107 protein-coding genes and 1 tRNA gene (2 of these 108 running past the window's edge) are annotated in these 113,973 nt (G+C 59.9%); 66 read left to right on the forward strand and 42 right to left on the reverse strand.

Features of this window, described 5'->3' with window-relative positions; all coding sequences use genetic code 11:
• Positions 1-343, reverse strand: the 5' portion of a protein-coding gene (def, locus tag NUW46_RS00215) for a peptide deformylase (RefSeq protein ID WP_069182443.1). 161 nt of this gene lie to the left of the window's left edge; the window shows 343 of its 504 coding nt (coding positions 1-343); the start codon lies at positions 341-343; the stop codon falls past the left edge of the window.
• A gap of 418 nt (positions 344-761) precedes the next feature.
• Between def and NUW46_RS00220 the strand changes: the two genes are divergently transcribed.
• The 8 genes from NUW46_RS00220 to NUW46_RS00255 all read left to right on the forward strand — a co-directional run bounded on the left by NUW46_RS00220 (position 762) and on the right by NUW46_RS00255 (position 7,460).
• The gene (locus NUW46_RS00220) at positions 762-1,778 is read left to right on the forward strand and encodes a LysM peptidoglycan-binding domain-containing protein (RefSeq protein ID WP_069182444.1); all 1,017 of its coding nucleotides are present in this window, start codon (positions 762-764) and stop codon (positions 1,776-1,778) included.
• 71 nt (positions 1,779-1,849) lie between these two features.
• Positions 1,850-2,992, forward strand: a complete 1,143-nt coding sequence (dprA, locus tag NUW46_RS00225) for a DNA-processing protein DprA (protein WP_418141072.1) — start codon at positions 1,850-1,852, stop codon at positions 2,990-2,992.
• Between the two features lie 43 nt (positions 2,993-3,035).
• Complete coding sequence (locus tag NUW46_RS00230) at positions 3,036-3,608, forward strand: L-threonylcarbamoyladenylate synthase (RefSeq protein ID WP_418141073.1); 573 nt, start codon at positions 3,036-3,038, stop codon at positions 3,606-3,608.
• Between the two features lie 8 nt (positions 3,609-3,616).
• Positions 3,617-4,543 carry an oxygen-dependent coproporphyrinogen oxidase gene (gene hemF / locus NUW46_RS00235; protein ID WP_418141074.1) on the forward strand — a complete coding sequence of 309 codons (927 nt, stop codon included), beginning with the start codon at positions 3,617-3,619 and terminating at the stop codon, positions 4,541-4,543.
• A complete protein-coding gene (gene aroE, locus NUW46_RS00240; RefSeq protein ID WP_418141075.1) occupies positions 4,536-5,363 on the forward strand; it encodes a shikimate dehydrogenase in 828 nt (275 codons plus the stop codon). Before hemF ends, aroE begins: the two co-directional genes overlap by 8 nt.
• 54 nt (positions 5,364-5,417) lie before the next feature.
• Complete coding sequence (locus NUW46_RS00245) at positions 5,418-6,191, forward strand: motility protein A (RefSeq protein ID WP_069182449.1); 774 nt, start codon at positions 5,418-5,420, stop codon at positions 6,189-6,191.
• Between the two features lie 4 nt (positions 6,192-6,195).
• Positions 6,196-7,029, forward strand: a complete 834-nt coding sequence (locus tag NUW46_RS00250; protein WP_418141076.1) for a flagellar motor protein MotB — start codon at positions 6,196-6,198, stop codon at positions 7,027-7,029.
• A gap of 113 nt (positions 7,030-7,142) precedes the next feature.
• Positions 7,143-7,460, forward strand: a complete 318-nt coding sequence (locus NUW46_RS00255; RefSeq protein ID WP_418141077.1) for a PA4642 family protein — start codon at positions 7,143-7,145, stop codon at positions 7,458-7,460.
• A gap of 41 nt (positions 7,461-7,501) precedes the next feature.
• On the opposite strand, the gene NUW46_RS00260 is transcribed toward NUW46_RS00255, so the two are convergent.
• The 5 genes from NUW46_RS00260 to NUW46_RS00280 all read right to left on the reverse strand — a co-directional run bounded on the left by NUW46_RS00260 (position 7,502) and on the right by NUW46_RS00280 (position 12,650).
• Positions 7,502-7,957 (reverse strand): Hsp20/alpha crystallin family protein, encoded by a 456-nt coding sequence (locus NUW46_RS00260; RefSeq protein ID WP_069182452.1) that lies wholly within the window; start codon positions 7,955-7,957, stop codon positions 7,502-7,504.
• A 190-nt stretch (positions 7,958-8,147) separates the two neighbouring features.
• Positions 8,148-9,716 (reverse strand): sulfatase, encoded by a 1,569-nt coding sequence (locus NUW46_RS00265; protein ID WP_418141078.1) that lies wholly within the window; start codon positions 9,714-9,716, stop codon positions 8,148-8,150.
• On the reverse strand, positions 9,695-11,806 hold the full coding sequence (gene mdoH / locus NUW46_RS00270; RefSeq protein WP_418141079.1) for a glucans biosynthesis glucosyltransferase MdoH: 2,112 nt from the start codon (positions 11,804-11,806) through the stop codon (positions 9,695-9,697). Before mdoH ends, NUW46_RS00265 begins: the two co-directional genes overlap by 22 nt.
• Positions 11,799-12,044, reverse strand: coding sequence for a hypothetical protein (locus tag NUW46_RS00275; protein WP_418141080.1), 246 nt, complete (start codon positions 12,042-12,044; stop codon positions 11,799-11,801). Before NUW46_RS00275 ends, mdoH begins: the two co-directional genes overlap by 8 nt.
• Before the next feature lie 69 nt (positions 12,045-12,113).
• Positions 12,114-12,650: a gamma carbonic anhydrase family protein gene (locus tag NUW46_RS00280; RefSeq protein ID WP_209399356.1), complete on the reverse strand. Its 537-nt coding sequence runs from the start codon at positions 12,648-12,650 to the stop codon at positions 12,114-12,116.
• A 223-nt stretch (positions 12,651-12,873) separates the two neighbouring features.
• On the opposite strand from NUW46_RS00280, the gene prlC reads away from it, so the two are divergent.
• Positions 12,874-14,919 (forward strand): oligopeptidase A, encoded by a 2,046-nt coding sequence (prlC, locus tag NUW46_RS00285; protein WP_418141081.1) that lies wholly within the window; start codon positions 12,874-12,876, stop codon positions 14,917-14,919.
• A 56-nt stretch (positions 14,920-14,975) separates the two neighbouring features.
• Positions 14,976-15,233, forward strand: coding sequence for a YheV family putative zinc ribbon protein (locus NUW46_RS00290; protein ID WP_069182456.1), 258 nt, complete (start codon positions 14,976-14,978; stop codon positions 15,231-15,233).
• A 320-nt stretch (positions 15,234-15,553) separates the two neighbouring features.
• On the opposite strand, the gene NUW46_RS00295 is transcribed toward NUW46_RS00290, so the two are convergent.
• Together NUW46_RS00295 and NUW46_RS00300 are read right to left on the reverse strand one after the other, a co-directional pair.
• Complete coding sequence (locus NUW46_RS00295) at positions 15,554-16,876, reverse strand: Na+/H+ antiporter family protein (RefSeq protein ID WP_418141082.1); 1,323 nt, start codon at positions 16,874-16,876, stop codon at positions 15,554-15,556.
• Between the two features lie 116 nt (positions 16,877-16,992).
• Positions 16,993-17,223 carry a DUF1653 domain-containing protein gene (locus NUW46_RS00300; RefSeq protein WP_305965404.1) on the reverse strand — a complete coding sequence of 77 codons (231 nt, stop codon included), beginning with the start codon at positions 17,221-17,223 and terminating at the stop codon, positions 16,993-16,995.
• Between the two features lie 158 nt (positions 17,224-17,381).
• On the opposite strand from NUW46_RS00300, the gene NUW46_RS00305 reads away from it, so the two are divergent.
• Positions 17,382-19,178 carry a sensor domain-containing diguanylate cyclase gene (locus tag NUW46_RS00305; RefSeq protein ID WP_418141083.1) on the forward strand — a complete coding sequence of 599 codons (1,797 nt, stop codon included), beginning with the start codon at positions 17,382-17,384 and terminating at the stop codon, positions 19,176-19,178.
• 14 nt (positions 19,179-19,192) lie between these two features.
• On the opposite strand, the gene NUW46_RS00310 is transcribed toward NUW46_RS00305, so the two are convergent.
• The 7 genes from NUW46_RS00310 to NUW46_RS00340 form a co-directional block, all read right to left on the reverse strand.
• Positions 19,193-19,579: a DoxX family protein gene (locus NUW46_RS00310; protein ID WP_069182459.1), complete on the reverse strand. Its 387-nt coding sequence runs from the start codon at positions 19,577-19,579 to the stop codon at positions 19,193-19,195.
• A gap of 16 nt (positions 19,580-19,595) precedes the next feature.
• Complete coding sequence (locus tag NUW46_RS00315) at positions 19,596-20,045, reverse strand: group I truncated hemoglobin (RefSeq protein WP_222465780.1); 450 nt, start codon at positions 20,043-20,045, stop codon at positions 19,596-19,598.
• A gap of 2 nt (positions 20,046-20,047) precedes the next feature.
• Positions 20,048-20,923: a DUF3034 family protein gene (locus NUW46_RS00320; protein WP_418141084.1), complete on the reverse strand. Its 876-nt coding sequence runs from the start codon at positions 20,921-20,923 to the stop codon at positions 20,048-20,050.
• The gene (locus NUW46_RS00325) at positions 20,920-23,274 is read right to left on the reverse strand and encodes a putative bifunctional diguanylate cyclase/phosphodiesterase (RefSeq protein WP_418141085.1); all 2,355 of its coding nucleotides are present in this window, start codon (positions 23,272-23,274) and stop codon (positions 20,920-20,922) included. The genes NUW46_RS00320 and NUW46_RS00325 overlap by 4 nt, the downstream gene beginning before the upstream one ends.
• Positions 23,274-23,939, reverse strand: coding sequence for a methylamine utilization protein (locus tag NUW46_RS00330; RefSeq protein WP_418141086.1), 666 nt, complete (start codon positions 23,937-23,939; stop codon positions 23,274-23,276). Before NUW46_RS00330 ends, NUW46_RS00325 begins: the two co-directional genes overlap by 1 nt.
• 16 nt (positions 23,940-23,955) lie before the next feature.
• Positions 23,956-24,606 (reverse strand): hypothetical protein, encoded by a 651-nt coding sequence (locus NUW46_RS00335; protein ID WP_064229410.1) that lies wholly within the window; start codon positions 24,604-24,606, stop codon positions 23,956-23,958.
• 206 nt (positions 24,607-24,812) lie between these two features.
• On the reverse strand, positions 24,813-26,141 hold the full coding sequence (locus NUW46_RS00340; RefSeq protein ID WP_305965409.1) for an MATE family efflux transporter: 1,329 nt from the start codon (positions 26,139-26,141) through the stop codon (positions 24,813-24,815).
• Positions 26,142-26,344: 203 nt separating this feature from the next.
• On the opposite strand from NUW46_RS00340, the gene coxB reads away from it, so the two are divergent.
• Genes coxB through NUW46_RS00360 form a run of 4 tightly spaced genes read left to right on the forward strand, consistent with a single transcriptional unit; the run spans position 26,345 to position 30,632 of the window.
• Entirely contained in the window at positions 26,345-27,469 is a 1,125-nt protein-coding gene (gene coxB / locus NUW46_RS00345; protein ID WP_418141087.1) for a cytochrome c oxidase subunit II, read from the forward strand.
• A gap of 57 nt (positions 27,470-27,526) precedes the next feature.
• Complete coding sequence (gene ctaD, locus NUW46_RS00350; protein WP_069182467.1) at positions 27,527-29,110, forward strand: cytochrome c oxidase subunit I; 1,584 nt, start codon at positions 27,527-27,529, stop codon at positions 29,108-29,110.
• Between the two features lie 15 nt (positions 29,111-29,125).
• Entirely contained in the window at positions 29,126-29,728 is a 603-nt protein-coding gene (locus tag NUW46_RS00355; protein WP_418141088.1) for a cytochrome c oxidase assembly protein, read from the forward strand.
• Positions 29,729-29,744: 16 nt separating this feature from the next.
• Positions 29,745-30,632 carry a cytochrome c oxidase subunit 3 gene (locus NUW46_RS00360; RefSeq protein ID WP_418141089.1) on the forward strand — a complete coding sequence of 296 codons (888 nt, stop codon included), beginning with the start codon at positions 29,745-29,747 and terminating at the stop codon, positions 30,630-30,632.
• Positions 30,633-30,642: 10 nt separating this feature from the next.
• On the opposite strand, the gene NUW46_RS00365 is transcribed toward NUW46_RS00360, so the two are convergent.
• Positions 30,643-30,846: a twin transmembrane helix small protein gene (locus NUW46_RS00365; RefSeq protein ID WP_069182470.1), complete on the reverse strand. Its 204-nt coding sequence runs from the start codon at positions 30,844-30,846 to the stop codon at positions 30,643-30,645.
• 80 nt (positions 30,847-30,926) lie between these two features.
• Between NUW46_RS00365 and NUW46_RS00370 the strand changes: the two genes are divergently transcribed.
• The 6 genes from NUW46_RS00370 (at position 30,927) to hrpB (ending at position 37,641) form a co-directional block, all read left to right on the forward strand.
• The gene (locus NUW46_RS00370; protein ID WP_418141090.1) at positions 30,927-31,661 is read left to right on the forward strand and encodes an SURF1 family protein; all 735 of its coding nucleotides are present in this window, start codon (positions 30,927-30,929) and stop codon (positions 31,659-31,661) included.
• A gap of 11 nt (positions 31,662-31,672) precedes the next feature.
• Positions 31,673-32,311: a hypothetical protein gene (locus tag NUW46_RS00375; RefSeq protein WP_069182828.1), complete on the forward strand. Its 639-nt coding sequence runs from the start codon at positions 31,673-31,675 to the stop codon at positions 32,309-32,311.
• Positions 32,312-32,375: 64 nt separating this feature from the next.
• A complete protein-coding gene (locus NUW46_RS00380; protein ID WP_418142068.1) occupies positions 32,376-33,437 on the forward strand; it encodes a COX15/CtaA family protein in 1,062 nt (353 codons plus the stop codon).
• The gene (gene cyoE / locus NUW46_RS00385; RefSeq protein ID WP_418141091.1) at positions 33,434-34,354 is read left to right on the forward strand and encodes a heme o synthase; all 921 of its coding nucleotides are present in this window, start codon (positions 33,434-33,436) and stop codon (positions 34,352-34,354) included. Before NUW46_RS00380 ends, cyoE begins: the two co-directional genes overlap by 4 nt.
• A 114-nt stretch (positions 34,355-34,468) precedes the next feature.
• Positions 34,469-35,140 (forward strand): SCO family protein, encoded by a 672-nt coding sequence (locus tag NUW46_RS00390; protein WP_136630974.1) that lies wholly within the window; start codon positions 34,469-34,471, stop codon positions 35,138-35,140.
• A gap of 20 nt (positions 35,141-35,160) precedes the next feature.
• Entirely contained in the window at positions 35,161-37,641 is a 2,481-nt protein-coding gene (gene hrpB / locus NUW46_RS00395) for an ATP-dependent helicase HrpB (RefSeq protein ID WP_418141092.1), read from the forward strand.
• On the opposite strand, the gene NUW46_RS00400 is transcribed toward hrpB, so the two are convergent.
• Entirely contained in the window at positions 37,595-38,449 is an 855-nt protein-coding gene (locus NUW46_RS00400; protein WP_305965413.1) for a translation initiation factor eIF-2B, read from the reverse strand. The two genes, hrpB and NUW46_RS00400, sit on opposite strands and share 47 nt — an antisense overlap.
• Positions 38,450-38,512: 63 nt before the next feature.
• A complete protein-coding gene (locus NUW46_RS00405; RefSeq protein ID WP_305965414.1) occupies positions 38,513-38,881 on the reverse strand; it encodes a DUF6746 family protein in 369 nt (122 codons plus the stop codon).
• A gap of 169 nt (positions 38,882-39,050) precedes the next feature.
• Between NUW46_RS00405 and NUW46_RS00410 the strand changes: the two genes are divergently transcribed.
• Entirely contained in the window at positions 39,051-39,869 is an 819-nt protein-coding gene (locus tag NUW46_RS00410; protein WP_418141093.1) for an ATP-grasp domain-containing protein, read from the forward strand.
• Between the two features lie 180 nt (positions 39,870-40,049).
• Positions 40,050-41,225 carry a type III PLP-dependent enzyme gene (locus NUW46_RS00415; protein ID WP_069182477.1) on the forward strand — a complete coding sequence of 392 codons (1,176 nt, stop codon included), beginning with the start codon at positions 40,050-40,052 and terminating at the stop codon, positions 41,223-41,225.
• Positions 41,226-41,395: 170 nt separating this feature from the next.
• On the opposite strand, the gene NUW46_RS00420 is transcribed toward NUW46_RS00415, so the two are convergent.
• Genes NUW46_RS00420 through NUW46_RS00435 form a run of 4 tightly spaced genes read right to left on the reverse strand, consistent with a single transcriptional unit; the run spans position 41,396 to position 45,893 of the window.
• Positions 41,396-42,598 (reverse strand): CynX/NimT family MFS transporter, encoded by a 1,203-nt coding sequence (locus NUW46_RS00420; protein ID WP_418141094.1) that lies wholly within the window; start codon positions 42,596-42,598, stop codon positions 41,396-41,398.
• 12 nt (positions 42,599-42,610) lie between these two features.
• Entirely contained in the window at positions 42,611-43,006 is a 396-nt protein-coding gene (locus tag NUW46_RS00425) for an ectoine synthase (protein ID WP_069182478.1), read from the reverse strand.
• A gap of 50 nt (positions 43,007-43,056) precedes the next feature.
• Positions 43,057-44,487, reverse strand: a complete 1,431-nt coding sequence (locus NUW46_RS00430) for a GTPase/DUF3482 domain-containing protein (protein ID WP_153634179.1) — start codon at positions 44,485-44,487, stop codon at positions 43,057-43,059.
• Complete coding sequence (locus tag NUW46_RS00435; protein WP_418141095.1) at positions 44,484-45,893, reverse strand: DUF2868 domain-containing protein; 1,410 nt, start codon at positions 45,891-45,893, stop codon at positions 44,484-44,486. The genes NUW46_RS00430 and NUW46_RS00435 overlap by 4 nt, the downstream gene beginning before the upstream one ends.
• A gap of 97 nt (positions 45,894-45,990) precedes the next feature.
• Between NUW46_RS00435 and NUW46_RS00440 the strand changes: the two genes are divergently transcribed.
• Positions 45,991-46,353 carry a DUF6164 family protein gene (locus NUW46_RS00440; RefSeq protein WP_418141096.1) on the forward strand — a complete coding sequence of 121 codons (363 nt, stop codon included), beginning with the start codon at positions 45,991-45,993 and terminating at the stop codon, positions 46,351-46,353.
• A gap of 11 nt (positions 46,354-46,364) precedes the next feature.
• On the opposite strand, the gene NUW46_RS00445 is transcribed toward NUW46_RS00440, so the two are convergent.
• On the reverse strand, positions 46,365-47,288 hold the full coding sequence (locus tag NUW46_RS00445) for an alpha/beta hydrolase fold domain-containing protein (protein WP_418141097.1): 924 nt from the start codon (positions 47,286-47,288) through the stop codon (positions 46,365-46,367).
• Between the two features lie 351 nt (positions 47,289-47,639).
• On the opposite strand from NUW46_RS00445, the gene NUW46_RS00450 reads away from it, so the two are divergent.
• The 8 genes from NUW46_RS00450 to NUW46_RS00485 all read left to right on the forward strand — a co-directional run bounded on the left by NUW46_RS00450 (position 47,640) and on the right by NUW46_RS00485 (position 60,331).
• Complete coding sequence (locus tag NUW46_RS00450; protein ID WP_418141098.1) at positions 47,640-49,745, forward strand: 3-hydroxybutyrate oligomer hydrolase family protein; 2,106 nt, start codon at positions 47,640-47,642, stop codon at positions 49,743-49,745.
• 142 nt (positions 49,746-49,887) lie between these two features.
• Positions 49,888-51,300 carry a sigma-54 interaction domain-containing protein gene (locus NUW46_RS00455; RefSeq protein ID WP_069182832.1) on the forward strand — a complete coding sequence of 471 codons (1,413 nt, stop codon included), beginning with the start codon at positions 49,888-49,890 and terminating at the stop codon, positions 51,298-51,300.
• A gap of 324 nt (positions 51,301-51,624) precedes the next feature.
• Positions 51,625-52,677, forward strand: a complete 1,053-nt coding sequence (locus NUW46_RS00460) for a TRAP transporter substrate-binding protein (RefSeq protein WP_069182483.1) — start codon at positions 51,625-51,627, stop codon at positions 52,675-52,677.
• A 116-nt stretch (positions 52,678-52,793) separates the two neighbouring features.
• The gene (locus NUW46_RS00465; protein WP_418141099.1) at positions 52,794-53,432 is read left to right on the forward strand and encodes a TRAP transporter small permease subunit; all 639 of its coding nucleotides are present in this window, start codon (positions 52,794-52,796) and stop codon (positions 53,430-53,432) included.
• A complete protein-coding gene (locus NUW46_RS00470) occupies positions 53,432-54,796 on the forward strand; it encodes a TRAP transporter large permease (protein ID WP_069182485.1) in 1,365 nt (454 codons plus the stop codon). Before NUW46_RS00465 ends, NUW46_RS00470 begins: the two co-directional genes overlap by 1 nt.
• Positions 54,797-54,809: 13 nt before the next feature.
• Entirely contained in the window at positions 54,810-55,589 is a 780-nt protein-coding gene (locus tag NUW46_RS00475; protein ID WP_069182486.1) for a 3-hydroxybutyrate dehydrogenase, read from the forward strand.
• Positions 55,590-55,605: 16 nt separating this feature from the next.
• Entirely contained in the window at positions 55,606-57,594 is a 1,989-nt protein-coding gene (locus NUW46_RS00480) for an acetoacetate--CoA ligase (protein WP_418141100.1), read from the forward strand.
• 493 nt (positions 57,595-58,087) lie between these two features.
• Positions 58,088-60,331: an NADP-dependent isocitrate dehydrogenase gene (locus NUW46_RS00485; protein WP_418141101.1), complete on the forward strand. Its 2,244-nt coding sequence runs from the start codon at positions 58,088-58,090 to the stop codon at positions 60,329-60,331.
• A 94-nt stretch (positions 60,332-60,425) separates the two neighbouring features.
• On the opposite strand, the gene NUW46_RS00490 is transcribed toward NUW46_RS00485, so the two are convergent.
• Positions 60,426-61,619, reverse strand: a complete 1,194-nt coding sequence (locus tag NUW46_RS00490; protein ID WP_069182489.1) for a cation:proton antiporter — start codon at positions 61,617-61,619, stop codon at positions 60,426-60,428.
• A gap of 3 nt (positions 61,620-61,622) precedes the next feature.
• Positions 61,623-62,093: a Cys-tRNA(Pro) deacylase gene (gene ybaK, locus NUW46_RS00495; protein WP_305965421.1), complete on the reverse strand. Its 471-nt coding sequence runs from the start codon at positions 62,091-62,093 to the stop codon at positions 61,623-61,625.
• A gap of 215 nt (positions 62,094-62,308) precedes the next feature.
• On the opposite strand from ybaK, the gene NUW46_RS00500 reads away from it, so the two are divergent.
• Both NUW46_RS00500 and NUW46_RS00505 read left to right on the forward strand, forming a co-directional pair.
• Positions 62,309-63,496 carry a GGDEF domain-containing protein gene (locus NUW46_RS00500; RefSeq protein ID WP_305965422.1) on the forward strand — a complete coding sequence of 396 codons (1,188 nt, stop codon included), beginning with the start codon at positions 62,309-62,311 and terminating at the stop codon, positions 63,494-63,496.
• Between the two features lie 126 nt (positions 63,497-63,622).
• Positions 63,623-64,909, forward strand: a complete 1,287-nt coding sequence (locus NUW46_RS00505) for a serine hydrolase domain-containing protein (protein WP_418141102.1) — start codon at positions 63,623-63,625, stop codon at positions 64,907-64,909.
• Between the two features lie 10 nt (positions 64,910-64,919).
• On the opposite strand, the gene NUW46_RS00510 is transcribed toward NUW46_RS00505, so the two are convergent.
• A complete protein-coding gene (locus NUW46_RS00510) occupies positions 64,920-65,264 on the reverse strand; it encodes a hypothetical protein (RefSeq protein ID WP_008176786.1) in 345 nt (114 codons plus the stop codon).
• Between the two features lie 196 nt (positions 65,265-65,460).
• Here NUW46_RS00510 and NUW46_RS00515 point away from each other — a divergent pair, with 196 nt between their 5' ends.
• Positions 65,461-65,712, forward strand: coding sequence for a hypothetical protein (locus NUW46_RS00515; protein WP_069182493.1), 252 nt, complete (start codon positions 65,461-65,463; stop codon positions 65,710-65,712).
• Here the strand turns inward: NUW46_RS00515 and NUW46_RS00520 are convergent.
• Positions 65,709-66,779 (reverse strand): hypothetical protein, encoded by a 1,071-nt coding sequence (locus tag NUW46_RS00520; RefSeq protein WP_418141103.1) that lies wholly within the window; start codon positions 66,777-66,779, stop codon positions 65,709-65,711. The genes NUW46_RS00515 and NUW46_RS00520 overlap by 4 nt on opposite strands.
• Positions 66,780-66,950: 171 nt before the next feature.
• On the opposite strand from NUW46_RS00520, the gene NUW46_RS00525 reads away from it, so the two are divergent.
• The 3 genes from NUW46_RS00525 to NUW46_RS00535 are packed head-to-tail and all read left to right on the forward strand — an operon-like array spanning position 66,951 to position 71,458.
• The gene (locus NUW46_RS00525) at positions 66,951-70,439 is read left to right on the forward strand and encodes a response regulator (protein ID WP_305965715.1); all 3,489 of its coding nucleotides are present in this window, start codon (positions 66,951-66,953) and stop codon (positions 70,437-70,439) included.
• A gap of 33 nt (positions 70,440-70,472) precedes the next feature.
• Positions 70,473-71,030, forward strand: coding sequence for a hypothetical protein (locus NUW46_RS00530; RefSeq protein WP_305965423.1), 558 nt, complete (start codon positions 70,473-70,475; stop codon positions 71,028-71,030).
• Between the two features lie 14 nt (positions 71,031-71,044).
• Positions 71,045-71,458 carry a response regulator gene (locus tag NUW46_RS00535; protein ID WP_069182497.1) on the forward strand — a complete coding sequence of 138 codons (414 nt, stop codon included), beginning with the start codon at positions 71,045-71,047 and terminating at the stop codon, positions 71,456-71,458.
• Positions 71,459-71,483: 25 nt separating this feature from the next.
• On the opposite strand, the gene NUW46_RS00540 is transcribed toward NUW46_RS00535, so the two are convergent.
• Positions 71,484-71,756 (reverse strand): hypothetical protein, encoded by a 273-nt coding sequence (locus NUW46_RS00540; protein ID WP_305965424.1) that lies wholly within the window; start codon positions 71,754-71,756, stop codon positions 71,484-71,486.
• Positions 71,757-72,288: 532 nt separating this feature from the next.
• Here NUW46_RS00540 and NUW46_RS00545 point away from each other — a divergent pair.
• Positions 72,289-72,543, forward strand: a complete 255-nt coding sequence (locus NUW46_RS00545; protein WP_227514442.1) for a hypothetical protein — start codon at positions 72,289-72,291, stop codon at positions 72,541-72,543.
• 15 nt (positions 72,544-72,558) lie between these two features.
• Here NUW46_RS00545 and NUW46_RS00550 read toward each other — a convergent pair whose 3' ends face one another.
• Positions 72,559-73,092, reverse strand: a complete 534-nt coding sequence (locus NUW46_RS00550) for a hypothetical protein (RefSeq protein ID WP_136630962.1) — start codon at positions 73,090-73,092, stop codon at positions 72,559-72,561.
• Positions 73,093-73,277: 185 nt separating this feature from the next.
• On the opposite strand from NUW46_RS00550, the gene queC reads away from it, so the two are divergent.
• On the forward strand, positions 73,278-73,943 hold the full coding sequence (gene queC, locus NUW46_RS00555) for a 7-cyano-7-deazaguanine synthase QueC (protein WP_305965425.1): 666 nt from the start codon (positions 73,278-73,280) through the stop codon (positions 73,941-73,943).
• The gene (queE, locus tag NUW46_RS00560) at positions 73,943-74,599 is read left to right on the forward strand and encodes a 7-carboxy-7-deazaguanine synthase (RefSeq protein ID WP_305965426.1); all 657 of its coding nucleotides are present in this window, start codon (positions 73,943-73,945) and stop codon (positions 74,597-74,599) included. Before queC ends, queE begins: the two co-directional genes overlap by 1 nt.
• Here queE and NUW46_RS00565 read toward each other — a convergent pair whose 3' ends face one another.
• The 4 genes from NUW46_RS00565 to NUW46_RS00580 form a co-directional block, all read right to left on the reverse strand.
• Entirely contained in the window at positions 74,600-75,667 is a 1,068-nt protein-coding gene (locus NUW46_RS00565; RefSeq protein WP_305965427.1) for an AraC family transcriptional regulator, read from the reverse strand.
• A gap of 156 nt (positions 75,668-75,823) precedes the next feature.
• The gene (locus NUW46_RS00570; protein ID WP_418141104.1) at positions 75,824-76,711 is read right to left on the reverse strand and encodes an alpha/beta fold hydrolase; all 888 of its coding nucleotides are present in this window, start codon (positions 76,709-76,711) and stop codon (positions 75,824-75,826) included.
• A 135-nt stretch (positions 76,712-76,846) separates the two neighbouring features.
• Entirely contained in the window at positions 76,847-78,607 is a 1,761-nt protein-coding gene (locus tag NUW46_RS00575; protein WP_418141105.1) for an ExeM/NucH family extracellular endonuclease, read from the reverse strand.
• 9 nt (positions 78,608-78,616) lie between these two features.
• Positions 78,617-79,558 carry a helix-turn-helix transcriptional regulator gene (locus tag NUW46_RS00580; protein ID WP_069182504.1) on the reverse strand — a complete coding sequence of 314 codons (942 nt, stop codon included), beginning with the start codon at positions 79,556-79,558 and terminating at the stop codon, positions 78,617-78,619.
• Positions 79,559-79,790: 232 nt separating this feature from the next.
• Between NUW46_RS00580 and NUW46_RS00585 the strand changes: the two genes are divergently transcribed.
• From NUW46_RS00585 to NUW46_RS00615, 7 genes are all read left to right on the forward strand, one after another.
• A complete protein-coding gene (locus NUW46_RS00585) occupies positions 79,791-81,074 on the forward strand; it encodes an MFS transporter (protein ID WP_222465801.1) in 1,284 nt (427 codons plus the stop codon).
• A 161-nt stretch (positions 81,075-81,235) separates the two neighbouring features.
• Positions 81,236-81,661 (forward strand): MarR family transcriptional regulator, encoded by a 426-nt coding sequence (locus NUW46_RS00590; protein WP_069182506.1) that lies wholly within the window; start codon positions 81,236-81,238, stop codon positions 81,659-81,661.
• Between the two features lie 3 nt (positions 81,662-81,664).
• Positions 81,665-83,056 carry a DHA2 family efflux MFS transporter permease subunit gene (locus NUW46_RS00595; protein WP_418141106.1) on the forward strand — a complete coding sequence of 464 codons (1,392 nt, stop codon included), beginning with the start codon at positions 81,665-81,667 and terminating at the stop codon, positions 83,054-83,056.
• 227 nt (positions 83,057-83,283) lie between these two features.
• Positions 83,284-83,853 carry a TMEM165/GDT1 family protein gene (locus tag NUW46_RS00600; RefSeq protein ID WP_136630955.1) on the forward strand — a complete coding sequence of 190 codons (570 nt, stop codon included), beginning with the start codon at positions 83,284-83,286 and terminating at the stop codon, positions 83,851-83,853.
• A 52-nt stretch (positions 83,854-83,905) separates the two neighbouring features.
• Positions 83,906-84,952 (forward strand): L,D-transpeptidase family protein, encoded by a 1,047-nt coding sequence (locus tag NUW46_RS00605; protein ID WP_418141107.1) that lies wholly within the window; start codon positions 83,906-83,908, stop codon positions 84,950-84,952.
• Between the two features lie 102 nt (positions 84,953-85,054).
• Positions 85,055-86,542 carry an NfeD family protein gene (locus tag NUW46_RS00610; RefSeq protein WP_418141108.1) on the forward strand — a complete coding sequence of 496 codons (1,488 nt, stop codon included), beginning with the start codon at positions 85,055-85,057 and terminating at the stop codon, positions 86,540-86,542.
• 37 nt (positions 86,543-86,579) lie between these two features.
• Positions 86,580-87,383 (forward strand): slipin family protein, encoded by an 804-nt coding sequence (locus NUW46_RS00615; RefSeq protein WP_153634198.1) that lies wholly within the window; start codon positions 86,580-86,582, stop codon positions 87,381-87,383.
• 41 nt (positions 87,384-87,424) lie between these two features.
• Here the strand turns inward: NUW46_RS00615 and NUW46_RS00620 are convergent, their stop codons facing one another.
• From NUW46_RS00620 to NUW46_RS00630, 3 genes are all read right to left on the reverse strand, one after another.
• Positions 87,425-87,706 carry an Lpp/OprI family alanine-zipper lipoprotein gene (locus NUW46_RS00620; protein ID WP_064229359.1) on the reverse strand — a complete coding sequence of 94 codons (282 nt, stop codon included), beginning with the start codon at positions 87,704-87,706 and terminating at the stop codon, positions 87,425-87,427.
• 206 nt (positions 87,707-87,912) lie between these two features.
• The gene (locus NUW46_RS00625) at positions 87,913-88,476 is read right to left on the reverse strand and encodes a L,D-transpeptidase family protein (protein WP_418141109.1); all 564 of its coding nucleotides are present in this window, start codon (positions 88,474-88,476) and stop codon (positions 87,913-87,915) included.
• Positions 88,477-88,583: 107 nt separating this feature from the next.
• A complete protein-coding gene (locus tag NUW46_RS00630) occupies positions 88,584-90,308 on the reverse strand; it encodes a potassium/proton antiporter (protein ID WP_069182513.1) in 1,725 nt (574 codons plus the stop codon).
• Positions 90,309-90,377: 69 nt separating this feature from the next.
• Between NUW46_RS00630 and NUW46_RS00635 the strand changes: the two genes are divergently transcribed.
• From NUW46_RS00635 to nuoN, 14 genes are all read left to right on the forward strand, one after another.
• A tRNA-Gly gene (locus tag NUW46_RS00635) sits at positions 90,378-90,451 on the forward strand.
• Positions 90,452-90,619: 168 nt separating this feature from the next.
• Positions 90,620-91,030, forward strand: coding sequence for an NADH-quinone oxidoreductase subunit A (gene ndhC, locus NUW46_RS00640; protein ID WP_418141110.1), 411 nt, complete (start codon positions 90,620-90,622; stop codon positions 91,028-91,030).
• Positions 91,031-91,106: 76 nt separating this feature from the next.
• On the forward strand, positions 91,107-91,784 hold the full coding sequence (locus NUW46_RS00645) for a NuoB/complex I 20 kDa subunit family protein (protein WP_418141111.1): 678 nt from the start codon (positions 91,107-91,109) through the stop codon (positions 91,782-91,784).
• A gap of 49 nt (positions 91,785-91,833) precedes the next feature.
• On the forward strand, positions 91,834-93,594 hold the full coding sequence (nuoC, locus tag NUW46_RS00650) for an NADH-quinone oxidoreductase subunit C/D (RefSeq protein ID WP_418141112.1): 1,761 nt from the start codon (positions 91,834-91,836) through the stop codon (positions 93,592-93,594).
• On the forward strand, positions 93,591-94,106 hold the full coding sequence (gene nuoE / locus NUW46_RS00655) for an NADH-quinone oxidoreductase subunit NuoE (protein ID WP_418141113.1): 516 nt from the start codon (positions 93,591-93,593) through the stop codon (positions 94,104-94,106). Before nuoC ends, nuoE begins: the two co-directional genes overlap by 4 nt.
• The gene (gene nuoF, locus NUW46_RS00660; protein WP_418141114.1) at positions 94,103-95,473 is read left to right on the forward strand and encodes an NADH-quinone oxidoreductase subunit NuoF; all 1,371 of its coding nucleotides are present in this window, start codon (positions 94,103-94,105) and stop codon (positions 95,471-95,473) included. The genes nuoE and nuoF overlap by 4 nt, the downstream gene beginning before the upstream one ends.
• A gap of 38 nt (positions 95,474-95,511) precedes the next feature.
• Entirely contained in the window at positions 95,512-98,274 is a 2,763-nt protein-coding gene (nuoG, locus tag NUW46_RS00665; RefSeq protein WP_418141115.1) for an NADH-quinone oxidoreductase subunit NuoG, read from the forward strand.
• Positions 98,271-99,254, forward strand: coding sequence for an NADH-quinone oxidoreductase subunit NuoH (nuoH, locus tag NUW46_RS00670; protein WP_418141116.1), 984 nt, complete (start codon positions 98,271-98,273; stop codon positions 99,252-99,254). Before nuoG ends, nuoH begins: the two co-directional genes overlap by 4 nt.
• A gap of 13 nt (positions 99,255-99,267) precedes the next feature.
• Positions 99,268-99,837 (forward strand): NADH-quinone oxidoreductase subunit NuoI, encoded by a 570-nt coding sequence (nuoI, locus tag NUW46_RS00675; protein ID WP_136630944.1) that lies wholly within the window; start codon positions 99,268-99,270, stop codon positions 99,835-99,837.
• An 18-nt stretch (positions 99,838-99,855) separates the two neighbouring features.
• Positions 99,856-100,374 carry an NADH-quinone oxidoreductase subunit J gene (gene nuoJ, locus NUW46_RS00680; RefSeq protein ID WP_418141117.1) on the forward strand — a complete coding sequence of 173 codons (519 nt, stop codon included), beginning with the start codon at positions 99,856-99,858 and terminating at the stop codon, positions 100,372-100,374.
• Entirely contained in the window at positions 100,374-100,682 is a 309-nt protein-coding gene (gene nuoK / locus NUW46_RS00685; protein ID WP_418141118.1) for an NADH-quinone oxidoreductase subunit NuoK, read from the forward strand. The genes nuoJ and nuoK overlap by 1 nt, the downstream gene beginning before the upstream one ends.
• Positions 100,679-102,553 (forward strand): NADH-quinone oxidoreductase subunit L, encoded by a 1,875-nt coding sequence (gene nuoL / locus NUW46_RS00690; RefSeq protein ID WP_418141119.1) that lies wholly within the window; start codon positions 100,679-100,681, stop codon positions 102,551-102,553. The genes nuoK and nuoL overlap by 4 nt, the downstream gene beginning before the upstream one ends.
• Positions 102,550-104,085 carry an NADH-quinone oxidoreductase subunit M gene (nuoM, locus tag NUW46_RS00695; protein ID WP_418141120.1) on the forward strand — a complete coding sequence of 512 codons (1,536 nt, stop codon included), beginning with the start codon at positions 102,550-102,552 and terminating at the stop codon, positions 104,083-104,085. Before nuoL ends, nuoM begins: the two co-directional genes overlap by 4 nt.
• Positions 104,082-105,533, forward strand: a complete 1,452-nt coding sequence (gene nuoN, locus NUW46_RS00700; RefSeq protein ID WP_418142069.1) for an NADH-quinone oxidoreductase subunit NuoN — start codon at positions 104,082-104,084, stop codon at positions 105,531-105,533. Before nuoM ends, nuoN begins: the two co-directional genes overlap by 4 nt.
• On the opposite strand, the gene NUW46_RS00705 is transcribed toward nuoN, so the two are convergent.
• The gene (locus tag NUW46_RS00705; RefSeq protein ID WP_418141121.1) at positions 105,505-106,815 is read right to left on the reverse strand and encodes an NAD(P)/FAD-dependent oxidoreductase; all 1,311 of its coding nucleotides are present in this window, start codon (positions 106,813-106,815) and stop codon (positions 105,505-105,507) included. The two genes, nuoN and NUW46_RS00705, sit on opposite strands and share 29 nt — an antisense overlap.
• Before the next feature lie 226 nt (positions 106,816-107,041).
• The gene (locus NUW46_RS00710; RefSeq protein WP_418141122.1) at positions 107,042-107,647 is read right to left on the reverse strand and encodes a TetR/AcrR family transcriptional regulator; all 606 of its coding nucleotides are present in this window, start codon (positions 107,645-107,647) and stop codon (positions 107,042-107,044) included.
• Between the two features lie 117 nt (positions 107,648-107,764).
• Between NUW46_RS00710 and NUW46_RS00715 the strand changes: the two genes are divergently transcribed.
• On the forward strand, positions 107,765-108,316 hold the full coding sequence (locus NUW46_RS00715; RefSeq protein WP_418141123.1) for a carboxymuconolactone decarboxylase family protein: 552 nt from the start codon (positions 107,765-107,767) through the stop codon (positions 108,314-108,316).
• A 26-nt stretch (positions 108,317-108,342) separates the two neighbouring features.
• Here the strand turns inward: NUW46_RS00715 and NUW46_RS00720 are convergent, their stop codons facing one another.
• Positions 108,343-110,451 (reverse strand): 4Fe-4S binding protein, encoded by a 2,109-nt coding sequence (locus NUW46_RS00720; protein WP_418141124.1) that lies wholly within the window; start codon positions 110,449-110,451, stop codon positions 108,343-108,345.
• Positions 110,452-110,560: 109 nt separating this feature from the next.
• Between NUW46_RS00720 and yghU the strand changes: the two genes are divergently transcribed.
• Both yghU and NUW46_RS00730 read left to right on the forward strand, forming a co-directional pair.
• Positions 110,561-111,433, forward strand: a complete 873-nt coding sequence (yghU, locus tag NUW46_RS00725; protein WP_412536853.1) for a glutathione-dependent disulfide-bond oxidoreductase — start codon at positions 110,561-110,563, stop codon at positions 111,431-111,433.
• Positions 111,430-111,990, forward strand: coding sequence for a TIGR00730 family Rossman fold protein (locus NUW46_RS00730; RefSeq protein WP_418141125.1), 561 nt, complete (start codon positions 111,430-111,432; stop codon positions 111,988-111,990). The genes yghU and NUW46_RS00730 overlap by 4 nt, the downstream gene beginning before the upstream one ends.
• A gap of 28 nt (positions 111,991-112,018) precedes the next feature.
• Here the strand turns inward: NUW46_RS00730 and NUW46_RS00735 are convergent, their stop codons facing one another.
• From NUW46_RS00735 to NUW46_RS00745, 3 genes are all read right to left on the reverse strand, one after another.
• Positions 112,019-112,195: a hypothetical protein gene (locus NUW46_RS00735; protein WP_228290042.1), complete on the reverse strand. Its 177-nt coding sequence runs from the start codon at positions 112,193-112,195 to the stop codon at positions 112,019-112,021.
• A 102-nt stretch (positions 112,196-112,297) separates the two neighbouring features.
• The gene (locus tag NUW46_RS00740; protein ID WP_209399323.1) at positions 112,298-113,041 is read right to left on the reverse strand and encodes a spermidine synthase; all 744 of its coding nucleotides are present in this window, start codon (positions 113,039-113,041) and stop codon (positions 112,298-112,300) included.
• 6 nt (positions 113,042-113,047) lie between these two features.
• Positions 113,048-113,380 carry an ankyrin repeat domain-containing protein gene (locus NUW46_RS00745; RefSeq protein ID WP_209399322.1) on the reverse strand — a complete coding sequence of 111 codons (333 nt, stop codon included), beginning with the start codon at positions 113,378-113,380 and terminating at the stop codon, positions 113,048-113,050.
• Between the two features lie 113 nt (positions 113,381-113,493).
• On the opposite strand from NUW46_RS00745, the gene NUW46_RS00750 reads away from it, so the two are divergent.
• Positions 113,494-113,973, forward strand: partial view of a YbhB/YbcL family Raf kinase inhibitor-like protein gene (locus NUW46_RS00750; RefSeq protein ID WP_418141126.1) — the 5' portion only. It continues 144 nt past the right edge of the window; only the first 480 of its 624 coding nucleotides appear in the window; it begins with the start codon at positions 113,494-113,496; its stop codon lies off the right edge, out of view.

Genomic DNA, 113,973 nt, shown 5'->3' on the forward strand with positions numbered 1-113,973 from the left:
CCCTGTCCAGCGCCCGGATCATACAGTGTTCGATCCGTTCGACGTCTTCGTAGAATCCCGGAACCGACAGGCAGCCCTCCTGCATGGCCTCTTTCTCGCCATCCAGCACGGTGACCTCCGGATTGATAAATACCCGCGGCTCGCTCTTGTCCTCCGACAGATCCATGACAATGATCTGTTTGTGAACATTGACCTGGGTCGCCGCCAGGCCAATACCGGGCGCATCGTACATGGTCTCGAACATGTCGTCGATCAGCTTGCGGTCAGCGTCCGTGACCTCTTCTACCGGCTTGGCAATGGTGCGCAGACGGGGATCCGGGTATTCGAGAATCTCTAGTATCATAGGTCGATCTTTTGCCTGTATGTCTGGATGCCCGCAGTTTACAGGGCGGCACCCCTCATGACTTTGCTGCTGTTTGTAACAATGTGAAACCGATCTTCGAAATGCGACAGCGTACTGCGCAAATTTCCGTCCTGCCTCTACTATTATCGGGGCAAGGCCCCAGCCTTCAACGGCTGGAAGGGTTATCAGCGCCAATAAGCGTATTATCCAACAATTCGTCGATTGAGTACAAACTGATCAGTTAATAGTTAAAATCTTTCAGCGGCGGGATAGAATTTACTGGAAGAACAAAAGATAACATCACAATTTGCGAGACTTCTTCTATAGTAACTGGAATAACAACGTAATAAGCTGCAGGTAACTGACTGCATCCCAACAGAATGCAAAGAATCAAGGCACGCGATCAAGGACTTACACAATGAGGAAACTGCTGTACGCTCTGGCAGCAACTACGCTGCTTATAACCTCCTGGGCCCATGCTGCACCGGAGCTGCGGTCCGATCATCCCGAGCGTTACACCGTTGTGAAGGGTGACACCCTCTGGGACATCTCGGCCCGTTTTCTGAATAATCCCTGGTACTGGCCGGAAATATGGCATGTGAACCCGCAGGTCGCCAACCCTCACCTTATTTATCCTGGTGATCGCCTTGCCCTGGTTTACATCGACGGCAAACCCCGAATTACCAAGGTGGCCAGCAGCGATGTGGTGAAGCTGTCGCCGAAGGTTCGGTCCGAGCCCATCGACACGCCGATCCCGGCTATCCCGCTGGATGCCATTGGCAGCTTCCTCACCGACACCCGTATTGTCAGCCCGGAAGAAATCAATGGCGCCCCTTACGTTCTGGAAGGGGAAGATGGCCGGATTATTACCGGTGCCGGCGACAAACTCTATGCCCGTGGCGAGAAGCCTGCGGACAAAGTGGGTATCTTCCGCCGCAGCAAGGAGTTCCGCGACCCGGAAACTGGCGAATTCCTTGGTCTGGAGGCCCGGAGTATTGCCCGTGGTGACGTGGCCCGGGAAAACGGCGACGTGCTGACCGTAAACCTGACCAGCTCCAGCGAAGAAGTTCGCATTGGTGACCGGCTGATGGTGAGCGAAGACCGTCGTCTGACCACCAGCTTTGTGCCCAGCGCTCCTGACCAGGATGTGGAAGGACAGATGATCTCCGTCGACGGCGGTGTGAGCCAGATCGGTCAGTTCGATGTGGTGGCCATCAACCGCGGCACCCGGGAAGGGCTGGAAGCGGGCAACGTGATGGCCGTTCTGAAAAGCGGCAATCTGGTTCGCGATCCGGTAACCGGAGAAACCATCGAACTGCCCTCCGAGCGTGCCGGGCTGCTGATGGTGTTCCAGGCCTACGAAAAGATGAGCTACGGTCTGGTGCTTCAGGCCACCCGTGCTTTGACGGTGGGTGACAAGGTTACCAACCCCTGATTGGCTGATTACCGACAGATGCAACGGCCGGACCTGGAAGGTCCGGCCTCGCTTTTTCCAAGGACGATGCCGTGTTTTCCTCTGCCACAGCCCAATGGCTGTTTCTGACCTGCCTGCCAGACGTTGGCCGTGCCCGTCGGCGTGAACTGCTGACAGAACTCCCTGACTTGCCCCGACTCCTTCAAATGAATGCCGCCACCTTGCGGGCCATGGGCATGACTGCAGACGCCACGGCGGCAATCCAGGCCTGGCAAAAGCAGGATGATGCCCATCCGACGGTACGTGAGGTCCGGACGATCAGGGACAATTGCTGCAAGCATGGCATCGGGATTCTGACCTGGCCGGATAGTCATTACCCGGAGCAGTTGCGGCACATCCACGACGCGCCCCTGGTGCTGTATACCCTCGGTGATACGGGGCTTATGGCCCGGGACCAGATCGGCATTATCGGCAGCCGGAAGGCCACGCCGGCCGGCCTGGACCATGCCCGACGGTTTGCTGCGGAACTCAGTTCCCGGGAGTTACTGGTGACCAGTGGTCTGGCCCTGGGTGTCGATGGTGCTGCCCACGCCGGTGCGCTCGATGCCGGGTTTCCGACCATCGCAGTGGTTGGTCGCGGCCTGGACCGCATCTACCCCCATCAGCATCGACGGCTTGGTGAGCGGGTCATTCAGCATGGTCTGATGATTTCCGAGTATCCCCCCGGTACGCCGGCACGCGCCGCCCACTTTCCCCAGCGCAACCGTATTATCAGCGGCCTGAGCCGAGGCGTGCTGGTGGTGGAGGCGGGTCTGCGCAGTGGCTCCCTGATTACTGCGCGAATGGCGTTGGAACAGGGGCGTGAAGTTTTCGCTATTCCCGGGTCGGTGCACAGTCCGGTTGCCCGGGGCTGTCATCACTTGATCAAACAGGGTGCTCGACTGGTTGAGACGGTGGACGACATTCTCGAAGAATTGGGTGCCTGGTGGTCTCCGCCGCTCCAGACCGGGTCTGACTCGGCGCCAGAGCCAAAGAAGCAGGGCAAAGGACTCCTGGCCGGATTGGACAGCCGGGAAATCGCGGTATTTGAGGCTTTAGGGTATGATCCACAATCAACCGATGCACTGAGTTCAGCGACCGGTCTTCCCGCCGACCAGCTCATGCAGTCCCTATTGCTTCTCGAGTTGCAGGGGCTCATCAGTTTGGCCCCGGGGGGCTATCAGAAAGTCGCGTGAAACCGGTGTGAACATCTACCCTGATCAACCCTGACAGAGGCGCATGCCCGATTCCCATCCCCTTTCTGACTGGCAACTGCATTGTGCCCGCCGCACGATTTTCAGTGGCGGTGTTATCGCCTATCCCACCGAGGCTGTCTGGGGCCTGGGTTGTGATCCCTGGGATCAGGAGGCGGTGGAGCGGATTCTGGAGCTGAAGCAGCGCCCGGTTGAAAAAGGCGTGATTCTGGTGGCTTCGTCCGTCGACCAGATCCGCTTCCTGCTGGAGCCCCTGTCTCAGGCGCTTCAAGACGAGGCAGAGCGCTACTGGCCGGGACCTGTGACCTGTCTGCTGCCCGATATCGAGCGGCAGATTCCGGAATGGGTGCGCGGGAAGCACACCTCCATCGCGGTGCGGGTCAGCGAGCACCCCGTGGTGGTCGCCCTGTGCAACGCGGCGGGAATGCCCCTGGTTTCCACCTCCTGCAACCCGGCAGGGCGCCAGCCGGCCCGGCATATCTGGCAGGTCCGGCGCTATTTCGGCGATCAGCTTGACTGGATCGTGCCCGGCGCATTGGGCGGTAATCGCAAACCCAGCCGTATTATTGATATTGTCAGCGGTCAGCAACTTCGTTAGGAGCGTTTATGCCACAGCAACCCGATAGCCAGGCGGTAAAGCAGTATCTGCTGGGATTGCAGGAGTCGATCTGTAGCCGGCTGGAGGCCCTCGACGAGGGCGCATCTTTCATTCGGGATGCCTGGGACCGACCGGAGGGTGGCGGTGGTATCAGCCGTGTTATTACAGAGGGTCGCGTGTTCGAGAAAGGCGGTGTCAATTTTTCCCACGTGATGGGTGACACCATGCCGGCCTCCGCCACCGCCCACCGCCCGCATCTGGCCGGTGCTCCCTGGCAGGCCATGGGGGTGTCGCTGGTTATCCACCCCAACAACCCTTTTGTGCCGACGTCCCACGCCAACGTCCGGTTTTTCATCGCCACACCGAAGGGCAGTGAGCCAGTGTACTGGTTTGGTGGTGGCTACGACCTCACGCCTTACTACGGTTTCGAAGAAGACTGTGTGCACTGGCACCAGACAGCCCGTGACGCCTGCGAGCCGTTTGGAGAGGGCACCTACAAGCGCTTCAAGGATTGGTGCGATGATTACTTTTATCTGAAACACCGGGATGAACCCCGCGGCGTTGGTGGTCTGTTTTTTGACGACCACAACACAGGCGACTTCGAGCAGGATTTCGGCCTGATGAAAGCGGTAGGTGACAGCTATATTGATGCCTACGAGCCCATTGTCCGGCGCCGTATGGACCATCCATACGGTGACCGCGAGCGGGACTTCCAGCTCTATCGTCGAGGACGGTACGTGGAGTTCAATCTCGTCTATGACCGCGGTACGCTGTTTGGCCTGCAATCCGGCGGTCGGACGGAATCCATCCTGATGTCCCTGCCGCCGCTGGTGCGCTGGGATTACAACCGGACCGCGGAGCCTGGCTCGGAGGAAGCCCGGCTAACCGACTATTTCCTGACCGGCCGGGACTGGCTGGAGGCGCAGCATGACTAACGATCTATACGCGGTGGTTGGCAACCCCATCAGCCACAGCAAATCACCCAGGATTCACAGCCTGTTTGCCAGGGAGACCGGTGAGCCGGTTGAGTACACGGCGATACAGGCGCCGCGGGATGATTTCGCCGGCACCGTAAAACAGTTCTTCGAGCGGGGCGGGAAGGGCCTCAATGTGACCGTGCCTTTCAAGGAAGAAGCCTGGAAGCTGGCGGACCGACGTACCGAGCGTGCCGAGAATGCCGGGGCCGCCAATACCCTGTACCTGGATGGTGATGGCGTGCTTGTCGCTGACAATACCGACGGGTGCGGTATTGTCCGTGACTTGCTCATAAACCACGTTGTCACCCTGAACGCAGCGCGGATCCTGGTGCTGGGTGCCGGAGGCGCCGTTCGGGGTGTTCTGGGTCCGATCCTGGCAGAGCATCCTGGCGCTATTACCATCGCCAACCGAACCGTAGCCAAGGCTGAGGCCCTGGTTGAACTGTTTACACCCGTGGCTGGCGAGACCAGGCTTTCTGCCTGCGGATTCGAACAGCCCTCTGAGCCGTTTGATTTGATCATCAACGGTACCAGCGCCAGCCTCCAGGGCGATTTGCCCCCGCTGTCACCGAAGGTGATTGCAGAGAAAACCGTGGTCTACGACATGATGTATTCTCTGCAGACCACCACCTTTAACCGGTGGGCACTTGAACAGGGCGCACAGATCGTTCACGACGGGCTTGGTATGCTGGTGGAGCAGGCAGCGGAATCGTTCCGGATCTGGCGCGGGGTGAGTCCTGCCACCCGCCCCGTCATCGATGAATTGCGTAACGACTGAGCCGCTGTGCCCGTGATGGGCTATGCTCATGGTCAACTTCCGTAGGGATTTTCGATGGACATTCTTACCCTTGTCGGGCTTGTCGCCGGTGTTCTTATCGTCATTCTGGCGATGCTGGCCAATGCCTCCTTCCTGACGTTCCTGAATCTTCCGGGGCTGGCCATCGTGTTGGGTGGCACCTTTGCGGTTACCCTGATCAAATTCCGCATGGCATCGGTGATGAGCGCTTTCCGGCTGGCCATGTCTGCTGCCTTTACCGACCGTATGGCGCGGCCAACGGAACTGATCCGGGAAGTGGGCTCGCTGGCCATGGTGGTGCGTAAAGAAGGCATTCTGGGCCTGGAGAACCACCAGACTGACAACGCGTTCCTTCAGAAGGCGATCAATCTGTGTGTCGACGGTCACCCGCCGGAACTGGTGGAAGAGGCGCTGGCCCAGGAAACCCAGCAGACTGCCGAGCGGTACGAAGTGGCCGAGCGGGTGTTCCGGGGTATCGGTGAATCCGCCCCGGCCATTGGCATGCTGGGCACCCTGGTGGGCCTGGTACAGATGCTTAATACCCTGGATGACCCATCCTCCATTGGTCCGGCCATGGCGATCGCCCTGCTTACCACCCTTTACGGTGCGTTTATTGCCCAGCTGATTGCCCTGCCCCTGGCCGACAAGCTGCAACTGAAAGCCGAGGATGAGTCCCGGAACCAGATGCTTATCATCACGTCCATCAAGAACATCATGCGTGGCGAGAATCCCCGGGTGATGACCGAACTGCTGTCCTCGTTTGTCCACCCGGAACAGCGCACCGGCCTGGCGCCGGAGCGGGAGGCCTGAGGGTTTGGAACTGGTCCAGAAGAAAAACCGGAAGCGTTTGCAGAACCAGACGCCGGGCTGGATCGTTACCTTCGCCGATCTGGCCACCCTGCTGCTGACCTTTTTCATTCTGCTGCTGTCGTTTGCCGAAATGGACGTTGAGAAGTACCGTGCCATGGCGAATTCCATGGCGGTGGCCTTTGGCTCCAGCAACGTCCTGGCCGAGGATATCGGCGGCTCCCCACTGACCATGATCGAATCGGATACCGTCTCCCTGCCCGAGCCCACCGAGTCCCAGACGCGGGAGCCCGAATTCATCGATGAGCGGGCCGAGGGGGCCGCGCCCACCCAGATTCCCGGTGGTGTGATTGATCTGGCCAGCCGGATGATCCGGGAGCTGGAATCGGAGGTGGCCTCCGAAGCGTTGAGTGTCAATTACGACCAGAACCAGGTGGTGATCCGCTTTTCCGAGGAGGCCACTTTTCGATCCGGTGATGCCGCCATCAAACCCGAAATGATCCCGATCATCGAACGGGTGGTGAACGTGCTCTCGGCGTGTACCGGCGATGTGTTGGTGTCCGGTTACACCGATGACCGGCCGATTTCCAGCGACCGTTACCGCTCGAACTGGGATCTTTCCGCGGCCCGTGCCGTGTCGGTGGTGCACGAGCTGGTGATGAACCGTCAGGTACCGGCTGAGCGGGTGGTGGCGGCCGGGCGTGCCGAGACCAACCCGCTTGCGCCGAATGATACTCCGGAGAACCGGGCCCTGAACCGCAGGGTAGAAATTGCCATTCGAAATCCGAAATGCAGCGATGAGGTTCCCACTGGCGACCTGCCTGTTGAAATCATGCCCTGAGTCTTATAGCCGGTGCGTAGCTTCTCATGAGCAATCCATATAACTGTCCTGCTTTCAGGGCTTTATACTGTGCGCCCGATAACTGACTGGCACAGCAAAGCGAGAGAGCAACCATGAGTGGACCGGACAAGCCGAAAGTAATTGGCGAAGAATGGAGCGACGAGCGGGTGAGGAGTTTTCTGGATATCCGCCCCTGGGATGCTAAAGAGAATGCTGATTACCATGCCCTGTTGAAAGCCTACCAGGCCATGCGGGCGGAAGACTTTGAGCGCTTTATCGGGTTTTTTGTTGCCGAAAATCGGGATCTGAACGCCCCTGGTCCGGACGGAGAGACCATTCTGGACCTGATCTCCCGGCATCGGCGCAGTGTGGATTACGCCAGTGCCCTGGAAAAGGCCGGCGCCAGAACAACGACCGCAGCCGGAAACTGAACCCGGTGCGGCCGTCTGTCGCTGACTGAGATTTCCGGCGTTTACTGCACGTCGACCTCGATGGCCTTGGGTTCTTTGGGCTCGGCCTTCTGGAGCGTCAGGGTCAGCATGCCGTCCTTGAAGTTCGCCTTCACGCTGTTTTCATCAACGTTTTCCGGCAGCGTGAAGCGACGCAGGAAGCTACCGTAGAAACGCTCAATCCGGTGGTGCTTCTTGTCCTTGGTCTCGTCTTCACTCTTGCGCTCACCCTGAATGCTCAGAACGCCCTCGTGCACTGTCACCTTCACGTCTTCCTTGGACATGCCCGGCAGCTCGGCCTCAATGGTGAAGGCTTCCGGAGTCTCCTTGATGTCCACGGCCGGAGCCCAATCGCTGCGGCTGAACAGGTCCTTGCCTTCGCGCTCGCCGCCTGAGCGGGTCAGGCCGAACATGCGGTTATAGCGGTTCATCAGGTCTTCGAACTCATTGACCGGATTCCAGCGGGTAAGATTGCTCATAAGGCAGCCCTCCTTTTTTAAACGAAACGAATCTGAATAGTTGAACATCAGCTTCGATCGCGGAACTGCTCCATGCCGGTGGCGCCAGCCGGATGGTTATCCGTGAACCTCTGCTATTTCCGAATGTAGGTGCATAGCGGATGTTTTCAAGGGTGAGGTTGATGGAATTTTGACCAGGGTCAAATCGGGTTCAGGGTTGACCGAAATGGCGGTGCAGAAAGGGGCGGAAACGGCTCATTGTGGCTCCGGGTGTATCCGGATCGGGCCGGATACCGGGTCGAAATCCCGGCAGTTCACCGGACAAAAACGGTTCCACCAGTTTCGGGTCTGCACTCACGACATGAACAATGACATCGCGGCTGGCGTCCTCACCCGTGATCAGGGGGGCTGGCTGATGGTCACCCAGGATGATCATCAGCGCGTTCTGGCTCAGATAGTGGGTGGCAAAGCCTCCGGCAACCTCCAGGGCATAGGCAATGGCCTGTCCGTAATGCTGGCGGACCCGGTCCGGGTCGCGCCATAGCGAAACCGGTGCCTCGCCAGCGCCTTTCCAGCGCTGGAACACCTCTCCGTTGCCAATGCTTTGCCAGTCATCAAGCACCGGCAGGATTGGAACCCAGGGCGCGTGGCTGCTGATCAGGGCAAGTTCGGCGAACAAAGGCCCCTGATGGCTGTCGCGAATGGCCTGGAACCGGTGCCAGGTATATTGATCGGGCATGGTGACCCAATTGAACGGTGGCCCCTGGTAATCCAGATCGTCGTGATCGTAGATCCGGTCGTAGCGAAACAGTCGGCCCTCGGGCCAGGCCCGGGTGATCGCCGGCATCACGGCCAGGGTTTTGTGTCCGGTACTTCGGAAGTCATCGATCAGGGTGGCGTAGCCGCTGCTGAGCAGGGTTTCGTAGGCAAGCTGGTTGTGAATCCACTGGCCACTGAGCACGGAAAGGTGGCCGAGCCAGGACTGGCCACCCTGGATTGGCGACTGCAGTCGGCCTGTGGCGACCGTGAGCCCCGCGGCGTCGAGCGACTGGCCCATCGCTTCGAGGCCCGGGCCGACCAGGGAGCGGTAGCGTTCGTCCGTAACAGTCGAGACGCCATAGGACTCAATAAACCCCAGAATCACATCCGTTTGCGCCAGCTTCGCCAGCGGTGAGGGTTGGCTCTGTCGACCGGGCCCGGCGTTCAGCTCTTTAGCAAAGTTTCGGGTGGTCTGGTGCGTGTGAGTGATCAGGGAGGCCTGATTGGCAACGAAGGCCAGCGCCGGGCTGCCAATCCACGGGGTTACGGCCCCGGCCAGGAACAGGCCGGATACCAGCCAGAGCGGTTTGCCAAGGCGAGCCGGAGAGTGCTGTGCCAGCCGTTCCAGTCCGTACCGAAACAGGCGACCCACCCCGGCAAGTAAGGCTGCCAGAATGATGAGGGCCAGCACCGCCAAACCGGCACCCAGGTTGGTATCCAGGAGGTTCCAGGCCGCGTCCAGCAGACCCAACTCCAGATAGAGGTTAAGACCACGGCCCAGACTTTCCCGCACCAGGGCATCGGCCAGGACAAGAAGAACCAGTAGTCCATAAAGAACAGCCAGTATCTGGCCGACGCGATACTTTTGCTCTGGCTTCCTGAGTCCGCAAATGAGGGCCCAGACGATCAGGGCCTCCAGAGAAAACCAGGGCGTGTCGCCGGGCAAAGCCAAGGAAGGCAACAGGAATAATCCGTTCAGAAGCAGCAGCCAGACCAGTATCACGAAGCTGCCTCTGCCCATGTCAGGGCTGCTGGCTGGCGGGGCAAGGACACCGGTGCCGGAGGCCTTTGCTCAAGAGACCGGGCCATGCGGACCAGCACCTCCCGCCAGGGTGATTCGTGCGAGGCATGCCAGGCTCGGCAATGCAGCGCTTTCAGGGCTTCCGGATGGTTGCAGATCAGACTGAGTTCCCGGTGACTAAGGGCATGTTTGCCTTCAATGGCGCAGCGATCAACCAGGCGCGCCAGCGCCCGTGCCTTTTTACCGGTGGCTGGCAGTGCGTCGTAGTCTGTAACCCCTGCAAAGACAGGCGACAGAACCACCTGTTCAAACCAGCTCAAACGACCCGGATCATGGCTGAGTGGGCCGGTGGTCTCGGCCAGCTCAATCACTCGGGTGGTTTGCTCATCCTCTGGCACTTGCAGCCAGGTGCCCAAGCGTGGGGTTCGACCAAGCCAGCAGGCCAGGGCCGGTGCCAACAACACCGGTGCCATGACCGGCAGGGCCCAGGGCGTCAGCGTTGGCGCATGCCAGTGAATGAGGGTCAGGCCTGCCGCCGCCGAGGCGAGGAGCAGGCCATAGTGCCGGAGACTGAGCCCCGGACTGAGGCCGCCGGACCTGTTTTGCCCCTGCCAGCCCACGTTGAGGTTCAGCACAGCCTGAACCACATGGAGCGTGTGAACCAGCATCCGGATGGGCGCCAGTGCCAGGGCCGCGAGTGTTTCGAGAAAGGTATTGGCACAGAGCCTGAACATACCTCCGAATCTGGCAGTTCTTCCGGCCAACCAATGGTCCCCTACGGCCAGAAGTCGTGGCCCAAAGAGTAGCAGTGCGGTCATGGAGACCAGCAGTGCCCCTGCGCTTGAGCCCGCCTCCGTTGTGGCCATCACCCCCGGCAGTGCCGGCGTCGCTGATGGTCCGGCCAACGCCACAAATCCGGACAGGCCCAGGAAAACCAGCCAGAGTGGCGACGCCAGGTAAGAGAGAATGCCGGTTACCAGGGCCATCCGGTGGCCCAGCCGTAGTTTGCCCATGGTTGCCAGCAGCCAGAGGTGCTGGAGATTGCCACGACACCAGCGCCGGTCCCGGACCAGGTCGTCTTCCAGGGTTGGCGGTGATTCCTCAAAACTGCCGGCGATGGCAGGTTCCAGCCACACTTCGTAGCCTGCCCGGCCCATGAGCGCAGCCTCGATAAAATCATGGCTGAGTACCGGCCCCCGGAACAGGCCCGGGCCCTGAAGCTTTCGCAGACCGCAGTGGGCCATGAACGGGGCTACCCTGATGATCGCATTGTGGCCCCAGTAGGTGGCCTCACCGAGTTGGATGGCCGCCAGTCCTGCGCTGTAGAGCCTGCCATAGCAGCGGTTGGCAAACTGTTGCAGACGGGCAAACCGGGTTTCTGCACGGGCCAGTCGGGGTGTGGTCTGGATAATCCCGGCCTCAGGCCGCGCCTCCATCAGCTGGATAAGCCGGGTAATGCAGTTGGCACTGAGCAGGCTGTCGGCGTCCAGAACGACCATGTAGCGGTAGCGGCGGCCCCATCGACGCAGGAAATCGGCAATATTGCCGCTCTTGTAGTTCAGGTTGACGTTGCGACGCCGGTAGAACAAATGTTGATGGGGGCCAAGCTCCCGACGAATTTGCTCGCAGGTTGCCTGTTCCTCAAGCCAGGTGTCCGGGTCCCGACTGTCCGATAGCACGTAGAAGTCCACGGCGCGGGCTTGTCCCATTTGCCCAAGGTCCTGGATGATCGCTTTCAAGCCACCGAGAGTATGTTGCACCGGTTCATGGCAGATGGGCATCACAACGGCGGTTGAGGCCGACAATAACTCCCTGCACCCTTCGGGCTCTACACGCCTGGAAAGGCTCCAGCCGTCCCCGCCGAAGCGCAGGGCGACGAACCCGAAAACCGCCGTCCAGAAACCCACCCCAATCCAGGCAAACAGAACCCCGAACACCGTCAACAGCGCCGCGATTGTTACGGAACCGGCCTGCTCCGGCACAGTTTGGGAAAACAGCAACATGCCGAAAAGCGTCTGAGCGGCCACAAGGAAGACAAGCAGCAAGCGCCGCCGCAGGGCAACGGGGCGCCAGGAATCGGAACTAATCACGGGGGTACCCGATACTGGCCCGGGTAATGGGTGGGAGATGATGACCCTGTCGAGGCCCGGGCAAGGCGAACCACTGAGGCATCAGCTCCAGCATTTGCTTGGTACTCAAAGCCCGGCGTCCAGCCCCTCGAGCCTGCAGCATGCTCTGCAACCGCGCCCGGGTTTCCGGACCGGTATCGTGGCCTGCCGCGCGCAGGTACAGCAAAGCTCTATTAAAGGGTTCGTCCGATGTGTCCACAGAGGCCTCCGCCATGCAGCAGGGTTACCCCATTTCATACGGCTACGGGCTCACGTTCAGACCACTGGCTTACTGATCGTTAAGGTATTCATCCTTGAGGCGAACGTAATTGGCAGCGGTGTATTTAAAGAACCCCCGCTCCTTCTCGGTCAGTGCGCGTGCTTTCTTGCAGGGTGATCCCACATAAAGGTGCCCGGATTCCAGGGTCTTGCCGGGTGGCACCAGACAGCCCGCTGCAACAATCACCTCGTCCTCCACCACGGCACCATCCATAATGATGCAACCCATGCCTACCAGGACCCGGCTGCCAATGGTGCAGCCATGCAGCAGCGCCTTGTGACCCACCGTCACATCGTCGCCCAGGGTGAGCGGATAACCACCGGGGTTGTAGTCACTGGCGTGAGTAATATGCAGAACCGACCCATCCTGGATGCTGCACCGGTGCCCAATGCGGATCTTGTGCATATCGCCACGCACCACGGTCATCGGCCAGATGGAAACATCATCACCGGTTTCCACATCGCCAATCACCACGGCACTTGGATCTACCCATGCCCGTTCCCCAAAATGTGGCGTGATACCCTTGTGTGAACGTATATTCGTCATTACATAGTACCTGTTGTTTTGAATGTTCAGGTGTACTCCGAGGCTCGAGGCAGCTGTGGGAGGGGCCTTTCCAAAACTGTCTCTCGCCATGGATGGCGAGAGCCAAGCGTCACATGGACGTGCCGCAAGGAGCGTGTTTTGGAAAGGCCTCTCCCACAGATGCCAGCCCCAAAACCTGAATAAACCAAACTACCCAAGATTCGACTAGCTGAGAAGGGGACCTATGAATAACCCGTTACTGACTGACGACCTGTTGCCGAAGTTCGACCATGTTCGCACCGAGCACATGGAAGCGGCAATCGACCAGATTCTCAGTGAAAACCGGATGAAAATCAGCCAGCTTGCCGAGCAGGAAGATCCCACCTGGGAGACCCTCGCACAGCCCATGCAAGCGCTGGACGACAAACTGAGCAATGCCTGGTCCGTGATTTCCCACCTCAACGGTGTGATGAACAACGACGAGCTGCGCAAGGTTTACAAGAACTGCCTCGAAAAGCTCACCGAATACAGCACCGAGGTGAGTCAGAACGCGGCCCTCTGCAACGCCTGGAAGAAGCTTGCCGAACGGGACGACTTCAAGAACCTGAACGAAGCCCAGCGTAAGGCCGTGGAAAACACCTTGCGGGATTTCCACCTCGGCGGTGTCGACCTTCCGGAAGACAAGAAAAAGCAGTATGCCGACTTGTCCCGGGAGCTGTCCGAGCTGTCCAACAAGTTCAGCGACAACGTGCTGGACGCCACCCAGCACTGGTACAAGCAGATCACTGACGTGGATGAACTGGCTGGCGTCCCCGAGACTGCCATCGAAAGCGCCAAGCAGACCGCCCGCCAGAAAGAGCTGGATGGCTATGTGATCACCCTGGACTTCCCCAGCTTTTACCCTGTGATGACCTACTGCGAAAACCGGGAACTGCGCCGCGAAGTCTACGAGGCCTTTGTAACCCGTGCCTCTGACCAGGGCCCGGATGCCGGCCAGTGGGACAACACCCCGGTGATGGCGGAAATCCTCAAGCGCCGCCACGCCCAGGCCAAACTGCTCGGCTTCGACAACTACGCCGAGCGCTCCCTGGCCACCAAGATGGCCCGCAGCAGCGATGAGGTGCTGGGCTTCCTGAACCAGCTGGCGGCCAAGTCCAAGCCCCAGGCCGAGAAAGAGTTTGCCGAGCTCAAAGCCTTTGCCAAGGACGAGTACGGCGTGGAAGACCTGCAGGCCTGGGATATCGGCTACTACAGCGAAAAGCTGCGCCAGAAGCGCTACGACATCTCCCCGGAAACCCTGCGACCCTGGTTCCCGGTGAACAAAGTGGTGCCCGGCCTGTTCCGGGTGGCAGAGAAGCTGTTCGACGTACAGATCGAAGCGAAACCGGAAGTGGAAACCTGGCACGAGGACGCGACTGCCTACTGCATCAGTCGCAACGGCGAGCCCCTGGCCTGGTTCTATCTCGACCTCTATGCCCGTCAGGGCAAGCGTGGCGGCGCCTGGATGGCAGACTGCCGGGTGCGCTGGCGCAACCTCCGTGGCCAGCTCCAGCTGCCGGTAGCCTTCCTGACCTGTAACTTCACCCCGCCGGTGAACGGCAAGCCGTCGCTGCTGACCCACGACGAGGTCACCACCCTGTTCCACGAATTCGGCCACGGCCTGCACCACATGCTAACCCAGGTGGATGTGCTGGATGTCTCCGGCATCAACGGCGTGGCCTGGGATGCCGTCGAGCTGCCCAGCCAGTTCCTGGAAAACTGGTGCTGGAACCCGGAATCCCTGGCCCTGATCGCCTCGCACCACGAAACCGGCGAACCGCTGCCAGAAGACCTGCTCCAGAAACTGCTGGCGGCCAAGAACTTCCAGTCTGGCATGGGCATGGTGCGCCAGCTCGAGTTCTCCCTGTTCGACTTCCGCCTGCACGCGGAATTCACCGACGAGGCGCCGACCAACCCGCTGGACATGCACCGGAAGGTTCGCAGCGAGATCGCCGTGGTGGAAGCACCGGAATTCAACCGCTTCCCGAACGCCTTCTCGCACATCTTTGCCGGCGGCTATGCGGCGGGTTACTACAGCTACAAGTGGGCGGAAGTGCTGGCGGCCGATGCCTTCTCCCTGTTCGAGGAAAAAGGCATCTTCGACCCCGAAACCGGCAAGGCCTTCCTCCACAATATCCTGGAGAAAGGCGGCTCACAGGAGCCCATGGAACTGTTCAAGGCCTTCCGGGGTCGAGAACCGCAGGTGGATGCGCTGCTGAAACAAACCGGCATCACGGACGAAGCTGCCTGACCCAATCTGAGCCGGCAGTCGTAATGGCTGCCGGATGTTTTATCGGGAGTTTTACTATGGCGAGTCCAAAACGCTTTATCGCCGGCGCCGTCTGTCCCCGCTGCGCGGAGATGGACAAGATCATGATGTACACCACCGACGACGATGAGCAGATTCGCGAATGCGTCGCCTGTGGCTTCACCGATGCTATGTCGGACTCCGAGCAACCGGCCAATCCGGAGCTGGAGACGCGGGTGAACAAGCGCAAGAACGAGGACGATCACACGGTCAAGCAGGTGGTGTTCTTCAAGTCTGCTGCGGAAGATGGAGAGTAGGCCGGCTTTTGCAGCCTGATTGGTGAGAGTCTGAGAGGCCATGGGGGTGCTTTTCTTATGGGGAAAAGCAACTCGCTTCGCTCAGACATCTTTCCCCCGCCAGAAAAGCACCCCCACACCCTCTCGATCTGACTCAAAAGATATCTCTTTAAGGCAAACTCTTTTCAGCGATATCTGATGGTCTCTATGTGAGGGGGCCGGGATATTTTTCCCGCCGGAAATTGATGTCTGAGCGCAGCGAGTTGCCATTTCCAAGGGAAAAATATCCCGGCCCCCTCGCAACTCCCCTCAAAACGAAGGCTACAAAGCCACCTCCGAACTCAAAGAACCATAGCCGCCAACCACCCAAAGCCAAGCAGCGGCAGGTTGTAGTGCAGGAACGTCGGCACCACGGTATCCCAGATGTGGTTGTGCTGGCCGTCGGCGTTCAGGCCGGCGGTGGGGCCGAGGGTGGAGTCGGAGGCCGGGGAGCCGGCATCACCCAGGGCGCCAGCGGTGCCGACCAGGGCCACGATGGCCAGGGGGCTGAACCCCAGCTGCAGTGCCAGAGGCACATAAAGTGCGGCGATGATGGGGATGGTGGAGAAGGACGAGCCAATACCCATGGTAATCAGCAGGCCTACCACCAGCATCAGCAGTGCGGCCATGGACTTGTTCTCACCAATTACGCCCACGGAGCTGTCCACCAGGCTGGCGATTTCTCCGGTTTCCCGCATCACCTCGGCAAAACCAGACGCGGCGATCATGATGAAGCCGATCATGGCCAGCATTTTCATGCCCTCGGTGAACAGGTCATCGGCCTCTTTCCAGCGCACCACCCCGGACAGGTTGAACAGCACGAAACCCGCCAGGGCGCCGAGGATCATTGAGCCCAGCCAGAGCTGTACCACGAACGCGGTAACGATGGCCGCCAGGGCCATAATCAGGGTGCGCGGGCTGTAGCTGGTGTCCACCCGTTCAGCTTGGGTAATCGTTTCCAGGTTATAGGAGCGGCCACCGCGGTAGCTGAAAAAGACGGCAATCAGCAAACCGCAGAGCATGCCCAGAGCCGGCAGCGCCATGGCTTTCATGACGCTCAGACCGGAGGCGTCGACGCCGTTAGCGTTGATCTTGGCGATCAGGATTTCGTTCAGGTAGATGCCGCCAAAGCCGATCGGCAGGAACATGTAGGGGGTGATCAGACCGAAGGTCAGCACACAGGCAACCAGGCGGCGATCCATGTTCAGTTTTGCCATCACGTACAGCAGTGGCGGTACCACCAGGGGTATGAAGGCAATGTGGATCGGCAGGATGTTCTGGGACGAGATGGCAATGGCCAGCAGCAGGCCGATGATCAGAAAGCGCATGCCATTCACGGCGGCGCCTTCTTCCTGCCGTCCGACCAGTGCCAGGGCCTTGTCGGCCAGGGCGTGGGCCAGGCCGGATTTGCCGATGGCAACGGCGAAGGCACCGAGGGTGGCGTAGGACAGAGCCACGGTGGCACCGCCGCCCAGGCCATTATTGAAGGCTTCGATGGTGGCTTCCAGGGACATTCCGGCAATCAGGCCGCCGGATACGGCGCCGATGATCAGGGCAACAACAACGTGAATGCGGCACAAACTCAGGACGAGCATGATGGCAACCGCAGCTACAACGGCATTCATGGCAAAACTCCGGGTAGGAATTAATGGTTTCCCCGGCCCCTTGTGGGGGCCGGCATCATGAAAAGCGCGGTAATGTGCAGGAAATGATCGCGGTAGTCAAAGCGGTTGTGTAACCGTCAGACTTCGTCGAGGCGGGCAAAGCGGGGTACCTGCTCGCCGGCTACTTCCACGGTTTCGCGGAACATGGTCAGCGGGCGCACCCAGAGGCTGTAGTCACCGTACAGGCAGCGATACACCACCATCTGCTCTTCGGTTTCACTGTGCCGGGCAACGCCAAGGACTTCATAATCCTTGCCCTTGTAGTGTCGATATTTCCCCGGACGTATTTCGTTCTTGCGCTCGGTCATTATTGGCCTCAATGGATTCGGGCTATGCTGGCCCTGTCGTTACGGAGGACGTAGCATTCGCAACCGTCTAAACTGGAAAAAATTGCAGGGATGCGTACGACTCAGTCAGGGCCTGAAAGTGTAGAACACCAGGACGGGCCCGGAAACCGGAAACAGCTATGGTGCGGCAGTTATACTGCGTCCTTCTGATTATTTTCGCGCTGACATGTCTGGCCAGCGTGCCTGTTCAGGCCGCTCCCGTTGCATTCGACTGGCTGGAAGCGCCCGCTGATGAATTGGCACTGGAAGACGTTCGTGCCCTGCCGCCCGGGGACTGGCAGAGATCCGGCTCCAGCGAGGTGTTCAATCGTGGTTTCAGTGATGGCAGTTTCTGGCTGAGGGTCGAGATTCCGCCGGAGCCGGCAAACCGGGTAATGGAGATCGGCTACCCGTTGCTGGATGAAGTGTCAGTGCACTGGGTGCTCAATGGCGAGCTGATCCAGACCCACCACACCGGCGACACCTTGCCGTTCAGCAGCCGCCCGATCCACCATCGCAACTTTGTCTTCCTGGTGCCGTCGAACACTGAGCCAGTCACCGCTTTCGTTCGGGTAAAAACGCAGGGATCTGTCCAGATTCCGGTCGAAGTTACGCCCTCGGCCCAATTCCTCGCCAATGAGCAGTTTTCCTATGGTTGGCAGACGGTGTTCCTGGGCATCATCATTGCGATGGCGCTCTATAATCTTTTCCTCTTCGTCATCGTGCGCCACTCCACCTACCTCTGGTATGTGCTGACCGTTGTATTCACGGGGCTGGTTCAGCTCAACTTCAATGGTCTCCTGTTCCAGTGGCTCTGGCCTAATGCACCGGGTATCAATCAGTATTTCACCATTCCGGTTATCTGTGCTGCCCTCTTCGCCGCCATTATTTTCGCCATACGCTTCCTCAACATTCGGCATTACAGCCTGAAAAGCTACCGGTTCCTGCAATGGGTTCTGACAGCGATTTTTGCCTGCTTGGTTTTCGGCCTGTTCGGCAGTTATCAGACTGGTATCGTACTGGTTAGCGGTCTTGCGGCTGTGGTCACGCCAGCGGCCTGGCTTATCGGTTTTCTTGTCTGGCGCAAGGGCCAGGTTCTTGGCGGCTTTTATGTGCTGGCCTGGACGCCGTTGTTGATTGGCCACCTGATTCTGGCAGTCAGCAAGCTCGGTATGATGCCGCGCAGTTTCCTTACCGAGTTCATGCCGCAAATCGGCGTGGCGCTGGAGGTGGTCCTGCTGTCCTTTGCCCTTGCCTACCGCATCAATCTGGAGCGTCGCAAACGCCACGAAGCTCAGGAACAGGCGCTGGCAATCCAGCAACAGGCAAACCTGACTCTTGAACTGCGGGTTCAGCAGCGTACCGACGAACTGGAACGGGCCAACGAGCAGCTCAAAGCAATCAGCCTCACCGATGGGCTGACCCATGTGGCCAACCGGCGACGGTTTGATGAAAAACTGCAGGATGAGTGGAAGCGGGCCCAGCGGCACGGTCATCCGTTGAGCCTGCTCCTGCTGGACATTGATCACTTCAAGCGGGTAAACGATGAGCTGGGCCACCTGGTCGGCGACGATTGCCTGACGGAGGTGGCCGCCCTGTGTGCTGCCGAGGTCCAGCGATCCGGGGATCTGCTGGCCCGCTACGGCGGTGAGGAATTCAGCATTCTGCTACCGGCCACCCCGGAAGAGGGAGCGGTTCGGGTTGCCGAGCGAGTGCGTCAGGCGGTGGCCCGTTCGCCGGTGCACTCAGGCGAACGGGTAGCTCCGGTCAACCTTACCATCAGCGTGGGCGTTGCCTGCCTGGTGCCAGACCCCTGCATGGAGCCCCAGGAGCTGATTCGTCAGGCCGATGAGGCGCTGTACGCAGCCAAGGAGTCCGGCCGTAACCGGGTCATGGTAGCCCGGGACTTCAGGGCCGCGACTGTGCCCGGCACCTGACGTCCCTCGGATACTCAGTTCTTCAGCTTGTACCGGCCTGGCCCAAGGAAGATCACTGCGACCGCCGTGAACAGGAAGAAACCCTGCAGTTCCAGGGCCCATCCGCCGCTACGCCCGAGGCTGAGGAGCTCGTTGCCATGGACCAGGATGATGGCAAACAGCATGTTGAAAATAATCAGCAACGCACCGATCCGGGTCTGATAGCCAAGAATGACCATCAGGGGTGCAATGATTTCGCCCACGTACACACCGTAGGCCAGGACGGTCGGCAGGCCATGGCTGGCCAGCTCGCCCTCAATGAAGCCGACGCCGTTCAGCAGCTTGGCTATGCCATGGAACAGCATCAGCCCGCCCAGCGTCAGGCGGACAATCAGTTTTCCCAGATCAGCGTTTTCGAGCAAGGTAGGGTTCTCCGTTCTATAGATTGCGAATGTCAGGGTACAGCGGCAGCAGCCGTTTGATCAGCCGGTTCTGGGCGCCGGTGGGTATGTCGTTCTGTTCCATGGCCAGTATCAGGTTTTCCGCCAGGGCATTGAACTGGGTGTCGGTGATGGCCATGTCGGAATGCAGCTCCCGCATCTCCCGACCGGTATAGGTGCAGGGCCCGCCACTGAGCTCGCACAGCTGATCCGTCAGGTTGTGGTGGAACTGGGCGACATCCATGCCCTTGAACTGCTGGTTGATGCGATCGTCCTCGACAATCAGATACAGCAGGTCTTCGACCACGTTGGCAATGCCCTCACGTTCACCGAGTTGCTGATACAGGGATGCATCAGGCTGGCTGTTCATACTCTGGCAGCCCACCAGAACCATTGCCATCCCCAGCATCAGGGGGGCGATCAAGCGCTTGAGGTTCAGGTTTGTCATGATCAAAAGCTCCCCTGCAGCGAGAGATACAGACCTTGCTGGTCTTCCAGAGTGGCGACGTCACCCAGGTTGACCAAGGCTCCGGTGACCGCCAGGCGCCGGTCCGGCACCCAGGCTACGAACAGGTCCCACCAGTCATCCTCGGTGGCAAAGCCCAGATTGTCCGGCTTTTGCCGGTACTCCGCACCCACCAGCCACTGACGGTTCAGGAACAGTCCTACGCTGCCCTCCATCATCAGTTCGTGGCTGTTATTCCGGTCACCGCCAAAACCCAGAAGGCCGCCCTGGTTGGCCCTGGTTGCCCGGGCGGTCAGATTAACCAACAGGTTCCTCTCCATCACCGCCGCGAAGAACAGCTTGCTGCCGCTGACAAACACATCGGTGCCACTGTCATCCCGGGCGCCGATGGCCGAAGGCACGGTGAAATCGCGTTGGCGTTTATACTGAATGCCGGCAGACCATTGGCCCCAGGGAGTGTAAAGGACATCACCGGCGAGCCGAACCTTGGCACCGAAAATGTCCTGATTCAGTTCGTCCTGTTCAAGTCCGAATCCGTCTTTGAGGGTAAACACCAGGCTGTCCAGATCCAGGGTCTGCCGTGCCACGGTGATTTCCAGACGGTTGTTCCAGTTCAGTCCCGCGCCGGTGACCGAGAGCGAGTAATCGTCCACTTCGGCCCGGCTGAGCGCCAGCGTGCCGCCCCACTCTTCATCGCTGGCGTAACTTCCCAGAAGGGCCCAGGGGACCAGGCCACCACCGGCACTGCCTTCAATGGTAGTGACACCTCCGGTCGCCCAGATCCGGCTGCCGATGTCGGCCACGGCGGTCTGGGCTACCAGAAGCGCCAGGGTCACAGTTATGAAGGGTCTGGCTGTCATTCTGAATACTCCGGGTTGCGGTGGGTCAGTTCCCGTTCTCGGGCGGCCAGGGAGCGGGCAGTCTCTGGCAAATCCTCGGGGGCTACCGGCCGGCTCAGGTAGAAGCCCTGGCCCAGATTGCAGCCCCAGTGTTGCAATAGCTGCCAGGCCTCCAGATTCTCGATGCCCTCGGCGACGACCTTTAGCCCAAGGCCGTGGGCCATATCGATGGTGGAGCGCACGATGAGTTGGTCCTGGGGCTCGGAATCCAGTTTCAAGACGAAGGACTTGTCGATTTTCAGCTCCTGTACAGGCAGTTTGCGCAGTTGGGACAGCGAGGAATAGCCGGTGCCGAAGTCATCTACCGACAAGGTCACGCCCAGCTCACGGAGCCGGTTCAGTGTCGCCATGGCCTCTTCCGGATCTTCCATCAGGGCGCTCTCGGTGACTTCCAGGGTGACCCGCGCCAGATCGTGGTGCCAGTCCTTGAAGGTATCGCGGATGTATTGGATCAGGGCAGGCCAGGTCAGGTCCATGGCGGACAGGTTAATGGCCACACCCGCGTCAACACCCTGGTTATGCCATTGCCGGGCATCGCTGGCCACCCGTTGAAGTATATGGGCTGTCAGATCATGAATCTGCCCGGATTGCTCGGCGAGGAAGATGAACTCCTCCGGGGATATGAATCCCAGCTCCGGGTGAATCCACCGCACCAGGGCCTCTACCTGGACCAGCTCGCCGGTCTGGCTGTCGAGTTTCGGCTGATAGTTCATATGCAACCCGTTATTCAGGATTGCCGCGTGCAGATCGGTGATCAGCTTCAGTTCCCGGAGATGGCTTTCATCCTGGCCGGGCTTGTAGCGGGTGAAGGCATCGGGGTGGGCCTCGGCCTGCTCGAAGGTAAGATTGAGCCTGCGACGCAGGGCATCGGTATCCGAGGCATCTTCCGGCAGTTCCATGGTGACGATGGTGACCCTGAGGGAGAAGGGGGTCTGGTCTACCTGCAGAGGGGATTCAACCAGCTCTTGCAGTTGTCGGATCCGGTGACTACTTTGCTCCGGGGGCAGTTGCGGAATCAGGGCCAGGAACTCACCGCCCCCGGTACGGGCGACGATACGCGCGTCTGGAAGCTCTTCCTGCAGGCGCGTGGCGATGCCAATCAGGACTTTGTCGCCGAATTCCAGGCCCAGGGTATCGTTGATGTCGGAGAGGTCGTTCAGCCGTATTCCCACCAGCGTGCCCCGTTCACCCTGCTCAAACAGCGTGGCGGCGTCTTGCATCAGGGCGTTTCGGTTTTTAAGCCCGGTGACATCATCATGGGTCGCCGCATACCGGATCTGGGCTTCCCGTTCCCGAAGGCCGGACAGCATGTCCCTCAGGGCGTTCCGGAGCTGGGTCAGTTCGCCGCCGGCCCGGATGGCTGGAGCCCGGGGCGTATTGCCCTCACCGATGGCCCGCGCGTAGCTTGCCAGTTGCAACACCGGACGACCCAGATTCCGGGCAATAACCAGGGCAAGCAGGATGGCGAAAACAAGGATGGCGCTCACCAACAGGGCGATTTCCACGGCCCGCCGGTAATAATTCTGGAGCGTTGCATCGCGACTGATCAGCAGCACGGCCTGGATGGCTGCAGGTTCCGAGTCGCCAAGGTTGATGATGCGGGTGAAATAGCCAGCACTTTCGATGAACCTGGCGTTGCCGGATGCCCCTTTGAGCTCTTGCTCTAGACTTTCATCGATGCGGGTGGTGGTGGCAAAGCTGCTCAGGCCCTCTGTTTGATCGGATCGCGCCCGGAAAATCACCGAGGTCCCACTGAGGCGGGCGATCACTTCCGCGAGGGATTGGTCCAGGGCAAAACCGGTGACCAGCCAGGCCCGAAGACCCGGCGCTTCAACCGGCGTTACAAGAACCTCAAAGCCCATGCCGTCGATAGCGCGCAATGACCGGGAAAACCCGTTGCGCCGGGTGTTGGCGAGCTGGTCGGGAGTGATTTCAGGAAACGGGCGCTGCAAGGTCGAGGCCAGGGGCTGCCCCTGACTGTCCAGCAGGAGCGCGAAGTCGGCACCTACCCTTCCGCTGTGGTTCTCAAGAGCGCTGTCGATGGTGGCCGGGTCGCGGCTGGCAATGGCCGAGCGAAAGCCGAAATCCTGAACCACGACGCTGAGCCGGGACAATTCCAAGTCGGTGCGCCGGTCAATGACTTCCTTGGTCAGCCGCTCGCCGATGGTCAGTTGTTCCAGGGCCCGGCTTTTTTCATCCTCGAACAGGTACACCATCAGCAGGGCCACGATCACCAGGCTGACCAGGGCCACCAGTGAAATCATGGCGGCAATCAGTCGGCCGCGGAATCCGAGACGAGACGACAAACCCATCAAAGCTCCCGGAAGCGCTGCTGGAGTCGGTCCAGCGAACCTTCTGCGGCAGGCTCGGGTTCAAGGTTGAGCGTCACGATTGCTGGTTTATCGCCAGCCTCGATTTCACGGGTGACCGGGCGGGTGCTGTCCGGCAGTCGTGGGTGCCAGATCTCCACTGTTACCTTCTCGGGGTTGCCTTCGGTACCCGGCGACTTGATCGACAGGGTGACCTGGCCGGAGGTATCCGTCTGGCCGGTCGCGGCGGTATCGGTAACCACAACAAACCCCTGCATGTGATCGTGAATGTTGCAGCCCAGCTCAACGATGCCTGGTTTATCGAACATAATCGGAGCCGCCGGGCGGTCGGCGTAAAGTTCAATGTTGAAGGTTTTTGCCGGCGAGAAGGAGTAAACGTGGTGCTGGGTATTGTCGCGATTCGGGAAATCCACGCTGGAGCCAACGGGAACCACCAGCACATGAGGATGGAAGGCGCGATCCTTCTGATAGATTTCGGCAGCAACCGGGGTTACCGGACGGCCGCTGTCTACCGAAACCACAGCATTGGCCACGGGCTCGGTGCTGCCATCAAGGGTAACGGTTACGGACAATTCGTACGCCTTGGCTGTCACGGTCATGGCGGACACTAGTAGGCCCGCCAGTACTGCACTCGCTGATACTCTCATTAAACCTCTGAACCTGTCAGGCCAGGCCGGAACCGAGGGAAAATCGAATGTGGTTCCTTACCAGCAGATTTTCCCAGTAATGCCGCATCCAGTCCCAGGCGGCGTTGTTCACCTGCTCGACAAACGGGTCGAGGTTCAGTTCGTAATAGTCCGGCGTGCCTGCTATCTGCAACACGGTTACGGTGATGGAGTCGTCCAACTCATTGGCAAAGGGCTCGCCGATCAGCTGATGAGCCAGCAGGTTAGCACGAGTAGCTTCTATATCCACGATTTCGCTGGCCCGGGTACACCGGTTATTTTCATACATCTCTTCCATCAGCCTGTGGCAGAGGTAGGCGCGAATCAGAAGGCCATCAAGGCCGTCGTAGCGCACCAGAAGCGCCGACGGCTGGGTGAAATAGCGGATGGCGGCGTTAACGAATGGCTCAAACAGATCGGCTTTCCCCGCCTCACGGGCGCAGGCTTCGACGCACTCAATCAGCCTCGGCGCCATTTCAATGTATTCGACCACAAACTGGAACAGGCAGGTGGCAGGCTGGTAACCCTCGATGGTAACGGCAGACGGCAACGCAGCAACCTTTTCATGAAGCTGCCGGAGGAAGGTTCCGGAGCGGGCTTCCTTGCGTCGCGCCTGGTCAATAATCTCTAGGACTACCTGTGGTGTCATTTCAGGAGAAGCCGATGTCTGAACGAATTGAGGTCGCAAGGCGCCTCCCGTTGTTAGCAACTGATAGCAACGAGTTCCCGGGCAGGAGAGGAGGGCTGGCTACCACATCGTGCCTGCCTGTTCAGACAAGTGTAGCCGAGATTTTTCCAACTGCTTTTGTGCCATGGTGTAAATAGTGAGCCGTAATGTTACAGATTGAATCCGGGTCACTGGTTCTGGAACCACCGGCCATGACGCGTGTGGGACCAGCAGAGCCACCCCATACTCACGGCCCGTGCGATCATCAGGGAGATCAGTGCGAACCAGAGCCCGTGATTGCCCCAGCCTGTGGTCAGCCACCAGATCGGCGCGAAAACGGCCAGGGCGGAAAACAGCATGGTGTTCTGCATGTCCCGGGTCCGGGTTGCCCCGATAAACACGCCGTCCAGAAGAAAGCCCCAGACTGCGGCAAACGGTAGCAGCCAGAGCCACGGCAGGAAGCGCCAGGCGGTGGCCCTGACCTCTTCGATACCGGTAAGCAGCGAGATCAGCCAGTGCCCTCCGGCGACAAAAACAATGGTCAGTAGCAGGGCGCCCCAGAGTGACCATCTCAGGGCACTGCGGAAGACCACCCGGAACCGGCGCCGGCTGCCTTTGCCAATGGCTTCACCAATCAGCGCCTCGGCGGCATTGGCAAAACCGTCCAGGGCGTTGGAAATCAGCAACAGAAAAGTGATCAGAACTGCATTTGCCGCGAGGATGGTGTCTCCCTGTCGCGCGCCCTGGGCGGTAAAGAACGCCAGCACCAAAAGCAGGGCGATGGTGCGAACCATGATGTAGCGGTTCACCCGGAGGATCTTCAGGTAATCCTCCAGCTTGCCAAACAAAGCCCGGGTGAGTGTCTGCCCCTCGGGCATCCGGCTCAGCACGATCAGGAATCCGATCGTGGCGGCACCGTACTCGGCAATCACCGTGGCGATGGCCACGCCTCTGCTGTTCCAGCCAAGCACGGTAACAAAGAGGATATCCAGCACGATGTTCAGGCCATTGGCGGCAATCAGCATGATCATGGGGCCCCGGGGAAACTGGGTGCCGATCAGCCAGCCAACCAGCGTGTACTGGCACAGAACGGCCGGCGCGCTCCAGATCCGGATAGCTGCATACTCGGCTGCCAGCTCGGTAACGCCCTGACTGGGATTCATCAGGGTCAGCCCGGTCTGGATCAGTGGCTGGTGACACAGAATCAGCAGCACGCCAATACCCGTTGCCAGCAGCACCGAGCGCAGCAGTAATGCCACCTGGCTGAAGCTGTCGCGCTTGCCCCATGCCTGGGCCGCCAGGCCGGTCGTGCCCATCCGCATGAAGCCAAAGGTCCAGTACAGGATACTGAACAGATTGGCACCAACGGCCACGGCGCCCAGGTATTCGGGACTTTCCAGATGTCCGAGCACGGCAGTATCCACCAGCCCCAGTAGAGGAACGGTGAGGTTGGTGAGCATCAGAGGCCATGCCAGAGCCCAAAGGCGTCGGTCGGTTGCCGGGAGGTGAAAAGTCATATTCTTTTTGATTCTTAAAATTCCGTGGTTAGCTTTTTTGGATTTAGCCGATTTTTTAGTCTTTTTTTGATCTGTGTCTATACTCGAATCTGAGGTATCCGTAAGCAGGCTTCCACTCTGGTTTTTCCGGTGTATGCGAGCGCCAGAGAGACCGGTGGGATAACGCAAAATCCGACAAGAATAACACTCTGTGGAGACACAGTATGCGCGTGCACGCTCAGCGGGCAGGTGCCCTTTTAGGCGGTCTGATGTTCCCCGCCTGGTCCATGGCGGACTGGACACTGAACATGACCCCGGGGGTGACCGGCACCAGTAATGAAATTTTCAGCCTTCACATGACCATACTCTGGATCTGCGTCGTCATTGGCGTCGTGGTCTTCGGAGTCATGTTCTGGTCTATATTTGCCCACCGAAAATCCCAGGGCGCCAAACCGGCGAACTTTCACGAGAACACCCTGGTAGAGATTCTCTGGACCATCATACCTTTTGTCATCCTGGTTGTTATGGCGATTCCTGCCACGGCAACCCTGGTCGATATGTATGACACCACCGAATCGGAGGTGGACATCAAGGTCACCGGCTACCAGTGGAAGTGGCAATACGAATACATCAATGAGGATTTTGGCTACTTCTCCAACCTTTCCACGCCACGGGAACAGATCGATAACCGCCAGGCCAAAGGCGAGAATTACCTGCTGGAGGTGGATAACCCGCTGGTGATTCCGGTGGGCAAGAAAGTCCGCTTCCTGCTGACGGCCAACGATGTCATCCACTCCTGGTGGGTGCCGGATTTCGGCGTCAAGAAGGATGCCATTCCCGGCTTTATCAACGAGACCTGGACCCGTGTGGACGAGCCCGGTATCTATCGCGGTCAGTGCACCGAGCTCTGCGGCAAGGATCATGGCTTCATGCCGGTGGTTGTCGAGGCGGTTCCCGAGGAGGAATACAACGCCTGGGTCGCCGAGAAGAAAGAGGCCGCGGAGCGTGAACGCCAGTTGACCCAGAAAGACTGGACCATGGCCGAGTTGATGGAGCGCGGCGAGAAAGCCTACCAGACCGCCTGCGCCGCCTGTCACCAGGCAGATGGCAGCGGTGCACCCCCGGCCTTCCCGGCGCTTAAAGGCAGCCAGGTAGTGTTGGAAGACATGGCCGCCCACATCGACATTGTGGTTAACGGTGTCTCCGGAACGGCCATGCAGGCCTTCGGTGGCCAGCTCAGTGAAGTGGACCTCGCCGCGGTGATTACCTACGAGCGCAACGCCTGGGGTAACAACACCGGTGAAATGGTCACTCCGAAAGAAATTTTTGATTACAAGAACCAGCAGTAATCAACGCCAGATAACAGATATCACCAGCCACAATAAATGGCGGTAACGGGGGTTTTCATGAGTGCGGTTGCAGATACCCACGCCCAGGATCATCATCACGGCCCGGCCAAAGGCATCAGCCGCTGGCTGCTGACCACGAACCACAAGGATATCGGGACCATGTACCTGATATTCAGTTTCGCCATGTTCCTTCTGGGCGGAACCATGGCCATGGTCATTCGGGCAGAGCTGTTCCAGCCCGGCCTGCAGATTGTGCAGCCCGAGTTCTTCAACCAGATGACCACCATGCATGGCCTGATCATGGTCTTCGGTGCGGTCATGCCGGCCTTTGTCGGCCTGGCCAACTGGATGTTGCCTCTGATGATCGGGGCACCCGACATGGCGCTGCCACGGATGAACAACTGGAGCTTCTGGCTGCTGCCCTGTGCCTTCCTGATCCTGGTCTCCACGCTGTTCATGGAAGGTGGTGCGCCCAACTTCGGCTGGACCTTCTACGCGCCCCTGTCGACGACCTACGGGCCGCCCAGCACCACCTTCTTCATCTTCGCGGTCCATATCATGGGTATCTCCTCGATCATGGGCGCCATCAACGTGATCGCCACCATCCTGAACCTGCGGGCCCCGGGCATGACCCTGATGAAAATGCCCCTGTTCGTCTGGACCTGGCTGATCACGGCGTTCCTGCTGATTGCGGTGATGCCGGTACTGGCCGGGGTGGTCACCATGATGCTGATGGACATCAACTTCGGCACCAGCTTCTTTGACGCCTCTGGCGGTGGTGATCCGGTGCTGTTCCAGCATGTGTTCTGGTTCTTCGGGCATCCCGAGGTGTACATCATGATCCTGCCGGCATTCGGGGCGGTGTCCCATATCATTCCGGCGTTCTCGCGCAAACCGCTGTTTGGCTATGCCTCCATGGTCTATGCGGTGGGTGCCATCGCCCTGCTCTCCTTCGTGGTCTGGGCGCACCACATGTTCACCGTCGGGATCCCCATCGTTGGCCAGCTGTTCTTCATGTACGCCACCATGCTGATTGCGGTACCTACCGGGGTAAAGGTGTTCAACTGGGTGGCCACCATGTTCCGGGGCTCCCTCACCTTCGAAGCGCCAATGCTGTTTGCCGTGGCGTTCGTGATCCTGTTCACCATCGGTGGTTTCTCTGGCCTGATGCTGGCCATTGCGCCGGCTGACTTCCAGTACCACGATACCTACTTCGTGGTTGCCCACTTCCACTATGTGCTGGTGCCGGGCGCCATCTTCGGGATTTTCGCTTCCGCCTACTTCTGGCTGCCCAAATGGACCGGCCACATGTACGACGAAACCCTGGCCAAAACCCATTTCTGGCTCTCGTTTATCGGTATGAACCTGGCGTTCTTCCCGATGCACTTCCTGGGTCTGGCCGGCATGCCGCGACGGATTCCGGACTATGCCCTTCAGTTCGCGGACTTCAATATGGTTTCCAGTGTTGGCGCGTTCATGTTCGGCGCGACTCAGCTGTTGTTCCTGCTGATTGTGGTCAAGTGCATCAAGGGTGGCAAAGAGGCTGCGGCCAAGCCCTGGGATGGTGCTGAAGGTCTGGAGTGGACCGTGCCTTCGCCGGCGCCTTACCACACCTTCTCGACACCACCGGAAGTGAAGTAACCGGAGGCCGGTGCCATGTCGAACCAGCAGGCAAATAATGCAGGCTCTTCCCGTAGCACCAACCGGGTTGTCGGTTGGTGCCTGGCCGGGGTGGTTGGCATGTTTGCCTTCGGCTTTGCCATGGTGCCGCTCTACGACGTGTTCTGCGAGATCACCGGGATCAACGGCAAGACCGGTGGCCGGTACGAGTCCACCGAGGTGGCCGAAGCGGACATGACCCGCACGGTGAAAGTCCAGTTTCTGGCCTCCAATGGCCCGGGAATGACCTGGAAGTTTCGCCCGGTTGTGCGTTCCGTGGAGGTACATCCCGGGGAGCCGACGACCGTGAACTTCTACGCCGAAAACCCGACAACCGAGGCCATGGTAGGGCAGGCGGTCCCTAGCCTTGCCCCGTCGGAAGGCACATTGTACTTCCACAAGACCGAATGCTTCTGCTTCAACCAGCAACCGCTTGAAGCGGGTGAAAGCACTGAAATGCCGCTCATTTTCATCGTCGACAAGGACCTGCCCGACCACATCACCAAGCTTACGCTTTCATACACGCTGTATGACCAGGGCAAGCAGCCGGCGGTAACGCAAACTTCCCGGAAAGACACAACAACAAACGATAACGGATAAGCCATCGGAGACTGTCATGGCGGAAAACCAGACCTATTACGTTCCGGAACAAAGCAAGTGGCCCATCATCGCGACCGTTGGCCTGGGGGTGACCCTCTACGGGGTGGCCGCCATCATGGTCAATGGCAAGCAGGGGGAGAGCACAACTGGCGCCTGGATCATGTTCCTGATCGGCGCCCTGATCATGGCTTATATGCTGTTTGGCTGGTTCGGGAACGTTATTAAAGAAAGCCGGGCTGGGCTATATAGCGCACAGATGGACCGCTCGTTCCGATGGGGGATGAGTTGGTTCATCTTCTCGGAGGTGATGTTTTTCGCGGCGTTTTTCGGCGCCCTGTTCTACGTTCGCGTGTTTGTCGTGCCCTGGCTCGGCGGCGAGGGTGACAAAGGCAGTACCAATATGTTGTGGGAGGGGTTTTCCGCCAATTGGCCGCTGATCAACAACCCCAATCCGGAAGCTTACCCCGGCCCCAAGGAAGTGATCAGCGCCTGGGGTTTGCCGCTGATGAACACCATTTTGCTGGTCACCTCGTCATTTACGATTACGGTGGCTCACCATGCCCTGAAAGTGGGTAATCGGGCGAAAACCAAGCTCTGGCTGGCAATAACCATTGCTCTTGCACTGGTGTTCCTGTTCGTACAGGGCTATGAATACATGCACGCCTATCAGGATCTGGACCTGACCCTCGCCTCCGGCATATATGGCAGCACCTTCTTTATGCTAACCGGGTTCCATGGAGCCCATGTAATGCTGGGTTCGTTGATGCTCATCATCATGCTTGTTCGCATCAACAAGGGGCACTTCACCGCCGAAAAGCATTTTGGCTTCGAGGCAGCGGCCTGGTACTGGCACTTCGTGGATGTTGTCTGGCTGGGCTTGTTCGTTTTCGTCTACATCATTTGAGGTTTGCGGGTCAGGGCGTCGGATTTAATGTCAGGGCGCCCTGCCACAGAGCGATCAGAATCACCGCCAGGAGCAGTATGCTAAGCGCGACCCGGACGGCAAGGGAGTTGACCACCCGATGGGTCTTGCCGCCATCCTTGATCAGAAAGAAAAGGCCGCTGAACAGGCTCACCACCACGGCAAGCATCAGGAAAACGATAAAGGCCTTGAGCATGAGAGTTCCTGTTTTTATTGGTGTTGTGAATGTACGGGGCGGAACAGGTTCCGGACTCGCTGAGGTCACTATAGCAGAGCATGTCTGATTCGCAGCGCACACACCGCCAATGGCACTTTGACTGGCGGTTGCTGGTGTTCAGCGGCGTATTTCTGCCTTTGCTGGTCAGCCTGGGTGTCTGGCAACTGAACCGGGCCGAGGAAAAGCAGGTCCTGCTGGAGCAGTGGCAGCAGGAAGCAGAAAACCTGGCATGGCAGGACATGGTGTCCGGAGATCTGACCAGTGGCCGGCCAGTGACATTAACCGGCATGTACGGAAGCCGGACCTGGCTTCTGGACAACCGGACCCGGGACGGAGCTCCCGGGTATGAGGTGCTTACAGAGTTTCGACCGCTTGAGGGGCCGACGGTGGTCATCAATCGCGGTTGGGTACAGGCGCCGCGAACCCGGGCTGAGCTCCCGGACATCGCAACGCCCGAGGGCATTTTCACCCTGGAAGGGCGGATCAGCGATTACCCGGTACCTCCGGTGCTGGTGGACCAGCCGGCGGCCGAGGATCAGTGGCCCCGGCGAGTGCAGAGTCTCTCCGAGCAGGTTGCGCGGCTGGAGATCCCGGAACTTCCCGACAGGATTGTGCGGCTTTCCGGGGAGGGCCAACCGGGCGCTTACCGCGCGGATTGGGAACCGGACCTGATGGGGCCGCAAACCCATTACGGATATGCCACGCAATGGTTTGCGCTGGCCGTGGCGCTGACTATATTGACGGTAGTGGCGAGCTATAGAAAGCGCGAGTTATCGAAAGACAGGAGCCAATAATGACAATGACAATGGCTAACCGGATATCCAACCAGGAACAGAACGAAGGGCCAACCCCGGAGCAGGCCCGTCGCGGTCGCCGCACAGCGTTCCTGCTGTTTGCGCTCGGCTTTGGGCCGATGATTGTCGCAACCATCATGTTTTACACCGGCTGGCTGAACCCTGCCGGCCACACCAACAACGGCGTTCTGCTTCAGCCCGTGGCCCCGGTCTCGACGCTCAACCTTGAAACTGCGTCCGGCACTCCGCTGGCGGAGCGCTTCGGTCCGGATAAAGCCGACCCGGACTGGCTGATGATCGTGGCTGCCGGACAGTGTGGCAGCCAGTGCGAGGAACTGCTCTATCTGGCCAGACAGGTGAATATTGCCCTTGGCAAGAACGCCAATCGTGTCTCCAGGGCGGCCGCACTGGGGAGTGTGCCTTCCGATCTGCAGGCGCGTTGGTCTTCCGAGTACAGCTCCATGGAACGCCTTGTGCCGGCCGCAGGTGCTCAGCCCAACTGGCCATCCGGTATCAATCCGGACGCCGAGCCCCGCATCCTGCTGGTCGATCCCTTCGGTAATGTGATGATGCATTACGGCTCCGAACATACCGGCAAGGATATGCTGGAGGATCTCAAGCATCTGCTCAAACTGTCGCAGATCGGTTAATGGTCACAGTGGGGATCCAGCCTTGAATCAGTCTCCTCAATCATCCTCCCAAGCCGCCCGGAAGATGGCCAAGTGGGCCACGTTCGCCGTTCTGCTGGCGGTTGTCGTCATCATGCTGGGTGCCTGGACCCGTCTGGTGCATGCCGGGCTCGGCTGTCCGGACTGGCCCGGATGCTATGGCTTTCTGACGGTACCCCAGAGCGAATCCAGCATTGCTATCGCCAATGCCCGTTTCCCGGATACGCCGGTGGACGTGGAAAAGGGCTGGCCGGAAATGATCCATCGCTATGCCGCCGGGACTCTCGGTCTGGTGGTCTTCGGGCTGGCGGCCTATGCCGTTCGCCGCCGTCGCGACGGTGTTCCTGTGAAGCTGCCGCTGTTTATTGCCGGGTTTATCATCCTTCAGGGTGCCTTCGGCATGTGGACCGTTACCCTGAAACTCTGGCCCCAGGTGGTGGCGTTACACCTCCTCGGTGGCTTTACCACCCTGAGTTTGCTGACACTGCTTACCTTCCGGCTGCGACGGCAGGCCAGCCAGAAGCGGGACCAGGAGCCGCCGCCAAAGACTGCACTGGCCGGTTTCCGGCCCTGGCTGTATGGCGGGCTCCTCCTTGTGGTGATGCAGATTGCCCTGGGGGCCTGGACAGCCGCCAATTACGCCGCCGTTGCCTGTACCGACCTGCCTACCTGCCAGGGTCAGTGGTGGCCTGCGGGTATGGATTTCCGGCACGGCTTTGATGTCACCCAGCACGTGGGCCCCAACTATCTCGGGGGGCAGCTTACGGCGGACGGGCGAGTCGCCATCCATGTCACCCACAGGCTAGGCGCCATGGTGGTGCTGGTTTATTTCACGGCATTGCTGGCACTGATGTGGCGTCGACGCGGCGATTCGGGACTCGACAACGCCATCAAGCTGGTGGCGGTGGTATTGGCGGCCCAGATCCTGTTGGGGCTGGCCAACGTTATCTTCCATATTCCCCTGTCCATTGCCGTGGCCCATAACGCCATGGGCGCGGGACTTCTTTTGTCAGTGATTCACCTGATCTGGCAGCATCAACTGTTGCCAAAAACGCACACAGCCACAGCACCAAACACAACAACAATGACCCAGGAGGTTACGGCATGAGCGAGCAAGTGGAAGCACTGCCGGCCCAGGCAATTGCGAGCGACTCCAGAACAACCATTTCCTGGCGTGACTACCTGGAGCTGACCAAGCCCAGGGTGGTCGCGCTGATGATCCTCACCTCGGTGATCGGCATGCTGCTGGCGGCGCCGGGGGTGCCCGGTTGGGGCGTGTTGATATGGGGTAACCTGGGTATTGCCCTGCTGGCCGGCGCTGCTGCGGTGGTGAACCATGTGGTGGATCAGAAAATCGACACGGTGATGGCACGTACCCGCAAGCGGCCCGTGGCCACCGGCAAGATTGCGCCCATGGACGCGTTCCTGTTTGCGGCCATACTCGCCAGTGTGGGTATGGCGGTATTGATGTTGCAGGTGAACCACCTCACTGCCTGGCTGACCCTGGCCTCCCTGGTGGGCTATGCCGGTGTCTATACCCTGTTTCTCAAGCGGGCCACGCCCCAGAACATCACCATTGGCGGTCTGGCCGGTGCCATGCCTCCGCTGCTGGGTTGGACCGCCGTGACCGGCCAGGTTGAGGGCCATGCCCTGTTGCTGGTGCTGATCATTTTTGCCTGGACGCCTCCGCATTTCTGGGCACTGGCCATCCACCGCAAGGAAGAATACGCGAAGGCGGGTATTCCGATGCTGCCGGTCACCCACGGCAACAAGTTCACCGAGCTGCACATCCTGCTCTACACTCTGATGCTGCTGGCTGTCAGCCTGCTACCTTTTGTCACAGGTATGTCCGGCGGCATTTACCTGGTAGGCGCCCTGGCCCTTGGCCTGCGCTTCCTGCAGTACGCGGTGCGGCTGTTGAAAGGGGATGACCGCCGCGTTGCCCTGAATACCTTCAAGTATTCCATCACTTACCTCATGGCGCTGTTTGTGGTATTGCTTGTGGATCATTTTGTATTCTTCTGAGTCAGAGAGTTAACGCAGGCTGGAATGGCTTTCCGAAACACGCTGTGAATACGGCCGTGTACGCTCGGCTCCGCCATCCCAGCCCGCTTATCTGACCTTTGAATTGGACGATCCATGAAAACTTCCAGCTCTATTCGCCTCACTCTGTTTTTCCTGCTGCTAATCGTTGTTCTGATCTTTGGACTGGTTGTCGGACGGCAGGTGTTCCTGGTGGGTAACCAGGAACCGATTCCGGCGCCGGAGCTGACCGAATTCAATACGTATGTCTATGATCAGCCTCGGCAATTGGCAGAGTTCACGCTGACGGATGAGAACGGTGAAACGGTCACCCGGGAAAGCCTGAGGGGTCGCTGGACTTTTGCGTTTGTCGGCTACACCAATTGCCCGGATATCTGCCCGGCGGCCATGGCCAATCTGCGCCAGACCGACAAGCTGCTTTCGAAGGAACTGCCCCAGCCGGACTATCTACTGGTGAGTGCGGATCCAGAGCACGACACCCCGGAGAAACTCAAAGCCTACACCGATTTCTTCGGTGAGAACTTCCACGGCCTGACCGGCGATCTCGACACCCTCCGGACATTGGCTAAAAGCCTGAGCGCTGTGTTCGTGCACCGGGAGGTGGATGGCGAGCTGCTGGTGGATCACAGCGGCCACTTCGCCCTGCTGAATCCCGATGGCGAACTGGCTGCGGTGATCCAGCCGCCTCATAATCCGCACAACCTGGCCGAGGCCTTCGAGCGGATCTACCAGTGGGCGAAAGCCAATCGCGACCGGGTAAGCTCCTGACGCCATAGAACCCGGAACCGATGCTCCCGATTGATGCCATTCTCCCAGAGTTGCAAGCAGCTCTGGAGCAGACCAGTACCGTGCTCCTGCAGGCCCCACCGGGCGCCGGCAAAACCACCCGTGTTCCCCTCGCGCTCCTCGATGCGTCCTGGCGCGGCGATGGCAAGATTCTTATGCTCGAGCCCCGTCGGCTGGCGGCGCGGTCTGCGGCCCGATTCATGGCCAGGCAACTCAGTGAAAAGCCAGGCCAGACGGTTGGCTATCGCACACGGCTGGATACACAGGTTTCTCCCGCGACCCGCATTGAAGTGGTGACCGAGGGCATCCTGACCCGGCTGATCCAGGCCGACCCGATGCTGGAGGACTATGCGGCGGTCATCTTCGACGAGTTCCACGAGCGCTCGCTTCAGGCGGATCTTGGCCTTGCCCTGGTGCGGGAATCGCAGCAGGCGTTGCGGGAGGATCTGCGGCTGCTGGTGATGTCCGCGACTCTGGATACCGCACCCATCGCAAGGTTGCTGGGCGACGTGCCCGTTATTACCAGTGAGGGGCGCGCGTTTCCGGTGGAGGTCCATTACCGGCCGACGTCTCGCAACAGCCGCCTGGTGGACCAGGTTACGTCGGTGGTTCAGGAGGCCTTGAGGGATCAAACCGGCTCCCTGCTGGTGTTCCTGCCCGGTGCCGGAGAGATTCGCCGGGTCGAGCAGCAGCTGATTGGCAACCTGCCAGACCGTGTGACGGTTGCACCGCTCTACGGCAACCTGAAATCGGAGCAGCAGGATCAGGCCATCTCTCCCGCGCCCGAGGGTCAACGTAAGGTGGTGCTGGCCACGGCCATCGCCGAAACCAGTCTGACGATTGAAGGCGTCCGGGTTGTGATCGACAGCGGCCAGCAGCGCCGGGCGGTGTTTGATCCCAACAGCGGCATGACGCGACTGGTGACCGGTCGGGTGTCGAAAGCGTCGGCGGAGCAGAGAAAAGGCCGGGCCGGCCGGGTGGAATCGGGGGTCTGTTATCGCTTGTGGGGCGAATCGGAACAATTCGGTCTGGCCGACTACACGCCCCCGGAAATCCTGGAGGCCGATCTGGCACCCCTGGTTCTGGAACTGGCCCAGTGGGGTGCCCGTGAGGCCGCCGCTGTTTCCTGGATTGATGAGCCACCCGCCGCTCACTGGCAACAGGCGGTGGCCCTGTTGCAGTGGCTGGACATGCTCGATACAGCCGGAGCGATAACGGATCACGGCAAGGCGGCCCGTGACCTGGGAATACACCCGCGCCTGGCACATATGGTGTTGAAAGGCCGCGCTATCGGCCTTGAAGGGCCTGCTGCTGCACTGGCTGCCCTGCTGGAAGAGCGGGATCTTCTGGGCTCTGGTGCCGGGGCAGCCATGCACGAGCGGATTCGTGTTTTCTATGGGGAGCGACGTGATCGCACGCTGGATGCTGCTCGCCTGAAGGCTTTGCGCCAGTCCGCCAGGCGTCTTGCAGGGCCTGCTGCGACGGATGCGCCCATGCCGTCCGAGACGGAGGTAGGGCGGTTGCTGGCCCTGGCCTATCCGGATCGTATCGCGCGACGACGCCCGGGCAAGGCGCCCAGGTATCAACTCAGCAATGGCAAAGGCGCCGCACTGAGAGAGGATGATCCCCTGGCGCGGCACGAGTGGCTGGTGGCTGCGGAGCTGGATGGCAGGGCCCGGGAAGCCACCATCTACCTTGCGGCGCCGGTGGATATCCCGGATCTGGAGTCGGATCTGGCTGACCATATCCACGAGACCGAGGAGGCAATGTGGGACGAGGGCCAGGGCAAGATTATCGCCAGAGAGGTCCGTAAGCTGGGCGAACTGGTGCTGCAGGAAAAACCCATTGCGCAGGTTGACCCGGAGCTGGTTCAGCAGGGCCTGATCAATGCCATCCGGAAAAAGGGCCTGGCAAGCCTGCCCTGGACTGACGATGGCCTTCAGTGGCGGGCCCGTGTGCGGTTGCTCGCCGGGTCTTTCCCTGATGATGGCTGGCCGGACACAAGCGATGCGGCCTTGCTGGAAAATCTGGAGCACTGGCTTGGACCGTTTCTGGCCGGCATGAACCGGTGGTCTGATCTGGCCCGGATCGACCTGCTGCAGGCCCTGAACAGTCTGCTTGATTATCCGGCCCAGCAGCAGCTTCAGGCCCTGGCGCCGACGCACCTGACCATCCCGACGGGACAGCGGGTGCGCCTGGACTATACCGCCGACAACGGTCCGGTTCTGGCGGCCAAGCTGCAGGCGCTGTTCGGCTGGACGGAGACTCCGGCCGTGGCAGGGGGGCGGAAACCGGTGGTGATCCATCTGCTGTCACCGGCCCAGCGCCCCCTGGCGGTCACCGCGGATCTGGCCAGTTTCTGGTGCAACGCCTATCCCGAGGTGCGCAAGGACATGCGTGGACGGTACCCCAAGCATCCCTGGCCTGAAGATCCCCTTACCGCCGAGGCCCAGCAGGGTACGAAAAAACGCCCTGCTCGCTGATCCGATGGCTGACCAAGGCGTGTGGCACCCGCTCAAAATAGACGTTCCGGTGAGTTATCCACTCCCCTTCAGGTGCGTTGAGCTCGTCGGCTGGCATTTCCTCAAGCTCGACCAAACCGGGATTCGCGTCGCTATTGCGGAAGCTGTCCGCGAGAACCCAGAAAGATTTGCCGGCAGCCCGGGCTGCCAGGGCCAGCAGGTAGGTTCCGCTTTTGTTGATAAAACAGCCATCGTCCAGCCAGGTATCACACCCGGTGATCACCACATCGGCTTCCGGGACAAAGAGGCCCATCTGCGCATCCGTAATCAGCGTGACAGGCACTGAGAGTTCATCCAGGGCACGGGCCAGGGAGTGACCCTCAAACCCCGGACTGCTCTGGGTACAGATAACGGAAAAGCTCTGCTGGTTCTCGGCCATGCTCCGGAACAGGGCCAGGACGACTGAGCTGGCACTGTGGGTCATGATCACGGGGGTTGTCGGCAAATGCTCGCGGGCGTGCCGGGCAATGGTGGTAGTGGCATCCTGTAAACGATCGCGCGTGTCGATGATGGCCGCTCGCGCGGCGTGTGGATCGCTGCTCAATCGCTGTTCGATCATGGCCAGCGCATTGCCGATCACGATCATGCTAGGCCGGGCCGCCCTCAGTTCCGCTAGCAGACGGGAAAGGATCTCGACGTCCGGCGCAACCTCGTCCAGGTAGGACAAAAGTTCGTTGAGGGTATTCAGCGCCAGTTGGGTGGCGCCGGACTGAACGTCTGCTCGTAGCCCTGAGAGCAGGGTGCGTGCCCTGGTATCGAGTTCCCGCATCGTGCCGGCTCCTGAGTCTTCGTTGACTCCAGGGTAGCAGTGGCGGCCGGGTTTGTCCGATGCTTACTCGATGACCTTCCGACTGACACTCAAGAACTTCTCACCGTTGATTTTCACCGTGTCCGGGTCGGCATGCTCGGACGCGACGTGGATCGTTTCAAGGGTTGCGGCGAGGGCGTCAAATTCCGCGTTGATTTTGCCCAGGGCGTTTTCCAGGGTGTAGGTCAGTTTGTGGACTTCGCCCATGGCTTCGGGCGTCAGCTCACCGTCCAGAACCTGTTCAAGCTTGCTATTGTATTCCGAGAAGTTATTCACAGCCTGCTCCAGGGATTTTGCGGGTTCACCTTTGAAATGCTCCACTTCATCGCTGAACGCAAAGGGTGTTGTCGCAAGGCCGGCACAGGTCAGAAGCAAAATCAGGGGCTTTTTCATGGCTATCACCTTTAATGACAATAATAATGATTGGCGATAAGTTTACTGTCGAAGGAGAAGGGTGCATTGATTTTTGTCAGTCCCGCTGAAAAGAAAGGAAAATACCGCTTGCCAGGATCCTAGCCCTGTATAAAATACGCGCAATTCAATCCTCGAGTGCGCAGTATCCATGCACCTTGTTTCCTTCGATATTTTCCGGACCCTGGGCTTTCCCAACACCACCGTTCTGAAGCCGGACCAGTTTCTGCGCCATAAAGAATTGTTGCGGGAGGCTGACTGGGTCCTGTTCCCCGAATACTGGCAGCTGAACGCCCTGGTTCATGGACTCAAATGCCGGGTATTTCCGAGTGTTGCAAGCTACCGCATCGGCCATGACAAGGTCGAGATGACCCGGGCGTTTCAGGCGGTGGCCCCGGAGCACACACCCTGGACGATGGTCGAGGCGAATGGCCCGTTGGAACGGGACATGATCTGGGACACCATGTCCCATCCGTTCGTGGCGAAGCTGCCGAAGGCCAGCATGGGCGAGGGGGTTTGGCTGATCGAAACCCGAGAGGATTGGCGGCGCTATTGCGAGTGCACTGATGTTCTGTATGCCCAGGAATACCTGCCTCTCGACCGCGATGCCCGTGTTGTGGTGGTTGGTGATCGGGTGCTGACGGCCTATTGGCGAACTCAGGCTGATCAGGGCTTCTACAATAACGTCGCTCGCGGCGGCCGCATTGATAGGAGTCCGGTACCCGAGGTAATGACCGATCTGGCGTTAAGACTTGCCCGGGAATTGGGTGTTGATCACGCCGGTTTTGATATTGCCCTGGTGGAAGGCTATCCCTACGTGCTGGAATTCAACCGGCTTTTTGGCAATCAGGGTCTCGGTCAGGGTAGCGAATTGCAGGAGGCGATACTGGGCTATCTTAGGAAGCAGACTGCGCCGGAAGACCCGGATGGGCCCACAGAGCCGACGCCACTCTGGCCAGTGGCCGTCTGAGGGTTTTCCCGCGAGATTTCATGCCATTGGCGGTGCTGACGTCGTTCATTACTTATGGGTAGATATGCTCATATCCGGGCCTGAAAAAAAGCCCGATGATCGCGCCATCTTATGGGTGCTGCAGCCTTGCTGTGGCGCCTTTTTTTATGTCTGTTTGCCCTGTGGAGGGACACACCACCCATGACCGAAGCCGCTAACGCTAACATCGCCGATTACTACGAAGCTGAGACTTTCAAGCGCATCAAGGACTTTGCCGACGGCAAGGAAACCCCGTTTGTGGTGATTGATACCGCAACGATTGACCGTCAGTACGACGAGCTCATCGAGGGTTTTCCCTACGCCAAGGTCTACTATGCGGTGAAAGCCAATCCGGCGCCGCAGATACTGACCATGCTGCGTGATAAAGGTGCCTGTTTCGATATCGCATCGGTGTATGAGCTGGACAAGGTGATGGCCCTGGGCGTGACCGGTGAGCGGATTAGCTACGGCAATACCATCAAGAAGGCGAAGGACATTCGCACCTTCTACGAGAAGGGTGTTCGGATGTTCGCCACAGACTCGGAAGCAGACCTTCGCAACATTGCCAAGGCGGCCCCCGGCTCGAAGGTGTACGTGCGCATCCTGACCGAAGGCACCCTGACCGCCGACTGGCCGCTGTCCCGCAAGTTCGGCTGCCAGACTGACATGGCCATGGATCTGTTGATCCTGGCCCGTGACCTGGGCCTGGTACCTTACGGTGTGTCGTTCCACGTGGGTTCCCAGCAGCGGGAAATCGGCGCCTGGGACGCGGCCCTGAACAAGGTGAAGGTGATTTTCGAGCGCCTGAAGGAAGAGGACGGCATCGAGCTGAAGATGATCAACATGGGTGGCGGTTTTCCGGCCAATTACATCACCCGCACGAACGAGCTGAAGGTGTACGCGGAGGAGATCGCCCGCTTCCTGCACGAGGATTTTGGCGCGGAGCTGCCGGAGATCATCATCGAGCCGGGCCGTTCGCTGATTTCCAATGCCGGTGTGCTGGTGAGTGAGGTGGTGCTGATTTCCCGGAAATCCCGCACTGCCCTGCACCGCTGGGTGTTTACCGATGTGGGCAAGTTTTCAGGCCTGATCGAGACGCTGGATGAGGCGATCAAGTTTCCGATCTGGACCGAGAAGGTGGGCGAAGGCGAGGACTGTGTGATTGCCGGGCCGACGTGTGACAGTGCCGATATCATGTACGAGCACCACAAGTATCCGTTGCCGTTGAATCTGGCGATTGGGGATCGGATGTATTGGTTGTCTACCGGTGCTTATACCACGACGTATAGCGCCATTGAGTTTAATGGGTTTCCTCCGTTGAAGGACTATTACATCTGACCATGTATTAGTTCGGAGTCTGGCCGCGGGGCGGGGGTGTCCTTTCCTCTGGGAAAAACAACTCGCTTTGCTCAGACATTTTTTCCCGGCGGAAAGGACACCCCCGCCCCACGGCCGTTCCGGCTGGATACGGGGAGTCCGCGAAGGGAAAATTGGTATTCAGAGAAGGATCAGCTTTCGGGCTGGTCCTTTTTTCGTTCCAGGTTCAGGGTAAAGGCTAGGGGCAAGACCAGCAGGCCGTAGGTGATCATCAGCATCAGGGCGTGGCGGGCATCGCCTGTCCAGTCGGCGACGACACCGCCAAGCATGGGCACGCAAAAAGCGACGGTGTAACCGACCAGAAAGGTGCCGGCGGAGAGGCGGCCAGTTTCGGCGGCGGAGACCACCAGCGGAGGTATCGCGACAAGCAGGATCAGGAGCATGCCGGCGACCAAGCTCATGAGGGTGGCACTGACGATGGACCACCAGCCGTTGAGCATGACCGCGCCAATGGCGCCGAGCAGGCTGATGCTGGCCAGTGTGGCGATGACGCCACGACGGCCGACCCAGTAGCGCGCCATTTTCAGCATGATCAGGGAAGCGAAGACCTGGGCAAGGTTGTACCAGAACAGGGCGTCCGGCAGTTTGTCGAACTGGCCCTGATGCTGCAGAAGGTTGCCCATGTACGCGTTGAGGCCAAAAAACAATGAGCCGGAGAGGCCGAGCAGAAGACCGATTCTCAGGGTCAAGGGGTTATGCCAGTCCGGTAGCCAGGCCACTTTTCGCACCGGTTTGGCCCGGTCCCGTTTGGGTAGGAACAGGGCCGCAGCAATCAGCAGCCCCGGGAGTGACCAGGCCAATAGGGTGGCGCGCCAGCTGTTATCCAGCAGGGGCATGAGCACAGGCAGCGTGATGCCGGCACCGATGAACTCCCCCATCAGCATGCCGTTCATGTAGATCGCCGAGCCTAACGCGAGGTGGTGGGGTTCCAGCCATCGGGGCAGCAGTGCCGGCAGTGACGGTTGCATCATGGAGACGCCGATACCCATGATTGCACTGGCAATCATCAGGGTCAGGGTGTCGGGCATCAGGCCGCGCCCGGCGGAGCCGATCACCATGATCACCATGGCCAGAGCCAGGGTATTGCGGGGGCCAATCCGGGCAATCGCCAGGGAGCCGGGCATGGAGCCAATGGCCAGCATCAGGATGGGCAGGGTGGTGAGGGCGCCGGTGAGGGCCTGGGTTAATGCCAGTTCATCACCAATGAACGGCGCCAGGGGCGGTGCAACCAGTACGGGTATGCGCAGGTAAACTCCGGCCAGCCAAAGCAACACCGCCACCGGCAGCAGCCTGGCTGGCGGTGGCGGTGTGGTCGCGGCCTGGGGTTCAGCCACGCTCAAAACGAATCAGTCTTCGCCGGTATCTGGCAGGTAGGCGCCGTCTTCGTCGTGGACTTCACGGCCGGTTACCGGCGGGTTGAAGGCACAGATCAGGCGCATGTCCTCGGTGCCACCGTACAGGGTGTGCTGGTCATGCTTGTCGAGTGCGTAGAGGGTGCCGTCGGTGATCTCGTGGGTTTCACCAGTGGCTTTGTCCAGAATTTTGCCGTTACCGGCGACGCAGTAGACCGCTTCCAGGTGGTGTTTGTACCAGAGGTTCAGTTCGGCGCCTGCCGGGATAATGGTCTCGTGGAAGGAGAAGCCCATGCCGTCTTTCTTGAGCAGCATGCGGCGACTGGTCCAGCCGGGGCCGTGTACTTCGCGCTCGGTACCGATGATGTCTTGCACTCGTACGATTTTCATTCGCATTCCTCATTTTGTGATGGAATAGCCTTTAAGTATAAACATCGTTTTCAGTTGCGGTTCAACCGCCAATCGTCGTAAACAGCCATGGCCTGTTCGATCGAGTTGGCGAATTTTTCCCGCTGATGTTCATCCAGAGGGCGCCGTTTCCGGCTTTTATCGAAGGCTTTCTGAATCTGTTGCCGGCTCGATTTTTCCAGGCGTTCGAGCCAGTGATGGTCTGCCGGCTCGAGGTCCAACAGGTCGCGGCCAGCGTGATTGCGGTGGGAGATGTGCCACCAGTGATCCACTGCCCTTCCTAATACAACATAGCCGAACTGACTGTCCTGTACAGGGCCAAAGGTAGCTGTTTTCAAACCGTCCCGAAGTACCCCGATGTTCAGCGCCGGCAGGGCCAGCCGATCACCGTAGAAATAACTCCCGGCGGCACCGATGAGTCCGCCTACCAGAGCGCCGGTTCCGAGGGAGGAGCCGAAGGTCAGTGCGTCGATCCCGGCACCGCTGACGGCACCGGCGCCGAAGCCGGCGGTGGCCAGGTAGCGTTTGCTGACGGCCCAGGCTTTGCGGCTGTCTTCCGAGAACAGGTCGTGCTCACTGTGCCATTCCAGTTCGGCTTCCTGACGGCGGATGCGCTGGTGCTGATACAGGTGTTCGATATCCACGCGGAGGGTCTGTTCCCGCTTCCGCTGATGGCGGTACCAGTTCCGGCGCAGCTGGTCGGCCAGTGAATCGTCACTGGTCCCGGCCGCCTGGCCAGCGGTCAGGGTGCGTTTTTCCTGGAACGACATCATGTCCTCGAGTGCCCTGGCGATCAGTGCAGCGGCTTGTTGGCGGCGCTGTTGGCGCTGGGCAGACAGAAAATGCGTGGCCTGCTCCAGAGGCGCTTCCCAGTCTGGCTCCAGTTGTCCGAATGCGCGTAAAAGGCCGAGATGTTGCTCGAAAGGAGCGCGAACGGCGTCGAAGCGGCGAACAACCTGGAAGAATTGGCCCAGTGCTGACTGCCAGGTGTCACTGTAATCGTCGGCTCCGATGCTGTTGATCAATGCCAGGCTGGGCCGGCCGGTCCAGCGCAGGATGGTCATTTCCGCCTCGTGTTCGGCGCTGTAAGGTACCGAGCCGTCCACCACGTAAATGATTCCGGCACCCTCGATCAGGGGCGTCAGAAGCTCGCATTCATCGGTGAAACGGCCATCCCCCTGATGTTGAGTGACAAAGGCTTTGACCGTGTCGGCGTGGTCTGACGCGGAGACACTGTGGGCTTCCAGCCACTCCAGTACCCGGCGCGGGCGCTGGAAACCGGGGGTGTCTACCAGGGTGTAGAGGATCTGCCCATCCACTTTCAGGGGGTAGGCCTGGCGCTTGCGGGTGGTGCCGGGCTCCAGGGCAATGGCGATGGCGTCATTCTGGGACAGGGTGGCAACCACGCTGGATTTGCCCTTGTTCGGGTGCCCAACGACGGCAAACGTAGGTGCCTTTGTCATAAATGCTCCCCGAGTGCTGAATAGGGATCCCGCATCTGGAGGGGCGGTAGCGACACCTGAACGAAATCGATGCCAACCCGTTCGGCAAATCGGAGCCAGGGCTGTATCTGATGGGCATCAGGCTCCTGGCTGCTATCCGGGGCCAGGGGTACCAGAGCGACCCTGGATCCGTCGGGCCAGATGCCGCGGGCACTCTCCAGAAAGTCCGCCAGTTCACCCGTGGGGGGCTGCCAGCTGCGCACCAGCAGGATAACGGGTTTTGGGCGCGCTCTCAGATGCACAGCGATTGACTGCATGGCCTGATCATCGTCCGAGAGGCTCGCGGTGCCGCCGGCATGAAGTACAAACTGTTTGCCTGAACGGAGCCCCTCTGGCAATTCCGGCTCGCCGGCGCCAGCCCAGCAAAGCAGGATGTCGCTGTCCGGCAGTGGCAGGCAATCGCTTCGAGCGTTCGTATCCGGCAGGTCGTCGGCATCATGGTGGCTGTTTCCGGTGTCCAGGGCAGGCGTTTCCAGACGATACATGAGGGCATGCATGGCCGGGTGACTGGCGAGCAACCGGCGTGCTTTTTGTCGGGTCTGGGTGAGGGCGAATCCCCAGAGAAGCAAACGTGGTAGCAGAATCCAGGTTGTCCAGAGCATGGTGACAAAGGGCCACCACTGGCCCCAGAGGGCCGGGTCCGGATTTGTCGCAGGTTCTCCGGCCCGGAAGAAACGCGTTGCCTCGACCAGGCTGAGATCCGGGGCGGCCGCCGGCCAGAACCAGGCCCAGGGCATTGCGACCGCGCTCACCAGTTCGTGGTAGCTCGCCGCAGCGGTGTCCAGGGTCGTTCTCCAGCCAAAGGCAAGATCCTGGACCACCACCATGGCCAGCAGGGTGATCAGCCCGGCACTGGCGAACGCGATGCCGCCCAGGTGAGCGGCCCTGGCCATCAGCAGTGGCTGGAGTCTGTTGAATTCCCCATGGCCAGGGTTGGCCCCGAAACGCTGTAACAGCCAACGCCAGGGCTGCCATCCGGCCAGAGACTGCACGGTGGTAAACAGGGCAAGGGCCAGATGCAGTAAAACGAAGGCCAGAAACACCGTGATGTTGATGCGCTGGCCGCCGTCGTAGAACAGCAGTCCGGCCATGGTCAGCATGCCGGCGATCAGCCCCACGGCCGCAAAACCTGTAGCAATCCGGCGCCAGGACCGCAGAATCGGGTCGGCGGATGTCTGGGTTGTTCCGGGTCCACTGAGCCGGTTCAGGTGGGCCAGCCAACGGGCAGCGTCCGGGGCCACGCCCTGCTCTTCGCACATCAGTGCGAACTTGCGGTCGCGGCGATGCAGGAAGGTGGGGGGCTGTGATCTGTCCCGTTGCGCCTGGTTTTCAAACTCCAGCAGTAATCGGAGGGAGCTGTCGGTCATTCAGAGTTCCGGTGTCGAATTCGGGCAGTCGGGCCCGGTCGGGCTTTAGTGCTAGGATATAGGGATACCCGCACCCGATACCAGACAACGAGAGTCCATGCCCCACCATCTGATGAACCTGCGCCATGTACCCGATGACGAGGCCGATGAAATCCGGGCTCTGTTCGATGCCCACGAGGTGGCCTACTACGAGACACCACCCAGCCGCTGGGGCATCAGCATGGGCGGTTTCTGGGTTCATGATGACGATGAGGCAGCAAGGGCCCGGGCACTGCTGGATGAGTATCAGCGGCAACGCTACGAAACCCAGCGGCAGGCCTACGAGGAACATATGGCCCGAGGCGAATCCGGCGGTTTCTGGTTCATGCTCAGGCAGCGGCCAGTCCGGACCCTCGCCGCCTGCATTGCCATCCTGGTGATCATGGGCCTGAGTCTGCTTCCGTTCATCCGGATCGCGTAGCGGACAGGGTCTTAGCCCTCTTGCTGGCGGGCTTGCTGACCAACGAGGAACCCGATCGCTGCGTCCACCGCTTCGCCTGCGGTCAAAAAGCTGGTGACGTGCCCCCGCAGGTGCATTTCATACAGTTCGCTGTAAACCTGATGATCCTCAAGCGCTTCCTGAAATCGCTTTGCCTGGTCGAATGGCACCAGCATATCCATGGCACCGTGAAACAGGAAAAAAGGCGGTGAGTCGGCGGTCACATGGCTGATTGGTGATGCTTTGCGATAGATTTCCGGTATGTCCTGCTGCTCGCCACCCAGGAATTGCCGGATCAGCTTGCCCGAACCAAAGGCCATCAGGTCGGAAGGCAGGCCCCCTGTGACGACCGCATGCAATCGGGTTTCCGGCCCGCCGTGGGGCTGGTTCAGGTCGCTGTCGGAGCTCGCCACCAGGGCGAGGAGCGCAATCAGATGGGCGCCGGAGGAAAAGCCAAAGCCGCTTACCCGACCTGCGTCCAGTTGATACTCGTCGGCGTGCCGGTTCAGCCACTGTCGGGCCAGTTGCAGATCATAGAGCTGGGCCGGGAAGGTGTGTGCCGGGGCAAACCGGTAGTCGATGTTCAGCACTGCGAAACCGTGGCTGGCCACTTCCTCCGCGATCCAGGCCATGTCTTCCCGGGATCGGCGTTGCCAGCCACCACCGTGGACCATCAGAACAACGGGGTGGCGGGCCTCTGAGGCCTGCCCGGTCGGGAGGTAGAGGTCGGCGAACAGGGCTTCTGGCCAACCATCGGGAGAGAACCGCAAATCCTGTTCTATCCGGAAGGGTCCTTCATCCGGGAGGCTGGCGGTGGTTGACCCATTGTGATGGGTCGCGCAGCCTGCGAGGATCAGCAGACTACCGATCAACCCGAATATCCCACCACGTCTCAGTCGTGTCTGGTAGACGGACAATGGCATCTCCTCTATGAAGCGGCTGAAAGCGTCTGTCTGATTTACGAAGCGGCAATGATGGTGGATGTTGGCCTGGCGCTTGAGCCGGCCCAGACTCCATTGTCCGACATTCCATACAGCGTCCGGTATTCAGGACAATCTGCTCAAAGTGCGCTCTCACAGTCTTTCATGCTCATCGATTGGCAAGAGACTGTCCGGAAATCCGGAACAATTGTTCGAAGCAAATCCCAAAGATGGATTAAAGGTATATAAATCAGAAAGATACCTGGTTGGCACAGGATCCGCATGGCGTTCCCGGGGCCCGGCTTGAGGCCTGGTCTGTTCGTTTACAACAACAAACAAGGAACGATCATGAAACGAATAATGCTCTGCGCCCTCATCGGCGCCACGGGGATGACCCTCACTGCCTGCAAGGATAACCCTCCCTTCAACAAGATCCCTGATTTTATCCAGGGCGACATAACCCAGACCAGTTACGACGGGATAAATGATGACCTGTTGACCGCCGGCCTCGGTGCCAGCGGTCTGGCCAGTGCGCCCGCGCCGGCATTCGCAGATCCCTTGAACCCGACCGCGACGGAACTCCGCCGATTGGCGATCTATAACAACTACCGTGCATTGGTGGATACCGCGACAGGCGGAGGGTATGGCACCTTCTTTGGTCCCCAGGTGGGCGCCAGCGGTGAAGGACTCATTCCGGGCGACGAATACATCGCCTACATGGCGGTTCCGGGTACCGACGTGCCGGTGACGGTCATGGCCCAGGTGCCTGATAGCTTTGATCCCGATCGCCCCTGCATGGTGACGGCGCCGTCGTCCGGCTCCCGTGGCATCTATGGTGCCATAGGTACGGCCGGCGAATGGGGATTGAAAAAGGGATGCGCCGTTGTCTACACCGATAAGGGTACCGGCACTGGCTCCCATAACCTGGCCACCAACACCGCCCAACGCATTGATGGCACGCTGACCTCTGCCGATGAGCCAGTGCAGTTCCGGGCTGATCTTACGGATGAGCAGCGCGCAGATTTCGACAGCGTCTGGCCGGACCGGTTTGCCTACAAGCACGCACACTCCAAAGCCAACCCGGAAGCCGATTGGGGGCTGCATGTGTTGCAGTCTATTGAATTCGGGTTCTATGTGCTGAACGAGAAGTTTGGTCGGGAACTGGGCAATGGCGAAACGCTGTTGACCATCAACCCCAAAAATACCGTGGTGATTGCCTCCAGCGTCTCCAATGGCGGCGGTTCTTCCGTTCGTGCGGCCGAGCAGGACACTCGCGGACTGATTGACGGCGTGGCGGTGTCCGAACCCAACGTGAATCCGGAAGTGGACCGCAGCTTTACCATTCGTCAGGGTGAAGGCCCGGTGATTACCGAGCACAGCCGGAGCCTGCTGGATTACACCACGGCCCTTGCCGTTTACCAGGGCTGTGCCAATCAGGCGCCGGCGATCCGGGACGATGCGCCATTGAACGCCACCTTCAATCCCCCACAGATCGGCGAGAATATCTGTAACTCGCTTGCCAACAAGGGACTGGTAAGCGGTGCCACCCTGGATGACCGGGCCACCGACGCCCTGCGGATTCTGAACGAAGAGTTCGGTATTCAGCCAGAGCAGAATCTGCTGGCGCCCGTGCACTTTGGCCTGGCGGTGGCCCAGAGCATTTCCATGACCTATGCCAACGCCTATGGCCGGGCCGGTGTCGAAGATCGGGTCTGTGATCTCAGCCTGGCGGCCACCGATTCCGCGGGAGCGGTGACCCAGCTGGCGCCCGCTGCAGAGGCGGCCCTGTTTTCGGCCAGCAATGGCATTCCGCCATCGGCCGGGGTGAACATCGTCTACGACGGTGCCGACGGCCAGCCCACAAATCTGCCTGCCAGTGCGTCTCCCAGCACGAATCAATTGGACTATGGCCTGGATGCACTGTTGTGCCTTCGTAGCCTTGCCCAGGGCAGCGACGCCATCAGCGGCGCTGATTTGCAGGCCTCCGACGCCGAGCTGGCAACGGCCATTGCCGACGGTATTTCAGCAGTTCGTGCCTCGGGTGATCTGCAGGGCAAGCCGACGGTCTTCGTTACCGGTCGCGCCGATGCGATTCTGCCAATTAACCACACCTCCAGACCCTATTTCGGCCTGAACCAGCGGGTAGAGGGGAAGAAAAGCAACCTTCGGTACTACGAAATCCTCAACGCCCATCACCTGGATGTGCTCAATGGTTTCCCGGGCGTTGCTGACCGTTATGTGCCGCTGCACCACTACTACTTCCAGGCGCTGGATCTGGTCTGGGCCAATCTGACCGAGAAGCAGGCGTTACCACCAAGCCAGGTGGTTCGGACTGTGCCCCGGGGCAACATCACGACACCGCTGGCAGAGGCCAACCTGCCGGCCATCAACCCCGCGCCGGATGCCGCAGACCAGATTGTCTTTGAAGATGACCAGGTCCGGATTCCGGAATAAAGGAGCCAGCGGCCGGCCCGGTATCGGGCCGGCTTCGTTTGCCCCCGGTCCGGGGGCCTCATATACTTCCGTGACTGCACCCGGCCTGCCGGGTGCCAGGGTTAATACCATGAATGACATTCGACCCGTTGGTGCGCGGTACATGACAGAGCTGTTTTCCGACAAGAACAAGAGTGGACTGACCCGGGACCTGATCGAAGCCCTGTTCCCGATGTTTGAGGAAGCCAGTGCCGGAGCGATCGCTGTCGACCGGAGTGCCCGCATCACCTGGATCAACAGCAGTTATTCCCATCTTCTGGGTCTTGGGGATCCGTCCACAGTGATTGGCAAGCCGGTGCGCCAGCTGATCCCCCATACCCGAATGCCCGAGGTGGTTGAGTCTGGTAAACCCCTGTTGCTGGACATCATGGAACATAACCAGCAACAACTGGTGGTGACACGGCTGCCTTATTTTGACGATGGGGGGCAGATTGTCGGTGCCGTTGCGTTTGTGCTGTACGACGATCTGCAACCCCTGACACCGCTGGTTTCCAAGTACCGGCGACTGCACCAGGATCTGGCAGCGGCCCGCAAGGCACTGGCCAGGAAATCCCGGGGCACCCGTTACAGTCTTGGCGATTTTGTCGGGGCCAGTCCGGCAGCGTTGGAGGTCAAGCGCAGGGCGCGGTTGGCGGCCGGCCGCGATATGCCGGTTCTGCTGCTGGGAGAAACCGGCACCGGTAAAGAAGTGCTTGCCCAGGCGATTCACACCGTCTCGGGTCGTGCAGAGAAGCCGTTCGTAGGTGTGAATGTTGCTGCGATTCCGGACAACCTGCTGGAGGCAGAATTCTTCGGTGTGGCTCCTGGCGCCTACACCGGCGCCGATCGCCGAACCCGGGATGGCAAGTTTCAGCTGGCCAACGGCGGCACGCTGTTCCTGGATGAAGTTGGCGACATGCCGCTGCCCCTGCAGGCCAAGCTCCTGCGTGCCTTACAGGAAGGCGAGATCGAGCCCCTCGGCTCCAACAAGGTGGTGTCGGTGGATGTGCGGGTTATTGCCGCCACCAGTCGAAACCTCGAGGTCATGATTGCCGAGGGCACCTTCCGCTCGGATCTCTACTACCGTCTGAATGTTCTGGAAATTCCCATTCCTCCGTTACGGGATCGTCTGGCGGATCTCGGTGTGCTCTGCGAGGCACTACTTGAAGAGATCTGCGAAGGACTGGAGTTGCGCGGCGAAATTACTGACGCCGGCGTCTCGGCTCTGGGCAGTTACGACTGGCCAGGCAATATCCGGGAGCTGCGCAATGTTCTGGAGCGGGCAATGACCATGGGTGAAGAGGGCGGACTGCTGGATGCCGACGCCATTTTCAAGGTCCTGCCCCGTGGAGGAACGCGCCCGGTTTCTTCGCTGGCTCCACAACCTGTCAGGCCTCTATCCCAGACCCTGGCCGAGGCCGAGGCCCAGGCCATCGAAGAAGCCCTCGTGGCGAGCCGCGGCAATCGCACCCGTGCTGCCAAGCTGCTGGGCATCTCCAGATCCGTCCTTTACGAAAAGCTGGCGAAGCTGTCCTGAATTCCGGACGGCTGTCTGGCAGTCCGTACAACTACCTACGACTGATGTCTAAGACTGTCTGGATATCCGGACATCTCGGTTCGTTTCGATTTTCTCTTCAGCTTCTAACCTTTTGAATTATATGAATAAATATAATCTGGCACGGTGTCTGCTAAATCCGTTACGCAGGACGTCAGAACAATGCAGAGAACAAGGCTGACGCTAACTGTTGGACCCCCAAGACTTACCCTGTCCGTCTGTTCCTGCGTTTTCTGACTATACTCAGATCAGGCCCCGGCTATCCGCGCCAGGCCAGATACAATAACAATGCTAGGAGACTTGCCAATGAAACTTCTCAAGGCTCTCACCGGTGTGGCCGGTGCGATCGCTCTCACCACGGGCTCTGCGTTTGCTGACGATCTGCGCTGGAAAATGCCCGTAGCCTTCGCTACCAACCTTCCGGGCCTCGGTTCTCCCGCTGCCTGGGTTGCAGACAACCTCACTACCGCCTCAGACGGCAGCATCCAGGTCCGTGTATACGAGCCCGGCAAGCTGGTTCCTCCGTTCGACATCCTGCAGTCCGTATCTGACGGCAAGGTTTCGGCTGGCTACACCTGGATCGGTTACGACCAGGGCAAAGTGCCCGCGATTCCTCTGTTTGCGGCAGTTCCCTTCGGTATGAAGCCCTGGGCCTATATCGGCTGGTACTACTACGGCGGTGGTCATGAAATGCTGCAGGAAACCTACGCCAACAAGGGCTTCAACGTGCATGCCCAGCTGTGCGGCATCATCGGGCCCGAAACAGCCGGTTGGTACGCCGAGCCGATTGAATCACTGGAAGACTACCAGGGTCTGAAGATTCGCTTTGCGGGTCTGGGTGGCAAGGTCCTCGAAAAGCTGGGCGCTTCCGTCACCATGATGCCAGGCGGTGAGCTTTATCAGGCGCTTGAGAAAGGCACCATCGATGCCACCGAGTTCTCCATGCCCGCCATCGACCAGATTCTGGGCTTCAATCAGGTGGTCAAGTACAACCTGTTCCCGGGCTGGCACCAGCAGTTCACCGCTCAGTACATGCTGATCAATCAGGACGAGTGGGATCGTGCCACCGAGGCGCAGAAGGCTCTGGTTGAGGCTTCCTGCACCGCGGCCACAACCCGTGGTCTGGCTGAGGGCGAGTACAAGAACGGCAAGGTTCTGGCTGAGTTCCAGGACAAGGGCGTTCAGGCTGACCAGATCCCCCGCGACGTTCTGCTCAAGCTGAAAGACGTAACCCAGGAAGTTCTTGAGGAAGAAGCCGCCAAGGATGCTGACTTCAAGCGTGTCTATGAAAGCCAGCAGGAATTCATGGAAACCTACAAGGTGTGGGATACCCGCGCCTATGTACCGGCGGACCTGTAAGGTTCGGGGCTGACCCAGAGCACCGGATGAAAGTCCGGTGTTCACGTATCTAGTCTGGATGGCCCTGCGGGGCCATCCTTGTTTCATGGCAGGCTTTGTGAACGAGGAACTGTTGTATGACAGTGTCTGATAAAGGCTCACCGCCCGAGGTGCATGCGTCGGCGTCGGACGCCGGTCAATTTATTCATCATCACACCGAGTTCCCGACGACCCGGTTCAGCCGGATCCTGGACGGGGTCATTTCCGCAATTGGCAAGAGCGCTTCCTGGCTCTGGATCGTGGTCACGGGCGTGATTATCTACGCGGTGGTGGGGCGCTATGCCTTCGGCATGGGCTCGGTCACCCTGGAAGAAGTGCAATGGCATCTGGCCGGCGCGGGCTGGTTGTTGGGGCTGGGCTACACCCTGGTGACCGATGATCACGTCAGGGTCGACGTTATCCATGAACGCATGTCGCTTAAAGGCCAGGCCTGGATTGAACTGTTTGGCCTGGTATTCCTGTTGTTACCTTTTCTGGTTCTGGCGGTGTACGAAATGATTCCCTACGCGGTGAGCTCCTGGGAACAGGGCGAGACCAGTCAGGCGCCCGCGGGGCTTCCCTACCGCTGGATTCTCAAGGGCATCCTGGCGCTGTCTTTTGCGCTTCTGATCGTTGCGGCCCTTTCCCGTCTGCTGAAAGTTACCGCTTTGCTTTTCGGCTTTCCAAAGCCAATCCGGGTCGAATCCGGTGAGAACAAGAAAGAGGATGCGTCCTGATGGAGCTTGAAACCCTTTTTGTAATCGGCATGTTCCTCACTTTCGGGGCGCTGTTGATGACCGGTTATCCGGTCGCGTGGGTATTGGGTGGCACCGCGGTTATCTGGACCGTAGTCGGTGTCGTCGCCGTTGAAAATTTTGGTGCCAATCTCTGGTTTGATTACCAGTCTTCAATGGGCCTTGTGCCTGAACGAATATGGAAGGTGGTCAGCAGCGAAACCCTTGTCGCCCTGCCCATGTTTATCTTCATGGGCATCATGCTTGACCAGTCCGGTGTGGCCGAGCGGCTGATGAACAGTATGGTCAAGCTGTTTGGCGCCGTTCGCGGCGGCTATGCCGTCACGGTAATCGTGATCGGCGTTCTGCTGGCCGCGACCACCGGCATCATTGGTGCGTCCGTTGTACTCCTGGGCATGTTGTCCCTGCCGGTCATGATGGAGAACAAATACGACAAGGGGTTTGCCGTGGGTACCGCCTGTGCCACAGGTACCCTGGGTATCCTGATTCCGCCTTCCATCATGTTGGTCTTGATGGCTGACCGCCTGGCGGTTCCCGAGGCCTCGGTAGGTGACCTGTTCATGGGCGCGTTCTTTCCCGGTTTGATGCTGGGTGCCATGTACGTTGCCTACGCCATCCTCCGTCCCATGCTGCAGCCGAACATCGCGCCGGTGCCGGCAGGCACGGAGAAAGTGAGCTGGGCCATCGTCTGGGAAGTGGCCAAGGCAGTGGTGCCAACCGCGGCCCTGATTCTCGGCGTACTGGGCTCCATTTTCGCCGGTGTGGCAACACCGACCGAGGCGTCTGGTGTGGGTGCTCTGGGTGCCCTGTTGCTGGCATTGATGTCTGGCCGACTGAACCTGAAGGTTCTGAATTCCTCCATGCAGCAGACCACCCGGACGGCTGCGTTCATTTTCGCCATCTTCCTGGGCGCAACCGCGTTCTCTGTTGTCCTGCGCGGACTGGGTGGCGATCAGGTGATTGAAGACGCCCTGCTGGGTCTGCCGTTCGGGCCTTATGGCGTGGTCCTCACCATTTTGCTTGGCGTTTTCCTGTTGGGCTTCTTCCTGGACTGGGTCGAGATCACCCTGATCATCCTGCCCCTGGTGGCGCCGGTTGTCCAAAGTCTCGGTTTTGATCTGGTGTGGTTCACTATCCTGTTTGCCATGTGTCTGCAGACATCGTTCCTGACACCGCCGGTCGGATTTGCGCTGTTCTACATCAAGGGCGTGGCGCCGCCGGAGATCGCAGTTACCGATATTTATCGCGGCGTTATTCCGTTCATCATTATTCAGCTGGTAGCTCTGGCCATCGTGTTTGTGGTGCCGGAAATCGCAACCTGGCTGCCCAGCGTCGCTTACGATTAAGGAGAAAATAACAATGCGTCTGGAAAACCGGATTGCCCTGATTACCGGTGCCGGTCGCGGCATCGGCCGGGCCATTGCCGAAGCTTATGGCCGCGAAGGCGCCAAGGTTGCGGTGGCTGACCTTACCATGGAGGCGGCACAGGATACCGTGGTGGCTATTGAGCAGGCTGGCGGCACTGCGATTGCCCTTGAAATGGATGTGACTGATGAAGATGCAGTTGACGTAAACGTCAACTCTGTGGTTAAACAGTGGGGTGGCCTGGATATCGCTATCGCGAATGCCGGCATCCAGCACATCGACCCGGTGCACAAACTTGCCTATTCCGACTGGAGCAAAGTCATGAATGTGCATCTCGATGGCGCCTTCCTGGTGACTCGCGCGGCACTCAAGCACATGTATGAGAGCGGCGGGGGCACCATGCTCTACATGGGGTCAGTGCATTCTCTGGAGGCCTCGCCCCTGAAAGCACCCTACGTTGCTGCCAAGCACGGCATGTTGGGGCTGTGCAGAGCAGTGGCGAAGGAGGGCGCGGAACACGGGGTGCGAAGCAATATTATCTGCCCCGGATTCGTGCGCACGCCCCTTGTGGACAAGCAGATCCCGGAGCAGGCCAAGGAGCTGGGCATTTCCGAAGAGGAAGTGATCAGTAAAGTGATGCTCAAGAACACTGTGGACGGGGAGTTCACCACCCTGGAAGACGTGGCAGAGCTGGCCGTTCATCTGGCCGCATTCCCCTCTGCCGCCCTGACTGGCCAGTCTATCGTGGTCAGCCATGGCTGGCATATGCAGTAACATTCAGGAGATATGGATGAGCAATGAAGAACAATCACCCGTAGTCTGGTCTCCGTCGGCAGACACCCTGGCCAATTCCCGCATGGGCCAATTCAAGGCCTGGCTGGAGCAGCAGGGCTTCGGTCCCTTTGCCGATTACCATGCCTTGCACCAGTGGTCCATTGATGAGCTGGAAACCTTCTGGCAGAAAGTCTGGGACTACTGCGGCCTGGTCTGCGATACCCCGGCCGAGAAAGTACTGGGCAAGCGTCAAATGCCGGGCGCCGAATGGTTCCCGGGTATGAAGCTGAACTTTGCCGCCAACTTGCTTCGGCTGGCGGACGGCGAACACGCAGATCGGGAAGCGGTGGTAGCGTACTGCGAAACACGCCCGGTGTTGCGCCGCACCTACGCACAACTCAAAGCGGACGCGGGTGCCCTGGAAGCTTTCCTGCGTGACAAGGGTATTCAGCAGGGCGACCGTGTGGCCGGCGTTGTCACCAATGGCTACGAAGCCCTTGTTGGAATGCTCGCTGCGACAAGCATGGGTGCCATCTGGAGTTCTGCCTCCCCCGATTTTGGCATTGGGGCCATTCTTGACCGCTTTGGCCAGATTGAACCGTCAGCGCTGATCGTGGTGAATGGCTACGGCTATGGCGGCAAGGTATTCGCCCGTCAGCAGGATTTCGCAGAGCTGATTGCCGGGCTGCCCACGCTCAAATCGGTTGTCAGTGTCCAGCAATTGCCGGACGAGCCCCCGATTGCCGGTGACCTGGTGACCACCTGGGACGACGTACTGGCCTACGGCAAAGGCAATGCGCCATCATTCACGCCGCTGCCCCCGGATCACCCGGTCTATATCCTGTATTCCTCCGGTACCACTGGCAAACCCAAGTGCATCGTACATGGCAACGCCGGCCTGCTGGTCAATCATGCCAAGGAACTGATGCTCCATGGCGACGTTGGCCCTGAAGATCGGTTCCTGTACTTCACCACCTGTGGCTGGATGATGTGGAACTGGCAGGCCTCCGCCCTGATGACCGGCGCAGCCGTGATCACCGTGGATGGCTCCCCGGGTTACCCGAGCCTTAACTTCTTGTGGGACACCGTGGCGGAGGAAAAAGTCACCCACTTCGGCACCAGCGCAAGATTCATCGCCGGCTGCCGCAAAGGCGAACTTCAGCCCGCAAAAACCCTGGACCAGAGCAACCTGCGAGTGGTGTTTTCCACCGGCTCCCCGCTGCTGCCAGAAGACTATGACTGGGTTTACAGCGACGGCGCCCCCGGCGCCCTGCTCGGTTCCATCGCCGGTGGCACTGACATCTGTGGCTGCTTCGTAGGCTCAACGCCGCTGTTGCCCGTGCGTCGCGGCGAAATCCAGTGCCGCTTCCTCGGGGTCGATGCTGTCGCCTATGGTGACGACGGCCAGCCGGTCAGCGAAGGCCGGGGCGAACTGGTCTGCCGACAGCCGCTGCCGTCCATGCCGGTCAGCTTCTGGCAGGACCCGGATGGTGAGCGTTACAAGGATGCCTACTTCAACACCTTCCCCGGCGTCTGGGCGCACGGTGATTTCATCGAATTCACCGAACACGGCGGCGCCATCATTTACGGCCGCTCCGACGCCACCCTGAACCCGGGCGGCGTCCGCATCGGCACCGCAGAAATCTACCGCCAGGTGGAAACCGTCGCGGAGGTCAAAGACAGCCTCGTAGTTGGCCGCCAGATCGACGGCGACGTGGAAGTGGTTCTGCTGGTGGTTCCGGCCGATGGCCAGGAAATCACCGACGACCTGTTGAAACAGCTAAAGAGCCGAATCCGCGAAGGCGCCAGCCCACGCCACGTGCCCAAGCACATCGTGCAGGTGAACGACATTCCGTACACCCGCAGTGGCAAGAAAGTGGAACTGGCGGTGGCCCGGTTGATCAACGGCTCGAAAAAGGCCGACAACCGGGACGCCCTGGGGAATCCCGAGGCGCTGGATCATATTCGGGAGCGGTTGGCTGAGGTTGGGTTGTTGCCCGATTGAAGGTCTGAAATCTGATGGTGGTTGTCGGATTACGCCGCTGGCTAATCCGACCTACTGTCGGTTTGAGGCTTATTTTGTTGACAATCAACCACCGAAGGCGGGCCTAACTCGTCTTTCGGAACCCAACTGAAAAGCTTGAATAGCGGGGCGGGTAAAGCCTCCCAAAACTGTGCGGAGCCATGGATGGCGGAGCCCAAGCGCCACAGGGATGTGCCGCAAGGAGCGTGTTTTGGGAGGCTTTACCCGCCCTGCGTCCACTCCGAAGCAATGTTAGAAAGTTTCGTAAATTCCCGCCATTTCATCGTCTTGTAACCGAAGATCAGGCATTTTTAGTCCGTTCTTATACTAAGATCGTAACCAAAATTAACGAAAAAATGGTATCTTAGTAGGTCTATCAAAAGTTCCTAATCAGTCATTGCCCAGGTCGGACGTTCAAAAGACGCCTGACCCCGCCATGACCGTCCTGAACCCACCCATTAGCCTGAGGACGAAAATGACATCATCCAAAGCCAAGATTGTCTACACACTGACCGACGAGGCCCCAGCCCTCGCAACACGGTCGCTTCTTCCCATCCTGGAAACCTATGCCAAGCCGGCTGGTATTGAATTCGAAACCAGCGACATCTCTCTCGCGGCGCGTATTCTGGCGAACTTCCCGGATTATCTTGAAGAAGATCAGCGGGTTCCGGATGCGCTGGCTGAACTGGGTGAATACACCAAGGACCCGGACGCCAACATCATTAAATTGCCGAACATTTCTGCGTCCATTCCCCAGCTCCGTGCCGCTATCAAAGAGTTGAACGAGCAGGGTTACAAGGTGCCCGAGTACCTCGAGCATCCCAAGACCGACGAAGAGAAAGAAATCCAGTCCCGCTACGCGAAGGTACTGGGCAGTGCCGTAAACCCGGTACTGCGTGAGGGCAACTCCGACCGTCGTGCGCCGGCCGCGGTAAAAGCCTTTGCCCGCAAATACCCGCACACCATGGGCGAATGGAGCCCTGCGTCGCGTACCCACGTGGCCCATATGCGCGGTGGCGATTTCTACTCCAGTGAGCAGTCTGTAACTCTCGACAAGGCCACTAAAGCCAACATCATGTTCGAGAACAAACAGGGCAAGCAGACGGTTCTGAAGTCCGACCTTCCGTTGCAGGAAGGCGAAGTGCTGGACGGCATGTTCATGAGCAAGAAGGCGCTGGTGAAGTTCTTCGAGGACGCTATTGCCGATTGCGAGAACACCGGTGTTATGTTCTCCCTGCACGTCAAAGCTACCATGATGAAAATCTCGCACCCGATCGTATTCGGGCACGCGGTAAAGGTTTTCTACAAGGACCTGTTCGACAAGTACGGCGACCTGTTCGACGAGATCGGCGTGAACCCGAACAACGGCCTGTCCAGCGTGGTCGAGAAGATCAAGCAGCTGCCGGAATCCAAGCAGGAGCAGATCCAGGAAGACCTGCACGCCTGCTACGAGCATCGTCCGGAAATCGCCATGGTGGATTCGGTCAAGGGCATCACCAACCTGCACGTCCCCAGTGACGTTATCGTTGATGCGTCCATGCCGGCCATGATCCGTAACTCCGGCAAGATGTGGGCCCGGGACAACAAGCTCAAGGACACCAAGGCAGTTATGCCGGAGTCCACCTACGCCACCATCTACCAGGAAGTGATCAACTTCTGTAAGACCCACGGTGCCTTCGATCCCACCACCATGGGTACCGTGCCGAACGTTGGTCTGATGGCGCAGAAAGCCGAGGAATACGGCTCCCACGACAAGACCTTTGAAATCAAGGAAGACGGTGTTGTTCGCATCGTTGCCGAAGACGGCACTGTGCTGACCGAGCATAACGTCGAGACAGGTGATATCTGGCGCGCCTGCCAGACCAAGGACCTGCCGATCCGTGACTGGGTCAAGCTGGCGGTCAACCGTGCCCGCGCCACCGGCATGCCGGCGGTGTTCTGGCTCGACGACGAGCGTGCCCACGATGCGCAGCTGATCAAGAAGGTGAACACTTACCTGAAGGATCACGACACCGAAGGCCTGGATATCCGCATCATGTCGCCGGTTCGCGCCATCCGCTGGACCATGGAGCGTCTGATCCGCGGTCTGGACACCATCTCCGTGACCGGTAACGTTCTGCGTGACTACCTCACCGACCTGTTCCCGATCCTGGAGCTGGGCACCAGCGCCAAGATGCTGTCCATCGTTCCGCTGCTCAACGGCGGCGGCCTGTACGAGACCGGTGCCGGCGGTTCCGCGCCCAAGCACGTGCAGCAGCTGATTCAGGAAAACCACCTGCGTTGGGATTCCCTGGGTGAGTTCCTGGCCACCGCGGTGTCCCTGGACGAACTGGGTGAGAAACAGGATAACGAGCGCGCGCGCCTGCTGGGGCAGACCCTGGACAAGGCCACCGAGCGTCTGCTGGAAAACAACCAGTCGCCGTCCCGCGTCACTGGCGAGCTGGACAACCGTGGCTCCCACTTCCACCTGGCCCGCTACTGGGCGGAAGAGCTGGCCAACCAGGACAGCGATAAGGAACTGAAGGAATTCTTCGCCAAGCTGTCGAAACAGTTGGAGGAGAACAAGGACAAGATCCTGGAGGAAATGACCGTGGTTCAGGGTCACCCCGCGGATATCGGTGGTTACTACCATCCGCCGATGGAAAAGGTCTGCGAAGTGATGCAGCCCAGTGCCACGCTGAACAAGATCCTTGAAGATGCCCGTGCATCCGTAAAGTAAGTCAGCGATAACGCATCCCGGGCAAGGCTCTGGGTGCAGGGAAAGCCGGACAACCCTGACGGGTTCTCCGGCTTTTTTGTGGCCAGCGCCAGGGTCAGTCCTCGTCCGGTTCGTCCTGGTAGCCTTTGCCGGTTTCGCCGGCTCGCCGCAACTGGATCAGCGTGAGCGGTGGTCCCACCAGTTCGAAAATCACCGTGGCGCCAATCACCAGAGGCAAAATGTAAGTCAGCTCCGGCAGTCGCTCTGTGGCCAGCAGCGCCAGGCCAAGGGCAACGCCGGCCTGCGGCATCAGGCAGGCACCGATCCGTTTACGGGTATGGGGTTCGGAACCGGCCAGGTAGCCGCCGAACCGTCCGCCTGCCAGCCTGCCTGCAATCCGGGCGGCAACATAGGCCAGGCCCAGCGCACCAAGGGTTGGCAGCATCGCCCATTCAAGCTGGTAGCCGGCCATGAAAAAGAAAAGAGCCAGGAAGGGTTCGGAGATGCCTTCAATCGAGCGGAATGGCCGAACATGATGCCGTGCGCGGTTGGCGACAACGATGCCCAGGGTCATACAGGTAAGCAGATAGGAGAGGCCAAGAAACGACGCAATACCGGCGGCAACGAAGACAAAACCGGCAGACTCCAGCAACATGGGCTCGCCGGGCCGCAGTCGGCCGGTGAGCCAGGCCATGGGCAGACCCAGGACCATGCCCAGCAAAACTGCGCCTCCGACATCCAGAAATCCGATCCCGAGGGTCGAGAGCCCGGTATCGCCATTTCCAAGTAGCAGTTGGGCGCCGACCAGGGTGACACTGAACAGGATCGCGCCCCAGGCGTCGTCAATCGCGACGACCTGGAAGACCAGACGGGTCAACGGGCCGTTGGCGCCCGCTTCCTTCAACGTGTCCAGGGTTGCCGCCGGCGCCGTTGCCGTTGCGATGGAACCAAGGAGCAGGGCAGCGGCAAGATTCCGGGTAACCAGCCAGACCGCAACGGCGACAAATGCCGCTGTCACAAGGGTGACGGCGAGGCTGACGATCACCGCCTCGCGCCCTTCTGCCAGGTTCTTCACCGCCATCCGTTCACCCAGCAGGAAGCCGACCATGGCCAGGGTTAACTGGGTAATGAATCCGAAGTGGGCGTCGGCGCCCGGTGGCAGAAGATCCAGCAGGTCCGGTCCGGCAAGCGCGCCAAGCAACAGCAGCAGGGTGACTCTGGGAACATGTATGCGCTGGCCGATGCCGTGCGCGGCCAGGGCCAGCAGCAGGGTGCCACCGATCAATAGCAGGTCCGTTGCGTGGTTCAAGGCTTACTCCTGGTGGAGTGGGAAAAAACCGCCGTTCACCAATGTGGCCAGATCCCGGGGTGCAAGCTCGATTTCCAGGCCCCGGCGCCCGGCGCTGACATAAATGGTGTCGAACTCCAGGGCTGAGTCGTCGATAAAGGTTTTCAGCTTCTTCTTCTGCCCCAGTGGGCTCACGCCACCCAGGACATAGCCGGTGGTACGTTCAACTGCAAGCTTGTCAGCCATGGCGGCTTTCTTGCCTTGTGCGGCCCGGGCAATCAGTTTCATGTTGAGCATGGCGGTCACCGGCACGATGCCCACCACCAGTTCCTTGCCGTCGATAGACACAACGAGCGTCTTGAAAACCCGCGCCGGCTCCACACCGGTTTTCTCGGCCGCCTCGATGCCATAACTCTCGCTGGCCGGATCGTGTTCATATTCATGAATCGTGTGGGGCACTGCGGCCTTGCGCGCCGCGTTAATGCCTGGCGTCATGCTCGACTCCTCCATGGGGGACAGAGATCGGGAATTAAAGCAGCTAAGCGGCACTGCAACAACTGCCAGGGGCCGGGGGGTAACGCACGATTTTACCGAGCATGACATTTGTCACTCGACTTAACGTTCTGTTGTGACTATTTTTCGTACATTATAAATGTTCAAACCCCCATGGCTGTGTGTTCATGGTACCTCAGCGGCCAGACTCTCAAGGAATGACAAGATTGAACGAAAACCGGACACCCCTGCGGCGAGCTGGGTGGGCTGCGCTGGTCTATCTGATTGCCGGCTTTGCATGGATTGCTTTTTCCGATACTGCTGCTGAGGCCTGGTTCCCCGACCCTCAAACCCTGTCCCTGGTTCAGACCTGGAAGGGTTTCCTCTTTGTCCTGACCACGGGCCTTGTGCTGTTTGTGGTCCTTTTGCGTCAGCTTACCAAGGACCGTGCTCTGCTTACTCTTCAGCACAATCAGCGCCAGGCACTGCGCAAGCGAGAGCGTCAGCTACAGGTCCTGATGGATAACCTCCCCGGCATGGCGTACCGGTGCCGCTATGATCCCCATTGGACCATGCTGTTTGTTTCCCAGGGTTGTGCCCGCCTTACCGGGTATGAGCCTGAGGATCTGATCAATAACCGGGTGGTCAGTTATGCCAGCCTGATGGATGACGGGGACAGTGAGCGGATTGTGGCTGAGGTGCAGGCGGCGCTCGACAAGGACGAATCTTTCTCACTGGAATATGCCCTTACCCGCCAGGATGGCAGCCGCATCTGGGTCTGGGAGCGTGGCCGCGGTGTCGAGGAGGAAGATGGCTCGGTTGTGCTCGAGGGTATCGTGCTGGACATCTCAGATCGCAAGACCCTTGAAAATGAGCTGGAGGAACTGGCCACCCGGGATCCGTTGACCGGCTTGTTCAACCGCCGCGAAATGTCCAGGGTTCTGGAGGAGGAACTGGAGCGGGCCAGGCGTTATCAGAGACCCATGGCCGTGCTCTGGGTTGATTTTGACCATTTCAAGGATGTGAACGACACCTTTGGCCATGCCGCCGGGGATTCGGTTCTCCGGTCCATCAGCCGCCTGTTGTTGGGGAGCGTGCGCAGCGTCGACACCATCGGCCGGTTCGGCGGTGAAGAGTTCGTTATCGTCTTGCCGGAAATGGATCTTGAAGAGGCCCGTGAGACGGCCGAGCGGCTCCGTCGTAAAGTGGCCGACGAGCCGCAGCCGCTTGGGAATGGCCAGACGGTGCCCCTGACCATCAGCGTCGGCATTGCGGTCTATCCCGATCACGGACAGACTGCCTCCGCGCTCTGTGCCGCGGCCGACACGGCCATGTATCTGGCCAAGGAACGCGGTCGCAATTGTGTTGCCATGGCGCACCTGCACGACCGGGTCCATAATCAATAATGAGACCTTCGTTCCGGATAAGATGGAGGTGCTGACGTCCGCCCGATTGCGTCCCGGCCAATGTACAACGGGTCGGTTTCTCTGAAGATAGAAAAACAACAAGTTACTGAAAAAGGTTTGAAAAAAATGAACCGACTTGCCCGCCGTGCCCTCCACACCAGCCAGATTCCCGAGGACCTTGAAACCGTCACTTTCCGTGACACCGCTGGTGAAAACCCGGCTGCTGCAGGCGTCAGCCAGGAAACCGTCGATGCCCTGTGGCGCAGCGTCCAGAGCCTTTACCGGACCGGCGTCCATCCGGGGATTCAGATCTCCATTCGTCACAGGGGCGAACATGTCCTGCACCGGGCCATCGGCCATGCCAGTGGTAACGGCCCTCATGATCCGCGAGATGCGGTCAAAGTCCCGATGACCACCGATACCCCGATCTGCTACTTCTCTGCCTCCAAAGCAGTTACCGCGCTGCTGATGCATATGCTGGCCGAGCAGGGGCTGGTGAACCTGATGGATCCGGTGTCCTACTACTGCCCGGAGTTCGGGGTGAACGGCAAACGGACGATCACCGTTCACCAGATTCTTTCCCACCGCGGTGGCATTCCCGCCATTCCGCGGGAAACGCCGATAGATGTGCTCTGGGACAACGGCGAAATCTGGCGCCTGCTTTGTGCCGCGCGACCGGTGGAGGTTGATGGCGCCAAGGTGGCCTATCACGCGATCACCGGCGGCTTCGTACTTCAGCGGGTACTGGAACGCGTGACCGGCGATACCATCGAGCATTATCTCGACAAACACCTGCGTCGCCCCATGGGCATGAAGTGGTTTACCTACGGCATTACGCCCGAGCACCTGAATGATCTGGCATCCAACTACGCCACGGGTCCAACGCCCCGGTTCCCGGTGTCCTGGGTGGTCAACCGGGCACTTGGCGGCGATATCCGCACAGTGGCGCAGGTAACCAACGACCCACGGTTCCAGGAAGCGGTGATTCCGGCGGGAAACCTGTGCGGGACGGCAGAGGAAATGAGTCGTTTTTTCCAGATGATGCTGAACGGCGGGCTCTGGAACGGCCGGAGAATCTGCAGCGAAATCACCATTCGCCGGGCCATTCAGCAGTTCGGTTCCTTGCAGATCGACCGTACCATGATGGTGCCCATGCGTTTTAGTGCCGGCATGATGCTTGGTGGCAATCCGGTGGGGCTCTGGGGCCAGAATAGCCGGTTTGCCTTTGGGCACGTAGGTCTGATCAACAAGCTGTGCTGGGCAGACGCTGCCCGTGATATTTCGGTCAGCCTCCTGAACACGGGTATCCCGATTGTCGGCCACCATCTGCCGGCGCTCGCGAAGTTCGTTTATACCGTGGGTAACCGCTTCCCGCTGATACCGGAACACCGGCGGCCGTTGATCGCTGCCTGAGTCGTTTCGTTCAGAGGGTCCGGAGCTGGGCTTCCAGGATGCCCAGAACTGACGACAGGATGTCGCGGAAATCGGTCAGAGTCTGGGTGCGCTGGATCACGTCCTCGCGGTTTTCATCGAGTCGCTCCAGTTTCGGTACGACCCGGCGGATGCCCTCGGTAATGACCTCATAGGGGTAGTGGTGGTCCTGGATGCTGAGCTTGTTTATCTCGGCCACTTCCTGGCTGAAGATACTGATGATGTCGTACAGCATGTCCTTGTGGTGAATGCTGCTGGCTTCCCAGTAGGCGTCGTCCAGAAGTTCCAGCAGCGACAGATATTCACGGAGGGTATCCGCCACGGATGTCTGGGTCATGAGAGCTCCTGTCGGTGGGCAATGTTGTATCTACAGGGAACTATAGCAGGGCTTCGGTCGTGTGAATGACAGGAAGACCATCACGACAGAAAACAAAAATGAAACTCTATTCATTTTAATTGCACTCTGTCAGACAGTTGTGCAAACTTGCGTGATGGGATAAGGATCTTTCACGACTCAATGGACGAGAAGCCGAATGGACAAGCCCGCACCCCCCAGCCACCAGCAAGCCTCTCGCGAGGTTAAACTGGACCACCACGACAGTGTCCGTCATCACGTGCATCAGCAGGTGCGCTCGGAAGTCGAACGGCTCGAACGCCGGATTGAAACCCTCCGTCTGGTCAAAGCGCCCCACGCGGCCATCATGATTTCCACCTATGAACGTATGATCGACCGCAAGAAAGGTTTCCTGCAAAACTGGGATCTCAGGGACGGGGGCGCCCGCTAGCGCCCGGCGACAGGCACCGTTGTCCAGCTGGTAATCGCGTCCGCGTCTTCCTGATAGGTGCAATTGTCCGGATTGGCAATGGTGTCCTGCTCGTCTGTTGAATCGGGATCGTCAATGCGGGCGGGCTCGCCATCCGAGGCAAAAATTCTCACCTGCTCCATGTTGTAGTCCAGCTCGATCCTCAGGCAGTCGGGATGGTTGTCCTCCCGCGTGTATCCCGGATAGCGGTCCAGCGCGATGACTTCGGCATCGTCGTTCTTGATAAACAGCGTGTCGGTGTTCTCGTCAATGAAATCCTGGCGCAATTCAATGCTGCCGTGATTCCGGCTCAGGAAGTCGGCCGTGGCGAACTCGGTTGGACTGTAGCCCAGAGTCATGAAACTGTTGGCATCAAACCGGCTTCCTGCCAGCACACTGACCAGTTCCGGCTGGGCCGCCTGTTCGTCTTCCGCCACGCTCCGGCTGACGTACTGGATTGTGCGATACACCTTGTTGTCGAGATCCGGCCCCTCCGGGCCATCCGGCAGGTAGCGCCAGTCCAGGGTGGGATAGATCCAGAGTTGATCGTTCAGCGGCAGATCCGCAATCACCGCCGACTGGTCTGTGAACCGGATCTGGGCACCGTTGCCCCGGGTGTTGTAGGTGCCTGCGGCATCATCGGCAATGCGCTGGCTGATGTACCGCTTGCCCTCCTGGAAGTTGGTGACTTCGCCTGAGGCGAGCACCTGGTTCATCAGGTCCAGCGGATTGCGCACGCTGTCATAGCTGGTGCCGGAGTCGGTTGCCGTGGCGCGGGTAAAAATCTCGATGTGACCACGTATTTCGCTGGTGGTCGCCAGGTCGTCGGAGTCTTCTGCCGCGGGCTGGATGCCCCTGTAAAAGTCCCAGAAACGCGTGTAACTCAGGTTGTCCGGGGCCACCTCGGTGTTCTGGAGGTCGAAACTCGAGAAGGTCAGGTCGACATTGGTGGCCGGATTGAACGCGGAAGGGCCGGTATCCTCAAGTCCGCAGCCAGCCAGGGCAAGCGTGGTCATGGAAACAGCGGCGAAAATGCAGGAATGTCTCATTTCAGAAGGCCCCGGGGTGCGGAAAACGGTGTAAACGGCTAAAGTGAGTCACCAGGACGGTATTGCCCGGCGCGGTTACTGACAGTAAAACAAAAAACAGGTATCTACCCTCGCGGAGATCACATTTTGCGGCAATGGCTTGAATTGGCGCTCCCAGCGGTGACGTCTTTAATGGTGGCCCTGCTGCTTCTGGCCACGGCGATGATGCCGTCCCCGGCCAGTGCAGCCGTGCCCTGCCGTGATGGCGAGATTGTCCTTGATGAAGGTGTCGAGAGCATCCGCGATCTGGGCGGCTGTATCTGGTACCTGGAGGATCCCGGGCAGTCGCTCTCACTTGAGGAGGTTCGCCAACTCGAATCGGGTGCCTTTACCCGCCACGAAGGTGGGGTGTTGAACCTGGGCTACACCGAGTCGGCATACTGGGTGCGCCTCGACCTGCGTTCTGCCGGAAGCCTGGACCAAAACGGCTGGATCCTGGAGCTTGCCCTGCCATTGGTGGATGAAGTCGCCCTGTTCATGGTTCGTGAGGGTGACCTGGTCGAGCAACGCCAGGCCGGTTACGAGGACAACTGGCGGGAACGGGACCTGGCGGTGCCCAATCCCACATTCCGACTTTCCCTGGCACCCGATTCGCTGAGCCACGTCTATCTTCGGGTGGTCAACACCAACACCTTCCGTTTACCAATCAGTCTTTGGCACCCGGACAGCTATATTGAAAAAGTCTCTGTGGATGAGCTGGTTCGGGGCATTCTGCTCGGTGCGGTGCTCGCCATTCTCGCCTACAACCTTTTCGTCGCGGTTTCGGTGCGTGAGCGAAGCAATATCTATTACGTGCTCTATCTGATATTCGCGACCACCTTTATCTTCACCGAACAGGTCCATGGTATCCAGTTGCTGGATAGCCGCCCCGCCCTGTTCGACAAGCAGTTCCTGCACTTCCAGATCATCCTGACCTGGTTCTGGGGCCTGTTGATGGCACGGTCACTGTTGGAGACCCGGGAGCGGTCTGCCGACCTGGACCAGGTTATCCGCCTCTGTCTCTATTCGGTGGTTGCGACCTTCGTGCTGTCCCTGTTCCTGCCCTACCACGTGGCCATGGAATGGATTGTGGTTGGCTCCGTGCTGCTGAGCCTGATCCTGATTGTGGTCAGCTACCTGTCCTGGCGTTATTACAACCCGGCGGCCCGTTCCTACTTCTTTGCCTGGACATTGGCCCTGGTGGGCTTCGGTATCTATGCCCTGACGGTGATGGGTATCTTGCCGTTGAACACCTTCACTGCCTACTCGCCCCAGTTTGGTCTGACCGCACAGATTATTCTGTTCTCGTTTGCCCTGGCCGACCGGATCAAACAGGTTCAGGGCGAGGCGCTGGGCTGGAGCCAGCGGGCGTTGTCGAATCTTCAGCGCTACCAGTCGCTGTTCGACAATGCCATCGAGGGTGTCTTCCAGATGTCTCCGGACCGGCGATTCGTTACTGCCAATCCGGCGATGGCGCGCCTGTTGGGCTACAACAGCAGCCGCGAACTGCTCAAACGGAATCCGGACGTGCTGGAAACCTGCATCGCCGATGACCGCCTCCGGCGGCTGGTGATCGAACAGCTGGAGGCCCGGGGGACAGTCAAGGGCATAGAGGCCCGATACCTGACCCGGGACGGCGACGAGCGCTGGGCCACCATCTCGCTCCATACGGTTTATGACAGCGACGGCGATCCAACTCACCTGGAAGGCACCTGCATTGATGCTACGGAGAGTCACAACCGGCAGCGAATCGAGAGGGAGCGCGAGCAGGAGCGGCTCGAAAAGGAACTGGCCCGAAACTCGGCCGAGGCCAAGAGTCAGTTCCTGGCGAATATGAGCCATGAGATACGCACACCGCTGGCGGCGATCATTGGTTACGGTGAAACCCTGCTTGATCCGGACCTCAGTGATCCGGAGAAACGGAGCAGCGCAGAGACCGTGGTGCGCAGTGGTCGTCATCTGCTGGACCTGGTCAACGACATCCTCGACCATTCGAAGATCGACGCCAACAAACTGGATGTGGATATCGTCTCGGTCAATCTGCCGGAACTCCTCGATGAAATCCGGGCCTTTTTCGCCCCCCGGGCCCGGGAAAAGGGGCTGGATTTCAGTATTATCTGCGAGTACCCCTTGCCGGAACAGGTCCTCACCGACCCCACCAGGCTGCGCCAGATCATCATCAACCTGTGTGGTAATGCCCTGAAATTTACCGATAAGGGTTCCATCTCCCTGGTGGTCCGCTGCGATCGCGAGCAGGAACTGCTGGTGGCCAGGGTGGTGGATACCGGCATTGGCATGAAGCCGGAACAACTGGGAAGGCTCTTCGATCCGTTTGCCCAGGGTAGCGCTGCCATTTCCAGACAGTATGGCGGTACCGGTCTCGGGCTCAGTATCTCAAGGCGTCTCGCGGAAATGCTCGGCGGCAGTATCCGGGTTAACAGTACCTATGGCGAGGGCAGTGAGTTTGAGCTGTCGATCCGGACCGGACCACTGGATTCGGTGCATTTCCTGCGCGATGCGTCTGAGTTGAGCCAGCGCCGCAGGGCCATACCCATGGTGGTCGCTCCGAGACTGTCCGGGCGAATCCTGTGCGCAGAAGACAACGACGTGAACCGGCGCCTTGTTTCCCTGCTGGTGTCGCGAACCGGCGCGGAGCTGGTGCATGTAAGTAATGGTGCTGAAGCCCTGGAGCTTGCCATTCGCGAGCCTTTTGATCTGATCTTGATGGATATCCAGATGCCGGTGATGAACGGCCGCGATGCCACGGCGGCCCTCCGGGAGGCCGGGGTAAATACGCCGGTGATTGCCCTGACCGCGAATGTGATGTCTGAGGATATTGCCGATTATCGGCTGGCGGGCTGCAATGAGCATCTGGCCAAGCCCATCGACAAGCAGCGGTTCTATGAAGCCCTGGCCCGGTATCTCTCGGTTGCCCAGGAGTTTGTCGAGAGCCCCGAGCCGCGCTATCAGGGCAAGGTGCTGGTTGCCGAGGACAATACCGAGAACCGGCAGCTGGTGGAGCGCATGCTACGCCGCGCGGGTCTGGATGTGCTGTCGGTTACCACTGGCGACGAAGCGGTCCGGACGGCGCTGTCCGATACCGTTCATCTGGTTCTGATGGACCGTCACATGCCCGGGATGGATGGGGTCGCTGCAACCAGGTTGCTGCGCCAGGCCGGGTTCCGGCGGCCGGTGATTGCCTTTACGGCTGGTGATCAGCAGGAAACCGATGCCCTGCTCGATGCTGGTTGTGACGGGGTGCTGAACAAGCCCATTGATCAGTCCCACCTGACCTCCCTGCTGGATCGACTGATTGGTGCTGGTGCGGTTGCCGCCGCGGACGCCAGCGAGGATGACGAAATTGCCCATCTGGTTGCTCAGTTTCTTGACGGCCTGGCCGCACGCCGGGCGCGGATGGAAGACGCCCTGGCGACAGCGGATCGGGACGCAATGAAAACCGAGGCCCACCAGATCAAGGGCACGGCGGGGGCCATGGGCTATCCGCTGATGACCCGACAGGCGGGTGTATTGGAAGACCTGGTGAAAGTCACCGAACCGGACTGGGACCGGGTTCGCAGCGAACTCCGGGGGCTCGGTGAAATGATAGATCGAGCCCTAACTGCGGCAAAGGCCCCGGGCTGATGTGTGTCGAGAACAACCAACAGGAATAACCCGATGAGTGAATTGCCGGAACGCAGAGAACACCATTCCCTGAGCATGATGTACGGAACCTACGCAGACATCCTTTTTGTGCTGTTTCCGTTTCTGATCATTGGCATGCAAAGGCTGTGGGAAGGTCGGCTTTATGAAACCCTGCTTCGACCGGACCTGAGTATAGCCGCCGCCATTCTAGCGGGCCTTGCTATCGGCAAGTTCGTCCTCGGGCTGGTGACCAATCGGGATCTCGGGCGTTACAAGGAGCGGATCGTTTTCTTCATCGCGCTGACCCTGTTTGTGGTGCTGGGCCCGGCAATCATCCTGATATTGAGTATACTGGGGAGCGCAGAGGTGCCCGCTTTCGTGACCTTTGTTCAGCCGATCCTTCTGATTATTGCCATTTCTCTGTACACAACGGCGGTGAGCATCAGCAATATCCTCACACGATTTGGCATGGAAGAGGCGAGAACCGTGAATGACGAGAACTCGGCCTGGTCTGGCGACAGCGAAATGGGTAAACCTCGCCCGGCGCCACTGGATCTGCCCCGGCGCACCGGCAACGACCCGACAGCTTGACAGGAGCAACCCCCATGACGGATCTGAGAGTACTGGTAGTGGAAGATGAGCCGGTGATGCGCGAGCGGCTGGTGGATATGCTCTACAAGGCAGGCGCAACCAAGGTGATCGAGTGTGTCGATGCGGCGTCAGCCAGGGCCGCCTTCAAGGCTGGGGAGTTTCAGATTATCCTGCTGGATCTGGGCCTGCCGGATGGCGACGGCCACGAGCTGATGCTGGAGTTCAAGGATGCCCGCGAAGAGCAGCACATTGTGCTGGTGACGGCGGACGATTCCATAGAGAGTATTCAACGGGCGATCAGTGCCGGCGCTAACGGGTACGTGGTCAAGCCCTATTCCCAGGAAAAGATCCACGATGTGGTGAATAACTACGCCATGGTTCACGGTGGCGACATGGCAATGATGCAGGGTCTGAACCGGCGCCACTGACCGGTTCAGACCTGCAGGAGAGGAATCAGGCGACCTGCTTTGCAATCCAGGAATTGTAGCGGGTAGCCAACGCTCTCACGTACCGTGCCTCGGCGTCGTTCAGGTTGCCCAGAACGCCTTTGAAGATCCAACCCCGCTCATAAACACCCAGCACCCGCTGTTCGTCTTCCAGGTTGACGCGCTGATTCAGTTTTTTACAAATTGCATCCAGCAGCGGCAGCTTTTCCGGGCGCTTGATCGGGCCCTGACGATTGTTCATGGGCTGGTTTGCTGCGCGAGTTGTCGGATGTCTTTTCATGATGTTCTCCTTGTCGTTTTGCGGCTGCAAAAACAAAAACCCCGGCGCCTGAAGCAACCGGGGTTTCGCGGAGAATCTGACCCGGTCGCTACGAAGGCTCCCGGGACTGACCGAAAGCCGTTAGATGTCTTTCACCATGGCGCGAACAGACTGCACTGCATGGCAACCTGCTGCTGGGTAAGCAATAAACTGTGGAATCATTCTGGTCATACCGGCTCTTATGTTTCGGTTCGACTACCAGTGTATAGGCTAACGGGCGGTTTGCAATAGGTCTTACTCTTCGGCAAACCCCTACAGACGGCGCCAGGAGCGCTTGCCATAATTCGCATCGTCACGTGTTTTACGTTGTGCAATCCTGACTGCCTGCCGCGCCAGGCAGTCAATGGATCTCTCCTTTCTACGCAGCCTTTATGGCTGCGTTTTTTTTGGGGTAGTGGAATCTTCGTAGCCACTACTTCGTACAGATGTTCTTCTCTGTTCTGGCGATAATTTGCACACTATCTTTTAATTCATTGCCAGACAAAGACAGAGGTTGAAACCTAGCAAAATGTCCGACGACGCCGGATCTGCCAGTAGAAAATTCCGTTCGCACGCATTGATCGAGCTCGCCCTGATTGTTGCCCTGGGCCTTTACCTGTTCGCCGCCAAGGAGCAGGTTGTGGGTGAGAATCTGGTGTTTACAGTAACAGGGGCCGCGCTGATGGCGCTGGTTACCTACTGGACGCTGAATACCCTTCGGGACGGTCTTGAAGTCATCGCATTGCGGGTCCGCCACGTCAGGCACTGATCGCCTGAAACCGCCTCAGGCCTGGCGGCTCTGACCCGTCAACGGCACCATGGCTTCATGGTCGAGGGCAATCCGTTCCCAGGTTTTGTGAAGAATCAGGGCGTCATTTGCCGCCCGGTGCACTGGCAGGCCAAGTTCGGTAATCACCTGCTGGCGAATCGCCGACCACTGGCGTACCTGTTGGGTATCCAACAGGGCTGAAATCGACTCCAGTTGAAATGCCGGAGTGATGCGGGCAGCCCTGAACAACCGGTGCAGCCAGAAGCTGTCGAACGTCCAGGCATCGCAAAAAACCTGCGCCGGCAAGAGCTCATTGAGCGCCCTCGCCACCTCACCGACGGCAATGCCGTCCGCTTCCAGAGTCTGGCGGGTAATCCCGTGAATCTGCTCAGCGCTTTCCGACCAGTCCTGCCAGAGGACATGGGGGCAGATCAGCCAGCTATGAAGGGTGCCGTCTGGCATGCAGATTCCCACCTCGATGGGGTAGCTCGCGATCAGATCAAGGCTGGACGCCTCGAAATCGATGAATGCCGGCTGGATAGTGGTCATGGAGTCAGTGTAGCTGATGAGTTGTTTTTCGCTGAGTTTACCCGCCCCGCAACCGAGACGCGAACCCAACCTGTGCCTGCACTGTTACAATATGTCCATTCATTGTAAAAGCCCGATGACAGCAACAGGCACCGGGCGCGACAGTAAACCAGCCCAAACCCAATCGCACCATACGGGGAGCCCGAATGACAGACACCGTGGTTGTAATCTATTCCGGAGGCATGGACTCCTACACTCTGCTGCATCTGGCCAGGGAACGTGGGCATAAGGTTCATGCGCTGTCGTTCAACTACGGGCAGCGTCACGTCCGGGAGCTGGAGTGCGCGCGTTCGGTGTGTGAGTCGCAGGGTATTCCCCACAAAGTAATCGACATCCGCGCCATGAGTGAGGTGATGGCCGGTTCATCGCTGACCTCGGATCTCGATGTACCGGAAGGTCACTATGAGGAGGACAGCATGAAAGCGACGGTGGTGCCGAACCGCAACATGATCCTCCTGTCGCTGGCAACCGGTTACGCCGTGACGGCGGGAGCCGGCGCTGTGTGGTACGGCGCTCACGGTGGCGACCACGCCATTTATCCGGACTGTCGCCCGGAATTCGTCGAAAAAATGGATGCGGTCTGCCGGGTTGCCAATTACGAACCGGTGGCCATTGAGGCGCCCTTCATGGCCATGGACAAGGGCCAGATCCTGGCCGAAGGTCTCCGCCTGGGCCTGGATTATTCCCAGACCTGGACTTGCTACAACGGCCGTGCACAGGCCTGTGGTCGTTGTGGGTCGTGCGTTGAGCGGCTGGAAGCGTTTGCCACCAATGGTGTGAATGATCCTCTGGACTATGAGGACGCCAGCTGATGTACCGGGTAAAGGAAGCCTTTTACACCCTGCAGGGCGAAGGTGCACAAGCTGGCCGCGCTGCCGTGTTTTGTCGTTTCAGTAAGTGCAACCTCTGGACCGGACGTGAAAAAGATCGTGCTAATGCGGTCTGCAATTTCTGTGATACCGATTTTGTGGGCACGGATGGCCAGAATGGCGGCCGCTTTGAGACAGCAGAAGCCCTTGCCCGTCACATACGGAATCTCTGGCCGGACGCACCCGGCAAGCCCTACGTGGTCTGCACCGGTGGCGAGCCCCTGCTGCAGCTGGATGCTCCCCTGATTGAGGCATTTCATCGGGAAGGGTTCGAGGTCGGGGTAGAAACCAATGGCACCCTGCCAGCCCCGGAAGGCATTGACTGGCTCTGCGTCAGTCCCAAGGCTGATGCCCCTGTGGTTATCGAGGCCTGTGACGAGCTGAAGCTGGTTTATCCGCAGCCCCTGGCGATGCCGGAGCGATTTCTAGGCATCCGCGCGAGCCATTATTTCCTGTCGCCGATGGCCTCACCTTCAATGCCGGAAACGGCGGTGGATGAGATCAAGCAAAGCAACACCCGCCGCGCTACCGATTACTGTCTTGCTCACCCCCAGTGGCGTCTCACCCTGCAGATGCACAAGATTATCGGGATCGACTGATCACCCGGTGGCCAGTGACCGCTCCGCGGGCGTCGAGGCGGAGCGGGTGGGCGCGCTTCGGTAGTGGCTGGGGCTGGCCCCCGTCCAGCGCTTGAAGGCGCGGGTGAAGTTCGCCGCATCGGCGTAGCCCAGGGCATCTGCAATCTGGCTCAGATTCATGCCGGTGCTGCGGAGCAGATCCTGTGCCCGCTCCAGCCGAACCTGGTCCACCAGCTGCTGGAAGCTGGCTTCTTCCTCCTGCAGCCGGCGTTTGAGCGTCCTTTCGGAGACGAACAAGGTGCCCGCAACCCTGGCCAGTTTCGGGGGGAAGGGGTGGCTGGTTTCGATCACCCGCCGAACCCGGCAGGCAAATCCGGCATCTTCGGTCAGCTGCCGCAGGGCCTCCTCGCACTGAGCTTTGGATGAGGCGGCCAGTTGATCGTCGGTAAAGCGCACGGGCAGGTCCAGGCGCGCGGTGGGGATCACCAGGGCATTCTCCGTGGCACCAAACTCTACGGGTACCGGGATCTGTGGTCGGAACCGATGGAAATACGCCGGCTCCGTGCCCCGGCGCACAATTCGCAACCCATCAACCACCGAGCCAGTCAGTTGTGCGCCCATGGAAACGCATCCGAACAGCATGGCGTCCATGATAAATCCGTGCAGGGGGCCGAGATCGATGTCACAACTGACAATGTACCAGGCCAGTTTTCCGGTTTCCCGTTTGCAGACCTGAAGATGGGGTACCCGCAGTGTCAGGTACCGGGTCATCAGCTCCATGGCGTCGCCAAGGGTCCGGCTGCTCATGACCGCCGTACCCAGGGCGCCGTGCAGTGGCAACTTCAGTTCCCGTGCCAGCATGATCCCGAGCCCCGGTTCGCCGCTTTCGATGATGGCCCGGGTAACAAATTCGCTGGCCTGGGTCTGACTGACCCGCAGATCGGTGGATTGCAGGCGGGCCGGGTCGAGTCCGACCCGAAGCAGAAGGTCCTGTTCATCAACGCCGATGGTATTCAGCAGTTCGGCCAACAGATGCAGATAAATGGCCGGCATGCCCAGGTCCTGTGCCGTTGAAACGGAGGCTCGCATGGGGGTTCCTCGTCTTATTCTGTTCTTGTTATGTCGCAGAGCGCGCAGTTTCAACGATTATGGCGGCTACCGGCCCGTTCCCCCATGACTCCACTGACGAAATAAATGGCCTGAAAGGCCAATCAATGGCAGGCAGGCATCTTTGGCCTGACCGGCTTACCGGCCATGGCGGTGGACGAATCGCTCAAGAGTCGCGGCGGATCGCGCGGGTGTCTCCAGCATGGGCAGGTGCCCCACGCCTCGGAATACGTGGATTTCCGCGTCTGGCGTGGCCGAGCCGAACCAGTCGACGCAGGGGGTGGGGGTGATCACGTCCCGATCACCCCACTGAACCTGAAGTGGCGGTGTGTCAGGGCCCAGGTAGCGCGCTGGTGCCAATGCGTCTGCCACCATGTCACTGAAGATGTGACGCAGCGCGTCGGTGCGGCCCAGCAGGTCCGGCCCCAGAAGGCCGGCCATGGCCAGCCCGGAGACCGTGGGCTTGCCGGTGCCGACGCTGTTGAACATGCGGTAGACGCCTTTCCAGTCCTTTGGAATCAGGATGCCGTCCCGGTCGGACCTTAGGGGGGCGTGAATGTCGACATCCTTATGTTCCGGGATTCCAGCGCTGTTGAGCAGCGTTACCGAACGGGGCTTCGGATCCAGTGAGTGGGCGAGCACGGCGGCTATAGCGCCGCCCATGGAACTGCCGGCCAGATGAATATCGTTGGTGTTAAAGCCCGCAAGCCATTGTTCCAGTCGCCGTGCCTGGGTCTCATAGCGGTAACAGGCGTGGGGCCGGTAATCACTCTCCCCGAAGCCAGGCAGATCCGGTACCAACAGATGCCAGTGCCTGGGCAGCCGTTGCAGCCACAGGGCCCAGTTTTCTTTCATGGCGGCAAAGCCGTGAATCAGCACGACGGTAGGGTTCCCCGAGCCGGGAGCGCCCCGCTCCAGGAAAACCATCTTGTGGCCATCCACGAGCGCTGTGCGGCGGCGAGCCTGAAGAAGAAAACGTTGTCCTGTGCGGGCAGCGGGCCAGAGGTTGGGTGCAGGGATTCTCATGGTTGTCAGCGATCACCGGTTTTGGGTCTTCTCGCCAGTCTACCGGTATCGGCCTCCCGAGCCTTGGCCTATACGCCCGCGCGCTCCGGCGCAAGGGCAACCAACGGACGGGCCGCAACGACCAGGGTTCGGGGCTCAGAGCTCCAGGTCGACAATCACCGGGTTGTGGTCGCTTGACCGCCAGGGCCCTTGACCGTCAACCACGTAGTCGCTCTGGTAACCGAAAACTCTGGGCTCATCGGCATTGACCAGCCAGATGCGCGCGCCCACAATCCGTGGTTTCAGTGTCTCGGAGGCCAGGGCGTAATCCAGCGACCCTTTCTCGCCACGGTATCGGTAGGTGTACTGGCGACAGCTGGTTTCGGTGCAGGGATGAAAGTGGTGCACCATGCTGACAAAACCCGCCCTTGCCAGCATCGTAATGGGATGTTCCCGGGCATAGCTGTTCAGGTCACCGATAATCAGGGTGCCGGCGGAAGTGGGGCCTTCTTTACCAATGCCGGGCCATTCAGCCAGCGCTTGTGCTTCGTCCGTTCGCCGGCTGGCGTAACAGCCCTGGCCATCCGCCTGATCCCGATTATCCCCCCTGGCACCCCGACAGGATTTTGATTTCAGGTGAGGCACGATCACCTGGACCGTTGTCTCACCATCGACACGACTGAAATCCTGGGCCAGCGGAGGTCGACCGGCGGAGGCGAAAGGCCCACCGGCAAGCCTTTCGGGTTCACCTAGCATGCGCACCCGGTCGCCGCGATAGAGCAGGCCCGTCCGGATTTCGTCGTCGCCGTCCTGGCCCGGCGTGCTGACAAACCGCCAGGGGCTGCCCAGGGCATCGGCCAGGCTGGCGATGGAGCTGTGCGGACCGTAGCCGTCGTTCTCGAGTTCCGTGACCGCAAGAATGTCCGGGTCCGGTGCCAGTAGCGTTTGCACTAGCCGCTGTTGCTGGCGCTGAAACTCTGCCCATGTCTTAGCACCCCGGGTTGTTGGAAACTCGCCGCCGCGACCATCGCCGTTGAAAAAGTTGCCGAGATTCAGCGCCATGATCCGCACGGAATCACCGGGCGGCGACTCTGGCGCAGGTTCTCTCTCGTTGGTATCCAGAAAGACAGGTTCCCGGGCGGGCTGGATTCTCCATCCATCGAAACGGTAGTCCAGCACCCCGGTGAGCCCCGTAATCTGGTCGCCAGCGCGCACGGATCCTGAGGACAAACCTTCGGGCGGCCAGGGTATGGGCCTCGGATTTCTGATGGACCGATTGTCGTCCAGCAGTACGCGGTTCTGACGGTTGCGGAGGGATGCCCTGTGGGCGCTCTCGCCCGGCGTAAGGTACTCGGTGGGCTGGATCTGATCGGCGCCGGCCAGCGCCAGCTCGCCGTAGCGGTCGAGGTTGTAGTTGTCGACCACCGTCAGGGGCTGGCGGAAGGTCACCCTCATATTCTCCAGGTGTTCCGGATCCACCGTCCACGGCAGCGTCACCGGCATGGCGGCCGGCAGCGCTTCCTGTCCGCACATATCAATGGTCCGGACCGCTACCAGTTCAGTCAGTCCGTGGTATTCCTTCACCTTGCCGGTAACCCGCAGCCGCATGCCGGTTTTGCCGACCTTGCGGTCGGTATAGACAAACAGGGCCTCGGACGTCGTGGGATCATTGTCGGTCTGGTGGTCGGCCTGCTGAAGATAGAAGCCGCCAAACCCGCCTTCTGATCGGGAATCCTGGGTCAGGATACCCTCCACCGTGACCGTCTTGCCTGTCAGAAGTGAGGCCGGGCCGGTCCCTTGTACTTCGGAAATTGGTGTTGCGGGTTTGCCACAGGCTGATTCCGCCGTTGCCGCCATGGGCAGGAACGGCAGAATCAGGAAGCAGAGATAGGAATAGCGTCGAATTTTAGAATTCACACCGGCAGTTTAGCTGAGACCGGCAACGGCCTTCAGAGCCTGTTCACGTTTGCTGCCAAAGCCCAGCTGGTCCGGATTGGCCAGTTCAAGCTGCTGAACCAACGGATCCGGATGCTCGTTGTCGAAGGTGATTCCGAGACGGGACAACACATAGGGAGCCAGTGCGGCGCGGGTGGCAACCTCCAGACGACCATGTTCCATGCCATAGTCCCGGGCGATGATCTGTTGCTGGGCTTCGGTCAGGCGTCTGTCCGGCGTAACGACCAGGGTAACCTCACGGTTCCAGTGCTCGTCCTGCTCCCGGCTGTGCCTGGCCCGCTGCCGCAATGCCTCGGGCGAGGTACGGAAACGGCTCAGGGCGAAGTCCCGGAACTCCCGATTGGAGTCGCACCAGGCACGCAAGTGCCAGCTATTGCCGGCACAAACCAGTGTGTGGGGCTCCAGAATGCTTTCCACCGCTTCAGGTCGACTCAGGGAGGCGTAGCTGGCGCGCAACTGTCTGCCCTGGCGTGTGGCGGTCACCACGGCACGCATGGTTTCCGGTGCAATCACCCGGTTCGGGCCCTGAACCACGGTGCTGTCCGGCAGGTCTATATTCAGTGATTCAAAGGTATTGCTCAGGTTCTGCTGGCGGGCCAGCAGGTCCAGATACTCGTTTACCACGCCACGGGTAACCACCGGACGAAATTTCTCGGCCGGCACGTAGCCTTTCAGATGGCGGTCATAAACCAGATTACCCGGCGCCAGTTCGCGCAAATAGGTGTTGATGTCCTTGGACGCCTGCTGGCGACCGATGCCGAAACTGTGGCAGATGTGGTTGGTGGTCAGGCGACCTTCCCACAGGGCAATGGTTTCGATCAGTCGGTAGCGAAGCAGCAGATCCCAGCGTATGGGCCAGTCCGTTTTTTTCATAACCAGGCGCTCACGGTCCAATGAATAGCTCGCTTTCATGTTACCTGCTCCGGCCCTTAGGGTCTGTTACGGCACATTAATGTAAAACCCTGTTAAACCGCTCTGCGGCGGCCTTTGCAGGTTTTTGTGACGCGGTTAACAGGTTTCGGGAAGTGCCTAGTGGTTTCGTTTTCCGCTCCTGATCTAATACGCGGCCGGCAGAGTCCGGTGCTTGCTGCTATTTTGTCTTTCATCGAAACGAAAATACTCTGTTACGCCCGGAGCTGCTGTAATGACCCGAATGGTCACCTCCCTGTCTGCCCTGATTCTGAGCATCATTCTGCTTGTCAGCGGTAATGCTTTCCTGATGACGCTCCTGGGCATACGTCTGAGTATAGAAGCGATATCACCGGACATAATCGGCTGGATTCTGGTCTGCTATTCCATCGGGTTTGTGCTGGGCACGCTGTATGTCCACCGGATTATAGGCCGGGTTGGTCATATCCGTGCCTTTGCCGTGTTCGCTGCGGGGGCAGCCGTTACCTCACTGCTTTACCCAATGGCCGTATCCGAGATTTTCTGGGCGGTGTTGCGGGTGCTCTCCGGGTTCAGTATTGCGGGTGTGCTCGTGGTGATTGAAAGCTGGTTCTCAAGCCGGGCTACCAATGCCAATCGCGGTGCCTTGTTCGCGGTTTACCAGATAGTGTTTTACCTTTCCGCCGCCGGCGGACAGCTCATCGTAAACGTTGGAGACCCGGCCAACTTCATGCCGTTCTCGATTGCCGCGATCCTGCTGGCACTGGCTTTGGTGCCGCTCTCACTGACCCGCATGGAAGCACCGGTAATCGAGCAGGTCCAGCGCATCTCGATTTTTACCCTGGCCCGGGAATCCTTCAGCGGCGTCGCCGGCGCTCTCATTTGCGGCGTGATGATTGGCGGCTTCTATGCGCTGGGGCCTGTGTACGCAACCCTGGTAGGGTTGGACGTTGCCCGGACCTCCACGTTCATGGCCAGCGCCATTGTTGCCGCAATGATCCTTGCCTGGCCCCTGGGTCGGCTCTGCGACCGTTTTGACCGGCGCCGGGTGATGTTCTGGATTGCTCTGGTGGCGGCCTCCGCCGCAGGCGGTGTTGGCGTCCTTGGGGCTGGCAATGCGTGGCTGTTGACCCTTCTGGTTGGACTGTTTACCGGCCTGTCCGCGGCCCTCTACCCGGTTGCGGTCGCCATTACCAATGACCGTATGGAAAGTTCCCGCATCGTGGCTGCCAGCGCGACGCTGCTGCTCAGTTACGGGGTGGGCAGCGTCATCGGGCCGGTGGTCATGGCTGAACTGATCAACCTTCTCGGGCCCAAAGGCCTGTTCTTTGGCAATGCGGGCTTCCTGGTGCTGCTGGCGCTGATCACCAGCTACCGGATCAGTCATACCGAGGATGTCGCCGTTGCGGATCAGGAGCATTTCGTACCGGCCATGCCCGAAGCGTCGCCGGTTCTTGCCGAGATCGATCCGCGAAATACCGAGTTCCACGAGTCTCCGGAAGTCGAGGAGATGCACGAAGAGCAGCGTCAGGCGAGCTGACGCTGCTTTCGGTTTTCCCCAATTTTGTTTTTACTTCCGTATCTGTTTTTATCACAATGGTTAGCATACTATTGGTGACTTTCCGATAATGTGATGAATTGGCCGAGTGCGCATCAGCGCCCGGCCCGGGCCAGGCCCTTTTTGAGATGGAGTGACGATAAATGAGAGACCAGTTTCCTTTTGCAGTAGCGCGGGTTACCCGACGCTGGAGAAAAATGCTCGATGAGCGCCTGAAGGATCTGGGCGTCACCCAGGCGCGGTGGAGCACCATGGTGTACCTGGAAAAAGGCGGCGAAGGCCTTACCCAGCGTGAACTGGCCAGCCTCATGGCGATCGAGAATCCGACCCTGGTTCGTCTGCTTGATAGCCTGGAGCAACAAGGTTTGATCGAGCGTCGGCCGTGCCCGCACGATCGCCGGGCCCGGCGCCTGCATCTGACCACTGCCGGTCGGGCGTTCATGGATGACCTTTCCGAGCGGGCCGAGGTGTTGCGCGAGGAGATGCTTGAAGGCATCAGCGACAAAGAGATCGAGTGCACCGTGAAGGTCTTCCACAAGATCCTGGAAAACGCCGAAAAGCAGAAGTAATCCTTGGCTGATAACTCGGTTGAGGGCCTGAAGGCGCGCTACGGGGACCGCTGGCGCTGGCTGGCGGTGGCCACGGTGATGATCGGCACCATGGCCACCGTTCTCAGCGCCACCGTGGTCAACGTGGCGCTGCACGATATCATGGTGGAGTTCGGTATTCGTCAGGGTCAGGTCCACTGGCTGGCAACCGGCTTTATCGCGGCCATGACCACCACCATGCTCGCCTCCTCCTGGCTGCTGGATCACTTCGGGGTTCGCAAGACCCTTGCCGCAGCCATGTTTCTCTTTACCCTGATTTCCCTCGCCGGTGGCTTTGCCGAGACACCGGGACAGCTCATTGCTGCCCGGATAGGTCAGGGCGCCATGGCCGGCCTGATGCAGCCCATGGGTATGTACCTGGTGTTCCGGATTTTTCCCCGTGATCGCCGCGGCCAGGCCATGGGGATTTATGGCATGGGGGTGATCCTGGCACCGGCCCTTGGTCCGGTATTGGGGGGCTTCCTGGTTGATCAACTGGACTGGCGCTATGTGATGTTCGCGCCGGCTCCTGTCACCCTGGTGGGTGTTTTCATGGCCTGGCGATTTCTGCCGTTGCCGGTTTCCCGCCCGGCACCCTATCGTTTCGATCTGCCTGGCCTGATCCTGCTCGGATTTACCATCGCCGTGTCCCTTGACACTCTGAACCGGTTACAGCACGCGGCGGGCCAGGAAAACCGGATTCTCGCCGGAACAATACTGGCGCTTGGTGGGTTGTCGCTCTTCGTGCTGCGCGAGCGACGAACAGCGCATCCGCTGGTAAACATGGCCCTGCTGCGCAAACCGGTCTTTGTCTTCGCCTGTCTCGGTGCCGTGGCCCTGGGGCTGGCGCTGTTCGGGTCCACTTACCTGATTCCTCTGTTCGTGCAGACAGCGCTCGGATTCAGCGCGACCGAAGCCGGTTTGCTGATGCTGCCGGCAGGGATTGTCCTGGGTATGACCTTTCCCCTGGCCGGTCGGCTGGCGGACAGGCATAGCGCCCGGGTTCTGGTGGTCTTCGGCATCGGCGCTTTTGCCCTTTCCGCCATGCTGTTTGCGCTGTCCGACCTCGAGCTGGCTTTCGGCTGGCTGGTGCTCTGGACGGTCCTCGGCCGAATCGGGATCGGCTTCATGCTTCCCGCCCTGTCCACCGGCGCCCTGAATCCCCTAAAGCCGCAGGAGCTGGGGGCCGGCTCCAGCACGCTCAACTTCATGCGCCAGCTCGGAGGCGCCTTTGGGGTCAATCTGGTGGCACTGACTGTGGAATTCGGCGAGCACTCCTCCGGGATGCCCACAATCAATGCGTTCCATTCCGCCTGGTGGCTGGTGGCGGTATTCGTGGCGGTGGCTGCGATTCCGGTATGGAGAATGCGAACCTAGGTTGCGGCCCTGCTCCGGATTCATTACTATGCCGACATCTCTTCAGGGGAGTAGCCTCCGCACCGGAACTGCCGGTCGGATGATAGTCAACATACTTGGGGCCAAATCCCCATGGCTATCATGTTTCACCGAGATTCCGGTGATATTGGCAAGACCTGAGGCGGTTTCACCTCCATTGGGCGGAAGGTGGGCTGCCTCATGTCTGGTTATCCGCCCTGGAGCTTTTCATGGACGCTTTCCTCGCCTCAACGGTTGCTGTTGCCATAGCGGAAATTGGTGACAAGACCCAACTGCTTTCGCTGTTCCTGGTTGCCCGCTACGCCACTCGCCTGCCCATTATCCTCGGCATTTTTGTCGCAACGGTTCTCAATCATGCCCTGTCGGCCTGGCTTGGTGCCTGGGTGGCTTCCTTCATTCCACAAGCCTGGTTACCGTGGATTCTGGCCGTCAGTTTTGTTGCGATCGCGCTCTGGTTGCTGGTGCCGGACAAGGATGACAGCGAGGATTCAAAGTTCCTGGGCATGGGGGCGTTCATGGCCACCACCATCATGTTTTTCCTGGCGGAGATCGGCGACAAGACCCAGGTGGCGACCGTTGTTCTCGCCGCCCGCTTTACCGAAACTTTCTGGGTAATTCTGGGCACTACGGTGGGGATGCTGTTGGCCAACATACCGGTTATCATGGCAGGACGCTGGCTGATGGAGAGGTTGCCCCTCGCCACAGCGCGGATTGGTGCAAGTGTGCTGTTCGTCGCGCTTGCCGTCGTAACAGTATGGGCTACCTATGTGAACTCCTGAGGGTACTTGCTGTCACTGTACCCGGTTGCCTGATGCTTTCGGAATGTTTTCTATGTGGTTCAGATTTTTAGCGGTTTTTTCCCTGGCGCAATTCCTCGTGTTCCCGACCGCAGGGTCGGCGGAACCCCTGGACGCCGCCAGCGGCCCGGAAGCTCCGGAAGCGCCGGACAGAAGCCCCCGCGTGCCCACCTTCCCGGTTCAGGGTGATCTGGCCGGTGAGCTTGGTGTTTTTGAAACCCGCTATGAAGACACCTTTGCCGGCATCGGTAACCGGTTGGCGATGGGCTATCTGGAGCTGGTGAAGGCCAACCCCGGTGTGGACCCGTGGCTACCCGGAGAAGGTACCACCATCACCCTGCCGCGCCAGTATGTGCTGCCGGATGCCCGGCGCGAGGGTATTGTCATCAACCTCGCCGAGTATCGTCTCTATTATTTCACCGATGGGGGTGTGCAGGTGTACCCCGTGGGCGTCGGTACGGCGGAGAATCCATCCCCCCTGACCGACGCAGAGGTCACCATGCCACTGGAGTCTCCAGCCTGGTATCCGCCGGCGAGCATCCGGGCGGAATACGAGGCGTCCGGTGAATATTTGCCCCGGATGATTCCCCCCGGTCCCGGCAATCCGCTTGGTACCCATGCCCTGTTGCTGAGTGAAAAAGGCTATCTGATCCACGGTACCAACAAGAAGTTTGGCGTGGGCATGCCGGTCAGCCATGGCTGCTTCCGGATGTACAACGAAGATATTTCCCGGTTCGTTTATCAGGTGGAGAAGGGTACGCCGGTTCAGGTTGTCCACGATGCGGTGAAGATCGGTTTTTCGAATGGCGAAGTCTGGCTTGAGGTGCATCGCCCCCACGAAGACTACCCCCGTGAGGATCGGGATCGGCTCTGGAACCAGGTGTTTGCCGAAGTCGAAGCCTTCCGCAGCCAGCACCCGGGAGTCGAGGTCAAGCGTGGCGCCATTGAGCTGGCAGTGGACCAGGCCGATGGCCTGCCAACCATGATTGGTGAACGTGTGACCCGAATGGCCGCCGACAAGACCGTGGAAGAGAAATCGCCGGAACCGACGGGCGAACCTGAGCAGCGGCTATACTTCTAAGTCAGGTGTCCGGGCACGGGTGCCGTCTTGCAGGGAAAAAACCGCGGCCACTGAGCCACCGTATATCCAGGCATTGAAGTTGTTCCGGTCCAGGGAGGCATTATGCAGGCACACCATCCCGTGCGATCACCGAATCCCGCCCGCCTTCGGCTCTGGGCCCTGGTGCTGCTGACAGGCGTTATGCTCGCACTGGGTTCTCTGGCACATCAGGTCTTTGCCCAGCAAAAATCATCCCAAACGGCCCTGGTACTTACTGTCGAGGGCGCCATTGGCCCTGCCACCATGGACTACGTCACCCGCGGCATTCGCAGGGCTGAGTCCGAGGGCGCTGGTCTGGTGATCATCGAAATGGATACGCCGGGCGGTCTGATGGACTCCATGCGGGATATCATCAAGACGATTCTTGCCTCTGAGGTTCCCGTGGCTACCTATGTCTCTCCGCAGGGCGCGCGGGCGGCCAGCGCTGGCACCTATATTCTCTACGGAAGCCACATTGCCGCCATGGCTCCGGCGACCAACCTGGGCTCGGCGACGCCGGTCCAGATGGGCGGTCTGCCGGGTAGCCCTGAACCGGAGAGCGATCCGGCCCCCGGCGAGCCGAAATCCGGGGAAGGTTCGGATTCAGACTCCGGTTCTTCGTCGGACGGCGAACAGCAGGCCGGCGACGATGACGGCAAACGGCGCGGCGGTACCGCCATGGAGCGCAAGGTTCTGGAGGATGCGGTCAGTTACATTCGCGGGCTGGCCGAACGTCATGGCCGCAACGCCGACTGGGCTGAAGAAGCCGTCCGTGAGGCTGTGAATCTGGGTGCCGATGAGGCCCTTGAGAAGAACGTTATCGACGTGGTTTCGCCCAACATCCGGGATCTGCTCCAGCAGGTGGATGGCCGCACCGTTCGGATGGCGTCGGGCGACACGACCCTGAACACGGCCAGCCTGGAAATTGTCAGGTCCCAACCGGATTGGCGCACGCGCCTGCTTTCCGTGATCACCAATCCGAACGTCGCCTATTTCCTGATGATTATCGGCTTCTACGGCATCATCTTCGAGCTGGCTAACCCCGGTGCGGTGGTGCCGGGCGTGATTGGTGCCATCTCTCTCATCCTTGCGCTCTTCGCTTTCCAGGTCCTTTCGGTGAATTACGCCGGTCTGGCACTGATTCTGCTCGGACTGGCGTTCATCGTGGGCGAGGCCTTCGTGCCCAGCTTCGGGATACTGGGGGTTGGCGGAATAGTTGCCTTTGTTACCGGCTCGATCATCCTGATGGACGGCAGTCACCGGGATATTTCCCTGCCAACGATCGGAGGCACCGCCGTGGTGGCTGCCGGGTTTATCCTCTGGACGGTGACCCGGTTTATCGGTCTGCGTCGGCGGCATCCGGTCAGTGGCACCGAACAGTTGACCCATGAAGAGGGCGTGGCCCTGGATGAGTTCTCCGAAGAACATGGCCACTACCGGGGCCACGTGCGGCTCAGTGGTGAACGTTGGAATGCCATCAGCGAGGGAGCCGTCAAAGCGGGCGACCGGGTTCAAGTGACAGCGATTGAGGGTTTAACGGTAACTGTCAGGGTCATTCCGGACAACGATTGAACCTGCAGACATAGTAACGGCAATACAAGGAGGCCGTATGATTGGTGATCTGATTCCCTATCTGGCACCTACGGTGGTGTTACTGCTCATTCTTGCTTCGGCGATCAAGATCCTGCCGGAGTATGAGCGTGGCGTTGTGTTCTTTCTCGGGCGTTTCCAGGGCGTCAAAGGTCCGGGGCTGATCATTGTTATTCCGGGCATTCAGCAGATAGTCCGGGTAGACCTGCGGGTGATCACCCTGGATGTCCCCAGCCAGGACGTGATCTCCCGGGATAACGTGACCGTGCGGGTGAATGCCGTGCTGTACTTTCGCGTAGTGGATCCCGAGCGGGCCATTATCCGGGTGGAGGATTTCAATTCCGCAACCAGCCAGCTGGCCCAGACCACGCTGCGGTCGGTGCTAGGCAAACACGATCTCGACGAGATGCTGTCAGAGCGTGACAAGCTCAATTCCGATATCCAGGAGATCATCGATGCCCAGACCGAGGAATGGGGCATCAAGGTGGCCAATGTGGAAATCAAACATGTGGATCTCAACGAATCGATGATCCGTGCCATTGCCCGTCAGGCAGAGGCAGAGCGTGAGCGTCGCGCCAAGGTCATCCACGCCGAGGGCGAATTGCAGGCGTCCAAAAAGCTGGTGGAAGCGGCGGATGTCATGTCCACGAATTCCGGTTCCATGCAGCTGCGTTACCTGCAGACGCTGGCGGATATGAGCAATACCAACTCATCCACCATTGTGTTCCCATTGCCAATGGAGCTGATTACCACCTTCCTCAAGGACAACAAACCTGCCAGCCCTGACAAGTCCGATCCGGACAAACCGGACACCGGGGCATAAAAAAAGGCCGGCAATGCCGGCCTTTTCGTTACGTATCAGCCTTACTTCTGGCTGGCACGCTCGAGCATACGCTTGGCACGCTCGTTTGCCTCATCGGCAGCCTTCTGGGCTGCACGAGCAGCGGCCAGGGCTTCTTCCGCAGTCTGCTGGGCAGTGCGGGCAGAGCTGGCAGCGCTGTTAGCGGTGTTCAGTGCATTTTCTGCAGTGCGCTCAGCGGAGCTGGCGGTTGCATTTGCTTCGTCGATGGCGCCCTGGTCAGTGGTGGCACAACCTGCAGTCAGAGCAGTGGCCAGTGCAATCCCGGCGATCGTCAGTTTACGCATTGTAAATCCCCTTATTGGTCGAGTTATTTCCTGTGATCCGAAAGTCAGTATAGACGACTTCCTGTCAACCTGCGCAGCATCGCTTGTCAGGTAGTGACTACCGGAGTCGTAAAACAGTGTAAAACACTGTAAGCAGGAATGTTAACTAGGGATACGTAAATTTGCTAAGCATATGACAACAACTTAATGCTGCCGTCAGATTTGCTTCAGGGATGAATGCTGATGGGCGTTCCGTTGGACACCAGTTGCCAGATTTCGTCCATCTCTTCGTTGGTCACGGCGATACAGCCATCGGTCCAGTCCAGACCGGCATAAGCAAAAGCCATATCGCCTACGTTATTGGGCAGGCCATGAATCATGATGCTGCCACCCGGGTCCAGGCCCCAGGCAGACGCCAGTTCGCGATCCCGCTCGCTGGGGTAAGAGATATGGATGGATTTGTAGAAATCGCTCTCGGCGTTGCGCCAGTCCAGCGTGTAATCGCCTTCCGGCGTGCGCTCGTCACCTTCGTATAGCTTGTGACCTTCCGGATTGTCGCCAAGGGAAATTCGGTAGCTGCGAATCACGTCCTCGCCATCCATCAGGTACAGGCGGCGTTCTCCCTTGCGAACGACCACTTTGCTAACACTCTCGATATCCGCGGGCTTGTACATGGTGGCAGCCGGCATACGGGTGTCGGCCTTGGCCAGCAGTTCGGTGGCCAAAGCGCTCGGAGCCAAAGCCAGGCAGAGCAGGGCAAGGGTGGCTGGGAGGGCGCGGAAAATGCTCATGTCCTCAACTTACCAATGATTAATGTTTGTTCAGACGTTTTATACCATAGGCCAAAAGGGATCTGTTAAGGGGTTTTGTTAACTTTTTTGGCTATCTGGTTTGCTCTTCACACATTTTGTGAACTGTCCATCTTCAGGCCCACCTTGGTGACCTTGTCGGCGCTGGTGGCCCGGGCAACCAGTGTCACCGGGCCGAGGGTTACTACGTCACCAACAACCGGGTGCCCTTTTGTCCTTTTGGCAAAGCATTCGGCGAGGGAAAGCTCCGGCGGCAGGTCATCGAACTCAATGCCGTAGACTTGCTCCACGTCACCCAGAAGCGCATCGCCGTTGAGTACGAAATCCCCGAAAAACGCACGTTCGGCCAGGTACTTGGGTGCGTGTCTGCCACTCAGCGCCTTGCCGAGTTCCGGCAGAACACTGGGAGTCGCAAACATTGCGACCATGTCGCCACTGGACACCTCCAGGTCCGCTTTTGGCTGCAGACAGACCCGGTTGCGGAAGACCCCGGCCACAGCCGTGTTCTCCGGAAAGCGCAACTGGCCCAGCCGACGTGGCGTTTGCCAGGTTTCGCCGCGCAACGGGAACAGCATCAACTCGTGGTCTCCCGCCGCTGGAGCATCCAGAGGGAGTCTTCGATAGGGGTCCTCGCCGGCCGGCACCTCCAGGCGAAGCTTTCTGGCCAGAGGGGTCATGGTGGTGCCCTGAACCAGAAGAGAGACCAGGACGATAAAGAAAGCGGCGTGGAACACCAGCTGGGCTTCCGGCAAGTCTGCAATGATCGGAAACAGGGCCAGAACAATGGGGACAGCCCCTCGCAGGCCGACCCAACTGATAAAACCCATCTCGCGACGGTTAAAAGCAAAAGGCCAGAGGGTCAGCAAGACCGTCAGCGGTCGAATGACGAAGATCAGGGCCAGGGCCAGTATCAGCCCTCCGCCAGCCAGTGGGATCAGGTCTGACGGAGTGACCAGCAGCCCCAGCATCAGGAACAGGCACAACTGGGCCAGCCAGGCCAGGCCGTCGTGAACCTGCAGGATCATCGGCATCATCCGGACGTGACGGTTACCAATCACCACGCCAGTCAGGTAAATGGCCAGAAATCCGCTGCCGCCGAGAGCGTTGGTGGCGGAGAACACCGAGATGCCCGCGGCCGCCACAAGCAAAGGGTACAGAGAAGGCGTCAGGCGGATTCGATTGGCCAGCTCCACCACGGCAAAACCGCCAATAATCCCTGCAATAGCGCCGATGCCGAACTGCTGTACCAGCATGGAGAGAGCGGCCCAGCCCGCCTGGTCGCCGTCGTTGCCAATCAACGTAACCAGCATGAGCGTCAGGAAAATCGCCATGGGGTCGTTGCTGCCGGACTCAATTTCCAGGGTCGCACTGACTCGCTCGTTCAGGTGCAGCCCCCGACCCTGCAGCAGGGAAAAAACGGCGGCGGCATCGGTAGAGGAAATGATGGCGCCAATCAGCAGGGCCGTCAGCCAGTGCAGATCGAACACCCACCAGGCCACTACCGCAGCGCCAGCGGCGGTCATGGCGACCCCGAGGGTGGCCAGTACCAGGGCGGGTTTCAGGCCTACCCTGAAAGTCTCCGCCCGGGTGCGCATGCCACCGTCCAGGAGAATCACGCCCAACGCGAGATTGGCAATCAGAAAGGCGAGCTCGAAGTCATCGAACTGGATGCCACCCGGGCCGTCCTCACCCATCATCATGCCCACCACCAGAAAGATCAGCAGTACCGGCATGCCCACCCGGCTGGAAAGCGGGCTGAGCACGATACTGATGACCAGCATCAGGGCGCCAATCAGGGTCAGGGTGGGGTCCATTATTGCTCCAGACAGAATGCTTGCCCAATGCCGGGCTGACCGCTTATATTGCTTGCGCGGCCCTATTTTGCGGGTGTAGTTCAATGGTAGAACGGCAGCTTCCCAAGCTGCATACGAGGGTTCGATTCCCTTCACCCGCTCCAATTCCTATCTTCTCATACTCCTCCGCTTCATCCGTAATATCTTTTGCATCATGCGGTTGCGTGTTTACCGGTTGATTCGGCGCCCCGGTTTGCGCAATGCCGGGCCCATTGCTAGCTTTTAAGACAGGTATCCAACACGACAGCTTTGTGCTGTCGAGGGGAAACTGCATGGCTGAAAGCGCGGCAAATGGCATTGCCGAATACTGGGCTACCGGCTTTTTTATCCTGGCGGTGGCGGGTCTTTGCGCCTTCATGGTGGGCGCGTCCAGTCTTCTGGGTGGCCGCAGTCGCGGTATCAGTAAGTCTCTTCCCTTCGAATCGGGCATTGTCGGCGCCGGCAGCGCCCGCCAGCGGTTTTCTGTTCAGTTCTACCTGGTGGCAATGCTGTTTGTCATCTTCGACATTGAAGCGGTTTTCCTGTTTGCCTGGGCCATCGTCATCCCTGATGTTGGCTGGACCGGTTTCTGGGGAGCCGCTGTATTTATCTTCATCCTGCTGGCCGGGCTCGTTTACGACAGCCGCACCGGTGCCCTCGACTGGGCGCCACAGCAAAGCCCGGCACGCAAGCGCGACGCATAGACACACAATTCCCGGGTCTCCGGATTCTGTGGAATCGGGAAGCAACGGAATAGTGTGACCATCAAGGGAGGTTTTCATGGCCTATACCCTGACCCGAGCAGAGGGTCCTGACGGAAGCAATACCCGTTATCCGGTAGATCGGCGCGAGCGGGTCGAGGACCCGGTCAAGCAACAGCTCGAGCGCAACGTGTTTACCGGCAAATTGAGCGAAGTGCTGAACTCGGCGGTCAACTGGGGCCGCAAGAATTCCCTCTGGCCCTACAACTTCGGGTTGTCCTGCTGCTATGTGGAAATGACCACCGCTTTTACCGCGCCCCACGACATTGCCCGGTTCGGCTCGGAGGTGATCCGGGCCTCCCCCAGGCAGGCGGATTTCATGGTGATTGCCGGCACCTGTTTCATCAAGATGGCGCCGGTGATCCAGCAACTCTATGACCAGATGCTGGAGCCGAAATGGGTGATTTCCATGGGCTCCTGCGCCAACTCCGGCGGCATGTACGACATCTACTCGGTGGTGCAGGGAGTGGATAAGTTCCTGCCGGTGGATGTCTACGTGCCCGGCTGTCCACCCCGTCCTGAAGCGTTTCTGCAGGGTCTGCAGCTGCTGCAGGATTCGATCCAGGAGGAACGCCGGCCACTGTCCTGGGTAGTTGGTGACCAGGGTGTTTACCGGGCGGAGATGTCATCGCAGCGCGAAAAGTGGCGGGACCAGCGAATCCAGGCCACGGAACTGAGGAGCCCCGACAAGCTTTAAAGCCGCTTGCCGTCGTTTACAACTGATCGTCAGGAGTCAAACCACGAGCATGAGCAGGAGCACAGAAAACGCCGACGTCGAACTGGTCGAGGTCCTGCAAAGGGACTTTGGCGAGGCGGTGCTGTGCTGCCAGCAGACTCGTACCGGCATGCCCGTGCTCTGGGTGTTGCGAACAGCCTTGACTGACATCCTGGGTTACCTGAAGGGTCTGGATGCGCCCTACGATCTGCTGTACGACCTGTCGGCGATAGACGAGCGGCTGCGGGGCAATCGCACGGGCCTGCCGGATTCGGACTTCACCGTCTTTTATCAACTCATGTCCATCCACCGCAATCGGGACATCATGCTCAAAGTCGGTCTGGCGGAAGAAGACCTGAGCCTCCCGACCGCTACTGGTATCTTCCCGGCGGCCAACTGGTACGAACGTGAGGTGTGGGACATGTTCGGCATCAGTTTTTCCGGCCATCCACATCTTGAACGGATCCTGATGCCGCCCACCTGGACGGGACACCCCCTGCGCAAGGATTACCCCGCCCGGGCTACGGAATTCGATCCGTACACCCTGACAGTGGAGGGCCAGGAGGCCGAGCAGGACGCTCTCCAGTTTGTTCCTGAGGCCTGGGGTATGGCGCGGGAACGGGACGGCGCGGAATTTATGTTTCTGAACCTGGGTCCCAACCACCCCTCCGCTCACGGTGCCTTCCGTATTGTGCTGCAACTGGACGGCGAGGAAATCATCGATTGTGTGCCCGACATTGGTTACCACCATCGGGGCGCGGAAAAGATGGCCGAGCGCCAGTCCTGGCACAGCTTCATTCCCTACACCGATCGCATCGATTACACCGGTGGGGTGATGAACAATCTGCCCTATGTGCTGGCGGTGGAAAAGCTGGCGGGCATCGAGGTTCCGGACCGGGTGAAAACCATCCGGATCATGATGGCCGAGATGTTCCGGATCACCAGTCACCTGCTGTTTCTCGGTACCTACCTTCAGGACCTGGGCGCCATGACGCCGGTATTTTTCACCTTCAGCGATCGTCAGCGCGGCTACAAGGTGATCGAGGGCATCACCGGTTTTCGCATGCATCCGGCCTGGTACCGCATTGGCGGGGTGATGCAGGACCTGCCCCAGGGCTGGGAAAAGCTGGTGCAGGAATTCCTCGACTGGATGCCGCCCCGGCTCCGGGAGTACGAGCGGGCCATGATGGAGAACGCGCTGGTGAGAGAGCGTACCCGCAACGTGGCCGCCTTTGACACGGCCCAGGCGCTGGCCTGGGGCGTCACCGGCCCGAACCTGCGGGCCACCGGGTGTAATTTCGATCTGCGCAAGCAGCGCCCCTATTCCGGCTACGACAACTTCGAATTCGAGGTGCCCCTGGGTGACCGGGGCGATGTCTTCGACCGAGGCCAGCTGCGGATCGAGGAAATGCGCCAGAGCCTTCGGATCATCCAGCAATGCGTAAATCACATGCCCGCCGGGGACTTCAAGGCGGACCATCCCCTGACTACACCGCCGCCCCGTGAACGGATGCTGGAACACATTGAAACCCTGATTACGCACTTTCTGCAGGTGTCCTGGGGGCCGGTTCTCAAATCCCAGGAATCCATGCAGATGGTGGAAGCAACCAAGGGCATCAACAGTTACTACCTGACCAGTGATGGCAACACCATGAGTTACCGGACACGGATCCGGACGCCCAGTTTCCCGCACCTGCAGCAGATTCCCAGCGTAATGCGCGGCGGTTTCGTGCCGGACCTGATTGCCCACCTGGGCAGTATCGATTTCGTAATGGCCGACGTGGACCGATGACGATGGAAACGACACCGACACCACAGACCATCACCACCGACAGCTTCCGGCTCCACCCGGAGGACGAAGCCGCGATGCGTGCCGAGGCAAGCCACTACGAGCAGCCCCAGGCCGCCTGCATCGAGGCACTGAAGATTGTGCAGCGCCGCCATGGCTGGGTACCGGATGATGCGATCCCTGCCATTGCCCGGGTGTTGGGCGTGGGGCCGGCCAGTGTCGAAGGCGTGGCCACCTTCTACAGCCTGATTTTCCGCCAGCCGGTGGGGCGTCACGTGATCCTGGTATGCGACAGCAGCTCCTGTTTCCTGACCGGTTCGGACCAGCTCCGGGAGGGGCTGACGGCCAGGCTCGGTATCGGCCTGGGACAGACCACGCCTGACGGGCGCTATACCCTGCTACCGGTGTGCTGTCTGGGCGCCTGCGATGGCGGGCCAGCCATGATGATTGGCGACGATGTCTACGGGCCCGTGGGAGAGGAGGATCTATCGGACATTCTGGAGGGCTACCCGTGAACAGCCAGCGCCAGTCACCGATCTACAAAAGCCGGTTGCTTCAGCCCGCCGACGAGCGGTCGCCGGACACCCATCCGCTGACCTGGCGACTGCGGGATGATGGCCAGGTCGTAGGCCTGGAAGAGTACGAATCGAAAGAAGGCTACCAGGCTGTTTCAGAGGTTCTGAACCGGCACGATCCCGACGCCGTGATCGCGGCCATGAAGGAGGCCAATGTCCGGGGCCGTGGTGGTGCGGGGTTCTCCGCCGGCCTGAAGTGGAGCCTCACCCTGCAGGGAGCTGACATGCCCCGAGGGTACATCGTCTGTAATGCCGATGAGATGGAGCCGGGCACCTTCAAGGATCGGCTGCTGATGGAGCAGCAACCCCATCTGTTGATTGAGGGCATGATTCTGGCGGCCTTCGCCAACAACGCCCGGTATGGCTACATCTTCCTGCGCGGAGAGTACGTGGAGTCGGCACGGGTTCTCACCGCAGCGCTTGCCGAGGCCAGGGAGGCCGGCTGGCTCGGTCCGGACATCGCCGGCAGCGGCTTTGATTTCGATATTGCCCTGCACACCGGAGCCGGGCGATACATCTGTGGCGAGGAAACCGCCCTGCTGAACTCGCTGGAAGGCCACCGGGCCAACCCCCGCGCCAAACCTCCGTTCCCCGGCCAGTCCGGGGCCTGGGGCAAACCCACGGTCGTGAACAACGTGGAAACCCTGTGCAACGTGCAGGCGGTGATGCTTCGTGGCGCCGACTGGTACCAGGGGCTCTCCGGGGATCGCACTGAAGACGGCGGTACGAAACTTTACGGCGTCTCCGGGCTGGTGAACCGCCCCGGCCTGTGGGAATTGCCGATCGGCACCACTGGTCGGGAGCTGCTGGAACTGGCCGGGGGGTTGCGGAACGGCAGGAAGCTCAAGGCCTGGCTGCCCGGGGGTGCCAGCACCGGCTTCCTGTTGCCGGAACACCTGGATCTGCCCCTGGATTTCGACACCGTTGGCAAGGAAGGCAGCCGTCTGGGTACCGGCCTGATCACGGTGGTGACCGAGGACCAGAGCATGGTCGCGCTGATGCGCAACCTGGAAGAGTTCTTTGCCCGCGAGTCCTGCGGCTGGTGCACGCCCTGCCGGGATGGACTGCCGTGGACCGTGAAGCTGTTGATGGCGCTGGAGGGCGGCGAGGGTGAAGCCGGGGATGTGGAATTGCTGGACAAGCTGGCGGCCGATTGCGGCCCGGGCCTGACCTTCTGTGCTCACGCCCCGGGCGCGGCCATGCCCTTGCAGACCGCGCTCCGGCATTTCCGGCATGAATTCGAGCAGGGTGTTCGTCACTCGAAGGGCAAGCCTCACCCGGATCCGGTCCCGGTGGGTGAAGCATGAACCGACAACCAGCGGCCAACAGGGAGTAAACAGGCACCATGGCAACCATCCATGTGGACGGTCAGCGCTACGAGGTGAACGGGGCAGACAACCTGCTTCAGGCCTGTCTGTCCCTGGGCCTGGATATCCCCTATTTCTGCTGGCATCCGGCCATGGGCAGTGTCGGGGCCTGTCGCCAGTGCGCTGTGCGCCAGTACAAGGACAGCGAGGACGACAGGGGCATGCTGGTGATGTCGTGTATGACACCGGCCTCTGACGGCACCCGCATTGATATTGACGATGATGAAGCCCGGGCGTTTCGAGCCAGTGTGGTGGAATGGCTGATGATCAACCATCCCCACGATTGCCCCGTGTGCGAGGAAGGCGGCCACTGCCATCTCCAGGACATGACCGTGATGACCGGTCACGACCGTCGCCGCTACCGGTTCCGTAAACGCACCCGGCGCAACCAGTACCTGGGCCCCTTCATAGCCCATGAGATGAACCGCTGCATCACCTGCTACCGCTGCGTGCGCTTTTACAACGATTACGCTGGCGGGACGGACCTGGGAGCCTTTGGCTCCAAGGACAATGTCTACTTCGGACGATACCAGGAGGGCACCCTGAAAAGCCGCTTCGCGGGCAACCTGACCGAAGTCTGCCCGACCGGTGTTTTTACCGACCAGAGCCATTCCGATCATTACACCCGCAAGTGGGACATGCAGTTCGCGCCGGGCATATGCCACCAGTGCGCGGTGGGATGCAACATAAGTCCGGGCGAACGCTATGGGGAGATCCGTCGGATCGAGAACCGCTACCACGGTGAGGTGAACGGGTATTTCCTGTGCGATCTTGGTCGTTTCGGCTATGGCTATGTGAACCGTCCGGATCGGCCCAGGGTGCCGGAGTTCAGGGCAGTGCAGGGGCGGGAGCAGCAGCCGGAGGAACTCGGGGTGGATACCGCCCTGGCCCGGATAACGGAGGCCCTGCGCCATGCTAATCGGATCATCGGCATCGGCTCGCCCCGGGCCAGCCTGGAAAGCAACCATCAGCTTCGGGAACTGGTGGGTGAGGCCAACTTTTCCACCGGCATTAATGAGAGCGAGCAGACCTGCCTCCATCGGATGGATGAACAGGGCCGAACTTGCGGGCTGCCAGCGCCCACCCTACGGGAGGTGGAGCAGCACGATGCCGTACTCCTGCTGGGCGAGGATCCCATGGAAAGCGCGCCCCGCCTTGGTCTGTCCATTCGCCGGGCGATTACCGCACCGCCGGCGGACTACGCCGCCAGGTTGGGTGTTCCCCGCTGGCATGCCGATGCCATAAAAACCCTGTCCCAGGATCATCGCCAGCCGCTGTTTGTCGCCTACCCGGCCGAAACCGAGCTGGACGCACTGGCTCATAGCCGTCTGGCGCTGGCCCCCGACGACATCGCCCGGCTCGGGTTTGCGGTGGCCCACGTCATCGACCCGGCCTCCCCGGACGTGCCAGACCTGGCCGAGCCGCTGCGCTCCCGGGCTGGCGAGATAGCGCGCGAGCTCATGGCTGCTGACCGTCCGCTGGTGGTCAGCGGCGGCGCCCTGGAGTCGCCAGCCATTATAGGGGCCGCTGGCAACATTGCCCGTGCCCTGGCCCGGCGCGCCAAACGCGGCGGCTTGCTATTTGTTCGCCGGGAGGTGAACAGTACTGGCCTTGCACTGCTGGGCGGTCAGCCTCTGGAGTGGGCGCTCGGACAGCTGAATGACGGGAACGCCGACGCAGCCGTGATTCTGGAGAATGATCTCTATCAGCGTCTGCCGGAAACCCGGGTTGAAGACACCCTGGCCGGGGTTCAGACCCTGGTGGTGCTGGACCATCAGCGCACGCCCACGGTGAACCGGGCAACCTTCTCCCTTCCAGCAGCCAGCTTTGCCGAGGGTGATGGCACGCTGGTCAACCTTGAGGGTCGCGCCCAGCGCTTCTTCCAGGTTTTCGAGCCGGGCTACCTTCGTCCGGAAGCGCGTATTCACGAGAGCTGGCGCTGGCTGCACGCGCTCTCAGCAAAACTCAAAGGGGATACGCCGGAAGATATTACGCTCGACCAGGTAACGTTGGCGTGCAGTCGGGCCTCCCGCGATCTTGAGTTGATTACCGCGGCGGCCCCCGACGCCGGGTTCCGGATCGAGGGCCTGCGGCTGGCCCGTGAGCCCCACCGGTACAGTGGCCGAACCTCCATGCGTGCAAACCAGAGTGTCAGTGAACCGCGGGTACCCCAGGATCCGGACACTGCGCTCGCCTTTTCCATGGAGGGTTACAGCGGGTTCCGGCACCCCCGCCAACAAGTGCCTTTTGCCTGGGCGCCTGGCTGGAACTCGCCCCAGGCCTGGAACAAGTTTACCGACGAAGTGGGTGGCCATTTGCGCGGCGGCGACCCGGGCATCCGGCTACGGGAGCCCCAACCCGGGTATTACCACTACGAGGCTGATATTCCGGCCGCCTATGAGCCCTCTGGAACGGGTTTTCAGGCCCTGGTTCTGCCACGCCTGTTCGGTGGCGAGGAAACCTCGGCCCTGGCGGAGCCCATTCGCCAGCGGATGGAGCCACCGGTACTGCTGCTTTCGGAAACCGATGCAACAGCCCTGGGGGCCGAGCTGGGCGGACTGGTCACAGTCAAGGGCGAGCAGGGGTGCGTGACACTGCCGGCCCGGGTGCAGGTGGACTGGCCACAGGGGCTTGTGGGCCTGCCAGCCGGGTGTGTTCCGGCTGGCATCGCTGATGGTCCGGTTACGCTCACCGCGGGCCCGGGCTCCACACCAGGCGCCGTCTGTGAGGTGCGGCCATGAGCTGGCTGACACCGGAATGGCAGGCCATTCTCTGGGCCATGTTTCAGGCCCTGGTGATTCTGCTGGGGGCAGTTTTGCTGGGCGCCGCTCTGACCATTGTTGAGCGCCGTCTCCTGGGTCTGTGGCAGGATCGATACGGCCCCAACCGGGTCGGGCCGTTCGGGCTCCTCCAGCTGGTCGCAGACATGATCAAGATCTTTTTCAAGGAAGACTGGATTCCACCGTTTGCGGACCGGCCGCTGTTCCTGCTGGCACCGGTGATTGCCTTCGCGTCCCTGCTGCTTTCTTTCCTTGTGATACCGATCACTCCCGGATGGGGCATCGCCGACCTGCACATCGGATTGCTGTTTTTCCTCGCGATGGCCGGAATCAACGTCTACGCGGTGCTGCTGGGGGGCTGGGCCAGCGGCAACAAGTACGCGCTGCTGGGGGCCATGCGTTCATCCGCGCAGACCGTTTCCTACGAGGTGTTCATGGGACTGTCGCTGATGGGCGTGGTGGCGCTGGCAGGCTCCTTCAACATGCGCGAGATTGTCGCGGCACAGGAGGGAATGTGGTTTGTGGTGCCCCAGTTTTTTGGTTTCTGCACCTTCCTGATTGCCGGCATTGCCGTTACCCATCGCCATCCCTTCGACCAGCCCGAGGCCGAGCAGGAACTGGCGGACGGCTATCACATTGAATACTCGGGCATGAAGTTCGGGCTGTTTTTCATTGGCGAGTACGTGGGCATGGTGCTGGTGTCCGCGCTGATCGTTACCCTGTTCTTTGGTGGCTGGCATGGCCCCTGGTTGCCGCCGATCCTCTGGTTCGCGCTCAAGACCGGCTTCTTCCTGATGCTGTTCATCCTGTTGCGGGCTTCGTTGCCCAGACCCCGGTATGACCGCGTGATGAGCTTTGGCTGGAAGGTGTGCCTGCCGCTGACACTGATCAATCTGCTGGCCACCGGCGCTGTGATGTTGCTGATGGCGCCGGAAGGCTGAGGAGGACCCGTTGATGGATAAAGAAAAGGTCCCGTTCATAAAGTCTGTGTTGTGGCTGGTGCCGGCCACCTGGAGCCAGCTGCGTACCCTGGGCATGGTGTTCATGCACAGTTTTCGCAAGCGGGAGACGGTTAATTACCCGGACGAGGAGGTTTACCTGCCGCCCCGCTACCGGGGCCGCATCGTGTTGACCCGGGATCCGGACGGCGAAGAGCGCTGCGTGGCCTGCAACCTCTGCGCGGTGGCCTGCCCGGTTGACTGTATCTCCCTGCAAAAAGGCGAGCAGGAAGACGGCCGCTGGTACCCGGAGTTTTTCCGGATCAATTTCTCCCGCTGCATTTTCTGCGGCATGTGCGAGGAGGCCTGCCCAACCTCGGCAATCCAGCTGACACCGGATTTCGAGATGGGCGAGTACGACCGGCAGCAGCTGGTTTATGAGAAAGAGGATCTGCTGATCAATGGTCCGGGCAAGGACCACGATTACCACTTCTACAAGGTGGCCGGCATGGCCATCGGCGGCAAGGACAAGGGCCAGGCTCTGAACGAGGAGGAGCCGGTGGACGTGCGTTCCCTGTTGCCATAGAGCGGGAGGTAGAGACCCATGGAACTGGCGTTTTATCTGAGTGGCCTGGTGGCGATACTGGCGACGCTGGGCGTGATTACCGGCAGCAACCCGGTGCACGCCGTGGTGTATCTGATTGTCTCGCTGATTGCCGTTGCCCTGGTGTTCTTTGCCCTCGGGGCGCCCTTTGCCGGGGCACTGGAAATCATCGTCTACGCCGGCGCCATCATGGTCCTGTTTGTGTTCGTGGTGATGATGCTCAATCTCGGCCCGGAAGAGGATGCCGAGGAGGCTGACTGGCGCCATCCCCGGCACTGGCTGGGCCCCTGTGGGTTGGCCCTGGTGCTGCTGGGCGTGCTCTTCCACCTCATTGCTGGAGGTGACATGACCAGGGTCATCGAGGGCGAATTGCTGACTGCGCGGGCGGTGGGCCTGACCCTGTTCGGACCCTGGCTGATGGTGGTGGAACTGGCGGGGCTGCTGTTGCTGGGGGCGCTGGTCGCTGCCTCCCATGTGGGACGGCGGTCGAATCCGTTGCGACAGAGGAGGAGGCCCTGATGGCAGGTATCCCCATGGAGCACGGTCTGATCCTGGCAGCCATTCTGTTTGTGCTGGGCCTGGCGGGCCTGATGCTGCGCCGGAACATGCTGTTCGTTCTGATGAGCCTGGAGGTGATGCTGAACGCCGCGGCGCTGGCGTTTGTGGTAGGCGCCACGGCATGGAATCAGCCCGACGGCCAGGCGATGTTTCTGTTGGTGATTACCCTGGCGGCCGCCGAAGCGGCCGTGGGGCTGGCGCTGATGATCCAGCTGTTCCAGCGGGTCAGGTCCCTTAATCTCGATCTGATCAGCAGGATGCGCGGATGATGGAACTGGCGGTCACCCTGTCGCTTGTCATGCCCCTGGTCGGCACCCTGGTGCTTGCCCTCTCAGGCGGGCGCCTGGGGCCGCGGGCCGGTGCTGCCATCGGTGTCGGCAGTGTCGGCATCGCTGCCCTGGCGACGGCCTGGGCCATCGCGCTCTATGCGGGCGGCGATGGCGCGGTTCGTTTCACGCTCTGGACCTGGATCCAGGTGGGGGCCTTCCAGCCAACGATCGGTCTAGCGGTGGATGCCCTGGCCCTGGTGATGATGGCCGTGATCACCGGCGTCGGTTTCTTCATCCATCTGTTTGCGGTCTGGTATATGGGCGGCGAGGCCGGGGTACCCCGCTTCTTCGCCTGGATGAATCTGTTCGTATTCAGCATGCTGATGCTGGTGCTTGGCGACAACCTGCTGCTGTTGTTCCTTGGCTGGGAAGGGGTTGGCCTGTGCAGCTACCTGCTGATCGGCTACTACTACCAGGACAGCGCCAACGGCCGAGCGGCGTTCAAGGCGTTTGTGGTCACGCGCATAGGTGACGTGTTCCTGGCCCTGGGCCTATTCCTGATCTTCCGGGATCTGGGAACCCTGGATATCCAGCAGGTGATGGTGCGGGCTGCCGAGGTCTGGTCCGTGGGCGACCCTACGGCGACCCTCGTTGCCCTGCTGGTGCTTGGCGGCGCCCTGGGCAAATCGGCGCAGGTGCCGCTGCACACCTGGCTGCCGGACGCCATGGCGGGGCCGACCCCGGTGTCGGCGCTGATCCATGCCGCCACCATGGTGACTGCCGGCGTTTACCTGATTGCCCGGCTTGATGGCGTGTTCCTGCTGGCACCGGACGTCCTGTGGCTGGTCGGGGTGATTGGTGCCCTCTCACTGCTGCTGGCGGCCTTCGCGGCCCTGGCCCAGACCGATATCAAGCGGGTGCTCGCCTACTCCACCATGAGCCAGATTGGCTACATGTTCCTGGCCCTCGGTGTGGGCGCCTTTGATGCCGCCATTTTTCACCTGGTCACCCACGCGTTCTTCAAAGCGCTGCTGTTCCTGTCGGCCGGTGCAGTGATTACCAGTTGCCATCACGAACAGGACATGGCGAATCTGGGAGGGCTGAGAAAGCGCCTGCCCGTGGCCTATGCCGGTTTCCTGGTGGGCGGGTCCGCACTGGTGGCCTTGCCTTTGGTCACAGCAGGTTTCTACAGCAAGGATGAAATACTCTGGCAGGCTATGGCCGCCGACCAGCAGGGGCTTCTCCTGGCCGGTCTTCTGGGCGCGTTCCTGACATGCCTGTATACGGTTCGGCTGATTCTTGGCACTTTCCATGGAGACTGCGGCAGCGACAAGGCCCGGAACGCGGAACCGGGGACCCTGTTGCTGACCCACCATTTGCCCTTGGCCGTGCTGGCGGTACTGTCCACTTTTGTTGGAGCCATGCTCTATCCCCACCTTGGCAGCCTGTTTCCGGTGGCACCCGGCGAACGCACCGACGCCGGCCATACCCTGTTACAGCTGCTGGCCAGTGGCACCGTGATTGCCGGTCTGGCAATGGCGGGCTGGCTGTTCGTGAAGCGGCGCGACTGGCTACGCGAGCAGGTTAGCGGTGGCCTGGGCGCCTTCCTCTGGAATCTCTGGCACCGGGCCTGGGGGTTCGATGCGCTTTACGACCGGCTACTGGTCCGTCCCTGGCAGCTGCTGGTGCGCATGCTTCGTCATGACCTGATCAATCTCACCATCAACCTGTTGGCGGTGCTCGCCCGTTTGGTCAACAGCGCTCTGGTACGGGCCCAGAATGGCCGGATTCGCAGCTATGCCACGGCCATGATTTTGGGCGCAACCCTGATTCTGCTGGCTCTGGCCATCGGCCCGGGAGGTGTCGCGTGATCCTGGTGTGGTTGATCGTGATTCCGTTCCTGGGTGGTCTGCTGTGCTGGCAGGCGGATCGCTGGGGTGAGCAGGCACCGCGCTGGATTGCCCTGGGGACCATGCTGTTTGTCCTGGTGATCAGCCTCTGGCTCTGGGTCACCGGCGATTTTGCCTTGCCCTCTGGAGCGGATACGCCCTGGCTGCTGGAATGGCGGGCCGACTGGATTCCCCGGTTCGGGATTGAAATCCACCTGGCCATGGACGGGCTCTCGCTCATTCTGGTGGCGCTCACAGGCTTTCTGGGCGCCTTGGCAGTACTCTGCTCCTGGCATGAAATCGGCCACCGTATCGGCTTTTTCCACCTCAACCTGCTGTGGATCCTGGGCGGTGTGGTCGGTGTGTTCCTGGCGCTGGATCTGCTCCTGTTCTTCCTGTTCTGGGAAATGATGCTGGTGCCCATGTACTTTCTGATCGCGCTCTGGGGGCATAGCGGCTCGGCCGGCCAGACCCGCATTCGGGCCGCCACCCGGTTCTTCATCTACACCCAGGCCAGTGGCCTGTTGATGCTGGTGGCCATCCTGGCGCTGGTATTTATCCATTTCGGCAACACGGGGGAATTCTCGTTCAGCTACGAGGTTCTCCTGAATACCGAGGTGCCCGAGGCCATCGCGCCCTGGCTGATGCTTGGCTTCTTCGTGGCCTTTGCGGTGAAACTGCCGGTAGTGCCTTTCCACGGCTGGTTGCCAGATGCCCATGCCCAGGCGCCGACGGCGGGCAGTGTGGATCTGGCGGGTATCCTGCTGAAAACGGCCGCCTACGGGATGCTGCGCTTCGCGCTGCCATTGTTCCCGGAAGAGTCCGCCGCCTTCGCTCCGGTGGCCATGGTGCTCGGGCTGGTGGGCATCGTGTATGGCGCCGTGCTGGCCTGTGGCCAACAGGACATCAAGCGGCTGATTGCCTACACCAGTATCTCCCACATGGGTTTCGTGTTGATTGCCATCTATTCCGGCTCGGAACTGGCCATCCAGGGCGCCGTGGTTCTGATGGTGGCCCACGCCTTTTCCTCCGCTGGCCTGTTTATCCTCAGCGGCCAGCTTTACGAGCGTATCCACACCCGGGATATGCGCATCATGGGCGGGCTCTGGGGCCGGATACCGACATTGCCGGGGTTCACGCTGTGTTTTGTGGCAGCGTCCCTGGGGATGCCGGCTACGGCCAATTTTGTTGGCGAGTTCATGATCCTGTTCGGCACCTTCCCGACGGCGCCGGTGGTGGTGCTCATTGCCAGTACGGGCCTGGTCATGGCCGCCATCTATTCGCTGATCCTGATGCAGCGGGTCCATTTCGGCCCGGCCTATCGTGAAGGTGCGCTCGCCGGCCCGGACTGGCGGGAGTACGGCATGATGCTGGCCCTGCTGGCCCTGGTTCTGCTCATCGGGCTCTATCCGCAACCGCTGCTGGATACCACCGCCGGCATGTCCGGCAGAGTGGTAGAGCTGTTTGCCGGCGCTGCCCAGAGTCTCGCGGAAACTGCCGGGGAGGTGCGCTGATGCTGACAGCGGCGGATCTCGTTACTTTGCTGCCATTGATCCTGGTGGGCACCACCGCTGTAGTTGCCATGCTGGCGATCGCCTGGCAACGCCACCATGCCGGTACGGCCCTGATATCCGGTATCGGCCTCGTATTGGCGCTTCTGTTGCTGCCTGTGGCTTCCACCGGATCTCCGCCGCTGATGCAGGTGGATGGGCTGGCGCAAATGGCGTCGACACTGATCCTGCTGTCCGCGCTGGTTACCGTGATCCTGAGTCATCACTACCTGACCGGCTATATCGGCCCGCAGGAAGAGTTCTACCTGTTGGTACTTTGCGCCACAGCCGGTGCCCTGGGCCTGGTGGCAAGCGATCATCTGGCCATGCTGTTCATCAGCCTGGAACTGCTGTCGATGCCGCTGTACGGCATGCTTGCCTACAGCTTCAGGGCAGAGCGTTCCCTGGAAGCGGGGATCAAGTACCTGCTGCTGTCGGCCGCCGCCACGGCCTTCCTGCTGTTTGGTATGGCTCTGATCTATGCCCGCACTGGCTACCTGGATCTGACTTGGATTGCCGGCGCCATTGCGCATGGACCGGATGTCTGGATGCTGGCTGGCGGCGCACTGATACTGGTGGGGCTGGGTTTCAAGCTTTCGGTGGTGCCGTTTCACCTGTGGACGCCGGATGTCTACCAGGGCGGCCCGGCGCCGGCCACGATTTTCCTGGCCACGGTCAGCAAGCTGGCTGTTTTCGTGGTGTTGTTGCGCCTGGTGCTGTCAGCGCCGATCTACGAGAGTGACTGGTTGCAGGCGGTGATCACGGTGCTGGCGTTGTTGACCATGCTGGGCGGGAATCTGCTGGCGCTGTTCCAGTCAAACCTCAAGCGGCTGCTCGGCTACTCGTCCATTGCCCACTTCGGCTACCTGCTGGTGGCCATTGCCGTCGGCAATGCACTGGCGGTCGAAACCACCGGCGTCTATCTGGTGACCTATCTGGTGACGACGCTGGCGGCGTTTGGTGTGGTGACCCTGGTGTCCAGCCCGTTCGGAGGCGAAGACGCCGATGGGCTGCCGCTCTACCGCGGCCTGTTCTGGCGGCGCCCCTATCTGGCGGCGGTAATGACGGTCAGCTTCCTCTCGTTGGCGGGGATTCCCCTGACCGCCGGATTCATCGGCAAGTTCTATGTTATTGCCCTCGGTGTCGCCGACAGCCGCTGGTGGCTGGTGGGCGGTGTTGTCGCCGGCAGTGCCATAGGGCTGTATTACTATCTGCGGGTGATGGTGACCCTGTACCTGCCGGAACCGGGGATGCGTCGCCGGGATGTCACCAATGACTGGGGCAGCCGCCTTGGCGGCATCACCCTGGTCACCCTGGCGATTGTCATTCTGGTATTCGGCATCTACCCCGCCCCGATGATCGACTGGGTGCAGGACCTGAGCGTCAATGCAGCTTCAGTCTCGGGTGCATAGCGCGGCTAATTCGGTCCATCAGCCAGATGATGCCGGTGCGGAACATGCCGTGCAGGGCCACCTGGTGCATCCGGTAGAGGGACAGATAGAACATGCGGGCTACCTTGCCCTCGATATACATACTGCGACCGGAGAGATTGCCCATCAGGTTGCCGACGGTGGTGTAGCGGCTGAAATTGATCAGCGAACCATGGTCGTTGTAGACGAAGGGCACGGCCTCGCCATTGTCCAGGCGATTGCACAGGGTCTTGAACAGGGTGTCGGCCTGCTGGTGCGCAGCCTGGGCCCGGGGCGGAACCGGCCTGTCGGAATCCGGTTGCGGGCAGGCCGCGCAGTCGCCAAAGGCAAAGATGTCCGCATCCTGGGTAGTTTGCAGGGTCTGCTCCACCACCAGCTGGTTGCCCCGGTTCACCTCCAGGCCTTCAAGCTCCGCCAGGAACGCCGGGGCCTTGATGCCCGCCGCCCAGATGGTCATTTCCGAGGGTAGTTCTGTCCCGTCTTTCATCACGACCGTATTCGGTCGCACCTCGCTCACCGGCTGGCCGGTGAGTACCTTCACTCGCTGGTGTTCCAGTTCCTTGGTCGCCGCCGCAGAAAGCCGACCGGGCAGAGCCGGGAGAATGCGGTCGGCGGCCTCGATCACGGTAATGGAAACGTCCGAGGGCTGGAGATGGTTCATACCGTAGACTGGAAGCTCGCGGGACGCCAGTCGCAGCTCTGCGGCGAGCTCCACGCCGGTGGCGCCAGCCCCGATGATACTGATGTTCAGGGTGTGTTCGGCCCCCTGGAATGCCTCGTGATTCTTGCGCAAAAAGGCGTTCAGCATCAGGTTGTGAAAGCGCCGGGCCTGATCCAGGCTGTCCAGGAACAGGCAGTTGTCCTGGGCGCCGGGGGTGCCGAAATCGTTGGCGGTGCTGCCGACCGCGATGACCAGTGTGTCATAGGGGATGTGTCGCTCGGGAACCACTTCTGTGCCGTCGACATCGTGAAACGGGGCTATAACCACGTGTTTGTTCTGGCGGTCCAGACCGCTCATGCGACCCAGCTGGAATTCGTAGTGGTGCTTGCGGGCATGGGCGCGGTAGTTGATCTCGTTTGCACTGGCATCCAGGGAGCCAGAGGCTACTTCGTGCAACAGCGGTTTCCAGACGTGGGTCAGGCCGGCATCCACCAGCGTGATCCGAGCCTTGCGCTTTTTACCGAGTTTGTTACCAAGGCTGGTAACCAGTTCGAGACCGCCGGCGCCACCGCCGACCACAACAATGTGATGAAGGTTATCCATAACAATCAGACCTGTAAGTGAAGAGAGCCAAGCACTCTTCAGGCAAGAATGCTTGGCTGTCCTCACTGGGAACCAGACTTGCAGCCGGGTTTGGCAAGAAAACAAGGCAGGATCTGAGCCGGGCGCTAATGTTAACGCGGCCCGGGCTGTGGGCACAATTCTACGGAAGTGCTCATACTTTCAGCCCCGGTGTGTGCTCTCTCACCGGGGCGCTGGAAGGGGAGAATCAGTGCTGCGTGCGGTATCCGTCCAGGATGGCGGCCATATCGTCACCCAGGTCCTGCATGGCTTGCGAATCCAGGTGGCGCTCACCCATGGATCTCAGGCCCATGATCTGCGCCTGAAGGAGCCGGGCAAGTCGCCGGCTGTCCACGGACTGAACCAGCTCGCCTTTCACCTTTGCCTGCTCAATCAGGCCAGCAATGGATTCTTCAATCGCAGCCAGGATGCTGTTGGCCTGATCAGCCAGGGCCGAATTGGTATTGCTGGATTCCAGCAGAGTTTTCACGATCATACAGGCCCTGGAGGGCGCTGCGTTTTCGTCGCCGCAACGGCAGGCGATGCCGCGCAGATAGTCCTGCAGACCGTCAACAATCGAATCATAACCCTTGAGATGGCTCGCCATTTCGCGGCCGCCCTGCTCTGCGTAGGCAGCCAGTGCTTCCGAAAACAGGCCATCCTTGCTTCCGAAGGTGGCGTAAATGCTGCCCGGGCGCATATCGAGGGCCTGCTCGATCTGTTTCATGGAGCTGCCGTGATAGCCCTTCTCCCAAAACAGGCCAACGGCCTTTTCCAGGGCGGTCTTTCGGTCATAGCGCGCGTGTCTGGCCATAACAACACTTCACCATTGTCGTGATTTGAATGACCGCTCAATTATATCTTGAATGATCACTCAATAACAGTTAGCCTGAAGTCGAAATTGAGCAATCATTCAATAATGGAGTTGGCAATGACAGACTTTACCCTTCACGACAAAGACACGGCACCGGAACAATCCAAACCCCTGCTGGATAACTCGCTCAGGGCATTCGGCATGATTCCGGGCCTGCATGCTGTAATGGCGGAAGCACCCGGCATTCTTGAGGGGTACCAGAAACTGCACGAACTGGTGCTCGACAGCAGCTTCGACAACGACGAGAAGACCGTGGTCTGGCAGACGATCAACGTGGAAAACGCCTGCCACTATTGCGTTCCCGCGCACACGGGGATTGCCAAGTCCATGAAAGTGTCTGATGACATTACCAATGCGCTGCGGGACGAAACGCCGCTGCCCAGTGACAAGCTGGAAGCGCTCAGAACCTTCACCCTCGCGGTCATGCGCAAACATGGCAATGTCAGCAAGGAGGACCTGGATGCCTTCTATGACGCAGGTTACCGGCATCGCCAGGTACTGGAAGTGATTCTGGTGTTGTCCCAGAAGGTGATGAGTAACTACGTCAACCACATCGCGGAGACGCCGGTGGATGAGCCGTTCAAGAAGTTTGAATGGCAGAAGAAGTAATCCGGGCTTTGCGGCAACGGAGCGGGTCAGCCTGCGTCCGTTGCCAGAATGTTCGCCTGTTTTGACCGTTTTTTACTCTCGAGGCGTTTATCGACGCACCGGGTGTCGTCTTCGAGAATAACGACGCATTCCAGGCATTGAATGCACTCGTCGTAATCGATCCGGCCATCCTTGCGAATGGCATTTATGCCGCATTCGTTTTTACAGTGCTGACAAGGGTTTCCGCAGAGCTCAACCCGGTCCAGCCAGCTGAACAGCCGGAACCGGCCAAGCACCGCAAGGCCGGCACCCAGCGGGCACAGGTAACGGCAATAGAACTTGTGGATGAACATGCCGATTACCAGCAGGCCAACGGCATAGAGCACGAAAGGCCAGGAGCGCACAAAAAACAGGGTAATACTGGTCTTGAATGGCTCCACTTCTGCCAGTTTTTCGGCGATGGTCAGGGAATAGAAAGCGGTGCCCACCAGAGCGAGCAGGATCGGATATTTGAGCAGGATCAGGCGCCGGTGCCATTGCTCGGGCACCTTGATCTGGCGGAACTTCAGTTTTTCGCCAAGCCAGGCGGCCATTTCCTGCAGGGCGCCAAAGGGGCAGAGCCAGCCACAGAAAAGGCCGCGGCCCCAGATGAACAGGGTGATGAATGTATAGACCCAGAGAATGAAAATGATCGGATCCAGCAGGAAGACGTTGAGGGAGAAACCGTCCCAGACTGCCAGGAACAGGGTGTAGATGTTAACCACTGAAAGCTGACCCTGGGCGTAGAAACCGATAAAGAACAGGGTGAAGAACAGGAATCCCCAGCGGAACCGGTGTACCAGCTTCGGGTTGCGGCTCAGAGTTTTCTGGCGGGCGAAGGACACGGTCAGAACGGTGAGGCCGAGAACCAGCAGTGAAATCTGCCACCAGCGTTCCTTCCAAAGGCCGATCCAGATTGGTTGACGGGTGTCCTCCGGGTTGGGAGCAATCTCGACGGCCTCAAACAGTTCTTCGTTGAACCGGACCGGGATATTCAGGGATGTGCGGTCCACCATCAGGTGATTGCGGGCCAGTTCGACGTTGAGCTTCAGGTTGGCTTCCGCCCCGGGGTTGAAGCCGGCGTTGCCGCCCACGCGGAACAGGTTGCCGGCATCGAATGACGGAATGCCGGCGGCCCGGAAATCGAGATTCTGATCCAGCAGGTTCAGGTCGCGCATTTCCACGGCCAGGTTGTTCTGGGTCAGACCAACACGGTCCGGAGAGCTGCCGGGGACGAACTCCCGGGAGACATGGGGAAAGGCGCCCCGGGACATGACGGCCAGAACCTGTGCGCCATCATCTACCCGTTGCATGAGGCGCTGGTAACCATCGTCGCCGAGCAGGTTCCGTCCCACCATGGGCGAATTGATGTAGGCGAAGAAAAGCTCGGCAAAAGGTTCGCCGTCTGCGGGCTGAATGTCCATGGGGTAGTCGGAAAGAGGCCGCCCGAGCTCGGCCTCGATGGACTCGGCGGTAATCTGCCAGTGTCCGATGTAACCACGGTCCAGGAGCTGCTGCCACGACAATGGCTGGTAGTAATCCGGTTTTGCCCTGGTGGGCGCGCTCTGGGCAAAGCCCTCGAGTTTCTTGCGGGCCACTTTGAGGGCGGAAGAGAGCACGGTGTCGTTAATGATCAGGACCGAAACCGTGGCCTTGCTGACTCCGTCAAAGTGCACCACGTTGCCGTCGCTGGTTCGTCCGGAACGGCTGGAATTGGAGGTGCTGACAATGATTTGCTCTTGTAACGAATGCCCTTCGTATTGGTCTACAAACTCGAACAGGGGGGCTTCACCCAGACCATGAAGAAAGACCGGCTCGTGGTGATTCAGCACTTTGATACCGGTGAAACGCCCTTTGGTGTCCAGGCCAATCAGCATACTGATCGGTTTGCCGGCAAAGCCCTGAAGGCGGCTGTGGTCTGCGGTTTCGTAGGCATAGCCGAGCAGTTCCTGGAGTTGATACACCGGATACACCGGGAAATCCGGCAGCTTGTCTTCAATGATGGTTGCCGAGGGAAACAGCTCCTGGATCAGCCCCCGCTTGCTGTCTGACAGCTCGGCCTGGACCAGGGGCATAACAAACAGACAGGCAAGAAGGAGCACGATACGCCCTGCCATGGGGTACTCCTGTGGTTCTTTTTGTTTGATCTTCCATGCTAGAGTTTTCGGCCCCGGGCTCAATGCGACCTCGGAGCCAGCTGACTGCTACTTTGTGAGGAGAAATGCCATGACCGACGCTACCTACACGCCGCCCAAAGTCTGGAAATGGGACTCCGAGAGCGGGGGGCGGTTTGCCAGCATCAACCGCCCGATCGCCGGCCCGACCCACGACAAGGAGCTGCCGGTTGGCAAGCACCCACTGCAGTTGTACTCGCTGGCCACCCCCAACGGCGTGAAAGTGACGGTGATGCTCGAGGAACTGCTGGAACTGGGTATCAAAGACGCCGAGTACGACGCCTGGCTGATCAAGATTACCGAGGGCGATCAGTTCGGCAGCGGCTTTGTGGAGGTGAACCCCAACTCCAAGATTCCCGCCATGGTGGACCACAGTGTCTCCCCGTCCATCCGTCTGTTCGAATCCGGGTCGATTCTGCTCTACCTGGCGGAGAAATTCGGGGCCTTCCTGCCCAAGGACGTTGCCGGGCGTGCCGAAACCATGAACTGGCTGTTCTGGCAGATGGGCAGCGCACCCATGCTTGGTGGCGGCTTCGGTCATTTCTACGCCTATGCGCCGGAGTACTACGAGTACCCGATCAACCGATACACCATGGAAGTGAAGCGTCAGCTCGATGTACTGGACCGTCAGTTGGCAAACAACCGATATATCGCGGGCGACGAATACACCATTGCCGATATGGCCATCTGGCCCTGGTATGGCGCCCTGGTTAAAAACAAGGTGTACGACGCGGCCGAGTTCCTGGAAGCCCACACTTACACCAACGTGATTCGCTGGGCCGATGAAATCGCTCAGCGCCCGGCGGTCCGGCGTGGCCGGATGGTTAACCGGGCCTGGGGTGAGCCGAGCAGCCAGCTGCACGAACGCCACGATGCCAGCGATTTCGAGACCCGGACCCAGGACAAAATCGGGGACGGTGAATGAAGGTCGCGGTCTATTGTGGCTCCCGGTCCGGCAACGATCCGCTCTACGCGGACAAGGCCCGGGAGCTGGGTGATTATCTCGGCCGTAACGGTATCGAGCTGGTGTTCGGCGGTGGTCACGTCGGCCTGATGGGTGTGGTGGCCGATGCAGTACTGGCGGCCGGTGGCCGGGTTCACGGGGTGATCCCGGAGCACCTGCGGGACCGGGAACTGGCCCATTCCGGCCTGACCGAATTGCATGTGGTCAAGAACATGCACGAGCGCAAGGCCCTGATGGCCGATCTGGCCGATGGTTTCGTGGCGCTGCCGGGCGGCATTGGCACGCTGGAAGAGCTGTTCGAGGCCTGGACCTGGGGCCAGCTGGGCCTGCATCACAAGCCCTGTGCCATCTACAACGTCAACGGGTTTTTCGATTCACTGTTGGCGATGGCGCAAACCATGGAGCAGGCCGGGTTTCTCAAGCAGCAGTACATCGACATGCTGATCCAGACGGACCAACCTGAGGCTCTGCACCGGGCTTTCCTGGACTATCAGAGCCCGGGAGAAAAATGGTCGTGATCGCTCCAGGGCCCGGCGCAGTCGGGCCCTACTCCTCGTTTTCCTTGGCTTTGCGAATAGCTTCCAGCTTCTCGTGCAGCAGGGCTTCCAGTTTGATCAGCTTTTCCCGGTTTTTCTCATTGGGCCGGTTGGTGTAGAGGTCGACGTAGGTCTTGGTGACCTCGCTCAGTACCGGATGAAGCTTTTTGTAGTCTTCCTCACTCATGGTCAGCACTCCTGATGAAAACAATGGACTCCATAACACTAACTATGGATCATCACCGGCAATCATCAAGGACCTGGATCAACTCCAGGGCTGTTTTCCGCCTTACTCCATCCGGCTGACTTTGGCCATCAAGCGACGCCAGTCTATGGGCAGCCGGTTCTCCAGATCTGCCAGTACAGGGTCTTTCGGGTGTACGGACTGAAAGTGCTGTTTGCTGGCATAAACCACGGTGTTGTTGCTTTTGCTTCGAAAGCCCAGAAGCACCGCAAAATGCCTCCTCAGCCTTCGGAAGTAGGCGCCTTCGACATCCGGTGTTCTGTGGTAGTTCAGCACCAGCCAGCCGTCATCGGTTAAAACACGGGCACATTCGTCCACGAACTGCTTCTGGGCCTGCGCCGGGCTCATCCGGTCTGCGTTATACAGGTCAGCGAGAACCATATCGGTGCTTGCGTCCGGTAGCTTTTCCAGGGCATCCCGGGCATCGGCAATGGTGACCTCCAGGCGCTCGCTGTCTGGCAAGTCGAAAAACTCTCTGGCCGTGTCTAGTACCGCCTGGCGAAGTTCCACAGCGTGTATTCGGCATTCGGGATAGAGATGGTGAAATGCACCGGCCATGACGCCGCCGCCCAGGCCCAGAATGGTCACGTGGCCGGGGTTGGCAAACACCGCCGGCAGCATCATGGCCCGGTTGTACTCGTGTACCGGCAGGTAGGGATAACGACGGTCGATCTTGCTCTGCTCGAATACCGAGTTGAAGGTGAGTACCCGATGCTTACGGTAATCGACCACCAGGATGCTGCCCAGGGCATCCCGGGTGTGGTGGACAATCTCGCCTTTGTTGAACATGCCGGCTTACTGGCTGTGTTCTTCGAACAGACGTCGCACGCTGTCGTTTTTTGCCAGCGACCATGCAGTATTACCGTTGCTGTCCTCGGCGTCGCGATCAGCACCTTTTTCGAGCAGCAGGCGCACGGTTTCCGGATGGCCGTGTTTGCTGGCCAGGATCAGCAGGGTCTCGCCCTCGCTGGTGCGCATGTTGACCGGGACTCCGGCATCAAGCATCACGCTGAGTGGCCCGGCTCCGCCGTTGCGGGCAAGCTCGAAAATACCCTGGGCAAAGGCAACCGCGTCCTCGTCTTTCTGGTTTGCGGGCTTTTGCGGCTTTCCGGGTTTCTGTTGGCTCATCGGGGCTCCGTGGTCAGTTGAATCGATTTTGTGTTAAAACCGTATTATCACAGAATGAGACTGTCCCAGACACAGTCAGTGAGCCAACGGCCCAAACGACAGGAGGCAACGCCGTGAAACTTCAGGTTCAAGGCATAGATGAAGGCCAGCCGATTCCCGAGAAATTCGCATTCGGGGTCTACAGTGAAGAAGACCATATGAGTTTTGGTCCCAATCGGAACCCCGAGATCGTCTGGGACGATGCGCCGGAGGGCACCAAGAGCTTCGTGGTGATGATGTTCGATCCGGACGTGCCCAGCGTCGCAGACGACGTGAACCAGGAGGGCAAGACGGTTTCAAAGGACATTCCGCGAGTCGACTTTTTCCACTGGCTGCTGGTGGACATACCTGCCGGCACCAGTCGTATCCCGGAAGGCGAGGACAGTGATGGCGTCATCCCCAAGGGCAAGGCGCCGGGTCCCGGCCCCATCGGCATCCGTGGCGTGAACAACTACACCCAGTTTCTGGCGGGCAACCCCGACATGAATGGCACTTACGCGGGATATGATGGTCCCTGCCCGCCCTGGAACGATGAGATCATTCATCATTATCAC

The organism is Marinobacter sp. MA (assembly GCF_048298425.1).
GTDB lineage: Bacteria > Pseudomonadota > Gammaproteobacteria > Pseudomonadales > Oleiphilaceae > Marinobacter > Marinobacter salsuginis.

What these genes read in the sequence shown, in the direction of transcription:
- NUW46_RS00220 (WP_069182444.1), top strand. Translation starts at nt 762, where the DNA reads ATGAGGAAACTGCTGTACGCTCTGGCAGCAACTACGCTGCTTATAACC.
- NUW46_RS00230 (WP_418141073.1), top strand. Translation starts at nt 3,036, where the DNA reads ATGCCCGATTCCCATCCCCTTTCTGACTGGCAACTGCATTGTGCCCGC.
- hemF (WP_418141074.1), top strand. Translation starts at nt 3,617, where the DNA reads ATGCCACAGCAACCCGATAGCCAGGCGGTAAAGCAGTATCTGCTGGGA.
- aroE (WP_418141075.1), top strand. Translation starts at nt 4,536, where the DNA reads ATGACTAACGATCTATACGCGGTGGTTGGCAACCCCATCAGCCACAGC.
- NUW46_RS00245 (WP_069182449.1), top strand. Translation starts at nt 5,418, where the DNA reads ATGGACATTCTTACCCTTGTCGGGCTTGTCGCCGGTGTTCTTATCGTC.
- NUW46_RS00255 (WP_418141077.1), top strand. Translation starts at nt 7,143, where the DNA reads ATGAGTGGACCGGACAAGCCGAAAGTAATTGGCGAAGAATGGAGCGAC.
- NUW46_RS00260 (WP_069182452.1), bottom strand. Translation starts at nt 7,957, where the DNA reads ATGAGCAATCTTACCCGCTGGAATCCGGTCAATGAGTTCGAAGACCTG.
- NUW46_RS00265 (WP_418141078.1), bottom strand. Translation starts at nt 9,716, where the DNA reads ATGGGCAGAGGCAGCTTCGTGATACTGGTCTGGCTGCTGCTTCTGAAC.
- NUW46_RS00280 (WP_209399356.1), bottom strand. Translation starts at nt 12,650, where the DNA reads ATGACGAATATACGTTCACACAAGGGTATCACGCCACATTTTGGGGAA.
- prlC (WP_418141081.1), top strand. Translation starts at nt 12,874, where the DNA reads ATGAATAACCCGTTACTGACTGACGACCTGTTGCCGAAGTTCGACCAT.
- NUW46_RS00290 (WP_069182456.1), top strand. Translation starts at nt 14,976, where the DNA reads ATGGCGAGTCCAAAACGCTTTATCGCCGGCGCCGTCTGTCCCCGCTGC.
- NUW46_RS00295 (WP_418141082.1), bottom strand. Translation starts at nt 16,876, where the DNA reads ATGAATGCCGTTGTAGCTGCGGTTGCCATCATGCTCGTCCTGAGTTTG.
- NUW46_RS00300 (WP_305965404.1), bottom strand. Translation starts at nt 17,223, where the DNA reads ATGACCGAGCGCAAGAACGAAATACGTCCGGGGAAATATCGACACTAC.
- NUW46_RS00305 (WP_418141083.1), top strand. Translation starts at nt 17,382, where the DNA reads ATGGTGCGGCAGTTATACTGCGTCCTTCTGATTATTTTCGCGCTGACA.
- NUW46_RS00315 (WP_222465780.1), bottom strand. Translation starts at nt 20,045, where the DNA reads ATGACAAACCTGAACCTCAAGCGCTTGATCGCCCCCCTGATGCTGGGG.
- NUW46_RS00320 (WP_418141084.1), bottom strand. Translation starts at nt 20,923, where the DNA reads ATGACAGCCAGACCCTTCATAACTGTGACCCTGGCGCTTCTGGTAGCC.
- NUW46_RS00325 (WP_418141085.1), bottom strand. Translation starts at nt 23,274, where the DNA reads ATGGGTTTGTCGTCTCGTCTCGGATTCCGCGGCCGACTGATTGCCGCC.
- NUW46_RS00330 (WP_418141086.1), bottom strand. Translation starts at nt 23,939, where the DNA reads ATGAGAGTATCAGCGAGTGCAGTACTGGCGGGCCTACTAGTGTCCGCC.
- NUW46_RS00335 (WP_064229410.1), bottom strand. Translation starts at nt 24,606, where the DNA reads ATGACACCACAGGTAGTCCTAGAGATTATTGACCAGGCGCGACGCAAG.
- NUW46_RS00340 (WP_305965409.1), bottom strand. Translation starts at nt 26,141, where the DNA reads ATGACTTTTCACCTCCCGGCAACCGACCGACGCCTTTGGGCTCTGGCA.
- coxB (WP_418141087.1), top strand. Translation starts at nt 26,345, where the DNA reads ATGCGCGTGCACGCTCAGCGGGCAGGTGCCCTTTTAGGCGGTCTGATG.
- ctaD (WP_069182467.1), top strand. Translation starts at nt 27,527, where the DNA reads ATGAGTGCGGTTGCAGATACCCACGCCCAGGATCATCATCACGGCCCG.
- NUW46_RS00355 (WP_418141088.1), top strand. Translation starts at nt 29,126, where the DNA reads ATGTCGAACCAGCAGGCAAATAATGCAGGCTCTTCCCGTAGCACCAAC.
- NUW46_RS00360 (WP_418141089.1), top strand. Translation starts at nt 29,745, where the DNA reads ATGGCGGAAAACCAGACCTATTACGTTCCGGAACAAAGCAAGTGGCCC.
- NUW46_RS00365 (WP_069182470.1), bottom strand. Translation starts at nt 30,846, where the DNA reads ATGCTCAAGGCCTTTATCGTTTTCCTGATGCTTGCCGTGGTGGTGAGC.
- NUW46_RS00370 (WP_418141090.1), top strand. Translation starts at nt 30,927, where the DNA reads ATGTCTGATTCGCAGCGCACACACCGCCAATGGCACTTTGACTGGCGG.
- NUW46_RS00375 (WP_069182828.1), top strand. Translation starts at nt 31,673, where the DNA reads ATGGCTAACCGGATATCCAACCAGGAACAGAACGAAGGGCCAACCCCG.
- NUW46_RS00380 (WP_418142068.1), top strand. Translation starts at nt 32,376, where the DNA reads ATGGCCAAGTGGGCCACGTTCGCCGTTCTGCTGGCGGTTGTCGTCATC.
- cyoE (WP_418141091.1), top strand. Translation starts at nt 33,434, where the DNA reads ATGAGCGAGCAAGTGGAAGCACTGCCGGCCCAGGCAATTGCGAGCGAC.
- NUW46_RS00390 (WP_136630974.1), top strand. Translation starts at nt 34,469, where the DNA reads ATGAAAACTTCCAGCTCTATTCGCCTCACTCTGTTTTTCCTGCTGCTA.
- hrpB (WP_418141092.1), top strand. Translation starts at nt 35,161, where the DNA reads ATGCTCCCGATTGATGCCATTCTCCCAGAGTTGCAAGCAGCTCTGGAG.
- NUW46_RS00400 (WP_305965413.1), bottom strand. Translation starts at nt 38,449, where the DNA reads ATGCGGGAACTCGATACCAGGGCACGCACCCTGCTCTCAGGGCTACGA.
- NUW46_RS00405 (WP_305965414.1), bottom strand. Translation starts at nt 38,881, where the DNA reads ATGAAAAAGCCCCTGATTTTGCTTCTGACCTGTGCCGGCCTTGCGACA.
- NUW46_RS00410 (WP_418141093.1), top strand. Translation starts at nt 39,051, where the DNA reads ATGCACCTTGTTTCCTTCGATATTTTCCGGACCCTGGGCTTTCCCAAC.
- NUW46_RS00415 (WP_069182477.1), top strand. Translation starts at nt 40,050, where the DNA reads ATGACCGAAGCCGCTAACGCTAACATCGCCGATTACTACGAAGCTGAG.
- NUW46_RS00425 (WP_069182478.1), bottom strand. Translation starts at nt 43,006, where the DNA reads ATGAAAATCGTACGAGTGCAAGACATCATCGGTACCGAGCGCGAAGTA.
- NUW46_RS00430 (WP_153634179.1), bottom strand. Translation starts at nt 44,487, where the DNA reads ATGACAAAGGCACCTACGTTTGCCGTCGTTGGGCACCCGAACAAGGGC.
- NUW46_RS00435 (WP_418141095.1), bottom strand. Translation starts at nt 45,893, where the DNA reads ATGACCGACAGCTCCCTCCGATTACTGCTGGAGTTTGAAAACCAGGCG.
- NUW46_RS00440 (WP_418141096.1), top strand. Translation starts at nt 45,991, where the DNA reads ATGCCCCACCATCTGATGAACCTGCGCCATGTACCCGATGACGAGGCC.
- NUW46_RS00450 (WP_418141098.1), top strand. Translation starts at nt 47,640, where the DNA reads ATGAAACGAATAATGCTCTGCGCCCTCATCGGCGCCACGGGGATGACC.
- NUW46_RS00455 (WP_069182832.1), top strand. Translation starts at nt 49,888, where the DNA reads ATGACAGAGCTGTTTTCCGACAAGAACAAGAGTGGACTGACCCGGGAC.
- NUW46_RS00460 (WP_069182483.1), top strand. Translation starts at nt 51,625, where the DNA reads ATGAAACTTCTCAAGGCTCTCACCGGTGTGGCCGGTGCGATCGCTCTC.
- NUW46_RS00465 (WP_418141099.1), top strand. Translation starts at nt 52,794, where the DNA reads ATGACAGTGTCTGATAAAGGCTCACCGCCCGAGGTGCATGCGTCGGCG.
- NUW46_RS00470 (WP_069182485.1), top strand. Translation starts at nt 53,432, where the DNA reads ATGGAGCTTGAAACCCTTTTTGTAATCGGCATGTTCCTCACTTTCGGG.
- NUW46_RS00475 (WP_069182486.1), top strand. Translation starts at nt 54,810, where the DNA reads ATGCGTCTGGAAAACCGGATTGCCCTGATTACCGGTGCCGGTCGCGGC.
- NUW46_RS00480 (WP_418141100.1), top strand. Translation starts at nt 55,606, where the DNA reads ATGAGCAATGAAGAACAATCACCCGTAGTCTGGTCTCCGTCGGCAGAC.
- NUW46_RS00485 (WP_418141101.1), top strand. Translation starts at nt 58,088, where the DNA reads ATGACATCATCCAAAGCCAAGATTGTCTACACACTGACCGACGAGGCC.
- ybaK (WP_305965421.1), bottom strand. Translation starts at nt 62,093, where the DNA reads ATGACGCCAGGCATTAACGCGGCGCGCAAGGCCGCAGTGCCCCACACG.
- NUW46_RS00500 (WP_305965422.1), top strand. Translation starts at nt 62,309, where the DNA reads ATGACAAGATTGAACGAAAACCGGACACCCCTGCGGCGAGCTGGGTGG.
- NUW46_RS00505 (WP_418141102.1), top strand. Translation starts at nt 63,623, where the DNA reads ATGAACCGACTTGCCCGCCGTGCCCTCCACACCAGCCAGATTCCCGAG.
- NUW46_RS00510 (WP_008176786.1), bottom strand. Translation starts at nt 65,264, where the DNA reads ATGACCCAGACATCCGTGGCGGATACCCTCCGTGAATATCTGTCGCTG.
- NUW46_RS00515 (WP_069182493.1), top strand. Translation starts at nt 65,461, where the DNA reads ATGGACAAGCCCGCACCCCCCAGCCACCAGCAAGCCTCTCGCGAGGTT.
- NUW46_RS00520 (WP_418141103.1), bottom strand. Translation starts at nt 66,779, where the DNA reads ATGAGACATTCCTGCATTTTCGCCGCTGTTTCCATGACCACGCTTGCC.
- NUW46_RS00525 (WP_305965715.1), top strand. Translation starts at nt 66,951, where the DNA reads ATGGTGGCCCTGCTGCTTCTGGCCACGGCGATGATGCCGTCCCCGGCC.
- NUW46_RS00530 (WP_305965423.1), top strand. Translation starts at nt 70,473, where the DNA reads ATGAGTGAATTGCCGGAACGCAGAGAACACCATTCCCTGAGCATGATG.
- NUW46_RS00535 (WP_069182497.1), top strand. Translation starts at nt 71,045, where the DNA reads ATGACGGATCTGAGAGTACTGGTAGTGGAAGATGAGCCGGTGATGCGC.
- NUW46_RS00540 (WP_305965424.1), bottom strand. Translation starts at nt 71,756, where the DNA reads ATGAAAAGACATCCGACAACTCGCGCAGCAAACCAGCCCATGAACAAT.
- NUW46_RS00550 (WP_136630962.1), bottom strand. Translation starts at nt 73,092, where the DNA reads ATGACCACTATCCAGCCGGCATTCATCGATTTCGAGGCGTCCAGCCTT.
- queC (WP_305965425.1), top strand. Translation starts at nt 73,278, where the DNA reads ATGACAGACACCGTGGTTGTAATCTATTCCGGAGGCATGGACTCCTAC.
- queE (WP_305965426.1), top strand. Translation starts at nt 73,943, where the DNA reads ATGTACCGGGTAAAGGAAGCCTTTTACACCCTGCAGGGCGAAGGTGCA.
- NUW46_RS00565 (WP_305965427.1), bottom strand. Translation starts at nt 75,667, where the DNA reads ATGCGAGCCTCCGTTTCAACGGCACAGGACCTGGGCATGCCGGCCATT.
- NUW46_RS00570 (WP_418141104.1), bottom strand. Translation starts at nt 76,711, where the DNA reads ATGAGAATCCCTGCACCCAACCTCTGGCCCGCTGCCCGCACAGGACAA.
- NUW46_RS00580 (WP_069182504.1), bottom strand. Translation starts at nt 79,558, where the DNA reads ATGAAAGCGAGCTATTCATTGGACCGTGAGCGCCTGGTTATGAAAAAA.
- NUW46_RS00585 (WP_222465801.1), top strand. Translation starts at nt 79,791, where the DNA reads ATGACCCGAATGGTCACCTCCCTGTCTGCCCTGATTCTGAGCATCATT.
- NUW46_RS00590 (WP_069182506.1), top strand. Translation starts at nt 81,236, where the DNA reads ATGAGAGACCAGTTTCCTTTTGCAGTAGCGCGGGTTACCCGACGCTGG.
- NUW46_RS00600 (WP_136630955.1), top strand. Translation starts at nt 83,284, where the DNA reads ATGGACGCTTTCCTCGCCTCAACGGTTGCTGTTGCCATAGCGGAAATT.
- NUW46_RS00605 (WP_418141107.1), top strand. Translation starts at nt 83,906, where the DNA reads ATGTGGTTCAGATTTTTAGCGGTTTTTTCCCTGGCGCAATTCCTCGTG.
- NUW46_RS00610 (WP_418141108.1), top strand. Translation starts at nt 85,055, where the DNA reads ATGCAGGCACACCATCCCGTGCGATCACCGAATCCCGCCCGCCTTCGG.
- NUW46_RS00615 (WP_153634198.1), top strand. Translation starts at nt 86,580, where the DNA reads ATGATTGGTGATCTGATTCCCTATCTGGCACCTACGGTGGTGTTACTG.
- NUW46_RS00620 (WP_064229359.1), bottom strand. Translation starts at nt 87,706, where the DNA reads ATGCGTAAACTGACGATCGCCGGGATTGCACTGGCCACTGCTCTGACT.
- NUW46_RS00625 (WP_418141109.1), bottom strand. Translation starts at nt 88,476, where the DNA reads ATGAGCATTTTCCGCGCCCTCCCAGCCACCCTTGCCCTGCTCTGCCTG.
- NUW46_RS00630 (WP_069182513.1), bottom strand. Translation starts at nt 90,308, where the DNA reads ATGGACCCCACCCTGACCCTGATTGGCGCCCTGATGCTGGTCATCAGT.
- ndhC (WP_418141110.1), top strand. Translation starts at nt 90,620, where the DNA reads ATGGCTGAAAGCGCGGCAAATGGCATTGCCGAATACTGGGCTACCGGC.
- NUW46_RS00645 (WP_418141111.1), top strand. Translation starts at nt 91,107, where the DNA reads ATGGCCTATACCCTGACCCGAGCAGAGGGTCCTGACGGAAGCAATACC.
- nuoC (WP_418141112.1), top strand. Translation starts at nt 91,834, where the DNA reads ATGAGCAGGAGCACAGAAAACGCCGACGTCGAACTGGTCGAGGTCCTG.
- nuoE (WP_418141113.1), top strand. Translation starts at nt 93,591, where the DNA reads ATGACGATGGAAACGACACCGACACCACAGACCATCACCACCGACAGC.
- nuoG (WP_418141115.1), top strand. Translation starts at nt 95,512, where the DNA reads ATGGCAACCATCCATGTGGACGGTCAGCGCTACGAGGTGAACGGGGCA.
- nuoH (WP_418141116.1), top strand. Translation starts at nt 98,271, where the DNA reads ATGAGCTGGCTGACACCGGAATGGCAGGCCATTCTCTGGGCCATGTTT.
- nuoI (WP_136630944.1), top strand. Translation starts at nt 99,268, where the DNA reads ATGGATAAAGAAAAGGTCCCGTTCATAAAGTCTGTGTTGTGGCTGGTG.
- nuoJ (WP_418141117.1), top strand. Translation starts at nt 99,856, where the DNA reads ATGGAACTGGCGTTTTATCTGAGTGGCCTGGTGGCGATACTGGCGACG.
- nuoK (WP_418141118.1), top strand. Translation starts at nt 100,374, where the DNA reads ATGGCAGGTATCCCCATGGAGCACGGTCTGATCCTGGCAGCCATTCTG.
- nuoL (WP_418141119.1), top strand. Translation starts at nt 100,679, where the DNA reads ATGATGGAACTGGCGGTCACCCTGTCGCTTGTCATGCCCCTGGTCGGC.
- NUW46_RS00705 (WP_418141121.1), bottom strand. Translation starts at nt 106,815, where the DNA reads ATGGATAACCTTCATCACATTGTTGTGGTCGGCGGTGGCGCCGGCGGT.
- NUW46_RS00710 (WP_418141122.1), bottom strand. Translation starts at nt 107,647, where the DNA reads ATGGCCAGACACGCGCGCTATGACCGAAAGACCGCCCTGGAAAAGGCC.
- NUW46_RS00715 (WP_418141123.1), top strand. Translation starts at nt 107,765, where the DNA reads ATGACAGACTTTACCCTTCACGACAAAGACACGGCACCGGAACAATCC.
- NUW46_RS00720 (WP_418141124.1), bottom strand. Translation starts at nt 110,451, where the DNA reads ATGGCAGGGCGTATCGTGCTCCTTCTTGCCTGTCTGTTTGTTATGCCC.
- yghU (WP_412536853.1), top strand. Translation starts at nt 110,561, where the DNA reads ATGACCGACGCTACCTACACGCCGCCCAAAGTCTGGAAATGGGACTCC.
- NUW46_RS00730 (WP_418141125.1), top strand. Translation starts at nt 111,430, where the DNA reads ATGAAGGTCGCGGTCTATTGTGGCTCCCGGTCCGGCAACGATCCGCTC.
- NUW46_RS00735 (WP_228290042.1), bottom strand. Translation starts at nt 112,195, where the DNA reads ATGAGTGAGGAAGACTACAAAAAGCTTCATCCGGTACTGAGCGAGGTC.
- NUW46_RS00740 (WP_209399323.1), bottom strand. Translation starts at nt 113,041, where the DNA reads ATGTTCAACAAAGGCGAGATTGTCCACCACACCCGGGATGCCCTGGGC.
- NUW46_RS00745 (WP_209399322.1), bottom strand. Translation starts at nt 113,380, where the DNA reads ATGAGCCAACAGAAACCCGGAAAGCCGCAAAAGCCCGCAAACCAGAAA.